Raw genomic sequence first — 115,343 nt, forward strand, 5'->3', positions numbered from 1 at the left:
CCCGGCCGTGCCGCTGCCGGGGCGTACGGTTCGGGTGCTCACCAGCACGGAGACGGAGGGCGGGAGCAGGGGCGGGTGCGTGCCGGGGCCGTAGGGGGCGGCATCGTTCCAGAAAAGGATCGGTGACGGCCCCACGTGCTCTCCCTCCCCCGCAGAGGGGGGAGGGAGACGCGGAGCCCTCCGTCCCCCCATTGCCACACCCCGCGCCCGCCATAGCTGCGCTGCGGGAACCGGATCGACCCCGGGGCCTTCTCCCACGACGGATGATCTGCTGCGCTTGCGCCCTTGGCGCGCGGCCAATGACGAGGAATGTGGCCCAATGCGGCGCGCCCACAGCATGGATTTCGGGGCCGAGATGGTCGGGGGCGGGGTCCGCTTCGCCCTCTGGGCGCCTACCGCGCAGCGCGTGGAACTCGTCGTCGACGGCATCGATCACCCGTTGCCCGAATCCGGCGGCGGCTGGCGGCGCACCGCCCTGCCCGGGGTGAAGCCCGGCGCCCGCTACGGCTTCCGCATCGACGGCGACCTCGTCGCCCCCGATCCCGCCTCCCGCTTCCAGCCGGAGGACGTGTCGGGTCTCAGCGAGGTGATCGACCCGCGCGGTTTCGCATGGTCCGACGCGGGCTGGGCCGGGCGGCCGTTCGAGGAGGCGGTGATCTACGAGTGCCATGTCGGCACCGCGACGCCGGAGGGTACCTATGCCGGCCTGCAGGCCCGGCTGCCGGACCTGAAGGCGCTCGGCGTCACCGCCATCGAGCTTCTGCCGCTCGCCGACTTCAAGGGCTCGCGCAACTGGGGCTACGACGGCGTGCTGCCCTACGCGCCGGACGGGGCCTACGGCCGCCCGGACGACCTCAAGCGCCTGATCGACGCCGCCCACGGGCTCGGCCTGATGGTCTATCTCGACGCGGTCTATAACCATTTCGGCCCGGCCGGAAACTACCTCCACGCCTACGCCAAGACCTTCTTCACCGAGCGCCACCACACGCCCTGGGGCGCCGGCATCAATTTCGACGGCAAGGAGAGCGGCCCGACGGTGCGGCAGTTCTTCATCCAGAACGCCCTGTACTGGCTGGAGGAGTACCGGTTCGACGGCCTGCGCTTCGACGCCGTCCACGCGATTCTCGACGATTCGCCTCGCCACTTCCTGGCCGAACTCGGCGAGACGATCCGGAAGACGTTTCCGGACCGGCAGATCCACCTGATGCTGGAGAACGAGGCCAACCAGGCCCGCTGGCTGGAGCGCGACGCCGCCGGCCGCCCGAAGATGCACGACGCCCAGTGGGCCGACGACCTGCACCATTGCTGGCACGTCCTGCTGACCGGCGAGGATGCCGGCTATTATAAGAGCTTTGCCAACAAACCGGTCGCGCACCTTGCCCGCTGCCTCGCGGAGGGCTTTGCCTATCAGGGCGAGCCCTTCTCCACGCTGGACAACCACCCGCGCGGCGAGCCCTCCGGGCACCTGCCGCCCTCGGCCTTCGTAACCTTCCTCCAGAACCACGATCAGGTCGGCAACCGCGCCTTGGGCGAGCGCCTCAACCATCTGGCGGACCCAAAAAAGCTTGATCTCGCCCGGGCCGGCTTCCTGCTGGCACCGCAGATCCCGATGCTCTGGATGGGCGAGGAATGGTCGGCCTCGGCGCCGTTCCTGTTCTTCGTCGACTTCGCGCCGGACGAAGAGCTGAACACGGCGGTGCGCGACGGCCGTCGCCGGGAATTCAAAAGCTTTGCCGCCTTCGCGGATGACACCGGGAAGATCCCCGATCCCACGGAGCGCGAGACCTTCGAGGCCTCGAAGCTCGACTGGTCCGAGCGGGAGCGTTCGCCGCACCGGGAGGTGCTGGCCGAGACGACCCGGCTCCTGGGTCTGCGCCGCGACGTGGTCGTGCCGCTGGCGAAGTCCGGCTACGCGGGCGCCGCCGCCACCCTGCCGCGGGCGGACGTGGTCGATTGCACGTGGCGCTTCGGCGCCGGCACCCTGCGCTTCGTCGCCAATCTCGGGACCGAGCCCTTCGCGCTCGATCCGGGCGGCGCCCGCGTGGTCTGGACCAACGCCCCGGACGGGGCGGGACGCGATCTGCCGTCCTGGACGGGCGTGTTCCTGACGGAGGCCCGGTCGTGAGCGCCCTCGAACAGCTGGCCGATCTCGTCGGCGTCGCCGGCGGCTACACCGACGCCTTCGGCAAGCCCGTCGAGACCTCGCTGGAGGTGCGCCGCGGCCTGCTCGCGGCCCTCGGCTTCGCGGTGGACGACGAGGCGGCGATCGCCGGGAGCCTCGCTGATGTCGAGCGCCTGCGCCGCGGCCTGATCCCGCCGCTCCTGCCCGTGGAGGCCCGCCGGTCGGCCCGCGTGCCGGTGCACCCGCAGAACGGCGTGCCGCACACGCTGGTTTGGCGCCTCATCGACGAGCGCGGCACCGCCCGCGAGGGACGGGCCAATCCTCAGGGGTCCGATCCCGGCTTCGAGCTGCCGCCGCTGACGCCGGGCTATCACCGCCTCATCGTGCAGGCCGGGCAGACCCGCACCGAGGCCTGGGTGATCGCCGCGCCGCAGCGCTGCTGGCGCCCGCGCCCCTACACGGAGGAGGGGGCCTCCGACTGGGGGCTGGCCGCTCAGCTCTACGGCCTGCGCTCGGCCACCAATATCGGCATCGGCACCTACGCGGATGCCGGCGAGGCCGCCCGCGAGGCCGCCCTGCGCGGGGCGGCCTTTTTGGGCCTCAGCCCGGTCCACGCCCTGTTCGGCTCCGACCGGACCAAGATCTCGCCCTACTCGCCGTCCTCGCGCCTGTTCCTCGAGACGCTGTTCATCGCCCCGCGCAGCCTGCCGGGGCTTGCCGGCTCCCGGGCCGAGGCGCTGCTCGCCGAGCGGCAGGACGCGATCACGGCTTTGCGCGAAGCCGCCCTCGTCGACCACCAGGGCGTGCACGACGTGCTCGATCCGGTGCTGCGCGCCCTCTGGGCGGACTCGCCCGCCCGGGCCGGCACCGATGCCGGCTTCGAGCACTTCCGCCGGGAGGGCGGCGCGGATCTCGAAGCCCACGCGATCTTCGAGGCCCTGTCGGAGCATTTCCGGGGGCAGGGCGCGCACTGGCTGGGCGACTGGCCCGAAGATTATCGCCGCGCCGGCACGGAGGCGGTGCGGGCCTTCGCGGCCGGGAACGCCGAGGCGGTCGGCTACCATGCCTGGCTGCAATACCTCGCCGACCGGCAGCTCGCCGAGGCGTCCGCGGCGGCGCTCGGCACCGGCATGCGGGTCGGGCTCTACCGCGACCTCGCGGTCGGCGCCGACCGGGGCGGCTCCGAGATCTGGTCGCATCCGGAGCGCTTCGCCGACAAGGTCTCGATCGGCGCGCCGCCGGACCTGCTGGCGCCGAAGGGCCAGAACTGGGGCCTGCCGGCTTTCGACCCGCTGGCGATGGAGCGCGACGGGCTCGCGGCCTTCCGCGCCCTGGTCCAGGCCAACATGCGCCACGCGGGCGCGATCCGGATCGACCACGCCTTCCAGCTCGCCCGGCTCTACCTGATCCCCCTCGGGCAGGGCGCCCAGGCCGGCGCCTATGTGGCCATGCCGTTCGAGCCGATGCTGGCGGTGCTGCGGCTGGAGAGCCACCGCAACAAGTGCCTCGTCATCGCCGAGGATCTCGGCACGGCACCGGAGGGGTTCTCCGACGCCCTGATGCGGGCCGGGGTGCTCAGCTACCGGATCCTCGCCTTCGAGCGGGAAGCGGACGGACGATTCAAGGCCCCCTCGGCCTATCCGCGGGACGCCCTCACCGCCATCACCACCCACGACCTGCCGACCTTCGTCGGCTGGTGGCGCGGGGTCGACAGCGACACCCGCCAGTCGCTCGGCCTCTACGATCAGGAGCGAGCCGAGGCCGAGCGGGCCGAGCGCGTCGTCGAGCGCCGCCGCCTCGCCGAGGCGCTGGCGGCCGAGCAGCTCATCCCCTCCGCCGAGCCCCCGGAGGCCGCGCCCTTCGAGGCCGCCGCCCGCTACCTCGCCCGTGCGCCCGCGATGCTCACGGCCGTCCAGTACGAGGACGTGGTCTCGGAACTCGCCCAGGCCAACGTGCCGGGCTCGACCGAGGGCTACCCGAACTGGCGGCGCAAGCTCGACCGGGATCTCGCCGACATCGCCGCCCCCGGCGGCCCACTGGCGAAGCTCGCCGCCGCCCTGTCGTCCGAGGCACGGGGCCCGCGCTCGGGCACGGCGCGGCTGGCGGCGCCGCCGCCGCGCTCGACCTACCGGCTGCAGTTCCACAAGGAATTCACCTTCGCGGATGCGGGCCGGATCGTCCCGTATCTGAAGACACTCGGGATCAGCCACATCTACGCCTCGCCGCTCCAGAAGGCGCGGCCGGGCTCGACCCACGGCTACGACATCGTCGATCACGGGGCGATCAACCCGGAGCTCGGCGGCGAGGAGGACTTCATCCGGTTCTCGGAGACGCTGCACGCCCACGGGCTGAAGCTGCTGCTCGACATCGTCCCGAACCACATGGGCGTCGGCGGGTCCGACAACCCGTGGTGGCTCTCGGTGCTCGAATGGGGCTCGCTCTCGCCCTACGCCGACGCCTTCGACATCGACTGGCAGCGCCTCGGGGCCGGGCGCAACCTCGTGATCCCGTTCCTCGGCGACCGCTACGGCGAGGCCCTGGAGAAGGGCACGCTGGAATTGAAGTTCGACGCCGAGACCGGCGCCTTCAGCGTCTGGCACTACGAGCACCAGCTCCCGATCCGGCCCTTGAGCTACCCGACCATCCTCAACCGGGTGATCGCCGCCATCGGCGCGGTCGACGACGACACCACCGCGGAGTTGCTCGCCATCTCCGAGCGGCTGCGGGCGATGGCGATCGACGCCGACGAGACTCGCCGCAAGGGGTTTCCCGAGGAGGCCGAGGGGCTGAAGCGCCGGCTCGCCGAGATCTACGGCGTGTCGCCGCTGATCCAGGAGGCCACCGCCAGCACGCTCGCGCTGCTCAACGGCTTCAAGGGCCGCCCGGACAGCTTCGGGCCGCTGCACCGTCTCCTGGAGGCGCAGGCCTACCGGCTCGCCCATTGGCGGGTGGCGTCGAGCGACATCAACTACCGCCGCTTCTTCGACGTGAATTCCCTGGCCGGCCTGCGGGTCGAGCTGTCCGACATCTTCCACCGCTCGCACGAGACCGTGTTCCGGCACGTCCGCGAGGGCCGGATCGACGGGCTGCGCATCGACCACATCGACGGCCTGGCCGACCCGCTGGGCTACGCGCGGGCGCTGCAGGCGGCGGTCGGGCCGGGCTTCTACGTGGTGGTGGAAAAAATCCTGGAGCCGGGGGAGCGGCTGCGGCCCTGGCCGGTGGCCGGGACCACGGGCTACGACGTGCTCAACCAGCTCGACGGGATCCTGGTCGACAAGACCCGGCGCGGGAAGGTCGAGCGGCTCTACACCTGGGCCACCGGCTTCGACGAGCCCTACGGCTTCCAGCTCCGCGCCGCCAAGGCGGAGATCCTCGAGATCAGCTTCGCGAGCGAACTGGAGGTGCTGACCTCCGATCTCAAGGAGGTCGCCGATGCCGACCGGCGCACCCGCGACTTCACCGTCAACGCCCTGCGCCGGGCGCTGATCGAGATCATCGCGCGCTTTCCCACCTACCGGAGCTACCTGCCGGCGGAGCTGGAGGAGGGCGAGGTCGAGCCGGAGGATGTCCGCCTGATCGAGGGCGCGGTCGCCAAGGCCAAGCGCTGGTCGAGCCTGCCCGATCGCTCGGTCCACGACTTCGCCGCCGAGGTCCTGCTCGGGCGGATCGAGACGGTCGGACCGGGCCGGCCGGATCCGCGGGTGGTGCTGCGCTTCCGCCGCCGGTTCCAGCAGCTCACCGGCCCGGTCATGGCCAAGAGCCTGGAGGATACGCTGTTCTACCGGTACAGCTGCCTGCTCGGCCTCAACGAGGTCGGCGGCGATCCGGGCGAGTACGGCATCGACGCGGAGCATTTCCACGACCTGCAGGTCGCCCGCGCCCGGGACTGGCCGAACGCCATGATCACCACGGCGACCCACGACACCAAGCGCGGCGAGGATGCCCGCACCCGGCTGCTCGCCCTCTCGGAGATCCCCGAGGAATGGGCCGGCGCCTGGGACCTGTGGCAGCGGACGGCCGGACCGCACCTCGCCCGGATCGACGGCGAGCCGGCCCCCGACGCCAACGACCAGTGGATGTTCTTCCAGGGAATCCTCGGCGCCTGGCCGCTCGAACTTCTGGAGCGGGACGAGCCCGGGGCGATCGAGGATTTCCGCGATCGGCTGATCGCCTACGGCGAGAAGGCCATGCGCGAGGGCAAGCGCCGGTCGAGCTGGGTCAATGTCGACGCGGTCTACGAGGGCGCGGTCAAGAAGCTCTTTTCCGCGCTGATCGCCCCGGGCTCGAATTTCTTAAGCGAGCTCCGGCCCTTCGCCCGGCGGCTCGCCCATCTCGGCATGCTGGCGAGCCTCGGCCGGACGGTCCTGAAATGCACCCTGCCGGGCCTGCCCGACACCTACCAGGGCACGGAGATCTGGGATTTCTCGTTCGTCGATCCCGACAACCGCCGGCCGGTGGATTACCCGGCGCTGGAACGGATGCTCGAACAGGGCGGCGAACCGGCGGCCCTGCTGGCCGACTGGCCGGACGGGCGGGTGAAGCAGGCGACGCTCACGCGGCTCCTCACCGAGCGGGCCGAGCGCCCGGACTTCTACGCCAGCGCCGCTCACGAGCCGGTCGACGCAACGGGTCCGCGAGCCGGCAGCGTCATCGCCTATAGGCGGACCGATCCTGGCCAGGAAAGCGGCGACCTGTTCGTGGCGGTGCCGCGGCTCTTCGCGGGCCTCGTCGGCGAGGCGGTCTGGTCGGGCGAGGCGTTTGCGGGCACCCGGGTCGATCTCGGGGCCGGGACACGCTGGCGGGATCTCGCGACGGGGCGGGTCGTGGTGAGCGAAGGGGAGGGGGCCGACCTCGGCGACCTCCTGCGCGCGCTGCCCTACGTGGTGCTGCGGCGGGAGGCGTGAGGGAGCCGCCGCATCCGCCTCTCCCTCCCCCCTTTGCGGGGGAGGGAGGGCGCGCGGTTGGCAGCACTCTCCGCAGCCCTGTCATGTAACTCTGGTGAGACACGTCCCGCCAGATCGCGCGGCACACCCGTGCGCTTCGGGCGTTACGACACAGGGAACGGGAGCCGACGGGCCGCATGAACGCACCGACCAAAGCCGCCGCGACGTCCGGAGCCGAGGCCGTCCTGCCGGCTTCGCTCGCGCCCCGGGCCGAAGGGCCGCGGATCTACAACCTGTTCCCGCTCCTGGTCGGACGCGTTTCGGACTGGATCGCCGAACTGCCACGGATCGCGAGCCTCGGTTTCGACTGGGTCTATCTCAACCCGTTCCACCAGACCGGCGGCTCGAAGAGCCTCTACGCGGTGGCCGATCCCGAACGTCTCGACGAGCGCTTCCGCGACCCCGACGGCACGCCCGACGACGAGCAGATCCGCCGCTTCTGCACCGCCGCGCAGGCTTTGGGCCTGTCGGTGATGACCGACCTCGTCATCAACCACACCGCCGACAACGCGCGCCTCGCCACCGAGCGGCCCGACCTGTTCATGAAGGAGCCCGACGGCTCGATCATGCACCCGGCCGCGGTCGATCCGGACGATCCGTCGATCCGCACCGTCTGGGGCGATCTCGCCGAGCTCGACTACCACACGCCGGCCGCCCGGGACGAGCTGACCCGGATCTGGGGCGCCTACGTGGCACATCTCCAGGAACTCGGCGTGGCGGGCTTCCGCTGTGACGCGGCCTACAAGGTGCCGCCGGAGACGTGGCGCATCCTGATCGGGCAGGCCAAGGAGCGCGACGCCGCCTGCCTGTTCGCCGCAGAGACCCTGGGCTGCACCTTCGAGGAGGCCAGGGCCACGGCCGGCGCCGGCTTCGACTACCTGTTCAACTCCTTCGCGTGGTGGGACCTGAAGAAGCCCTGGGCGCTCGAGCAGTACGAGCGCCTGCGGGTGCTGGCGCCCTCGATCGCCTTCCCCGAGAACCACGACATGAAGCGCCTCGCCGCCGAGATCGGCGGCGGCCCGGAGGCGGTGGCGGCCCATCTGCGCACCCGCTACACGCTCGCCGCCTTCTTCTCGGCCGGCGTGCTGATGCCGATCGGATACGAGTGGGGCTACCGCCGGGCGCTGCACGTGGTCGAGACCACCCCGCGCGACCGCGAGAACGAGACCGGCCTCGACATCTCGGCCTCGATCCGGGCGATCAACGCCCTGCGGGCGGAGCTGCCGGCCGCCAATGTCGAGGGCGCGCAGATCCGGATCTCGTCGCCCGACAGCGATCTGGTGGCGCTCGCCCGCTTCGACACCGGCCATCCGGCCTCGGCGCAGCACAGCCTGATCGTGCTCTACAACCCGACCGACAAGCCGGTGCCCGTGGAGGCCGGCGCGCTCATCGCCCGCACCGGCGGGATGCTCGGCACCTTCGTCGACCGGACCCCGGAGGCCGAGCCGATCGCCTTCCATCCCGGCAGCGCCATCGACCTGATGCCGGGCGAGCTGCGCATCCTCGCCGCCAGCGCCCAGGCGGTCGCCCGTCAGCCGACGCGGGGCACCCCGGACGGCGAGGGCCGCGTGGTGATCGAGGCCGTGAGCCCGGAGATCGACGGCGGCCGCTCGGCGGTGAAGCGGATCGTCGGCGAATCCCTGCGGGTCGAGGCCGACATTTTCTCCGACGGCCACGAGGTCATCGACGCCGCGATCCTGTCGCGGGTCGCCGGCAATGAGGTGTGGCGCGAGGACCCGATGGTCTTCGTCGACAACGACCGCTGGGCCGGGCAATTCCCCCTGGAGCAGAACGCCCGCTACGAGTTCACCCTGATCGCGTGGCGCGACGCCTTCTCGTCCTGGGTGCGTGACACCCTGAAGAAGCGCGCCGCCGGCGTCGATGTCCGCCTGGAGACGATCGAGGGCGTGACGCTCGTCGGGACCGCCGCCGCCCTGGCCCGCACCCGCGGCGGCCGCGACGCCGAGCGCCTCGCCGCGCTCGTGGCAGCGCTGGCCGCCGAGGAGACCGGCTCCGCCACCCAGCTCGACCGGATCCTCCAGCCCGACGCGTCGAGCCTCGTGCGGCGGAACGCCGAGCGGGTGAACCTCACCCGCTATCCCGTGACGCTGCCGGTGATCGCCGACCGCCTCGCGGCCCGGTTCTCCGCCTGGTACGAGATCTTTCCGCGCTCCCAGTCGATGGACGTGAACCGCCACGGCACCTTCGACGACGTGATCCGGCGCCTGCCCGAGATCCGCGAGCTCGGCTTCGACGTCCTCTACTTCACGCCGATCCACCCCGTGGGCCGGACCAATCGCAAGGGGAAGAACAACACCCTGAAGGCCGAGCCCGGCGATGTCGGCTCGGTCTACGCGGTGGGCTCGGAGGAGGGCGGCCACGAGGCCGTGCATCCCGACCTCGGCACGCTCCAGGATTTCGAACGGCTGGTGGCGGCGAGCCACGCCTACGGGATGGAGATCGCGCTGGATTTCGCGATCCAGTGCTCGCCGGACCATCCCTGGATCAAGAACCACCCGGAATGGTTCGAGTGGCGCCCCGACGGCACGCTGAAATTCGCCGAGAACCCCCCGAAGAAGTACGAGGACATCTCGAACGTCCATTTCTACGGGGGCGCCCTGCCCTCGCTCTGGATCGAGCTGCGCGACATCCTGCTCGGCTGGTGCGCGCGGGGCGTGCGCATCTTCCGGGTCGACAATCCGCACACCAAGCCGATCCCGTTCTGGGAATGGGTGATCGGCGAGGTCAACGGCCAGTATCCAGACGCGATCTTCCTCGCCGAGGCCTTCACCCGGCCGAAGATGATGAAGAAGCTCGCCAAGGCCGGCTATCAGCAGAGCTACACCTACTTCACGTGGCGCAACACGAAGCAGGAGCTCACCGACTACGCCCTGGAGCTGGCCGGCGAGATGGGCGAGTATTACCGCCCGAATTTCTTTGCGAATACGCCCGACATCAACCCGTACTTCCTCCAGACCAGTGGGCGAGCCGGATTCATCATCCGGGGTACGTTGGCCGCCACCCTGTCGTCGGTCTACGGCATCTATAACGGCTTCGAGCTGTGCGAGGCGGCGCCTTATCCCGGCAAGGAAGAGTACCTGAACTCGGAAAAATACGAGCTGAAGGCCTGGGACTACGACCGGCCCGGCAACATCCGCGAGCACATCGTCAAGCTGAACAAGATCCGGCGCGAAAACCCCGCCCTCTGGGATTTTCGCAATGTCACCTTCACGGGCGCCTTCAACGACAGCATCATCGCCTACGCCAAGGCGACGCCGGAGCGCGACAACTGCGTCTTCACCATGGTCAACCTCGACCCGAAGAACCGCCAGGAATGCACCTACGAGGTCCCGCTCTGGCTGTTCGGCCTGCCCGACGACGGCGCCGTCGAGGTCGAGGACCTGCTCCAGGGCTACACGTTCGAGCTGCGCGGCAGGACCCACCGGATCGCCCTCGATCCGGCCGAGCGATCCTGCATCATCTGGCGCCTTCGGGCGCCGCGGCGGGTTGCGGGTTGAGGCCGCCCGTGGCACTCGATCATGGCAGTTGAGGCCGGCGGCGGGCATCCCCGTCACCGGCCCTGGTCCCCGCGCGGCGGCCGCCCGCCCGCGCCCCGGTTGGTTCCCCCGCCGGTCCCGTCCGATTTGACCGATGAGGCAGCGACGCGATGATCGATCGCAGCGACCCGCAATGGTACCGTGACGCCATCATCTACCAGATCCACGTCAAGTCGTTCTTCGACTCGAACAATGACGGGATCGGCGACTTCGAGGGCCTGACCCAGCGCCTCGACTACGTGCGCGACCTCGGGGTCACGGCGATCTGGCTGATGCCGTTCTACCCCTCGCCCCTGCGCGATGACGGCTACGACATCGCCGATTACGAGGGCATCAACCCGTCCTACGGGACCATGGAGGATTTCCGGGCCTTCGTTGCGGCGGCGCACGAGCGGGGCCTGCGGGTGATCACCGAACTCGTGATCAACCATACCAGCGACCAGCACCCCTGGTTCCAGGCCGCCCGGGAGGCGCCCCCCGGCTCGCCCGAGCGCGACTTCTACGTCTGGTCGGACACCGACGAGCCGTACCGGGATACCCGGATCATCTTCCTCGACACCGAGGCCTCGAACTGGACCTGGGACCCGGTCGCCAAGCAGTATTTCTGGCACCGGTTCTACAGCCACCAGCCGGACCTCAACTTCGACAACCCGAAGGTGCTGGAAGCCGTCATCGCGACCATGCGCTACTGGCTCGACATGGGCGTCGATGGCCTGCGGCTCGATGCGATCCCCTACCTGATCGAGCGCGACGGCACGAACTGCGAGAATCTCCAGGAGACGCACGACGTCATCAAGAAGATTCGCGCCGCACTCGATGCCAGCTATCCCGACCGGATGCTGCTCGCCGAGGCCAACCAGTGGCCGGAGGAGACCGCCCAGTATTTCGGCGACGGCGACGAATGCCACATGGCGTTCCACTTCCCGCTGATGCCGCGGATGTACATGGCGATCGCCCGGGAGGACCGGCACCCGATCACCGACATCATGCGCCAGACCCCGGAGATCCCGGACGGCTGCCAGTGGGCGATCTTTTTGCGCAACCACGACGAGCTGACCTTGGAAATGGTCACCGCCGAGGAACGTGACTATCTCTGGTCGTTCTATGCCGCCGAGAGGCGCGCCCGGATCAACCTCGGCATCCGCCGCCGCCTCGCGCCGCTGCTCGAGAACGACCGGCGCAAGATCGAGCTGATGAAGTCCCTCGTCCTGTCGATGCCGGGCACGCCGGTGCTCTACTACGGCGACGAGATCGGCATGGGCGACAACATCTATCTCGGCGACCGCGACGGCGTGCGCACGCCGATGCAATGGACCCCGGACCGCAACGGCGGCTTCTCCCGGGCGAACCCTCAAAAACTGTTCCTGCCGGCGATCCAGGACCCGATCTACGGCTTCGACGCGATCAACGTCGAGGCACAGATCCAGGCGCAGACCAGCCTGCTGAACTGGACGCGGCGCATGATCGCGATCCGCAACAACAGCGTCGCCCTGGGGCGGGGCACGATCCAGTTCCTGTATCCCAGCAACCGGAAGGTGCTCGCCTGGATCCGCGAGCACGAGGACGAGCGGATCCTGTGCGTGGCGAACCTCTCGCGCGCCCCCCAGGCGGTGCAGCTCGACCTGTCGGAGCTGCGCACCGCGGTGCCGATCGAGTTGACCGGCGGCACCGAGTTCCCGCCGATCGGCGACCTGCCCTATCTGCTGACCCTGCCGTCCTACGGCTTCTACTGGTTCTCGTTGAGTGCCGCGCGCTCCGGGACGGTCGGGCCGCAGCAGGAGCCACCGGAGCTGTTCACCCTGGTGCTCACCGGCGAGATCGAGACCCTGATGAGCGGGCGCGAGCGCGTCGCCTTCGAGCGCACCGTCGTGCCCGCCTTCCTGATCAGCCGGCGCTGGTTCGGCGCCAAGGGCTCGCGGATCAAGGCCGTGAAGGTCGTCGACTGCGCCGCCCTGAAGGATGTCGACGGCAGCGCGCGCTTCCTGCTGCCGCGGCTGCAGGTGCAGCTCGCCAACGGCGAGAGCCACGAGTACTTCGTGCCGGTCGGCGTCGACGAGGGCCGCGAGGACGAGACGCTGCTGCCCTTCGCGGTGGCGCGGGTGCGCCGGGGTCCGCGCACCGGCCTGCTCTACGGGGCGTCCGGCTCCAACGACTTCGCCGCCTGCCTGATCGACGACATGCGCCAGGGCACCGAGATTCCCACGGAGAGCGGGCGGCTGGTCTTCGCCACCACCTCGGCCTTCGACCCGGAGATCACGGTGGACGTGGCCGATATCCGCCGGCTTTCGGCGGAGCAGAGCAACACCTCGATCGCCATCGGCTCGAAGATGATGCTCAAGCTGCTGCGCCGGCTGCAGCCGGGCACGCATCCGGAGATCGAGGTCGGGCGCTTCCTCACCGAGCAGGCGGGGTTTTCCAACACGCCGGCGCTGCTCGGCACCCTGGAGCACGTGGCCGAGGACGGCACCCGCACGGCGCTGGCGGTCCTGCAGAAGTTCGTCATGAACCAGGGCGACGCCTGGACCCTGATGCTCGAGGGCTTGCGCCGGGACTTCGAGACCGTGGTGCTGACGCCGGAGAGCGAGGCCGCCACCCCCGAGGAGGCGTTCCAGGCCCACCGGCCCTGGGCGGACCTGCTCGGACGGCGCACCGCCGAGCTGCACGCGGCGCTCGCCGTCGAGACCGACGACCCGGCCTTCGCGGCCGAGCCGTTCGAGGAGGGCGACCTCGCGGCGCTGGCGCGCGACGCCCGCCATCAGGCCGAGCGCGCCTTCCGGGCGCTCAAGGGGCAGGCCGAGCGCGGCCTCGATGCCGGGAGGCCCGCCTGCGCGGAGCTGGCTGGGCGCCGCCGGGAGGTCGAGGCGCTGATCGAGCGGCTCTCCGCCGAGCCGGCCCGGGGCGCCCACAAGACCCGCATCCACGGCGACTATCACCTGGGGCAGGTGCTGGTCGCCGAGAACGACCTGATCATCGTCGATTTCGAGGGCGAGCCCTCGCGGCCGGCCGACGAGCGCCGGGCCAAGTCGATGCCCCTGCGGGACGTCGCCGGGCTGATGCGCTCCTTCGCGTACGGTGCCGAGACGGTGATCCGGGAGATCACCGCCCGGTTCGCCGATTCCGAGGAGCGGGCGCGCAGCGCCGCGACCGCGTGGCGCGGCATGATCGAGGCGGCGTTCCTAGCCGGCTACGAGGCCGCGATCGAAGGTTCGCGGGCGGCCGTGACCGACCCGGACACCCGGGACCGGCTGCTGCGCCTCTGCCTGCTGACCAAGGCCCTGTACGAGGTCGATTACGAGGCCAACAACCGGCCGGACTGGATCGAAATTCCCGCCCGCGGGGTTCTCACCATTCTGGACGCGGACCGAAACGAGCCCGGAGCAACGGAATGACGGCGATCGACGAGACCTTCGCAGGACGGGCCGACCCGGAAGCGGGAGCGGCGCGGCATGCGGACGTCCCGGGCTCCGGCGGCGCCGCGGCGGCCCCGAGCGTCCACCCGGACGCGATCGCGTCCCTGATGGGGGCGAGCCACGGCGATCCCTTCGCGGTGCTCGGCCCTCACCGGGTCGGGCCGCAGGCCTGGGAGGTCCGCGCCGTTCTGCCGGAAGCGCGCTCCGCCACCCTGGTGATGGACGGCCGCACCGCGCCGTTCGAGAAGCGCCACCCGGACGGGTTCTTCGTCGCCCGGGTCGAGGGCGAGCACCGGCCCCTCTACGAGATCGAGGTCGAGTCCTGGGACGGGTCGAAGCGCCGTCGCTACGATCCCTATGGCTTCGGCTCCTCGATCGAGCAGTATGACGTGGCCGCGCTCCGCGAGGTCGGCACCAACCTCGTCCAGCGGATCCTCGGCGCCCAGTCGGGCCAGCTCGACGGGATCGACGGCTTCCGCTTCGCCGTCTGGGCGCCCAATGCCCGCAAGGTCAGCGTGGTCGGCGACTTCAACGACTGGGACGGGCGGCGCCACCCGATGCGCCTCTGGCAGGACGGCGGCATCTGGGAGCTGTTCGTCCCCGGGCTCACGGCCGGGGTGCGCTACAAGTTCGAGATCCGCGGCCCCGACGGGTCGCTGATCCCGCTCAAGGCCGACCCGGTCGCCTTCGCGGCCCAGCACCCGCCCGAGACCGCCTCGGTCACGCACGGGGCCGGCGAGTTCGACTGGCGCGATTCCGGCTGGATGAGCACTCGCGGCGCCAAGGACCCGCGCCACGCGGCGATCTCGGTCTACGAGGTCCATCTCGGCTCCTGGGCGCGGGTGCCCGAGGAGGGCAACCGCTACCTGACCTACCGGGAGCTGGCCTCCCGGCTGATCCCCTACGTCAAGGATATGGGCTTCACCCATATCGAGATGCTGCCGATCACCGAGTTCCCGTTCGACGGCTCCTGGGGCTACCAGCCGGTGTCGCTGTTCGCGCCGACGAGCCGCTTCGGCAGCCCCGAGGACTTCGCCGTCTTCGTGGACGCCGCCCACGAGGCCGGCATCGGCGTGCTGCTCGACTGGGTGCCGGGCCACTTCCCGCTGGACGCCCACGGCCTCGGCCTGTTCGACGGCACGCATCTCTACGAGCACGCCGACCCGCGCCAGGGCTTCCACCAGGATTGGGGCACCTACATCTACAATTTCGGACGGACCGAGGTGGCGACCTTCCTGGCCGCCAACGCCCGGTTCTGGCTGGAGCACTACCACCTCGACGGCCTGCGCGTGGATGCCGTCGCGTCGATGCTCTACCTCGACTACTCGCGCCGCCAGGGCGAGTGGATCCCGAACCGCTACGGCGGCAACGAGAACCTCGACGCCATCGACTTCCTGCGCAAGACCAACGAGGCGACCTACAGCCACGCCCCGGGCACGATCACGGTGGCGGAGGAATCGACCTCCTGGCCGGGCGTCTCGCACCCGACCTATACGGGCGGGCTGGGCTTCGGCTTCAAGTGGAACATGGGCTGGATGCACGACACCCTGCATTTCATGCAGGAGAATCCGATCCACCGCCGCTACCACCACCACAACCTGACCTTCGGACTGCTCTACGCCTTCTCAGAGAATTTCATCCTGCCGCTGTCCCACGACGAGGTGGTGCACGGGAAGGGCTCGCTGCTCGGCAAGATGCCGGGCGACCGCTGGCAGAAATTCGCGAATCTCCGGGCCTATTACGGCTTCATGTGGGGGCATCCCGGCAAGAAGCTGCTGTTCATGGGCGGTGAGTTCGGCCAGGAGCGGGAGTGGAACCACGACCACAGCCTGGACTGGCACCACTTGGAGGATCCCCTGCACAAGGGCGTCCAGAGCGTGGTGCGGGACCTGAACCATCTCTACGTCTCGACGCCGGCGCTCTACAGCCGCGACGTGGAGCATACCGGCTTCCAGTGGCTGGTGGCGGACGATCAGGACAACAGCGTGATCGCCTGGGCGCGCAAGGGGGCTAAACCCGGCGAGGTCGCGATCGTGGTGTCGAACTTCACGCCGGTGCCGCGGGAGAGCTACCGGATCGGCGTGCCGCAGAAGGGCTTCTACCGCGAGGCGTTCAACTCGGATGCCGGTGTGTACGGCGGCTCGAACCTGGGCAATGCGGGTGGGAGCCACACCGACGATCAGGCGAGCCACGGCCAGGGACAGAGCCTGTCGCTCACCCTGCCGCCGCTGGCGACGATGATCTTCCTGCTGGAGGGGTGAGGGCGGTTCAGCGCGCCGGTCTCCCTCCCCCCTCTGCGGGGGAGGGTGGCCCAATGGGCGCCCTCTGCGTCAGCAGGGGTCGGGAGAGAGGAACCCGGTTTCAGAAAGGGGCGCTAGCCTTCATGAAGGCCGGCGCCTCAAACCTTTGAAGGTGTTTGGCCGAGCTGACGGCGTGAGGTTGGCATACCCCAACGGCATGGCGCACCCCTTTCCCGGGCAGGTGGAGCGACAGCGGATCCCGATCCGGGATCCAGCACACAAAGCGCCGCGAAAGCGGCTCGGGTTGATTCCGGTAGACGCTGCGCGGAGTCCTGCGCTGGATCCCGGGTCGCATTCCGCTGTCGCTGCATGCGCCCAGGAAAAGGCCGTGGCGAAATCCCTACGCCGCCCGCCAGCGGAGCGCGATGCTGTTGCCGATCGCCCGGCCATACATCGCGGCGTAGTTGTCGGCGGCCTGGTCCCAGCCGAAGCGGGCCGCCATCGCCCGCCGCCGCATGGCGTTGAGGCGCTTCTTCTGGCCGAACGCCTCCAGCGCCCGCCGCACCGCCATCCCGAAGGAGGAGGCGGACGGCTCCGCGAAGGTAAAGCCCGTCACCCCGTCCTCGACCGTGTCGGCCAGCCCCCCGGTGCGGCGCACGATCGGCAGGGAGCCGAAGCGCTGGGCGTACATCTGGGCGAGGCCACAGGGCTCGAAGCGCGAGGGCATCAGCAGGAAGTCGCTGCCCGCGAACATCCGCCGGGCCTGCGCCTCCTCGAAGCCGACATGCACGCCGACCGCGTCCGGGTGGCGCCGGGCGAGGCCGTGGAGGGCCTGCTCGAACCGGCCCTCGCCCTGGCCGATCACCACCAACTGCCCGCCCCCGGCCACGATGGTCTCGGCGGCCTGGAGGCTGAGGTCGATGCCCTTCTGGTGTACGAGGCGCGAGACGATCGCGAAGAGCGGCCCGCGGGAGACCGCAAGGCCGAATTGCCGACGCACCGCCTCGGCATTGGCGCGCTTGCCTTTCCAGTCGTCGACCTCGAATCGCGTGGCGAGGTGCGGATCGGTGCTCGGGTCCCAGGTCTCGTCGATGCCGTTGAGAATGCCGGCGAGGCGACCCTGGGCGGCGCGGGTGCGCAGCAGCCCGTCCAGGCCGCAGCCCATCTCGGGGGTCTGGATCTCCTTCGCGTAGGTCTCGCTCACCGTGGTGACCTGCGAGGCGTAGTAGATCCCGGCCTTCAGGAAGGAGAGCTGCCCGTAGAACTCCGCACCGTCCACCTGGAAGGCGGAATCCGGCACGCCGAGCCGCGGCAGGGCGTCCCGGGGGAACAGGCCCTGATAGGCGAGGTTGTGGATCGTCAGCACGCTCGGCACCCGCCGGCCGCGCCAGGCGCAGTAAGCGGGGGCGAGCGCCGCCTGCCAGTCGTTGAGGTGCAGGAGGTCGGCCGCCCAGTCGGGATCGGCCCCGGCGGCGAGTTCGGCCGCCGCGAGGCTGAGGCGGGCGAAGCGCAGGTCGTTGTCGCCGAAATCCCCGTGCTGGTCGCCGTAGGGCGTGCCGTCGCGCTCGTAGAGATCGGGGCTGAGGAGAACGTAGATGCGCAGGCCGTCGGCGGCCTCGACGAGGCCGAGGTCGCAGGGCGGCACGCCCGCGAAACCGTCGAGGCGCGCCACCACCGTGATCTCCGGGAAGGCGGCGCGAACCTGCCGGTAGCCGGGGATCAGCACGCGGATGTCGTAATGCGCCACCAGAGCCCGGGGCAGGGCAGCCGAGACTTCGCCGAGGCCGCCGGTCTTCACGAAATCGGCCATCTCGGGGGTGGCGTAGAGGATGCGGCGCCGCAGCGAGGCCGGTCGGGCAGCCTGGGTGATGGGCGGGGCCGCGTCGTCCGCGCCGGACGACCAGTCCCCGAAGGACCCACCACGGCGCGCATCGAGCATCGGCAAAGATCCTGGCCGGGTGGGATGCCCCGGTCTGGCAGACGATCGGGCAGACACGGCTGTCGCGATCTCAACCACGGTTAATGCTCCTCCGCCGCGCCGGTTCCGTTGCGACGCACAAAATAGGCCATCCGCAGCGTTAAGCTTCGGTTACGCCATAGTGCAACGCCGCAAGAGTCGCACCCGAAACAAGAGTCGCACCCAAAACGAGTTTTTCGGCCGACCGGACGCTTCTATTCGCGCTGCGGCGGGCGTTCAGGCCTGCCGCAGGATCACGCCCTCGGCCGGGTCGAGGGCGAGTCTCGCGCGGATCGCGTCGCCCGCACGGCCCGCGCGCGTCGAGAGCAGCACCGTCCAGCCGCCCTCCGGCAGCGGCAGGCTCTGCGGCGCTGCACCGAAGTTCAGCACCACGCGCACGATCTCATCACCGGCGAAGCGCTCGTAGGCAAAGACCTCTGCGGCCCCGAGGGGCACGCCGCGATACTCGCCGACCGCGAGCGCCGCGTGGTCGCGGCGGAGAGCCAGCAGCCGCCGGTGCAGGGTGAGCATCGAGGCCGGGTCGGAGCGCTGGCCCTCGACGTTGCGGGTCGGCCAGTCCTCCGAGAGCGGCAGCCAGGGCTCGGTGGTGGAGAAGCCCGCGTTCGGGCTCTCGTCCCACTGCATCGGCGTGCGCTCCGGGTCGCGGCCGTGCCCGGGCTCGTTGCGCTCCCAGGGATCCTGCGCGCGGCCCGGCGGGATCGGTATGGGACCGAGCCCGATCTCGTCGCCGTAATAGAGAGTCGGCGTGCCCCGCAGGGTCAGGAGCAGCATCGCGGCGACGCGGGCCTGGGCCTCGCCCACCCGGGCGGCGATGCGCGGCTGGTCGTGGTTGCCCAGCACCCAGTTCGGCCAGCCGCCCGGGGGCAGGGCCGCCTCGTAGCGCGAAACGAGCTCGGACACCGCCTCGGCCCGCCACGGGGTCTGGATCAGCTGGAAGTTGAACGGCAGGTCGGCGCCCGAGAGGTCCGGCCCGTAATAGGCGACCAGCCGCTCCACCGGCAGGTAGATCTCGCCGATCAGCACCCGCTCGCCGTAGGCGCGCAGGACATCCCGCATGCCGGCGATCACGTCAAAGATCTCCGGCCGGTCGGCGGAGTAGACCTGCTGGAAGCGGGTGATCTCCGGCGCGCCCGGGGCGTAGTCGGGGTTGACCGGGTTGTCGCGGAATCCGGCATCCTTCATCAGGTGCCAGATCACGTCGACCCGGAACCCGTCGACCCCGCGCTCCAGCCAGAAGCGGAGCACGGCGTGCATGGCCTCCCGCACCGCGGGGTTGCGCCAGTTCAGGTCCGGCTGCTCGCGCAGGAAGGCGTGGTAGTAGTACTGGCCGGTGGCCGCATCGAGGGTCCAGGCCGGGCCGCCGAAATTCGACACCCAGTTGTTGGGCGGGCCGCCATCGGGTCCGGGATCGCGCCAGATGTACCAGTCCCGCTTCGGGCTCGCGCGCGACGACCGGCTCTCGGCGAACCAGGGGTGGGCGATCGACGAGTGGTTGGGCACGAAATCGAGGATCACCTTCAGCTTGCGGCGGTGGGCCTCGGCGATCAGCGCGTCGAACTGCGCGAGCGTGCCGAACAGCGGGTCGATGCCGCAATAATCGGCCACGTCGTAGCCGAAATCCGCCATGGGGGAGGGGTAGATCGGCGAGATCCACACCGCGTCGACCCCGAGCCAGGCGAGGTAATCGAGCCGCGCCGTGATGCCCGGCAGGTCGCCGACCCCATCGCCGTTCGTGTCCTGAAAGGAGCGCGGATAGACCTGATAGACGGTCCCGCGCTTCCACCAGACGGTGTCGTTCATGCTGCGCCCCTCGCGTTGCCGGCACGGATCTAGGGGGGCCCGTCCACGGGCGACCGGCGATGCGGACTACCTATCCGGCAGGTGTGACTGGAATGTCACGATGACCTGTCATATGCTGGGCGCCGTGCCCGTGCGCTCTATCGGGGCAGCGCTGCCACGACTTCGCCGGAAGCGTCCCGCACAGTCGGACGCTTCGGGGCCGGATTGCCCGCCCGTTCATGAGGCGGAAATCCACACAAGAGATAATCGGCCCACGATTTCCCCGGCAACGATCCGGGACGCAGACTTTGGGGGACCCGCACGTGTTGAATGACGTTCTGATCCGGCCCGCGCCACAGGATTCGGCCCGCCAGGAGCACGCACCTGAGGTCTCGGCGCCTGCGTCTTGGACTGTCCCGACACTCTCCGCAAGCGGAGATGCGGTGGTGGACCTGCGGGAATCGATCCGCGCCAAGCTCACCTTCGGGTTGGGGCGTTCGCCCGAGACGGCGCGCCCGCGCGACTGGTTCGCGGCCACCGCCCTGGCGCTGCGCGACCGGGTCGTGGCGGCCTGCATGGAGGCGCAGCGCGGCGTGCCGAACAAACGCGTCTACTACCTGTCGCTGGAATTCCTGATCGGCCGGCTGATGTCGGACGCGCTGAACAACCTCGGCCTGACCGAGGCGACCCGGGCGGCGCTCAAGGAACTCGGGGTCGATCTCGACGCCGTCCAGGATGCGGAGCCCGACGCGGCGCTCGGCAATGGCGGCCTGGGGCGGCTCGCCGCCTGCTTCATGGAGAGCATGGCCAGCATCGGCATCCCGGCGATGGGCTACGGCATCCGCTACGATCACGGGCTGTTCCGCCAGTCCTTCGAGGATGGCTGGCAGCGCGAGGCGCCGGAGACGTGGCTCGCCGAGGGCAACCCCTGGGAGTTCGTCCGGCCGGACGCCGCTTACGCGATCGGCTTCGGCGGCACCGTCACGATGTCGTCCTCGGAGCAGGGGGTGATCCGGCGGCACTGGCAGCCGGCCGAGATCGTGCGGGCGGTGGCCCACGACGTGCCGGTGCCCGGCTGGCGCGGGCGCCACGTCAATGCGCTCCGCCTGTGGAAGGCCGAGGCCGGCGAGCCGATCGACCTCGCCCGGTTCAACGGCGGCGACCATGTCGGCGCGGTCGCGGCGCGGATGCGCGCCGAGGCGATCTCCCGGGTGCTCTATCCGAGCGATTCCTCGGCCGAGGGCCAGGAGCTGCGCCTGCGCCAGGAATACTTCTTCACCGCGGCCTCGCTCCGGGACCTGATCGCCCGCCACGTGGCCGAGCGCGGCGACGTCCGGTCCCTGCCGGACCACGCGGCGATCCAGCTCAACGACACGCACCCGGCGATCGCGGTGCCGGAGCTGATGCGCCTCCTGATCGACGAGCACGGCCTCACCTGGGAGGATGCGTGGCACGTCACCACCAACACGTTGCACTACACCAACCATACCCTCCTGCCCGAGGCGCTGGAGACTTGGCCGGTGGAGCTGATGGAGCGGCTGCTGCCGCGCCACATGCAGATCATCTACCTGATCAACTGGATGCACCTTGAGGAGCAGTCCAAGCACGGCCGCCAGGGATCGTCGGACGAGGCCGCCTACCTCGCCTCGATCTCGCTGATCGACGAGTCGAACGGCCGCCGGGTGCGGATGGGCCACCTCGCCTTCCACGGCGCGCGCCGGGTCAACGGCGTCTCGGCGCTGCACACCGACCTGATGCGCTCGACGGTGTTCTCCGACCTGCACGCGCTCGATCCGGACAAGATCGTCAACAAGACCAACGGCATCACCTTCCGCCGCTGGTTCCACAACGCCAATCCGGGGCTGACCCGGCTCGCGGTCGAGACGGTGGGGGCGGGCGTCCTCGACGATCCGGAGCTGCTGCGCGGCCTCGAGGCCCATGCCGAGGATCCGGCCTTCGTGGCGCGCTACGCCGCCGTGCGCCGGGGGCGCAAGGAGGCCCTGTCCAGGATCGTCGCCGAGCGCACCGGCATCGCCGTCGATCCGGACGCGCTGTTCGACGTGCAGGTCAAGCGCATCCACGAGTACAAGCGCCAGCTCCTCAACGTGGTCGAGACGGTGGCGCTGTATCAGGCGATCAAGGCCGAGCCGCACCGGGACTGGACGCCCCGGGTGAAGATTTTCGCCGGCAAGGCGGCGCCGAGCTACGTGCAGGCCAAGCTCATCATCAAGCTCGCCTGCGACATCGCCAAGGCGGTGAACGACGACCCCGAGGTCGCCGACCGGCTGAAGGTCGTGTTCCTGCCGAACTACTCGGTGAGCCTTGCCGAATCGATCATCCCGGCGGCCGACCTGTCGGAGCAGATCTCCACCGCCGGCCTGGAAGCCTCGGGTACCGGCAACATGAAGTTCGCCCTCAACGGCGCGCTCACGGTGGGCACGCTCGACGGCGCTAACATCGAGATCCGCGACCATGTCGGAGCGGAGAACATCTTCATCTTCGGCCTGGAGGCCGACGGGGTGCGGGCCCGGCAGGCCGAGCCGGACTATGCGGCCAGGGCGATCCAGGCCTCGCCGCGGCTGGCGGCGGCGCTCGACATGATCGCCTCCGGGCGGTTCTCGCCGGAGGAGCCGGGCCGGTTCCGGCCGCTCACCGACGACCTGCGCCGACGCGACCAGTACCTGCTCACCGTCGACTTCGACGATTACTGGCGGGTGCAGCGGTCAATCGACGCCGCGTGGCGCGATCCCCGCGGCTGGTGGGCCAAGGCGATCCGCAACACCGCCCGCATGGCATGGTTCTCCTCCGACCGGGCGATGCGGGATTACGCCGAGGAGATCTGGCGGGTGCGGCTGGGCTGACCGGCGCAACCTCGGATCCGGCGGCGCCTGGACGGGCAGTTACCGGCCCGGCGGGCGCTATTGCCTAATAATGTGGCACACGACTTGCGAGCCCTCGGGCCGTCTCAACGAAGACGACGAAGGGCACCGCCGTGAAAGCATTTGGAACGTGGGCGTCAGCCGCCGCGCTGGCCACCGGGCTCGCGCTGAGCACGCTTGGGGCGGGCGCCGCCCGGGCGCAGGAGACCATCAAGGTCGGCATCCTGCACTCGCTGTCGGGCACGATGGCGATCTCGGAGACCACCCTCAAGGACGTGATGCTGATGCTGATCGCCGAGCAGAACGCCAAGGGCGGCGTGCTCGGCAAGAAGTTGGAGCCGGTGGTGGTCGATCCGGCCTCGAACTGGCCGCTCTTCGCCGAGAAGGCCCGCGAGCTGATCAGCAAGGACAAGGTCGCGGCCGTGTTCGGCTGCTGGACCAGCGTCTCGCGCAAGTCGGTGCTGCCGGTGTTCAAGGAACTCGACAACATCCTGTTCTACCCCGTCCAGTACGAGGGCGAGGAGAGCGAGCGGAACGTGTTCTACACCGGCGCCGCCCCGAACCAGCAGGCGATCCCGGCGGTCGACTACCTGATGTCGGAGGATGGCGGCGGGGCCAAGCGCTGGGTGCTGGAGGGGACCGACTACGTCTACCCGCGTACCACCAACAAGATCCTCGAAGCCTACCTGAAGTCCAAGGGGGTGAAGGATGAGGACATCCTGATCAACTACACGCCGTTCGGCTTCTCGGACTGGCAGACCGAGGTGTCGAAGATCAAGGCGTTCGGCTCGGCCGGCAAGAAGACCGCCGTGGTCTCGACCATCAACGGCGACGCCAACGTGCCGTTCTACAAGGAACTCGGCAACCAGGGCATCAAGGCCACCGACATCCCGGTGGTGGCCTTCTCGGTGGGCGAGGAGGAACTTGCCGGCATCGACGCCAAGCCGCTGGTCGGCCACCTCGCCGCCTGGAACTACTTCGAGTCGATCAAGACGCCGGAGAACGAAGAGTTCATCAAGAAGTGGCAGGCGTTCCGGAAGAACCCGAAGGCCGTCACCAACGACCCGATGGAGGCCAGCTATATCGGCTTCAACATGTGGGTGAAGGCGGTCGAGAAGGCCGGCACCACCGACCCCGACAAGGTGATCGCGGCGCTGCCGGGCATCGAGCAGAAGAACCTCACCGGCGGCACCGCCACCATGCTGCCGAACCACCACATCACCAAGCCGGTCTTCATCGGCGAGATCGAGGCGAACGACCAGTTCGACGTGGTCTGGAAGACCGACAAGCTGATCCCCGGCGAGGCGTGGTCGAAGCAGCTTGAGGGCTCGAAGGACCTCGAGGCCGACTGGGTCAAGCTCAAGTGCGGCAACTACAACACCAAGACCAAGACCTGCGGCGGCGCGTAAGCCCAGCACTCCCTCTCCCCGCACGCGGGGAGAGGGCTCCGGCGACCGCGTCGTCGCCGGAGCGAGGCGGCAGCCGAAGGTGAGGGGGCTTCGACGGACGAGACTTCTCCGGAGCTGCCCCCTCACCGCCGCTCCGGCTTCGCCTCCGCTTCCCGCTTGGACGACAGGGTCCAAGACGGCCTCTCCCCGCACGCGGGGAGAGGGGATACGCGCCTCACACGTGTCGGGCGCATCGCTTTCGGCTTGCAGAACGGCCCCGATGCTCCGTCTCCTCACCCTCTTGCTCCTGCTCCTCACCGCCCCCGCACAGGCGCAGGCGCCCGCCCCCTACGCGCAGCTCGCCGGCGACGGCTATGCCGAGATCGAGGCTGGCGTCGTCGGTCTCGCGGCCAGCGGCGACCCGCGTGCCGACGCGATCCTCTCAGCCCTGTCGGATGGCCGGCTGCTGGTGAGCCCGGACAAGACCCTGCTCATCCGGCAGGGCAACGCCGTCGTGGATGCGAGGACCGGCGCCCCGGCCGCCGACAGCGCCGACCTCAAGCCGGTGCGCGCCAACAACAGGGTCCGCCGGGCGATCGAGGCCGCCCGCGGGCAGCTCGACCTCGCGAGCCCCGATCCGGCCAAGCGCCGTGCCGCCGCCGACGTGGTGTTCAAGGCCCGGGACGCGGCCGCGCTGCCGGCCCTCGACACCGCCCTGGCGCACGAGACCAACGCAGGCGTCCGCCAGGCCCTGACCGAGGCCCGCGCCGCCGTGCTCCTCGCCAAGCCCGGCACGGCGGACACCGACCGGCTTGCCGCAATTCCCGCCATCCAGGCCCGGGGCGATGGCGACGCGATGGGCATCCTGCGCGGTCTCGCGGCGGATCCGAGCGAGGCGGTCCGCGCCGCCGCCGCCCGGGGCATCGCGGCGATCGAGACCCGGCTCGCGATCCTCGGCGCCCTCCAGAACATCTGGTACGGGATCTCGCTCGGCTCGGTCCTGCTGCTCGCCGCCATCGGGCTCGCCATCACCTTCGGGGTGATGGGCGTGATCAATATGGCCCACGGCGAGATGGTGATGCTCGGCGCCTACACGACCTACGGCGTGCAGGAGCTGATCCGCACCAAGGCGCCGTCCCTGTTCGGCTGGTCGCTGGCGATCAGCATCCCCTGTGCGTTCCTGGTCGCCGGGCTCGTCGGCGTGCTGATCGAGCGGTTCATCATCCGCTTCCTGTACGGGCGGCCCCTGGAGACGCTGCTCGCCACCTTCGGGGTCAGCCTCGCCCTGCAGCAGGGGGTGCGCTCGCTGTTCGGCCCGACCAACCGCGAGGTCGGCGCCCCCGCCTTCATGAGTGGCGCCTTCGACTTCTACGGTCTGTCGATCACCTGGGGCCGGATGTGGATCATCGTGTTCGCGATGGCCGTGTTCCTGGGCCTGCTGTTCGTGCTGCGGAAGACGTCCTTCGGCCTGAAGACCCGGGCGGTCACCCAGAACCGCCGCATGGCCGCCGCCATGGGCATCCGCACGCCCTACGTCGACGCCCTGACCTTCGGGCTCGGCTCCGGCATCGCGGGGATCGCCGGGGTGGCGCTGTCGCAGATCGACAACGTCTCGCCCAATCTCGGCCAGGGCTACATCATCGACTCGTTCCTCGTGGTGGTGTTCGGCGGCGTCGGCAACCTCTGGGGGACGCTGGTGGCGGCGCTGACGCTCGGCGTCGTGAACAAGCTCGCCGAGCCGTATATCGGCGCGGTGCTGGCCAAGATCGGCCTCCTGATCTTCATCATCCTGTTCATCCAGAAGCGCCCGCGCGGCCTGTTCGCGCTCAAGGGCCGGGCGGTGGAATCGTGAGCCCCATGCCCCCCCGCACCCCCCTCATCGACCGGAAGGGCTGGGTCTTCCTCGCCGTGCTGGCGCTGGTCTGCATCGCCGTTCCGGTGCTGAACCTCGCGGTGCCGGAGGGCTCCGGCCTGCATGTGCCGACCTACCTCGTCTCGCTGTTCGGCAAGTACCTCGCCTACGCGCTGCTCGCGGTCAGCCTCGACCTCGTCTGGGGCTATTGCGGCATCCTCTCGCTCGGCCACGGCGCGTTCTTCGCCCTCGGCGGCTACGCGATCGGCATGTACCTGATGCGCCAGATCGGATCCCGGGGCGTCTACGGCAATCCGGTCCTGCCCGACTTCATGGTGTTCCTGAACTACAAGGCCCTGCCCTGGTACTGGCAGGGCTTCGACCACTTCGCCTTCGCGGCCCTGATGGTGCTGCTGGTGCCGGGCCTCCTCGCCTTCGTGTTCGGCTGGCTCGCCTTCCGGTCGCGGGTGACGGGCGTCTACCTGTCGATCATCACCCAGGCGCTGACCTACGCGCTGATGCTCGCCTTCTTCCGCAACGACATGGGGCTCGGCGGCAACAACGGGCTGACCGATTTCAAGGATCTCCTGGGCTTCTCCGTTCAGGCGCAGGGTTTTCGCGTCGGCATCTTCGTGGCGACCGGGATGGCGCTGGCGCTCGGCTACCTGATCGCCCGGGTCATGACGGTCTCGGCCTATGGAAAAATCCTGATCGCCGTGCGCGATGCCGAGAGCCGGACCCGCTTCCTCGGCTACCGGCCGGAGCACTTCAAGACGCTGGCCTTCACGGTCTCGGCCATGATGGCCGGCGTCGCCGGCGCGCTCTACGTGCCGCAGGTCGGCATCATCAACCCGGGGGAGTTCGCCCCGACCAACTCCATCGAGACGGTGATCTGGGTGGCGGTGGGCGGGCGCGGCACGCTGGTCGGGGCGGCGCTCGGCGCCGTGCTGGTCAACTACGCCAAGACCGTGCTCACCGGCGCGATGCCCGACGCGTGGCTGTTCGCGCTCGGCGGCCTGTTCGTGGTCGTGACGCTGTTCCTGCCGCGCGGTCTCGTCGGCACCGCGATCGAGCGGTTCGGCAGCCGGCGCGCGGCCGCCAAGCTGCCGCCGGAGCCCGAGATCGCCCCGAAACTCGCGGAAGAAGGGCAGGGCCCGTGAGCACCGACCTCCTCGAACCTCCGGACGCCGCCACCCGCGGCCCCGCCAACCGAAGGCGCGAGACGGACGCGCTCCTCTACCTCGACGACCTGCGGGTGACCTTCGACGGCTACAAGGCCCTGCGCGGCCTGTCGCTGACGCTGGCCCGGGGCGAGTTGCGGGCGATCATCGGCCCGAACGGCGCCGGCAAGACCACGATGATGGACTGCGTCACCGGCAAGACCCGGCCGGACAGCGGCATCGCCCTGTTCGACGGCACCCACGACCTGCTTAAGAGCGACGAGCCGTCGATCGCCGACCTCGGCATCGGCCGCAAGTTCCAGAAGCCGACCGTGTTCGAGAGCCATACGGTGGCCGACAACATCCTGCTGGCCCTGAAGGGTCCGCGCGCGGCCTTCGCGTCCCTGTTCGGCTGGCGCAACCGGGTGGCGCGGGAGCGGATCGACGCCCTGCTGGAGACCGTCGGCCTGCTGGCCCACCGGGGCCGGCCGGCGGCGGATCTCAGTCACGGCCAGAAGCAGTGGCTGGAGATCGGGATGCTGCTCGCGCAGGATCCGAAGCTCCTGCTCGTCGACGAGCCGGTCGCCGGCATGACCGACGCCGAGACCGCCGAGACCGCCCTGCTGCTCCGGCGGATCGCCGGTGAGCACGCCGTCCTCGTGGTGGAGCACGACATGCACTTCGTCCGGGATCTCGGCTGCCGGGTCACCTGCCTGCACGAGGGCGCGGTGCTGGCCGAGGGTTCGATCGAGGCGGTCTCGGCCGACCCGCGGGTGGTCGAGGTGTATCTGGGGCGATGACCACAATCATGGTTTCAAAAGGTCGAGACCTTTTGCGGGTGCAGGGCGGAGCCCTGCTGTCGGGCCGCGCCCGAGGCGGTCAGGGCTTCGCCCTGACGACCCACCGAAGGGACTTGGTCCCTTTGGAATCCCGGTTTCCGCCCTCACAGTCCGATGGTGAACCTCCATGCTGAGCGTCGAGGGCATCGACCTCTATTACGGCGCCGCGCAGGCGCTCCGCGGCGTCTCGCTGACGGCCGAGGCCGGGCAGGTCACGACGGTTCTGGGCCGCAACGGCGTCGGCAAGACCTCGCTGATGCGGGCGATCGTCGGCCAGCAGCCTGTGCGCGGCGGCGCGATCCGGCTCGGCGGCCGCCCGATCCAGGGGCTTGCCCCCTACGACCGGGCGCGGGCCGGCATCGCCTTCGTGCCCCAGGGCCGGGAGATCTTCCCGCTGCTCACCGTCAGGGAGAACCTCGAGACCGGCTTCGCCCCGCTGAGGCGGCGGGACCGCCACATCCCGGGGGAGATCTACGACCTGTTCCCGGTGCTCAAGGACATGCTGCACCGGCGCGGCGGCGACCTCTCGGGGGGCCAGCAGCAGCAGCTCGCCATCGCCCGGGCGCTGGTGACGCGGCCGAAGCTCCTGGTGCTCGACGAGCCCACCGAGGGCATCCAGCCCTCGATCATCAAGGATATCGGCCGGGCGATCACCTATCTGCGCGGCAAGGGCGAGATGGCGATCGTCCTGGTGGAGCAGTATTTCGAGTGGGCCCGCGACCTCTGCGATACCTATGCCGTGATGGATCGCGGGCAGGTGGTGCTGGCCGGCCCCCGGGCCGGCATGGTCGAGGCCGATGTGCTCCGGTGGATGTCGGTGTAGGACCGGCCCCGCTTCCGTGCGGGCTTGCGGATTCACACCGCGCCGGCTGTGCCGCGACGAGGGCCGCTGAGCCCCCCTCGCCCCGCTTGCGGGGAGAGCGCGACGGTCATGCCCTGCCGCCCGCATCAAGCACCGTGCGAAAACGAATATTTAGGCGTCTATTCAGAAATCATGGGACGCATCCGCGGCACAAACTCCGCGAAAACTGTGAATATGGCCCCGGACGGCCAAGGTTAAACCACATTTCGGGCCTGCCATGGCGGCCTGCCGCAGGAGCGCCCCATGACGATCCTCGATCCCACCACCGGCGAGTTGGTCACCATCTCCGTGCCGAGGCCGCGTCCGCAGCCTGGTCCGCGCTGACGGAGCGAAGACGGCCCATGGAGAACGCGATCGATCCGGGCCCGGGTCGCCCGAAGGCGCGGGCCGAGCGGCTCCGCGTCCGGACGACGCCGCCGGGCTTGTGGCTGGTCAGGGGTTGCCCGACGTCGGAAGACGCGCCGCTGGCCGCCGCCGATCTGATCGCGCTGGCCCGGGCGGCACGCGCGACCGCCCCGGCGGGCACGGCCGGAGAGCCTGCGGAGCCGGCGCGAGGACGTGCGCGCAGCATCCCGGAGAGCTGATCGGACGCGGTCGCACGCGCGTTGTGGGCTGGTCCCGGCTTGGCGCACGTTGAACCGGGACGGGGAACGCCCCGGGGCCCCTCAGCAGCCCGTGCAGATCGGCTTGGCGGCGCGACGGCCTTCCTTTTCCAGGCGCGCCATCATCGCCTCGCGATCGTACGAGGACACCTCGAAGCTGGCGATGCGCTTGCCGGCGTCGATCGTCCCCGTCTCAGCCACGGAACGCGCGAGCGCGTCCCTGTTCCGCACGAAGGCCGGCCGCGTCAGCTCCGTCGGGCGCAGGATCTGCCAGCCCAGCCGCGCGCGCGCCGAGGCCGCGAGAACGTCCGTGGGGTTCACCCGCGCGCCCTGGCCCTCGCCGGGACTCTCGGCGCCGCGCGCCAGGGCCGTGCCCGGAATGCGGATCACCGGCAGGGCCGCCGCCGGGACGGCCGGTGCCACCGGGCCCGGGACCGCCTTCAGAGCGGCATCGTGCTCGGACCTGAGGCCCGGCAGGGAGCTGTACGCGGTGGGCACGTTCGGCAGCCGTGAACAGGCGCCGGCCGTGAGCAGGATGAACCCTAGAACCGCGATCCGCGACACCATATTGCCACCCGAGACCAATACTCGGCCATTCTGGCCAAGCTTGTTAACCGTACTATAGCAGCGCGTCCGCAGTGTCCAACGGCCGGGACCGTTGTCCCCTGCCGCGTGCGCCGCCGGCCCGGTCCGTGGTCACCGTGACCGCGGGATTCCGAAGGGCGCGAACCCTCTGGCGGGATGTCGGGGCGGACCCCGAGCTCGGGCTTCCCCCCGGCCCAGCAGGGCTCGGCCCCGCCATCCCGCAACAGGGCGCGCCCGCATGAAACCATGATCTTCGCCGGTCAGGCCCGCAGTTGCGCCACGAAGGCCCGGATGAACGGCGGCAGCCCGTCGAGGTCGCGCAGGCACAGGGTCAGGTCGCGCCGCGCCCAGGGGTCGGTCAGCGGCACCACCGCGAGGGCGAGGCCCTGGGCGGCCCGGGCGGCCGCGCTCTCGGGTAGGATCGCCAGCCCGACCCGGGCCTCCACCAGCCGACACACGGCGTCGAACCCGCGCAGTTGCACCCGCAGGCGCATCGGGCGGCCCTCCCGGGCCGCCTGGGCGACGAGGAACCGGCTGATGGCGCTGCGCCGGTCGAGTCCCACGAGGTCGTGGCCAAGCACCTCGGCGAAGGAGATCGCCCCGCGCCCCGCCAGGGGATGGTCCCGAGCCGCCACCAGCACGAACCGGTCCTCCCGGAACGGGAAGGTCCGGAGCGAGCCGGTATCCACCGTGCCCGACAGGATGCCGAGATCGGCCACCCCCTCGGCCACCAGCCCGACGATCTCCTCGGAGGTGCGCTCCTCCACCTCGACGCCGATCCCGGGATGATCGCCCAGGAAGGCCGAGAGCGCCTCCGGCAGGAATTCGGTGAGCGCGTTGGTGTTGGCCAGAACCCGGATCTGGCCGAAGGCGCCCCCGGAGAAGGCCGACATCTCCTCGCGCAGGCGCTCGACCGCGGCCAGCACCTCCCGGGCGTGGACGAGGAGCGCACGCCCGGCCGCGGTCGGGCTGACGCCCTGGCGCCCCCGGGTCAGCAGCGCGGACCCGAGCGACTCCTCCATCAGCCGGATCCGCGTGGAGGCCGCCGCCAGGGCGAGATTCGTCCGCGCAGCCCCATGGGTGATCGAGCCGGCCTCGACCACGTGCCGGAACAGGCCGAGATCGGTGAGATCGAACCGCATCATCGCCCCGCCCCCTCCCGACAGGCCTCCGGTGCCGGCCTGCCGGACACGATGCGGGCGGGCGGGCGACGGTAGCCCGGGCCCGGGCCCGTGTCAGCGCTCGCGGACGGGCAAGCCGCCGCCCGGGACTGATGGCCCCTGCGGCGATCAATCCTGTTCAAGGCCGCGCCTCCGTTTGAGCGCGATATTCACTATCTGAGCGCAGTCCGATTTCAAATGCACGCAACTAAACGCTCCGATACGCAGATTGTCTGCCGATATCTTCAGAACTTTGCCCGGATACCGAACTATTTCTACTTGACTCGACAGAATAATTATTTACCTTCTTTTAACACGATTCCATCCAAATCTGTCGGACAGTCCCTGGATCGTTGGCATCAATGATAAATCTCTCATGCGATCCTGTCCCGGGATCAAGTCCGACATGCCCGGACCAGCACGGGTCCGGACCGGGACGTTCGACGGCCCTCGGGATGGACCGCCCTCGGCAGCGTTCGGCGCGCAGCCCCGCGCTCGGCGCAACGAAGCCGCCCGGGAGCCCATGATGGACGCACTCCTGGTTGACGACAGCGCGACCATGCGCCAGCGCCTGCGACGGCTGCTGGAGGCCAAGCCGGACGTGAGCGTGACCGACTGCGCCGATCCGGGCGCCGCGCTCATCGAGGCGCAGATCCGGGCCTTCGACCTCATCCTGGTCGATTGCCGCCTGCGCGCCATGGACGGGATCGCCTTCATCCGGTGCATGCGGACCATCCCGCACTACGCCCAGGTGCCGATCGTGATGATGGCCGACGACATCTCGGACGCGGTGCGGCTCTCCGCTCTGGAGGCCGGGGCGACCGACTTCCTGGACCTGTCGATGCAGGGCATCGAGCTGACCGTGCGCCTGCGCAACGTGATCCGCCTCGCCAAGGCGGTGCGGCGGCTGGCCGAGCAGGCGGCCTGGCTCGACGGCGAGGTCGAGGCGGCCCTGCGCCACATGCGCGAGCGCGAGGAGGAAATCATCTTCCGCCTCGCGCTCGCGGTCGAGTACCGCGACAACGACACCGGGGACCATACCTGGCGGGTCGCCCGCTACAGCCAGATCATCGCCGAGGGACTCGGGCTCGGCCCGGATGTCTGCCGCAACCTCTACCTCGCGGCGCCGCTGCACGATGTCGGCAAGGTCGGCGTCCCGGACGGCATCCTGCTGAAGCCCGGGCGGCTCGATCCGGACGAGTTCGCCGTGATCCAGACGCATACCACCATCGGCAAGCGCATCCTGGGCGGAAGCGAATCCGAGCTGATCCGCCTCGCCGCCGAGATCGCCGAAGCCCATCACGAGCGCTGGGACGGCAGCGGATACCCGAACGGACTCGCCGGAACCGGGATCCCCCTCGCCGCCCGGATCGTCGCGGTGGCGGACGTGTTCGACGCCCTGACCACGCAGCGCCCCTACAAGGCCGCGATGCCCTTCGAGGCGGCCCTGGACAGCCTGCGCGCCGAGAGCGGCCGCCATTTCGACCCGGACTGCGTCGCGGCCTTCTGCGCCCGCTGGGCGGATATCCGCGTCGCCGGGGGGCAGGAGCGGACCGCGATCCGCGCGATCATCGAACCCTGGGCACGGGTCCCGACCCTGCTCCGCGAGATCGCGGCCGAGCCGCCGGGGCCGTCCGGCTGGCTCGTGCGCGATCCGCACAGCCTCATCGCCCCGGACGACGCGCCGGTGAACCCGCCGCCGATCCCGCCGTTGACCCGGCATCCGAATGGATCACGCAGGGAGCCTCGACATGAACGCGCGCTGGATGACGCTGCCGGAGATCGCCCAAGCCCGCCACATCTCCCTGGACGCGGCCCGGCGCCTGGTCGACGCGACGGACTGCCCCAAGGTGTTCCGCACCGACGGAACGGTCTACCTCATCTGATCGCCGCGCGGCCGGACGATCCAACGCTCGGGCGGTCCTGAGACGAAGCATTCCGGTTTCCGGGCGCGGGGATGTCCTGACGGTCTCGGTCCATGCTGACCCGTCGGACTACGTCCCGTTCTACGCCGGCTGCGCCGACGAGACCGGCATCGGGGAGGGGGCCGGCTTCAACCGCAACCTGCCGCTGCCCCCGGGCTCAGGCGACGCCCCCTGGCTGGAAGCCGTGGCGGTGGGCCTCGCGGGCGGTCGCCGCCACGGCCCCGGAGCTGGTGATGGCGCTGGGCCTCGACGCCGCGGCGGACGATCCGATCGGCGCCCTCACGGTGACCCGGGCGGGCTTCGCCGGCGCGGCGGAGCCCGCCCGGGCCGGGCTGCCCACCGCCCTCGTCCAGGAGGGCGGCTACCTCTGCGCGGCCCTGCCGGAGACCCTGACGGCGTTCCTGGCCGCCTTCGACGCGGCCCGGTAGGGCCGCGGGCGCCTCATCAGTCCTCGTCGTCCTCGTCCTGGTGCCGGCCCTTGAGCTTGGCGAACACGGAATCGGCGTCGAGCCGCTCCTCGCGGCCGCCATGCTCCTCCTCGTGCACGCCCTCGCCCGCGTCGCGGGCCGTGGAGACCTCCGTCGGGAGCAGGGAGGCGCCGGGCTCGGCCGCCACCGCGGCCGGGCGGTCGGCCGCCGCGCGCTGGACCTCGAAATCGAGGTTGATCTGGGTGGCCAGGCCCAGGGTCACCGGGTCCATGGGCTGGAGCGAGCCCGAGTTCCAGTGGGTGCGCTCGCGGATCTGCTGGATCGTCGACTTGGTGGTGCCGACGAGCCGGATGATCTGCGCATCCTTCAGCTCCGGATGGTTGCGCAACAGCCAGAGGATGGCGTTCGGCCGGTCCTGGCGGCGCGACAGCGGGGTGTAGCGCGGCCCCTTGGTGGTGCGCTTCACCTCCGGCAGCTTCACCTTAGAGACGGCGGGCTTGAGCCTGTAGTGCGGCGCCTTCTGGGCCTTCTCGATCTCGTCCCGGGTGAGCTGACCGGTGGAGACCGGATCGAGCCCCTTGATGCCGGCCGCGACCTCGCCGTCGGCGATGCCCTTCACCTCCAGCGGGTGCAGCTTGCAGAAATCGGCGATCTGCTCGAAGGCGAGCGAGGTGTTCTCGACCAGCCAGACGGCGGTCGCCTTGGGCATCAGCGGACCCTGGGACATGTCTTCTCGTGCTCCGGCCTGGCGGGACGGGGGCCGGGCATCGGGCCGCGGGCTCCGGATGGTCGATCCGGATGTCCCGTCTCACGCTGTTGAATGGGGATGACTTACTATAGGCCGGGGCTCGGGGGGGCGCAATCGCGCGTTCGGGCGCCGGGCCTGGATTCTCCCGCCCCCGGCGATACGGCTAAGCTTCACGCCGTGAGCGTGACCGACTCACCCGCGAAGGCCGCACGCGGCCGGTTGCGGCCGGGAGTGTGGAGAGATGGTCTTCTCTCTGGCAGTCTCAAGAAACGGAAATGGCGAGTGGAGAATCCAGCTCCGACTCGCCATTCACCCGGTGTTCTTGAGTTGGCTAAACCCTAACGGGTAATTGCCAGGGATCGGCGGTGGCACCCGCCGATCCCACTCCCGAATATACCGCAGCCTGGACCGCCCAACAACGGTCCGGTCGACGGTCAGCGCGGGCGCACTCCGTCGAGGAACAGCCGCACCGCCGCCCGCCGCCGCCGCTCCTGCGCCTCCGGGTCGGTGGCGATGCCGTAGAGGCTCGCCTGGGACGACCGGCCGAGGACGAGGCTGAGGAACAGGTCGGCCGCGATCTCGGGATCGGTCACCGTGATCCGGCCGCGCCGGGCGAGGGCATCAAGCATTTGCGCCACCGCGCGCACGCCGCGCAGCCAGCCCTCCTCGTGGGCGAGGCGGGCGAGTTCCGGGAAGTGCAGCGCCTGGGCCACGAGGTTGCGCTTGAGCATCGCCGCCCCCGGCGATTGCCCGTGGGCCAGCAGGGTGCGGCTCAGATCATCCAAGGTCGCCTCGACATCGTCGGTCCCGGCCTGCGCGGCCTGCGCCTCGGCGGCGGCGGCCAGCGGCGCCAGCCACGCGGCGATCCGCTCGCGCAGCACCGCCTCGAACAGAGCCCGCTTGTCGCGGTAGCGGGCATAGACCGTCGGCTTGCTCATCCCGGCGGCCTCGGCGACCGCGTCGATGGAGGTGGCGTCGAAGCCGCGCTCCAGGAACAGGGTCGTCGCCACGGCGATCAGGTGCGCCTCGCGCCGGGCCGCCTCGGCACGGGTCGGCCGGCCGCCGCGTCGCTGTCCCGCCTCCGCCGCATCGATCTCCGTGACCGCCACGCGCGATCCTCCTTGCCCGAAACCGCCGCTCGTATTATCAAAACGATACCGTACCGTTTTGATTCTGGCCAGACCCCATGGACGCACGTCGCAGCGACAGCTTCAAGAGCGCCGAGCCGATCGGGGCCGGCGCGGCCCTCGCCGCCGCACCGCCCGTTTCGGCACCGAAGCCGCGACGTCGGGCGCGGATCATCCTGCCGGTCGTCGGGCTGCTCGCGCTCGGCGGGGCCGGGACCTATGGCTGGCACTGGTGGACCATCGGGCGTTTCCTTGAGGTCACCGACGACGCCTATCTCCAGTCCGACAAGGTCACGGTGGCGCCGCGCATCGCCGGCATCGTCGCCGCGGTGATGGTCGGCGACAACCAGCCGGTGAAGGCCGGAGACGTGGTCGCCCGCCTCGACGACCGATCCTACCGGGTCCAGCTCAAGCAGGCCGAGGCCGAGGTCGACAAGGACAAGGCGCAGATCCTCGGCGTCGCCGCGGCGATCGTCCAGCAGCAGGCGCAGGTCGCCTCGTCCCGGGCCGACCTCGCCAATGCCGAGGCCGCGCTGACCTTTTCCGGGCAGGAATACACCCGCTACCAGAACCTGCTGCAGACCGGCTCCGGCACGGTCCAGCGCCAGCAGCAGGCGGATGCCGACCTGCGGCAGCGCCACGCCGCCCGCGACAAGGCCGCCGCCTCCCTCGACGCCGCGCAGAAGCAGATCGACAGCCTGAAGGCGCTCGAAGCCAGCACCCGGGCGAGCCTGGAGGGCGCCGAGGCCAAGGTCGAGGGCGTGAAGCTCGATCTCAGCTACACCATCATCCTGGCGCCGATCGACGGCGTGGCCGGCGACCGGGCGCTGCGGGTCGGCCAAGTGGTCTCTCCCGGCACCGGCCTCCTGACCCTCGTGCCGATGAGCCGCGACATCTACTGCGTGGCGAACTTCAAGGAGACCCAGACCGGCCGCATGGTGGAAGGTCAGCACGTCACCTTCACGGTGGATGCGCTCGGCGACCACGCGTTCCAGGGCCGGATCGAGAGCTTCTCTCCCGGTACGGGCTCGCAGTTCGCGCTGCTGCCGCCGGAGAACGCCACCGGCAACTTCACCAAGGTGGTGCAGCGCGTGCCCGTGCGCGTCGCCCTCGATCCCACGGACCCGCTGGTTGCGCGCCTGCGCCCCGGCCTGTCGGTGGAGGCCACGGTCCACACCGCCGACCCGGTGGAACCGGCGAGCCCCGCCCGGCCGAAGCCCGCCCCGACGGCCCTCGTCAGCGAGGCCCTGCCCCGATGAGTTCGGCTCCGCCCGTGCCCGACGCCAAGGCGAGCGCCCGGGACTGGCTCGCCGTGTTCGGCGCGATCCTCGGCGCCTTCACGGCGATCCTCGACATCCAGATCACCAACGCCTCGCTCGCCGACATCCAGGGGGCGCTCGGCGCCTCCACGGAGGAGGGGAGCTGGATCTCGACCGCCTACCTGATGGCCGAGATCATCGTGATCCCGCTCACCGGCTGGCTCGCCTCGGTGATCGGCCTGCGCCGCTACCTCGCGGTGAACACAATGCTGTTCACCGCCTTCTCGCTGGCCTGCGCGCTCTCGACCACCCTGAGCCAGATGATCCTGTTCCGGGCCGGCCAGGGCTTTACCGGCGGCGTGCTGATTCCCACGGCCATCGTGATCGTGCGCACGCGCCTGCCGAAGAGCCAGCAGGCGGTCGGCATCGCGCTGTTCGGGCTCACCGCGACCTTCGCCCCGGCGATCGGCCCGACGGTGGGCGGCTGGCTCACCGACAACCTGTCCTGGCACTACATCTTCTACCTGAACCTGATCTTCGGTCCGATCGCGGCCGCGATCCAGCTCGGCGCCTTCGAGAAGGCCCCGGCGCGCTGGGGGGAATTGCTCAAGGGCGACTGGATCGGCATCGGCCTGATGGCGACCGGGCTGCCGGCCCTGACTTTCGTGCTGGAGGAGGGGCAGCGCAAGGACTGGTTCGGATCCCCGGTGATCGTCGAGGCGAGCTGGCTCGCGGTGGCCGGCATTGCCGGGTTCATCATCCGCGAGCTGACGGCGGCGAGGCCGTTCATCAACCTGCGGGTGCTGGCCAACCGCTCGGTCGGGGGGGCCTGCGTGCTGATGACCGTGCTCGGCGCGGTCTCGTACGGGTCGATCTACATCATCCCGGTCTACTGCGCGCAGATCCAGGGCTACAACGCCGAGCAGATCGGCACCGTGGTGATGTGGTCGGGCCTGCCGCAATTGCTGCTGTTCCCGATGATGCCGTTCATCATGCGCGCCGTGGATGCGCGGCTCCTCGTCGTCACCGGCACGCTGTTCTTCATCGCGAGCTGCTGGATCAATGTCGGCCTGACCCACGATGTCGGCGCCGACCAGTTGATCCTGCCGCAGGTGATGCGCGCCATCGGCCAGCCGCTGTTCACGATTCCGCTCTCGCAGCTCTCGACCGTGGGCCTGAGCCCGCGCGACACCGCCGACGCCTCGGCTCTGTCCAACATGATGCGCAACCTCGGCGGCTCGATCGGCATCGCGCTCCTCTCGACCATGATCGACCGGCGCGAGCACTTCCACTTCTCGGTGCTGGCCGAGGCGATCACCGTCAACGCCACCCGCACGCAGGACCGGCTCGCGGCGCTCGCCGCCGGGATGCACAGCCACATCGCCGACCCGCTGACCGCCAAGGGGACGGCGCTCGGGATGCTGGCGGCCCAGGTGCGCCGGGAGGCGACCGTGATGGCCTATGCGGACGGGTTCTGGCTGGTGGGGGTGAGCCTCGTGGCGAGCCTCGCCGTGGTGGCGATCCTCAAGAAGCCGCAGCGCGCCGCCGCACCGGTCGAGGCGCACTGAGACCCGTTCCGGTCTGTCCAGCACGGACGGAGGCGATCGATCGCCCCGGCGCCGCGTTCCGGGCGGCACGACATTCGAAAGCCGAGCCACGGCCGTCGCTGCGCCAAACGGCGGGGTCCCCGTGAGGCGAACGGGTGGGCTTTGCCGTTGCACCGGCTCCGACCGACGGCGGCGAGGCAACTGCCGGTGTCGAGGGGCCTGTCGCGAGATCAGCGTCTGTTGCGCCGGGCTCTGGATCGGATCCGCCAAATGATCTTGGGCTCATCCGCGCGATCACCGTCGATTTTCCAAGACAAACATCGTTAAGCGTTGACTCGCAGGCGCGGACTATGCATTAGGATGCTCGGTCGCTGACGTTTTGTGTCAGGAATCAATCTTCTTACACCGCTTGATTTCCAATCTATTAGAATAGATACCGCATCATGGTGCAGGAAAAAATTTATTCGCGAGATATCTTCAAGCCATACGCCGCGTATGTCGAACAATCGGCGCATAAAATTCGAACCTACTTCAATGCGACCAAACCAGCGCGCCCGATCGGTCGAAAAATCCTTGTCGATGGCCCAGTGGCCGGGACATATAGTCTCGCGATTGTAAACAGACACTTTTCACTGGAACTGATGCGGCTTGGCTTCGATGTCTATTTGACTCAGAACGAAGGCCCCGATCCACAGACCGATATCTATTTTCAATCCTATCCAGAGCTCGCGGAGAAATACATCAGCCGCGAGCGGGTGCCGTCATTGTCGTTCGATATTCATACAAAGAACGACTGGCCGATTCAGGCAAGTCCACGCCTCGCACCCGTATTGACCGCCCATTGTTATGCCTGGGAAGAAAGCATATTTCCGGTATCGGTCGCCTCAGAGTTGGAAAAATTCGACGCTATATTTTGTACTTCTCAATATACGATCGATGCCTTGCGTTGCAGCGGCTATACCAAGCCGACATTCTACGTCGGGAACGGGGTCGAACATATCGAGCCCACGATCAACCGGGCGGCGCCGAAGAGCCCGCGCGACAGCCGCCGCGTTCATTTTGTCCATGTCTCCTCAGGCCTGCCACGGAAGGGAATGCGCGAGGGCCTGGCTGCCTTTCTTGAAGAATTCCGCGACGTCGACGACGTCCATTTGACGATCAAGACGCACCATAGCTTCGATAACGAGCTTTATGAACTTGTCGACAATTTGGATCCGACAGAGCGCAGCAAGGTCACATTCGACGACAGTTACATGTCGTCCGTCGCCATCCGGGATCTGATCGCAGCTGCGGATTGCTGCTTCCTTCCGAGCCACGGGGAGGGCTTTTGCCTGCCCGCCGCTGAAGCGATGCGGCTCAGAACCCTGGTGTGCACGACCGATTCGGGTGGAAACAGAGAGTTTTGCACACCCGAGACCTGCATTCTGATACCGACCCGTTTCGTGCCTTCGCGATCGGCGATCGGGCAGGGCAGATCCGCTTGGCTGCAAGCGAGCCGCAGCGATCTCCGGGCCGGTCTCCGGCGAGCCTACGCGCTGTCGAAGCGCTCTGATCACAGCCTGCAGCGCAGGGCCTATCACCGCATCAAAAAGTTCACGTGGCTGCAGGCGGCGAAGAAATTCGTCGCCGGCGTGAATGCTCTTTCGACAGGGGCTCAGCCCCTAAAAAATGGACTGTCGAAGCAACGCATCTGTCTCATAAGCACATTCAATCAAAGATGCGGCATAGCAACGTATTCGGCGGCCTTGCAGGACGCCATGGAAAAGGCTGGATCCGCTCCGTCCGTCATCATTACGGAAGATATTGCAAAATCTTTGTGCACAAAACCCGACGATTCGAAAATCATTCGGCTTTGGGACCGCACGAGCGAGAGTATCGATAAACTGATCCGCTACGCTCAGTCTCACGAAATTGGATCGACTTTCATCATCCAGCACCATCCCGCAATTTTCGGTTGGAACGATCTGACAAAACTATGCGATGGACTCAAGGAATTTTCAAATGACATCGCGATCGAGCTTCATTCCACGGACGGCAAAATTCACCAGTTGGAATCATTTGTTAAGAAAATCTCACCTTATGCAAAAATTGTCGTGCACAACAATATAGACTATCTAAAAGTGGTCGCTCAATCACCGAGCACCGATAGAATCTTTCTATTCCCCCACCCGACATCCGTTCATCAAGGACGCCCCTTACAGCCAAAGCATAAATTTTCTCTCTTTACGTTCGGTTTTTGTTGTCCGCACAAGCGGTTCGAGGATGCTTTCGCGATAGCCCATGAACTCAAGCTCAGACATCGCGATGTGAAGCTCAGAGTTTTTACCGCTATTGATGGCTCAGTACAGAAAAACATATAATATAGCAACTTTCTATATAATCTCAGGAATCAGCTCGGCCTGCGCAAGGAAATCGATTTAGAGTTCGGATTCAAGCCGATATCCGACGTCCTTGCTGCCTCGCGGGAGGCAACAGTCGCGCTCTTTTGCTATGCCGACCTCAGCGAAGGAGGAAGCGGTGCCGTGCGCGTTCCCTTGAGTTGCGGCATACCGACAATCACCTCGCGCTCATCGATCTTTTCGGATCTTACGGGCATATGCCACCAAATCGATACACACGAGACAGTCAGCGCGGCAGATCATATCGAAGATCTTGTATCAGACGCCGGCAAGAGGAAGAAATTAATTGACAAACAATCGGACTACATAAATTTTTCAACCTGGGGCAACCATTCATCGAGAATGATTGGGATTTTGGACGGCGGACATTCCAAGAATACAGCCGCATCAGCCCATATTTTGAATCAAAAAACCATCCCGCTCGAGCAGATTTCAATATGACCCGCAGCGAATTCAGGTCGATATCGTTGTCATATTTCGATAAAGAAGTCGATCATATTGCTTGGATTAGACAAAACGTTTTCCTTGACATGGGAGCAGATTGGATAGCCACCAGAAAGCGAAACTATAAACTGCGGACCGCTCGCATGGTGTTCAATCATTTGTCCCGTGTTTGGCCAGGAACAATCTTTCTTGGAAATCCGGCACGGATCGTGAGCCGGCATCATACAAGTCGCGATTATCTTAAAACAGTTCCTGAAGACATGTTCATCAATGCACTGTACGTCGTTTTGCTGGGACGAATGCCGGATGAAACCGGGCGCGCGCATTACGAGAAGGAACTTCGTCGGGGTGAATCCCGAGATGCCTTAATTGACAGCATAATGCGGTCACAGGAGTTTAAGCTTATCAACAAAAAGAGCCTCTTGTCGCCTGAGGAAGGCGACCTGATAAATTTTCGACGCTTCGTCCAAGACGACTTTATGATCTACAGAACGCAGAGTGCGTCAGTCGGTTTCTTCGATCGCCCGAACACTGCGATCGACGGCCTGTCGACGTCCGCTTGGAGTTCACTCCTTCATGTGGCCGGCGATGACACGAGGCCGTTTTTGTTTCCAGGGCTCATGCTGATCGGACGTTATGATGCCGATAGGAACTTTATCTGCGACAAAGATTGGATCGTCTACGGCCCCAAGATCAGCCTGCCAAATGGCGTTTATGATGTCCTGATCGATGTCGAGGCGCCACAGGATTTTTGCTACAAATTCGATGTCAGCATCAATGAAGGCGCGGAGGTCTTATTCTCCACCTTTCTCGTCGGCAATGTGCGAGCGAGTTTCCGCATCGTTGTTCCGGAAGACGCACAGAGCTTCGAGACGCGGATCCTTAATGTTCATCACAACGAGTCCATCATGAGGTTCAAGAATATTGGGCTGCGGCTCTGTCAGTGAGTTCGCCGGCCCGGGCGTAATCGGGCGTGTCGTTCTCTCCGGGACAGACGGCATGACCGATTTGTGGCGCCCGCGGTCGAGGGACAGGCTGACCGCGCCGATTCAATCGCCGCCAAGGGCGCGGTGCTCGGGGTGCTGGCCGCCCGGATCTGCCGGGAGGCCAGTGTCGTGGCCCGTGCGGACGGGTTCCGTCTGGTAGGGTAAGCCGCCGCCGGGGTGCTGATCCTCAGGACGCCCCCGGCGCGCCGCCGGACCTGTGGCGGCGCCAGGACGGGCGGAGGTTCGCCGGCCCCGTCATGGTTTGGAGCGATCCGGGATCGTCGCGGGTGCGGGACAATGCCCCGAAGTCGGGCGTCGCCGGAGGGATGAGGTTCTAATCGATGATCTCATCGGCCCGGGCGAGGAGCGCCGGCGCGATGGTCAGGTCCAGATTCTCCGCGACCGTCGCGTTCAGGATGAAGCTCAGCCGATTCGGCCCTTGGATCGGAAGATCGCTCGGCTTGGCGCCGTGCAGGATGCGATTCACGTAGTCGCCCGCCTGCTGGAACCAGACGGCCTCCTCGGACCCGTAGGAGGCCAGTCCTCCCGCCGTCACGAAGTAACGGAACGGGTAGAGGGCCGAGATCCGATAGCGGGCCGCCAGGGACGTGATCAGGCTGCGATTCGAGAGGGTGAAGGCGCCCGGCGCGACCAGAAGCCCGACCTGACCCAGGGCGCTCAGGCGCGCGAAGGTCGGCTCCAGATCCGCCCGCTCGCGCAGCGGTATGATCAGGGGCTCCAGCCCCAGGGACCGGCTGACCTGCTCGATCGCCTCCGCCAGCGCCAGGGAGACCGGGCTGCTCGCCCCGTGCTGCAGGAAGGCGATCCGTTTCACATCCGGAGCGATCTCCCGGAGCAATTCCACCCACTTGCCGCCCACGGACGGCTCCAGCACCGTGAAGCCGGTCATGTTGCCCCCCGGCTTCTGCATCGTCGAGACGATGCCCTGCGCGACCGGATCGCTGACCTGCAGGAAGACCACCGGCGTTTCCTGCGCGCGGCGGCGCAGGGCCAGGGCCACCGCGGTCGAGCGGCTGACGATGACGTCCGGCTCCGGTTGCAGGACCTCGGGCAGCACCGTTTCGATCCGGGCCGGATCGCTGCCCACGGAGGCGAAGGTCAGCGTGAGGTTCTGTCCCGCCTCCCAGCCGTATTTGCGAAGGGATTCTTTCAGGACCCGCTCGTTTTCGACGAAGTAGGGATCGCTCTTCGGCATGGGGAAGAGCACGGTCACGCGGCGAAACCGTTCAGGGGCAGCGCAGGTGGCCGACCGCCCCGAAACCAGGACAAGACCCGCGACAAGCCCGATGATGTTCCGCCGCCGCATGATTCGCCTCTGCTTGACGGCTGCTTGCCGCCAAGGACGCGCGATTTGAAATGGTTCGGGCGCGATGGCAACATGCGGTCGCGCGGGTCGGCCGGCAGCTTGGCACAACCGTCAGACCTGGACCGCGTTCGACCGCGCCGTGACGGAGGCCCCCGGCGAGCCGTATCGGCGCGTGCCTACCGGCCCGGCAACCCGTGGACGATCGGGAAGAACGTGTCCTTCCAGTCCTTGGGCTCGGTCTTGATGGTCTTCATCGCGTAGAAGTGCCGGGCCTGGAGCATGATGCCGTAGGGCGTGGTCGAGAAGTTGGTCCCGGGCTGCTTCATGATCGCCACCAGGGTCTCGGGCGGGGTCTTCTCGTTGGTGGCCGCCACGTAGTCCTTGGCGGCCTGGAGCGGATCCTTGGCGATCTCAGCATCGGCCTCGTCGATGGCGGCCACGATGGCGGCCGCGAGCTTCGGGTTGCGGGTGTACCAGCCGGTCCGGGCGTAGAAGATCGCGTTGCTCACCGGCTCGCCGACCAGCTCGTAGGAGTTCAGCACCGCGTGGATCGCCGGGTCCTGCAATTCGCGCTGCTGGAACGGCGGCAGGGAGAAGTGGCTGTTGACGTCGTTGTGGGGGCTGGCCAGGGCCGCCACCGCGTCGGGATGGCCGAGCTGGACGGTGAGCGGGTCGAGCTTGGTCGCGTTCTCGGGGCCGAACGCCTTCTTGGCGGCGATCTGCAGCAGCACCGCCTGGGACGAGACCTTCACGGAGGGCAGGGCGATCTTGTCCTTGCCGGAAAAATCCTTGAGCGTCTTCACGTCCGGGTCGCGGGTGAGCAGCAGCATCGGCGTGGTGCCGACGCCGCACAGGCCCTTCACGTCGCCCCGGGTGCGGTCGTTGAGCAGCAGCATGTTGGTCGAGCCGCTGTCGACGATGTCGATGTTGCCCGAGAGCAGGGCGTCGTTGCCGGCGGCGCCGCTCGTCAGGTTGACCCATTCCACCGCCACGTCCCCGAGGCCCGCGGCCTTGGCGTGCTTCTCGATGAGCTTGTGCTGCTCGGCGAGCACGGCGGGGAGGTAGACGAAGCCCGGCTGCCGGCTGATCCGGACCCTGGCATCGTCGGCCCGGGCAGGGACGACGAGGATCTGGGCGACGAGCGCCAGACCGGCCGGCAGGAGGGCGGCTCCTCGCCGGAGGAGGCGGCGGAACCGCGACGAACCCGGCCGCGACGAGCCCATACGCGACGCACGCACCATGACACTTCTCCCTGCGGCCCGGCGGCTTCGTCTCCGATCCGGGCTCGTCGTTGCGCGCGAGTGGACAGCCTCGCACAAGCTTGCGCAAGAGCCCGTCTGCACGCTCGGCTAACGCTGAAGTCGCATTATCACGCGATCGAGAGCGTCATGCCGGACGGTGGACTCCGCATCTCGGAGAACGATGCGGCGGCCTCGATGATCGCGGGGGCGCGGGTGAGAATCGGCATCGGGGCGAAGCTTCGCACCATCACGGCGGCCGCGCTGGTCGGCGTTATCGCAGTCTCGGGCGTCGGACTCGTCAGCCTGAACTCCCAGGTCGCGCAGGACCGGATGGCCAAGACCCGCAACCTCGCGGATGCGGCCTACGGCGGCGTCCTATCTCGAGGGCAAGGAGCGGGCCGGGCACCTGTCGAAGGCGGGCGGCCCAGGGCGCCGCGATCAGGGCCCTCAAGGGCCTGCGCTACGACGGCCAGGAATATTTCTGGATCAACGAGCGGCCTGAGCGCCCGTCCTGGATTCGAAAGGTCCGAGACCTTTGGCGGGTCCGGGGCAGAGCCCCGGTGACCCGCCAAAGGGCTTAAGCCCTTTGGGGACCCGGGATTTGGATCAAAGCCGCGCTCTGCTCAGAGGCGACCGTCCAGGAAGCCGGCCACGGCCTTGGAGAATTCCGGCGTGCGCAGGTAGCCGTAGGACTTGTGCCGATTCTCGGTGCCGTCCGGCCTCCGGTAGGCGTTGATCACCGGCACGTCCCGGACCCGCGCGCCGGCGGCGTTCGGCGCGTAGATCTCCGCGAAGTCATCGCCCACCGTGGCGATGTCCTGGCGGTCCATCAGGTTCGTCCAGGCATGGAGCGCCGCCGGCACGCGCAGGGTTCCGTGCTCGTCGGCGAGCTTCCGCTTCAGTTCGGCGAGCCCCAGCGGCGAGCCGAGGGTGACCAGGGCACAGCGGGGCAGGGGCGTCCCGTCCGCCTCGGCGGCGCGCAGCACGTCATAGGCGATCAGGCCCCCCATCGAGTGCGCGGCGATCAGCACGTCGTCGGACGCGGCCTCGGCGAGCGCCGCCCGCAGGCGCTCCCGGGCGGCGGCCCGGAACGTCGCGTCCTCGTAGTAGCCCCAGAGGTCGTCGAGTCGATATTCCAGGATCAGGTCGTCCACCGGCGTCAGCCCGGCGGACTCCTGCAGGTAGGAGAGGCCCCGGTAGATCCGGTCGGTGAGCGTCGGCACGGCGCTGGCGGGGTCCCCAACGGGCGAGGGGAACGGGCCCAGACCGTAATCGGGGCGGTAGGGCTCGCGGTTGCGGTCGCCGGACAGCGGCTGCGGGTAGCGGAGATCCGCCCAGTAGACGAAGGTGAAGGGCAGGCCGCCCTCCGGCAGCCCCATCCCGAGATTGCGATCGAGCCCCTCTCGGATCGCGGCCTGCCACCAGGCCGACTTCTCGTCGCGCGGCGGCTTGTTGGCGAGCCCGTGGATGCCGATGATGCGCGCCCGACCCAGTGTCCGCTCCCTGACCAACGCCCCGATCGGCTCAGCCAGATAGGGCCGTCGCGCGCGGGTTGTACTGCGGCCCAGTTTCCCGGTGTGCCGCTCAGTCGAACAGGCTGGAGACGCTGGATTCCGTCGCGGTCCGCCCGATCGCCTCGCCGAGCAGCGGCGCGATGGTCGCCACCCGGATGTTGCGGGCGAGCTTCACCGCCTGCGTCGGCTGGATCGAATCGGTGATCACCAGCTCCTTCATCCGCGAGGCGGCGATGCGCGAGACCGCGCCGCCCGACAGCACCCCGTGGGTGATGTAGGCCGAGACGTCCTTGGCGCCGGCGTTGAGCAGGGCCTCGGCGGCGTTGACCAGGGTGCCGCCGGAATCGACGATGTCGTCGACCAGGATGCAGGAACGGCCCTCGACCTCGCCGATGATGTTCATCACCTCGGACTCGCCCGGGCGCTCCCGGCGCTTGTCGACGATGGCGAGCGGGCAGTCGATCCGCTTGGCGATGGCCCGCGCCCGGACCACGCCACCGACGTCGGGGGAGACCACCATGCGGTCCCCGCTCGGCAGCCGCTCCTTGATGTCGCGCACCATCACGGGGGCGGAGAACAGATTGTCGGTGGGGATGTCGAAGAAGCCCTGGATCTGCCCCGCGTGGAGATCGAGGGTCAGGACGCGGTCCGCGCCCGCCTCGGTGATCAGGTTCGCCACCAGCTTGGCCGAGATCGGGGTGCGGCCCGAGGTGCGCCGGTCCTGCCGGGCGTAGCCGAAATACGGGATCACCGCCGTGATGCGCCGCGCCGAGGACCGGCGCGCGGCGTCGATCATGATCAGCAGCTCCATCAGGTGGTCGTTCGCCGGGAACGAGGTCGACTGGACGATGAACACGTCCTCGCCGCGCACGTTCTCCTGGAGTTCGACGAAGATCTCCATGTCGGCGAAGCGCCGGACCATGCACTTGGCGAGCGGCAGTTCGAGATAGGCCGCGATCGCCTCGGCCAGGGGCCGGCTGGCATTCCCGGCGACGATCTTGATCGAGGACTTCATGAGGAGGACTTCATGGGCGGCCGCTCAATCGCGGCCGGTCTGCCCGCCGCGCTCCGATGACCGGTCCCCTGCAGGGCCGGAACGATGCGATGACGGGTGAGGCTCTTAGCAGCGGGCCGGAAGTGTCACAATGCCTTCACGTAATCCGCACCGTGGCCGCGCACACGTCACGCCCTCGGCCGTTCCCGATCGCGTTACGATCGGCAGCGGCTTCGAACCGTCGCTCTGATGCGCGCGCGGTCAGACCGCCGGCGGCTCCAGCAGCCGGTGCAGGTGGACCACGAAGTAGCGGGTCTGGGCGCTGTCCACGGTGGCCTGCGCCTTGGCCCGCCACGCGGCCTGCGCCGAGGCGTAGTCCGGGAAGATGCCGACGATGTCGAGATTCGCGATGTCCCGGAACCGGACGCCGTCGAGATCCTGCAACTCGCCGCCGAAGACCAAGTGAAGCTTCTGGTCGCTGTCGATCGCCGTTGCCATGGCCACGCCTCCCTCGCCCTTCGATACCCAATGGGCCGCTCGCAAATGGCGGCGCTGCGGTCAAGCCTGAACGCCGCATTCGAGCCCTGCCGTCGCCGCAGGCCGCCGGAACCGTGCCCGATCGCGGTCCCACCACGCACGGCTCCGCGCCTGTGTTGAGACACGCTCTACTTGTGCCGAGCCGGTATCCCCGCCGGCGCAGCGCGCGCGTCGCACGCGGCAGGCGCGAACCACCCGCCCGGCGTGCTACGAGCGGGGCATGATACGCGTATTTCTCCGCCTCTCCGTGGTGGCGCTGGGCCTCGCGACGGCGCCCGCCCTGGGCCAGCAGGGAGGCCGGCCGCCGGGCCGGGGCGCTCCGGACAAGGCCGCGGCCGACCGGCGCGGCGGGCCGCCGGTGATCGGCTGCCCATCGCTGGCCAATTACCGGATGCTGATGCGGGGCGGCCCGCAGACCGCCGCCGGCCAGCTCGCCGATCCGAAGGCGGACCATCTCGGCTGCATCGTCCTGCCACGCGCGGACATCACCGGCATCGCCGACCGGGTCACGCTCGGCGGGCAGAGCTACGATTGTGCCAGCCTGCGGGCGACCACCGCCTGCCACTGGGTCGAGGCCGGGGCTGTCGACCGCCCCGGGCCTGCCGGGCGCTGAACGCCGTTTCAGCGCAGATGGCCGCTGGCGCGCAGGTCCCGCTCCACCGCCTCGTGGACGGCCTGGAGCGGATTGTCGTTCGTTGCGGCCGGCGGGGCGACGACCGGCATCGGTGCGGGTCTCGGGTCGAGGTCCGGCATGAGGGTCGGGCCGGCCTGCGCACGGCCGGCGGGCGGCCGCTTCGTCAGGGTGCGCAGCACCCCGCGGAGACCGGATGGGAAGAGCGCGACGAGCGTGTCCAGCATCGGCCGGCCTCAGCGTTCGCGGCCGGCGGCCGGTGGGGTCGGGAGGGCGAAGGGGGCGGACCAGGTCTTCACGGAGGCACCAGCGCGGATCGAGCCATCGCGGAGAAGCGGGGGCGCCGCCGTTCCAACAACTCAGAATTGCCGATTTTGTCGCGCGTGTCGCCCCGTAATCGATAAAGACTCGGTTACCGGTCTGGTCGATCGAGGACTTGGTGAAATCAGAAACTTGGCGGAAGCGGATGGGAATCGAACCCACCGTACGCTGTTGGCGTACCGCTGGTTTTGAAGACCAGGAGGGCCACCAGACCCCGTTCGCCTCCGGGATCGGGGTTACGGGCCGCCGCCATCGGGGTCAAGGCCCCGGCGGCAGGAGGCGTGCGCACCCCCCTGGGCGCGCGGAAAGGTCGCGCCCGGACCGCCCCTCAGTTCCCCCGCTCGTCAGGCGCAAGTGACGGCTCGACCGACGCCCCCGTCCGGGCCGACGTGAGGGCCGCCTCGAGACAGGCCATCACGCGGACGGCCTCCAGCGCGGCCGTGCCGTCGATCGCGCCCCGGGCGATCGTCTCCGCCACACCCTGGTAGAACCGACGCTGATCCCCGGCCACGGCCGGCTGATGCGTCACCCGCCCACTCCCGTCGTGGATCTCCAAGCCGTCTGGATCCGTGCCCCATCCCGGCGCGCCGGGGGCGAGGCCCGTCAGCAATTGCTGCTCCTGACGGTCCGCGCCGCGCTTGATCAGGCTGCCGGCCTCGCCGTGCACCAGGAAGCGGGGCGATCCGCCGGCGACCAGCATGCTGGCGTGCAGCACCACCCGCAGATCCGGATAATCCAGCACCACGTGGGCCCAGTCGTCCGATCGCGCCCCGGCGCGGAGCCGCGCGAGGTGGGCGGTCACGCGTTCGGGCAGGCCGAACAGCAGGAGCGCCTGATCGAGGAGGTGGGGCCCAAGATCGTACCAGATCCCGCTGCCGGGACCGGCGCCCTCGCGCCAGCGGTCGCGGACCTCGGGGCGGAACCGGTCGAAATGCGATTCGAAATGTCGAACCGGACCGATGACGCCGTCTGTGATCGCCGCGCGAACGGTCAGGACGTCGCTGTCCCAGCGCCGGTTGTGGAACACCGCGAGCAGCCGGCCCCGGCTCCCGGCCTCCGCGCGCAGGGCGCGCGCCTCCGCGAGGGTGAGGGTGAAGGGCTTGTCGACCACGACGTGCTTGCCGGCCGCGAGCGCGGCCCGCGCCAGGGGGGCATGGGTGTCGTTGGGAGCGGCGATCACCACGAGGTCGACCGCTTCCGCCGTGGCGACCGCATAGGGGTCGGCGATGACCGCCACATCGGGCCGGTCGGCCGCGACCCGGGTGGGATCGCTGGAGCCGATCAGCCGCAGATCGAGCCCCGGGACGGCGCGGATCAGGGGCGCGTGAAAAGTCCGGCCGGCGTAGCCGTAGCCGATCAGGCCGACCCGGATCGCAGGCGCGCGCGTCATCGCCGCAACCTCCCTGCGCCGCGCGGACAGCGTCGGGCGACACGTCCGGAACACCCGATCGCCATGCTCGACCTCGCTCGTCGCCTAGCGCCTGCGCTCAGGAGCGCCGTGCCGGTCCCGTCGACCCGTAGACCAGGGGACGAAGCCCGCGGCGGCCATGAGCATCAGGGGGGCGATGATGGCAGCAGGCAGGAAACCGCCCGTCATTCCGCGATCCTCCGCAAGACGCGCCGCCCAACCAGAGGTTGGGCCACGCTCAGGGACAACCAAGTCATCACCGGGACATTCAGACCCGTGAGCGCGATCGACGCCGTTGACGTGATGGATGTCACGATCGAAGCAAAGCATCCGACCGCGCGGGCGGCCACGGTCGCACCGTTCAAGCACGTCGCGGTAAGCGTGATGCGTTCGTTCCGCGCGGCTTTGTTCATGGCGACGTCTATGACGACCTTCCAGCGCAGCTTACCGTAAAGCTTGCCGCCGCGCCAAGGATGCGGGTGAAGTCTGGGCAGTTCGGTGCGTGAGCCGAGGCTGCAACGCTCCGCGCGGTGGCAGACCCGCAACGAATTCAACCTGTGCGCGTCATCGCGACAGGCTATTCGTATTAATTCCGCCACACTGTTGTGGCCCTGCACCAGTGATGCCGTTCCTGCAGCGCTCACCCACAGAGGAAGGCCCTGTGCCGGACCCGGAAGGGCCGGGCGAGGGCGCCGGTCCGGACGCGGCTTTGGCCGAGTCGCTGCGGCCGGGCCCCCGCGGCCCGGGCTGGATCGGCGCGGCCGTGGTGGTCACCGCCCTGGTCTCGGCGCTCGCGACCTTCCTGATCCTGGCCGGCGTGATCCGGGTGACGCCGACGCCCGCCTATGGGGTGACGCTGCTCGGCATCAACGCCGCCCTGGTGCTCGGCCTCGCCTTCATCATCGCCTGGGAGGCGCGGGTCTTCCTGCACGCCCGCAAGGCCAACGCCGCGGTGGCGCGCCTGCACACCCGCATCGTCGGCCTGTTCTCGCTGATCGCGATCCTGCCCACGATCCTGCTCGCGGTGGTGGCCTCCGTGACCATCGACCGGGGCCTGTCGCTCGGCTTCACCGATCGGGTCCGCGATGTGGTGCTGAAATCCGTGGAGGTGGCCGACGCCTACCAGGAGAACCAGTGCCAGAGCCTCGCCCGGGAGATCCGCATCCTGGCCGACGACCTCACCCGGGCCCGGCCGAACTTCGACGTGAACCGGGACTGGTTCCAGAACTTCCTGACGACGCGCGCCTCCAATCTCGGCCTGCCGGTCGCCCAGATCATGCGCGGGCCGACCGAGGTGGTGGCCCGGGCCAAGATCGACGTGCTGAAGACCAACCGCCTGCCCTCGGCGGCGGCGTTCGAGGACGCGGCGAGCTCGGCCGACCCGATCTGCCTGCTGCCCACCGAGGGCCGGGTCTTCGCCGCCCTGGTGCGGATGCCCGCCTACGACGATGCCGTGCTGATGGTGCAGCGGGAGGTGAGCCAGCTCGCCATCGACTTCCCCGGCGTGTCCCGGGCGGCGGCGGCCGAGTACCTCACCTACGATTCGCTGCGCCGCTCGATCCAGATCACCTTCGCGTCGGTGTTCCTGCTGATCGCCCTGATCGCGCTCCTGTCGGCCGTGTGGTTCGGCATGAACTTCGCCAACCGGTTCGTGGCGCCGATCCGGCGGCTGATCAATGCCGCCGATCAGGTCGCCTCGGGCAATTTCTACGCCCAGGTGCCGACCCGGAAGACCAGCGGCGACCTCGCCCATCTCGGCGAGGCGTTCAACAAGATGACGCAGGAGCTGCGCCGCCAGCACGCCGGCCTGATCGCGGCGAGCGACCTGATCGACACCCGCCGCCGCTTCACCGAGGCCGTGCTCTCGGGGGTTTCGCCCGGGGTGATCGGCCTCGACGCGGCGGGCTTCGTCACCATCGCCAACCCGGCGGCGGAGCGGATGCTCGACCTCGACAGCGACGCCCTCGTCGGCCAGCCCCTCGGCCGCGCGGTGCCGGAACTCGCCCCCGTGCTCGCCGAGAGCGAGGCTCGCCCGCGCAGCCTGCAGCAGCAGCAGATCCAGCTCGCCCGGTCGCGCGGCGAGCGGACCATCACGGTGCGGGTCACGAGCGAGCAGGCGCAAGGGTCGTCCCGCGGCTGGGTGGTGACCCTCGACGACATCACCGACCTCGTCCAGGCGCAGCGCAGCTCCGCCTGGGGCGACGTGGCGCGCCGCATCGCCCACGAGATCAAGAACCCGCTGACCCCGATCCAGCTCTCGGCCGAGCGGATCCGGCGCAAGTACGGGAAGGTCATCACCGCCGACAAGGAGGTGTTCGACCAGTGCACCGCCACGATCGTGCGGCAGGTCGACGAGATCAAGCGCATGGTCGACGAGTTCTCGGCCTTCGCGCGGATGCCCAAGCCCGCCATCGCCCAGAACGATCTCACCGAGATCGCCAAGCAGAACCTGTTCATGATGCGGGTCGCGCACCCGGACATCGACTTCGCCTTCTCGGCACAGACGGGCTCGGCGGAGGGCGGCGCGGCGAACTCGGAAAAAATCGTGGCGGCCTTCGACATCCGGCTGCTCAGCCAGGTGATCACCAACATCCTCAAGAACGCCGTCGAGGCGGTGGCCGAGGTGCCGGAGGCCGAGCTCGGCAAGGGCAAGATCTCGCTCAGCCTCGCCGTCGAGGACGGGTTCGCGGTGATCGCCGTCACCGACAACGGCAAGGGTTTCCCCGCCGAGGGACGCCAGCGGCTGCTCGAGCCCTACATGACCACCCGCGAGGGCGGGACCGGGCTGGGGCTTGCCATCGTGAGCAAGGTGCTTGAGGAGCACGGCGGCGGGATCGAGCTGAACGACAATCCCGCCGGCCGTGGCGGGCAGGTGCGGATGCGGGTTCCCCGCGAGCACGGGTCCGAGCCGTCGGTTTCCCCCGAGACCCGTCCCGTCACGACAGAGGAGAAGGGCGCCGCACCGACGGCCCCCCGGATCGCGGAGATGCACGCATGAGCGCCGATATCCTGATCGTCGATGACGAGGCCGACATCCGCGACCTCGTGGCCGGGATCCTGGACGACGAGGGCCACCGCTGCCGCACGGCCGGCGGCTCGGACGAGGCGCTGGCCGCCATCGAGGCGCGCCGGCCGCACCTCGTCTTCCTCGACATCTGGCTGCAGGGCTCGAGGCTCGACGGCCTGCAGGTGCTCGACCTGATCAAGGCGGCCAACCCCGACCTGCCGGTGGTGATGATCTCGGGCCACGGCAACATCGAGACCGCGGTCTCGGCCATCAAGGCGGGGGCCTACGACTTCATCGAGAAGCCGTTCAAGGCCGACCGGCTGATCCTGGTGGCCGAGCGGGCGCTGGAGGCCTCGCGGCTCCGGCGCGAGGTCCGCGACCTGACGGCGCGCTCCGGCAACGCCAACCGCATCGTCGGCGGCTCGCTCGCCATCAACCAGCTCCGCCAGACCCTTGACCGGGTGGCGCCCACCAACGCCCGGGTGATGATCACCGGGGCGCTCGGCGCCGGCAAGGAACTCGCCGCGCGCAGCCTGCACAAGGCCTCGGCGCGCTCGAACGGCCCGTTCGTGCTGCTCAACGCCGCCGCGATCCTGCCCGAGACCATGGAGGCGGAGCTGTTCGGCGTCGAGGGCGAGAGCGGCCGGCGGGTCGGCGCCCTGGAGGAGGCCCATGGCGGCACCCTCTACCTCGACGAGGTCGCCGACATGCCGCGGGAGACCCAGAGCCGGATCCTGCGCGTCCTGGTCGATCAGAACTTCCAGCGGGTCGGCGGCACGACGCGGGTGCACGTCGATGTCCGGATCATCTCCTCGTCCTCCCGGGATCTCCAAGACGAAATCGCCGCCGGCCGGTTCCGCGAGGACCTGTTCCACCGCCTCTCGGTGGTGCCGATCCGGGTGCCGGCCCTGTCGGAGCGCCGGGAGGACGTGCCCGAGCTGATCCAGTTTTTCATGGACAACATCTCGTCTCAGACCGGCCTGCCCAAGCGCCGGATCGCCGAGGACGCGATGGCGGTGCTGCAGTCGCACAACTGGCCGGGCAACGTCCGCCAGCTCAAGAACAACGTCGAGCGGCTGATGATCCTGACCCAGGCCGACCCGGAGCAGGAGGTGACCTCCGAGATGCTGCCCTCCGAGATCGGCGCCCTGGTGCCGACCACGCCGGGCGGCGCGGGCGGCGAGAAGCTGATGAGCCTCGCCCTCCGGGAGGCCCGCGAGATCTTCGAGCGCGAGTACCTCGTGGCGCAGATCGCCCGGTTCTCGGGCAACATCTCGCGCACCGCCGAGTTCATCGGCATGGAGCGCTCGGCCCTGCACCGCAAGTTGAAGTCGCTGGGCATCGGCCCCTGAACCCGCGGGGCAAAAGGACGCGTTGAGGCCTCCGCCGATCCGTCACGGATCGGCGGGGTACGGGGGTTGCTTGCGCCCACGCTTTGACGACGTCATGTTGTATACACGGCGGCGGACGGGATGATCGGACGATCCGGCCCGCGGCATACCCATCCCGGACGGAGCGAGCCGGGACAACAAGAAGGCCAAGAAGATGGCGGGCGAACGCGCACAGAACCTTCAGGACACCTTTCTCAATCATGTCCGCAAGAACAAGATCCCGCTGACGATCTTCCTGGTCAACGGCGTCAAGCTCCAGGGTGTCGTAACCTGGTTCGACAACTTCTGCGTGCTGCTGCGCCGGGACGGGCACTCGCAGCTCGTCTACAAGCACGCGATCTCGACGATCATGCCGGGCCACCCAGTGCAGTTGTTCGAGCCGGACGAGACCGCCGAGAAGGCGTGAGGTTTTGAGGGGGCGCAGCCGGGCTCTGCGGATATCTGCGGCCGCACCGTCCCGCCATCTTGGCTGAGGTCAACCGAATCCCCATTTTATTGGATCCGACCTCTCCAAAAAAGCCGCCGGCCGTCCGGCGGCGCTAAAGGCCGTATGACCGAAACGCTGACGTCCGGCGAAGCCCGCCTCCAGGCGCAGGCCGCCCCCGAGGGCGAGATCGCCGCGGCGACCCACACGCTGGTGATCGGCCCCTATCTGGCGCGCGGCGCCTACGGGGCCGGCCACAGCCCGGCCGCACCCACGCGCTCCGTGGAGGCGCGCCTCGACGAGGCCACCGGGCTTGCCGCCGCGATCGAGCTCGACGTGATCGAGAGCCTCGCGGTCAGCCTGCCGCGGATCCGCCCCGCGACCTATCTCGGCAAGGGCCGGGTGGACGAGATCGCCGGCCTGATCCGCGCCCGGGAGATCGGCCTCGTGGTGATGGACTGCGCGCTCTCGCCGGTGCAGCAGCGCAACCTCGAGAAGGAATGGGGTGCCAAGGTCATCGACCGCACCGGCCTGATCCTGGAAATATTCGGTCGCCGCGCCTCCACGCGGGAGGGCACCCTCCAGGTCGAGCACGCCCACCTCGCCTACCAGAAATCGCGCCTCGTCCGCTCTTGGACCCACCTGGAGCGCCAGCGCGGCGGCTTCGGCTTCCTGGGCGGCCCCGGCGAGACCCAGATCGAGGCCGACCGGCGGATGATCCAGGAGCGCATGACCCGGATCGAGCGCGACCTCGACGCAGTGGTGCGCACCCGCGGCCTGCACCGGCAGAGCCGGGCGCGGGTGCCGTACCCGATCGTGGCGCTCGTCGGCTACACGAATGCCGGCAAGTCGAGCCTGTTCAACACGCTGACCCGGGCCGAGGTCACCGCCAAGGACATGCTGTTCGCGACCCTCGACCCCACCGCACGGGCGACCAAGCTGCCCCACGGTGAGACCGTGATCCTGTCCGACACGGTGGGCTTCATCTCCGACCTGCCGACCCCGCTGATCGCGGCCTTCCGGGCGACGCTTGAGGACGCCATCGAGGCCGACGTGCTGCTCCACGTGCGCGACGTCAGCCACGTCGATTCCGAGGCGCAGGCCGAGGATGTCGGCGAGGTCCTGCGCGAACTCGGCATCGAGACCAGCGCCGACCGGATCATCGAGGTCTGGAACAAGGCCGACCTGCTGGACGACGACGAGCGTACGCGGTTGATGAACCTCAGCGGCCAGGACAAGGCCCGCAACGACCGCGACAGCGCCGCGCCGGTCCTGGTCTCGGCCGTGACCGGGGAGGGGCTCTCGGCCCTCACCAGCCGGATCGAGGCGCGGATCGGGCGCAACCGCGCGAGCTTCGCGGTGGCCCTGCCGCCGGAGGACGGGGCGGCCCTGAACTGGCTCTACGAGAACGCCGAGATTCTGGACCGCCGGTCAGAGGCCGACGGCACCCTGCATCTGGCGGTGCGGATCGCCCCCGAGAAGGAGCCGCGCTTCCTCAACCGCTTCGCGGCGGCCCGGCGCCTCGGCCGGGGCGGCTGATGGCCTCGGCCGGCGCCGGCAACCCGCCGCTCACAGGCCTGCGGGCCGCGCGGGCGGCGGTCGCGGTGCCGCCGGACCAGGACGAGGACGCGGTGCTGCGGACCATGCAGGCGGGCGGCGGCCTGCGCCTGCTCGGTCTGCGCATCGTCATCGTGCTGGTGCTGCTGATGGCGGCCCAGGCCTATGACGGCTCGCTGCATGCCCTGAGCCACTGGTTCATCCTCGCCCTCTACGGCCTCGGCACGGCCTGGTTCGGGCTCCGCGAGCGGGGCGGCGGGCCCCTGGCCAACGCCTATAGCTGGGCCGGCACCGGCCTGAACGCCGGGCTCGCCGTCTACGTGCTGATCGAGCACATGCTGGCCGGGGGCGGGGCGGGCCTCGGTGCCGACACGGTGAGCCGCCTGCCGGCCTTCCTGCTCCTGCTCCAGACCGGCCTGAGCATGCGGGTGGCCCAGACCGTGGTGTTCTGCGGCCTCGTCGCCGCCTGCTGGAGCGCGATGTTCCTGATCGGGCTGATGCATCCGGAGCTGGTCCCCAACGCGGAGACGTTTCCGACCGCGCAGCTCACGGGGCTGGCCACCTTCGCGGCGGCGGGCCTCCTGGTCGTGGACGGGGTGATCCGCCTGCGTGGGGCGGTGGCGCGGGCCCTGCGCATGGAGCACGAGCGGACCCTGCTCGCCCGCTTCGTCCCGGACGCGGTCGCCCTCGACCTCTCGGCCGAGGGCGGCGATTCGGCACTCGGAATCCACCGGCGCCACGCCTGCTTGATGATCCTCGACATCCGCGGCTTCTCCCGGCTCTCGGGCGAGCACCCGCCGGAGACCATGGTGGCGGCGCTGCTGGCCGTGCGCGCGGCCGCGCAGGCGGCGGTGGCCGAGGCGGGCGGCCTCGTGGACAAGTATATCGGCGACGCGGTGCTGGTGCAGTTCGTGGTCGGCCGCCCGGACGCGCAGGCGCGGGCGGCGCTCGCCTGCGCCCTGTCGCTCCGCCGCCGGATCGCCGCGCTCAACGCGGCGCGGGACGCGGAGGGGCTGTTCACGCTCCGGGTCGTGGTCGCCCTGCACGCGGGCGACCTGCTGGTCGGGGTGTTCGACGACGGGGTCCGGGCTGAATACACGGTGCTGGGCCCGGCCATGAACGCCCTGTCGCGGATCGAGGCCCAGGCCAAGGCGGCCGAACTCGATCTCGCCGCCTCGGGGGATTTCTTGGACCTGCTCGGGAGCGTGCTGCCGGACGGCATCCGGGCGGTCCCGGTACCGGGAGCGGTGCTGCCCGAACCGCTCACCCTGTTCGCCGTCGCGGCGGACCGGGATCCCGATCCGGCCGCTTCGGTCCCGGCGAGCGAGAGGATACCGGCCGCCCGCGCCGCCTCCTGAGGCGATGCGGCGCCGGGGGGGCCGGAACCCGAAGGATTCTAATCCGTTCGGTCGTCGCGGCGCAAAGTCGCGGAGAACGGATCAACCATGAACAAGCTCATCCTCGGCGCGGCGCTCACGCTCGGCCTCGTCGTCGGCGCCGCCAGCCCGACCCTGGCGGCCCCCGGCGACGGCCTCAGCCCGAACGCCGCCGCACAGGGCAACGGCAATTTCGGCGGCATGCACCGCAATGCCCGGATGCAGTCGCAGATGATGCGCCACCGCATGATGCACCGGCACCACCGCCGGCACCACATGATGCGCCGCCACATGCGCTGAGCGTCTATCCGCTGGGATCACGGGTTTCCAGAGGGCAAGCCCTTTGGCGGGTTCTCAGGGCGGAGCCTTGAGACCTCGACCGGGGCTCTGCCCTGGACCCGCGAAAGGTCTCGACCTTTCGAAACCACGACTTCAGATCCGGAACGCTTTGCGCTCCGGTCGAACAGCTCCGGTACGCCGATGCCGGCCGGTGCGGCTTCTGCTACGCCCCGTGTGTTCCAGCGCCCCTCGAAGCGGGCGCGGCACAGCGCGGATTCGATGCTGGGATCGGGTCGGTTCGCGCAGGGATGCGGCGCGGGGCTCGCCGGCATCGCCCCCGCGCAGGCCCAGACCAACCCGGCCCCACCCCTCCTCTTCACCGGCATCCCCGGTCAGGACGAGAGCCGCCGCGTCAAGCGCTTCGGCAAGGCCGCCACCACTCTCGAAGCCAAGCTCGGCGTGCCGGTGCACTCCCGCCCGGTGACGAGCCACCCGGCTTCGGTCACCCCCTTCGCGGACGGGCAGGTGCAGCACGCCTGGTGGCAGCTTCACCGGCGTCCAGGCCCGCCGGGCGGTGCCGGGCTCCCGGGCGATCGCGCAGGGCGCCGCGGACGCGACGGTCAGGTCCTATATCCGCGCCAACGCCGCCACATGGCCCGGAGCCACGAGACCCTGATCCTGGCGCTCCATGACGTCGCCGACCCATACCGATCGGATCGTGGTGCTGGAGGCGGGCCGGCTCAGCCCTGTCTACGAGGCTGCCGAGAGGAGGGCGTCAGGTCCCGGCGCCGCGCTCGCGCACCTGCTCGGCCTGCAGGGCATTGAGATAACCGGTCAGGCGCCCGCTGACCGCAGGATCGGCGCATTGCACCCAGAGCGGAGCCGGCAGGGCCCGGACGGGCAGGCGCAGCAGGAACGCCTCGGCCGACAGGGCCGCTTCCCGCTCGGAGGCGGCGGCCAGCAGGCGAGCCCCCGCCTGCGTACCGATCAGGATCGCGATCGTGGCCATGATGACGATCCACGGTAATGAAACATCCCGGGACGACAACGACGCGGACGCGTGAAGCGTTGCGCCGGCGTCATCAGCTGGTCGGGCGGATGCAGAGCGGCTCCCAGGCCAGGGCGAGGCCGAACGACCACAGGATCCGCCCGAGGGGATCGGTCAGCACCGCCCCGGTCAGGAGCATCCCGGCGGCGTTGCGGCAGAGGTCCCGGGCGCCGCGGATCGCGGCTTCCGCGTCGTCCGCCTCCAGGCTGTCGCTGGCGAAGGCGAGGCCGCTGCGGCCATCCGCGTGCTCCATCGTGCGGCGGCGATGATAGGCCGGCACCGCTCAGATCTCCCCGCAAACGCGTCGCCATCGGCCCCTGCGCCGGCACCGTCCCAGCATAGGCGCACCCCGTCCGGTCCGACTGATCGCGGTTAAGGGACGGCGCGTTTCCCGTCCGCCGTGAGGCCGCCGGGCCGCCCTTGACGTCGCAGACGGCCGCTCCGGGAGGTGCGCGCCAGGCCGTGCCGGGTCTTGTTCCAGCGCTCCGGGGCGCGGACCAGCTCGACCAGCGCCAGCCACGCAGCCACGCTGACGAGCAGGAAGTAGACCGGCATCCCCAGGGCCCAGGGGGTGAGGTCGCCCCAGCCGCGGCGGATGCCGCCGATCAGGGCCGGGAGGACGAGGGCCCCGAGCCCCGTCCCGAACAGGGTGAGCGCGAGCCCCGTGCCGAGATTGTCCAGGAAGGCGGGGGCGGCCGGGATCTCGAGGACCAGGAAGGACCAGATCGCGCCGATGAGGCAGGCCGGGTAGGCCAGGGCCGAGACCACCGTGCCGGGGACCAGGGCCACGGCGCAGAGCACCTCCAGCCCGCCGAGTCGGCGCGCGCTGGCCAGGGGGCTGCGCCCGTGGGTGAGACTCGTCTGCGCGAGCCCCTTGAGCCAGCGGATCCGCTGGCCGAGCCACGGCCTGAACCGGCTGGGCGCCTCCTCGGTGGTGGCGCTCGGCAGGTCGCCGACCGTGTAGCCCGCGAGCGCCAGCCGCATCCCGAGATCGGCGTCCTCGGTGACGTTGTAGGAATCCCAGCCGCCGAGCGCCCGGAGCACCCGGACGCGCAGGTGCATCGAAGTGCCGCCGAGCGGGATCGGCAGGCGGCACCGGGCGAGGGCCGGGTTCAGGACGTCGAACAGGCCGGCATATTCCAGGGCGTGGGCGCGGGTCAGCCAGGAATCGTCGGCGTTGTCGATCACGAGCCGGCCCTGGAGGCAGGCGGTCCGCTCGGGCAGGCGGGCGAACAGCGCGGCAGCCAGGCGCAGTTGCCCGGGATCGGGATCGTCCTCGGCGTCGTAGACCGTGAGCAGGTCCCCACGGGCCAGCGGCAGGCCGGCGTTGAGCGCCCGCGGCTTGGTGCGCGGGCTGCCCGGCGGCACCGTGATCACCTCGAACCGAGCGGGCAGGGCGATCGGCGCGAGCGCCGCCCGCGTCTCCCGATCGCCGGCCTCGACCAGCAGCTTGATGTCGAGCTTGGCCGGGGGGTAGTCGAGGGCCGCCAGGGCCCGCAGCAGGGCCGGAACCACCGCGGCCTCCCGGTAGAGCGGGACCAGGACGGTGTAGACGGGCAGGGCGGTATCCGCGAGCGGCGGCGCCTCGACCGTGACCGGGGCCTTGATCGCCACGGCGGCGAGGCGGAAGACCGTCATGGCGAGGAACAGGCTCTGCGCCGACAGCGCCACCATGCGGGCGAACGGCGCCGGGAGCGCGGCGCAGAGACAGAGCGCCGCGGTGAGGGTCAGCGCCAGGACCAGCAGCCACCAGACCGTCGGTTCGCGCGCGGTCGCCCGCTCGGGTGCGCGCCGCGCGAGATCGTGCGCCGCATGATCCGCCACCTGCACAGGGATCGCGGCGAAGACCGCCTCGCGCAGGTGGGTCGGGCTGGTGATGGCGATCGGCCCGATCCGGCGCGGGCTGCCGAGCAGGCTCGCGATGATCCGGCCGCGCGGCGCAAGCACCCAGGGCGCCACCGAGCCGGGCGCCAGCGGCGCGTGACCGGCAACCAGAGTGTCGGGAAAGCGCAGGCCCGGACCGAACGGGATCGGCCCGTCGAGGTAGGGGGCGCCGAGCGCCCGGGCGAGGGCCCGGTAATACGCCGCCTCCGCCATCAGGCCGGCATTCAGCAGCGCGGTCGCGGCATCCGTGCCGGCCTGGACCGCGTCGGCGGCGGCCTGGATCAGCAGCCGGTCCGCGATCCCCTCCGCGCGCAGGAAGGCGATCTCCGGCGGCAGGTCGGCCAGCCCCGCCGACGAGCCCTGGACCGGCACGCCGCGCTCCCCCGGTGGCCTCAGGACGTGGTAGGGACGGTGGGTGAGCCAGTCCCCGCCCCCGCGCTCCGGCAGGAGCACCGCCCCCGCCACAACGCCGTCTCTGAGCGCGCTGCCCTCAGAGACGGTTGTAAGCCCTTGTTTAGGCCCGCTCTCTTGCGCTGACCTTGCGTCCCGCCCGGACCGCGTTCGCGTGTCGGGAGGCGGCTCGCGGCGCGCTTCCGCCCGGCTCGCGGCGATGGTGATCGCCCTGTGCGCCGTATGGGGTGGACCGCCGCGGAGCACCGCCGCGGAAGCCCCGGCCGCGACGCCCGCCGTCACGGTGCCGGATTTCTGGAACCCGCGCAGCCGCGGCGAGCGGGTGGAGGCGCCCCAGACCGGCCGGGCGGTCCGCTTCCTCACGGACGACGAGTTCCCGCCGCTGCACTTCGCCGGCCCCGACGGCAACCCGACGGGCTTCGTCGTCGAGCTCGCCCGCGCGGTGTGCGAGAAGCTGGCGATCACCTGCACGGTGCAGGCGCGCCGCTTCGACACCCTGCTGGACGCGCTGGACAGCAAGCAGGGCGACGTGGTCGCCGCCGCGATCCCGCTGACGGCGAAGCTGCGGGAGAAATTTCTGGCGACCCGGCCGTATTTCCGCTGGCCGGCGCGGTTCGCGGCCCGGACCGACCGGGGCCTGCCGGTCCCCTCGGCGGCGGCGCTCGCCGGCCGCAGCGTCGGGGTGCTCGGCAACAGCGCGCATGCGGCCTACCTGAAGACGTTCTTCCCGAAGGCCGTGGCGAAAGACTTCACTGATCTCGCGGCGGCCGAGGGCGCGCTCAAGCGCGGCGAGATCGACTACCTGTTCGCCGACGGCCTGAACCTCGCCCTCTATGTCGGCGGCCAGGATGCGGAAAACTGCTGCGCGCTCATCGGCGGCGACTACCTGGAGAACCGCTATTTCGGGGAGGGGATCGGGCTGATCACGCGCCAGGAGGACGCGGCCCTCTCCCGGGCGCTGGACGACGCGCTCCAGCGGGTCTGGGACGACGGGAAATACACCGAGCTGTACCTGCGGTTCTTCCCCGTCAGCCCGTTCTGAGGGCTTTCATCGCCCGCGGGAATCGGGGATCCTGCCTGGAGTGCTTCGGCCGTCGGAGGGCACCATGACGGATCTGCTCGAAAAGGCCGTGGCGAAGGCGCGCGACCTGTCTCCGGACCTGCAGGACGCGATCGCGCGCCTCATGCTGGCCTTCGTGGGGGATGAGGACTCGGTCTACCGGTTCACGCCGGAGGAGGCGGCGGAGCAGGACGAAGCCGACGCCGAGGAGGCCCGCGGCGAGTATGCCACCGATGCGGAAGTCCGCGCCATCTGGGCGAAGTATGGCCTGTGAGGCTGCGGCTGACCCGCATCGCCGCGCGCCAGCTCGATCACGTGCTGGCCGATATCACGCGCCATCATCCGGCGGGTGCCGACGCCGTCCTGCAGCGGATCGGCGCGTGCTTCGAGCTCCTTCTCCGACATCCCTATGCTGGCCAGACGACTGACCGGCGTGGCATACGGCGCATCGTCGTGACACCTTACCCCTACATCATGACCTATCGCGTCGGTTCCGATGAAGTCATCGTACGCAGCATCCGGCACACGGCGCGGCGGCCGATAGCCTGAGCGGCACGCCCGCTACAGGGCGCCTACGGGTGAGCGGGTCTTCGCATTGCACACCCGGGCGTTCCGCTCCGGGGCGAACCGCTCTAGGGTGGCACGTCCACTTCGCGTTCATCCCAGAAGACATGCAAGCCGCTCCCCCAGCCCTGACCCTCGATCCCGACACCATCGAGGCCGCCGCCAACGCCGCCGCATGGCCCTTCGAGGAGGCGCGCAAGCTCGTGGCGCGGCTGGAGAAATCCGGCAAGACGGAGGTGCTGTTCGAGACCGGCTACGGCCCCTCGGGCCTGCCGCATATCGGGACCTTCGGCGAGGTCGCCCGCACCTCCATGGTGCGCCACGCCTTCCGGGTGCTCACCCGCGACGCGGTGCCGACCCGGCTGATCGCCTTCTCGGACGACATGGACGGGCTGCGCAAGGTTCCGGATAACGTGCCCAACCGCACGATGCTGACCGCCCATCTCAACCAGCCGCTGACCCGCGTGCCGGACCCGTTCGGCACCCATGACAGCTTCGGGGCGCACAACAACGCCGAATTGCGCCGCTTCCTGGACACCTTCGGGTTCAGTTACGAGTTCCGGTCAGCCACCGAATGCTACCGCTCCGGCGTGTTCGACGCGGCGCTCCTGCGCGTGCTCGAACGCTACGACGCCGTGATGGAGATCATGCTACCGTCCCTGCGCGCCGAGCGCTCGGCCAGCTACTCGCCGTTCCTGCCGCTCCACCCGGTCACCGGCCTCGTGATGCAGGTGCCGATCGACGAGGTGAAGGCGGAGAGCGGCACCATCGTGTGGCGCGATCCCGACACGGGCGAGCGCTACGAGACGCCGGTGACCGGCGGCCACGCCAAGCTGCAGTGGAAGCCCGATTGGGCGATGCGCTGGGTGGCGCTCGGCGTCGATTACGAGATGGCCGGCAAGGACCTGATCGACTCGGTCAAGCTCTCGGGCAAGATCGCCCGGGCGCTCGGCGGCGAGCCGCCGGAGGGCTTCAACTACGAACTGTTCCTGGATGAACAGGGACAAAAAATCTCGAAGTCGAAGGGCAACGGCCTGACCATCGACGCGTGGCTCACCTACGGCACGCCGGAATCGCTCGCTCTGTTCATGTACAACAAGCCGCGTGAGGCCAAGCGGCTGTTCTTCGACGTGATCCCCCGGCACGTGGACGAGTATATCGGCTTCCTCGACCGCTATGCCGGCCAGGACGCGAAGCTGCGCCTCGGCAACCCGGTCTGGCACCTCCACGCCGGCAACCCGCCGGAGCCCGAACGGGTCGAGGGCGCGAGCCTGACCTTCGCGATGCTGCTCAACCTCGCCGCGGTGGCCAACACCGAGGATCCGGCCGTGCTGTGGGGCTTCATCCGCCGCTACGCGCCGCGGACCGGTCCGGAGACCCATCCGGGCCTCGACCGGCTGGTGAAGCACGCCCTGACGTATTTTTCGGATTTCGTGCGGCCGGCCAAGACCTACCGGGCGCCGACCCAAGAGGAGCGGGCCGCCCTGGAGGACCTGTCGGAGACCCTCAAGGACCATGCCGGCTCGACCGATCCGGAGGCCCTGCAGGCGGCGGTCTACGAGGTCGGGCGGCGCCACTTCCCCGACACGTCCGGCAAGGCCAAGAGCCCGGACGGGCGGCCCGGCGTGTCGCAGGCATGGTTCACCAGCCTCTACAACGTGCTGTTCGGCGAGGCGCGCGGGCCCCGGTTCGGCTCCTTCGTGGCGCTCTACGGGGTGGAGGAGACGCGGGGGCTTATCGCGGCGGCCCTGTCGGGGGCGCTGGTGGCCGAGCACGAAGCCTTCGCGGCCGGCAAGACGGAGGCGTGAGCGCGATGATCGTCGACAGCCTCGCCGCCCTGGAGGCGATCTACCACGCGCCCCTGGCGGCGGCTTCCACGGTCAAGGTGGCGGGTTCGATCACGCCAGACTACGCGGCGCTGATCGCCGCCGCGCCCTTCGCGGTGCTGGCGACCTCCGGCCCGGAGGGCCTCGATTGCAGCCCCCGCGGGGACAGGCCGGGCTTCGTGCGGATCGCCGACCCACGCACGCTGATCCTGCCGGACCGGCGCGGCAACAACCGGATCGATTCCCTACGCAACATCGTGCGCGATCCCCGCGTGGCGCTGCTGTTCCTGATCCCGGGTTCGGGCACGACCCTACGGGTGAACGGGCGGGCCCTGATCTCGGCCGATCCGGATCTGCTGGCCTCCTTCAGCGTCGACGGCCACGCGCCGCGCACCGCGCTCGTGATCACGGTGGACGAGATCTACTTTCAGTGCGCAAGGGCGATCATCCGGGCGCGGCTGTGGGATCCGGACGCCCGGGTCGATCCGACAAGTCTGCCGAGCCCGGGGGCGATCCTGGCGGCGCTCACCGCCGGGGAGGTCGGTGGGCAGCGCTACGACGCGGACTGGCCGGAGCGGGCGGCGAAGACGATGTGGTGAGGGGCGGCTCGTCGAGGTCCGCGAGGGCGGCGTCGAGGAAGGCGTCCAACGCAGCATCGGCGGCATCGGCTTGCGCGACCAGCAGCGACTGGCGCCGGCATTCCGCGGCGAAGCCCGGCCGGCTCGTGTCGTGAGGCTCCCAAAGTCCCTGCACGATCGGCATGACCATTGGCGTCTCGCTCCCCGTCGCTGATTATAGTGAGAGGAGCGGACGACGAACGTCAAGGCGGGCGGGGACCCGGCCATCGCTGTTCCGCCTCACCCCACCAGCGCGAGATCCTGCGTCTCGGTATCCGGGATCACGTCCACCTCGACCTTCAGGCGCTGCTTGCCCGAGCCGCTGACGATGCCGTCGACCGGCGCCACGTCGCCGTAATCCCGGCCGCGGGCCACCACGATGTGGTCGTCCCGCGCGGCCACGCCGTTGGTCGGGTCGAGGCCGAGCCAGCCCGCGCCGCACCAGACCGCAACCCAGGCGTGGCTCGCATCGGCCCCGCGCAGGCGCGGGCGGCCGGGCGGCGGGACGGTGCGGAGATAACCGCTGACATAGGCCGCCGGCAGGCCCATGCCGCGTAAGGCGGCGATCATCACGTGGGCGAAATCCTGGCAGACCCCCGCCCGCAGGGCGAAGGATTCGGAGAGCGGTGTGTAGACATTGGTGGCCCGGGAATCGAAGCGGAAATCCCGGCCGATCCGCAGCATCAGGTCGTGGGCGGCGCCGTAGGCGCTGCGGCCGGCGGAGAAGCTCGGCCGCGCGTATTCGGTGACCTCCGGCAGCAGCGGCACCCGGCCGCTCGGGAACAGGAAATGCACCGGCGCCCGGCCGCCGAGATCGCGCCCCGCCACCACGGCGTCGCGGACCCGCTCCCAGGCCATCCCGGATTCCGGCGTCGGCGGCTCGGGACGCTCGACCCGCACGGTGGAGAGCGCCTCGACGCTGAAGGTGGTGTGGGGCGTCTCCAGGGTGATCGCCAGGGCGTCGATCCCGAAATAGTCGTGCCGCGTCACCGCGGTGGCGGGGCTCGGGTCGACCGTGACGGCGCTCGCCAGCACGCTCTGGCCCTCGCCGTCCTGCGGCTTGAGCCGGAGGGTGCAGCGGGCGAAGCGCACCGGCTTGCCGTAGCGGTAGGTCGTGCGGTGGCGCAGCGTGTAGATCATCCCGGCGGCCACGTTATGCGACGCCCGTCGCCCGTGGACGTCGGCAAGCGCGAAGGCGCGCCGCAGCGCGTGCTGCGGATCGTTCTTGAGGCGTCAGCGTCAAGAACGCACCTCATCAAGCCAAGCCTGTCAGTTTTTCCGGGCGCAGGGCGTTCGGCCCCGCCGGGAAATAGCGCGCCGCGATGCCGTCGGCGAGGCGTTCGAGGTCGGTCTCCAGGGCGGTGAGGCGCACGGCGTCGAAATCCGCGGCCTCGCCGCTGCGCAGTTCCGCCAGGATGCGGGTGGCGAGGCGGCCCTGCGGCTCCGGGATGCCGTCGGCGGCGAGCGCCGGCAGGTCGGCGAGGTGCCGGGTGATCGCCTCCGCCTGGAAGGCGATCGAGCGCGGGTTGTAGGGGTCGAGCAGCACCATGTCGCGCACGGGGTCGAGGGCGGCTCCCTGCAGGTAGCGGCGGCCGTAGCCGATCTGCGAATCGCACAGCGACAGCATCACCCCGAGGCAGCCCGGGGTCGCCTCGTCGTTGGCGAAGGCCAGCGCGAAGGTGCAGGTGTTGATCGCCCGCTCGATTCGCCGCCCGAGTTCGACGAAGTGCCAGCCCTCCGCCCGGCTCATGTTCTCGTGGGTGAGGCCGGAGAGCGCCGCGAGCTGGCTCAGCGCCCGCTCGGCCCGGCCGGTGAGCTGGGATTCGGTCAGCGCCCGCTCGGTGTCGAGGGAGAGGGACTCGCTCAGATCGGCCAGCACCCGCCAGACCTCGCCGGAGAGGCGGGCGCGCAAAGCCGCGGCGTTGCGGCGGGCCGACCCGATATGGGCCCAGGCCGAGCCCGGCCGCTCGCGCCCGGAGAACGCCTCCTGGGCGAGGCGAGCGGTGGGCAGGTCGGCGGCGCCGATGGCGGCCCAGTCGTGCAGGACGGCGCGCAGCGCGAGGGCCGCCGGCGTGTCGAGGGCGCCCGAGATGTCGGCCCCGACCGCGTCGCCGACGCTGCGCAGATGGGCCAGCACCAGCCGGATCACCGCCTCGGCACGCTCCAGGTAGCGGCCGAACCAGAACAGGCCGTCGGCCGCCCGGGCGGGGAGATGGCCGCCGACCCGCCGCACCCGCGGGGCCGCGTGCGAGCCGATCAGGGGCGCGGCGATCGGCTGCTCCGAGAGCACCCAGACATCGGCCGAGCGGATGCCGAGCCGCAGCTCGATCGGGTCGACGTCCTCGCGCTCCGAGACCCGGCAGAAGCCCCCCGGCATCACCTGCCAGCCGAGCGGCGTCCGCGTGGCGAAGACGCGGACCACGAAGGGGCGGGGCGCCAGGGAGAGGCCGCCCTCGCCGCGCTCCCAGCCCGGCATGGTCGAGAGCGGCGCGGCCTCCTGGGCGACGTAATCGAACGGCCGGTCGCGCAGGGCCGCCACGACCCGCTCCCGCTCCGCCGCCAGGACCGGCCCCGCCAGGATCGCGTCGCGCGCGGCCCCGCGCTGGGGCGTGGCGGCCGGGCGCAGGATCAGGCTGTCGAGGTTCGCCTGCGCGTGGCCTAAGCCCTCGAGATCGCCGCACCACCACGTGCGCGGATGGCCAAGCCGCAGGGGCTCGCCGAGAACCCGGCGGGCGATGCCGTCGAGGTAGGGGGCGAGCGCCGCCGATTCCACGAGCCCCGAGCCCGGCATGTTGGTCACCACCAGGGAGCCGTTGCGCAGGGCCTCGAGGATGCCGGGGACGCCGAGGCGCGAGGCCGGGTTCAGCTCCAGGGGATCGAGGAAGTCGGCGTCGATCCGCCGCCACAGGGCGTCGGCCCGCTTCAGGCCGGCGACGGTGCGCACGTGCAGGCGCCCGTCCTGCATGACGAGGTCGTCGCCCTCCACCAGCATCAGGCCGAGATAGCGGGCGAGCGCCGCCTGCTCGACATAGGTGCTGCTGTAGGGGCCAGAGGTCAGCAGGCAGATCCGCGGGTCGATCCGCTCCGCGCCCAGCGCCAGCCCGTCGCGAAACGCCTGGAAGAAGGCCGGCAGGCGCTCGACCTGGAGGTCCTGGAAGAAGTCCGGGAAGGTCCGGGCCAGGACCATCCGGTTCTCCAGCGCCCAGCCGAGGCCCGAGGGCGCCTGGGTCCGGTCGGCCAGCACCTGCCAGCGCCCGTCCGCCCCCCGCCCGAGATCGGCGGCGTAGAGCTTCAGGTAATGCCCGCCGGGGGGCACGACCCGGTGGAGCGGGTGCAGGAATTCCGGCGTGCCGGCCACGATCGCGGCGGGAAGAAGCCCCTCCTCGACCAGCCGTCCGTCCCCGTAGACGTCCGCGAGGATCGCCTCCATCAGCTCCGCGCGCTGGACGATGCCGGCGCTCAGCGCCGCCCATTCGGGGGCCTCGATCACCAGGGGCAGGCAGCCGAGGGGCCAGGGATGCTCGCGCTGGTCGCCCGCGATGCGGAACGAGATGCCGGCGTCCCGGATGTGCCGCTCCGCCGCGACGAACCGGGCCAGGATCTCCGGCTCGGTGAGGCCGCCGAGACGGTCGAGGAGGCGCGACCAAGCCCCGCGGGGCTGGCCGTCCGGCCCCAGGAACTCGTCGGGCCGGCCGGGGGCACGGCGGTAGCCGGCGGCCCAGCGGGCGACGCGCGCCCGCGGGTCCTCCGCCGGCTCGGCCCCGGCGAGGCTTGCCGCGAGCGCCGCCTCCATCACGGCCCCCCGGTCATTGCGGGGCCGGCGTGCGCAGGTCGAGGGTCAGCGGGAACTCCGCGCTCGATTCCGGCGGGGGCATCTCCACCCGGCCCGGCGTGTGGCCGTTCGGCTGGAACCGGGCGAGGCGCCGCCCCTCGGCCTCGTAGGCGTTGACCGGGTGGGTCTCGTAGTTGCGGCCGCCCGGATGGGCGACGTGGTAGCGGCAGCCGCCGAGGGAGCGCCCGCTCCAGGCGTCGAGGATGTCGAAGGTCAGCGGCGCGTGCGCCGGGATGGTCGGGTGCAGCGAGGAGGCCGGCTGCCACGCCTTGAAGCGCAGGCCCGCCACGGCCTCGCCGCCGCGGCCGGTGCCGGTCATGGGCAGGCGGCGGCCGTTGCAGGCGATGACGTGCCGCTCGGGCACGAAGCCCTCGACCTTGACCTGCAGCCGCTCGACCGAGCTGTCGACGAAGCGCACGGTGCCTCCGCTGGTCCCTTCCTCGCCCATCACATGCCAGGGCTCCAGCGCCTGACGCAGCTCCATCCGGACCCCGCCCTGCTCGATCGTGCCGAAGACCGGAAACCGGAACAGGGCCTGCGCCTCGAAGGCGACCGGATCGAAAGCGTAGCCCGCCGCCCGCAGATCCTCCAGCACCGCGAGGAAGTCGGACCAGAGGAAATGCGGGAGCATGAAGCGATCGTGGAGATTCGTGCCCCAGCGGACACAGCCCCCGGTCCGCGGCTCCCGCCACAGCCAGGCCACCAGGGCGCGGAGCAGCAATTGCTGGGCGAGGCTCATCCGGGCGTCCGGCGGCATCTCGAAGGCGCGGAATTCCAGGAGGCCGAGGCGCCCGGTCGGCCCGTCCGGCGAGTACAGCTTGTCGATGCAGATCTCGGACCGGTGGGTGTTGCCGGTGACGTCGACCAGGATGTTGCGGAACACGCGATCGACCAGCCAGCGCGGGATGTTGGGCGCGTCGGGCGCGGGGATCTGGGCCAGCGCGATCTCCAGCTCGTAGAGTCCGTCGTGGCGGGCCTCGTCCATGCGCGGGGCCTGGCTGGTCGGGCCGATATAGAGGCCGGAGAACAGGTACGAGAGCGCGGGGTGGCGCTGCCAGTAGAGCACGAGGCTCTTGAGCAGGTCGGGCCGGCGCAGGAACGGGGAATCGTCCGGCGTGACCCCGCCCATGACCACGTGGTTGCCGCCGCCGGTGCCGGTGTGGCGCCCGTCGACCATGAACTTCTCCGCGCCGAGCCGGGTCTGGCGGGCCTCGGCGTAGAGGTCGGTGGTGATGGCGACGGCCTCCCGCCAGGAGGCGGCCGGGTGGACGTTCACCTCGATCACGCCCGGATCGGGCGTCACCTTGATCACGCCGATCCGCGGATCGAAGGGCGGCTCGTAGCCCTCGATCTGGATCGGCAGGTTCAGCCCGGCGGCGGCCGCTTCGAGATGGCCGGCGAGTTCGAGATACTCGTCGGCGCGCTGCACCGGCGGCATGAACACCCGCACCACCCCGTCCCGGGGCTCGATCGACAGGGCCGTGCGCACCGCCACGCCGGTGATCCCGGAGCCGTTGACGGTCGTCTCCCCGGGATGCCCCTCGGGGAGGGTGGCGCGGGGCTCCAGGGGGTCCTGCGGCTGGTAGTAGGGATAGTGCTCCGGCGGCACGTAGGGCAGGGACGACAGGGGCAGGCGGAAGCCCACCGGCGAGTCCCCCGGCACCAGGAAGGCCGCGCCGCGCCGGAAGTCCCACGTCTCCGAGATCCAGACCCGGTCGGCATCGCCGTCCTCGCCGGTGGGCAGGCTCGCGAGCGGCAGCACGTAGCCCGCGGCCTCCCCCAGGCCCCGCGCGTAGACCCGCTTGATCCGCGCGTCGAACTCCACCGAGCCGGACCGGGCCGCTTCGGGCGTGACGTTGACCGGCAGCGCCGCGACCTTCTTCTCCCAGAGCTCGCCGTCCTCGAAGGCCGGAAAGACGTAGTCCGACAGGCCGAGGCGGCGGGCCAGCGCGTCGGCGAGCGCCTTGGCCTGCGCGATGGTGGCTTGCCCCTCCTCCCCGGCGACCACCTCGGGCGCGATCAGGTCCGGATTGCGCCAGATCGGCTTGCCGTCCTTGCGCCAGTAGAGCGCGAAGGCCCAGCGGGGCAGGCTCTCGCCGGGATACCACTTGCCCTGGCCGTGATGGAGCAGGCCCCCCGGGCCGAACCGGTCGCGCAGGCGCCGGATCAGTTGGTCGGCGCGGCTCCGCTTGGTCGGGCCGACCGCGGCGATGTTCCACTCCGGCGATTCGAAATCGTCCACCGACACGAAGGTCGGCTCGCCGCCCATGGTCAGCCGCACGTCCTGGGCGGCGAGGTCAGCGTCGACCCGCTCGCCCAGCGCGTCCATGGACGCCCACACATCGTCCGAGAACGGCTTGGTGATCCGCGGCGTCTCGGCGACCCGGGTGATGCTCATCCGGAAGTCGAACGTCGTCTCGGCCGGCTCCATCGCCCCCGAGATCGGCGCGGCCGAATGGTAGTGCGGGGTCGCGGCCAGCGGGATATGGCCCTCGCCGGTGAGAAGCCCCGAGGTCGCGTCCAGGCCGACCCAGCCGGCGCCCGGCAGGTAGACCTCGGCCCAGGCGTGCAGGTCGGTGAAGTCCGCCGACGCGCCGGTCGGGCCGTCGACCGCGGTGGTGTCGGGCACGAGCTGGATCAGGTAGCCGGAGACGAACCGGGCCGCGAGGCCGATCCGCCGCAGCACCTGCACGAGCAGCCACGCGGAATCCCGGCAGGATCCGCTCTTGAGCCGCAGGGTCTCGGCGGGGGTCTGGACGCCGGGCTCCATGCGGACGCCGTAGGCGGTCTCCCGGGCGATCTGGGCGTTCAGCGCCACCAGGAACTGGACGGTGCTGGGCTCCTCCGGGAGCCGGGCCAGCAGCGCCTCCATCTCGGGCCCTTCCGCGTCGACGGGGGCGCGGTAGGGGGCGAGTTCCTCGGCGAGATCCGGGTCGTACGCGAAGGGGTGGGTCTGGGCGTAATCCTCCACGAAGAAGTCGAACGGGTTGATCACGGCCATGTCGGCGGTGAGATCGACCTCGATCTTCAGCTCGTCGGCCTTCTCCGGGAAGACGAGGCGCGCGAGCCAGTTGCCGCTCGGATCCTGCTGCCAGTTCAGGAAATGGTTGGCGGGCGTCACCGTCAGCGCGTAGGCCGGGACCTTGGTGCGCGCGTGCGGGGCCGGGCGCAGGCGTATCACCTGGGGCCCCAGGCTGATCGGCCGGTCGTAGCGGTAATGGGTGACGTGGTGCAGAGCGGCTTTGATCGACACGATGACTCCGTCGAAAGGATCGAACGCGGTTCTCGATGCCGGTCCCGGGCGCCGGACCCCACCGCGCCGTTATGCGCTACAGACCCGCCGACAAGCAATTTCCGTGCGGCGGCCCGGGCGCCTGGCAGGAACTTTGCCGCGCGGCCCCGCTTGATCGGCAGGTGGGCCCGCTGCCGGCCCGGGACGGCGCGATGAAGATCTTCCAGTGCCAGGCCTGCGACCAGCCGGTCACTTTCGAGGCGACCGCCTGTGAGAGCTGCGCCCGGCGCCTGGGCTATGTCTGCGCGGTCCACGAGGTCTCGGCGCTCGAGCCGCAGGGGCTCTCGGCGCACCCGCTCATGGGCGGCGCCCAGGTGTTCCACGCCTACGCGGATCCCGGCCGACGCTACCGCCTGTGCAACAACGCCCTCGCGGAGGCCTGCAACTGGCTGGTGCCGGAGGACTGTCCCGACATCTATTGCACCGCCTGCCGCCACAACCGGGTGGTGCCGGACCTGTCGCACCCCTGGAACCTCGCCCGCTGGCGCCCGATCGAGGCGGCCAAGCACCGGCTGTTCTACTCGCTGCTGCGCCTGGAACTGCCGCTCGCCACCCGCGCGCAGTACACGGACGGGCTGGCCTTCGACTTCCTGGTCGACCCGAGCGAGCGTTTTGCCGGCGGGCCGCCGGTGCTGACGGGCCATATCAACGGCCTGATCACCATGAACATCGCCGAGGCCGACGACGTCGAGCGGGAGCGCCGCCGGATCCTGTTCGGCGAGCATTACCGCACCCTGCTCGGCCATTTCCGACACGAGATCGGGCATTACTTCTGGTATCTGCTGGTGCTGAACAGCCCCACCTGGGAGCCGTTCCGGGCGCTGTTCGGCGACGAGCGCCTGAACTACGTCCAGGCCCTGCAGGACCATTACGCGCGCGGCGCGCCTTCCGACTGGGACGAATCCTACGTCTCGGCCTACGCCACGGCCCATCCGTGGGAGGATTTCGCCGAGACCTTCGCGCATTACCTGCACATCGTCGACACGGTGGAGACCGCCTCGACCTTCGAGCTGCACGTGCGCCCGCGCCTGCGTCACGGGACCCAGGCGCCGACCGTGATCGATTTCGACCCCTACAACACCCTGGACCTCGACCGGCTGATCGCCGCGTGGCTGCCGCTGACCTACGCGATCAACTCGCTGTCCCACAGCATGGGCCAGCCGGCGCTCTACCCGTTCAAGCTGACGCCGACGGTGATCGCCAAGCTCGCCTTCGTGCACGAGCGGATCTACGCCTCCCGCACCGGCACCCTGCCGGATGCCGGCGCGGCCGGGGCCGAGATGCTGCGCGCGGTGATCATGGGGCTGCGCCAGAAGGTGGCGGCGGCGACGGGGTGAGGGGAGGGGACGCCTCCAGGTAAAATCACATCTTCAGCTTCGACTAACGCGGCGCCTGGGTCGGCACGTATCGAGAATCTCAGCCGCCGCCACTCTCTGCGGGTGGCGGCGGCACCTGACCATCCGACCGGCCATGAACCTCGGGCGTCGCCGCAAGTGCTTCTCTGGCCTCGCGTGTCAACCAAGGGAGATCCGTTGCCATGAAGGCAGCCGCCGCTTGCTCGCTGTCCGGCAAGCGGTGGTCCGCCTTCCTGAGAGGGTGGCCGCGCGTCACCGCCGGCTTCGTGATGCGCGCAGCTTTCGGCATTGGAGTCACCTTCGGACCATATGATGAGGGCCACCCAGGTCGGGCGCAAGCGCGAAGCCCTGCATCGTGTACAAGGGGATGAGATTCGGGTCGACGTGATGGAGCCGAAGCTCCGGTACGCCGATCAGTTGCCTATAGGCTTCCGCCATCGTGAGAGCGATCCCGATCACCTGCCCTTTGAGCGGATGCATCGGATCTGGATGGCCCTCAAGGAAATCCAAAGCTACGAACCTGTCTCGGTTCATGGCACCGATCGCCAACCCGCACAGCGTCGTGTCGTGCCAGATCGCAGCGTTGAAGCACTTCGGGTGGCCGTTCTGGAACTTTGCCGAGAGCGCGGCCCAGTCCCAATCCACCGACCGGTCCCGGTGCCCGAACCAAGTTTCCGTGAAGGCCATTCGCGCTGCACCCGCGATGATTTCACAGCGCACGTCGGAGCCGAGGCCCAACTTGGCGACCGCCAGCATACCGGCCTGCATCAAGCGTTTGGCGTGGGCGGATCTGATAACAGGGCCCTGCATCGACGGCCCTTGGCGTCCTCCGCCTGAGCGGGTGCCCGTCACGTCCCCCCATGCCGCGCCGCGAAGGCGCGGAACGCCTCGAGCGTCTCGGCGCTGACGTGGTGCTCAATCCCCTCGGCGTCCCGCCGGGCGGTCTCGGGACTCACCCCCAGGGCGCACAGGAAGCGTTCGACGATCCGGTGGCGCTCCCGGGCCTGGGCGGCCAGCCGGCGGCCGGCCTCGGTCAGGAACACGCCGCGATAGGGCCGCTGCTGGACCAGCCCGTCCTCGCACAGGCGCTTGAGCATCTTGGCGACGGTCGGCTGCGCCACGCCGAGGCGGGCCGCGATATCCACTTGCCGCGCCTCGCCGCCGTCGCCGATCAGGTCGTCGATCAGCTCGACGTAATCCTCGACCAGCTCCGAGCGCCGCGCCTCGCGGGCCTGGCGGAAACTCTCGACGTGGCGCTCGGGATCGACCAGCGCGGTCTCGGGCGAGCCCGGCTCGGACGGTTCCTGCATCGGCTCTTCCCCTCGGCACGCACGCGCCGCCCCGCGCCTGTCTAGCAAAAACCCGTAGCGGCAGGGGAGTCCCACACAAGCGATAGAAGCCCCTTGAATCCCGCGACCGCAGCCCTGAATATAGCCTACGCTATATCTTTGAGGAGAGGGTTGAAGCATGGTGGCGCCGAACGCCGCGACGGCCCCGGGCAGCGCCGCCCCCGGGGCGATGAGCCGGCGGACGGAGGGCGCGATCCGCGACGTCCTCGACGGGCGCCGGGGCGGCCGCGGCCGGTTCCTGCTGTTCGTGGGGCCGGCCGTGACGGCCTCGATCGCCTATATGGACCCCGGCAACTTCGCCACCAACATCCAGGCCGGCGCCCGCTACGGCTACGGGCTGCTCTGGGTGGTGCTGCTCGCCAACCTCACCGCGATGCTGTTCCAGGCGCTTTCGGCCAAGCTCGGGATCGTCACCGGAAAAAACCTCGCCGAGCATTGCCGGGACGCGACCACCCGCCCGGTGCGCCTCGTCCTGTGGGGCATCAGCGAGGTCGCCGCGATGGCGACCGACCTCGCGGAGTTCCTCGGGGGCGCCATCGGCCTGTCGCTGCTCACCGGCCTGCCGCTGTTGGCCGGCATGGCGGTCACCGCGGTGATCACCTACGCGATCCTGCTCCTGGAGAATGGGGGCTTCCGGCCCCTCGAGATCGCCATCGGCGTGATGGTCGGCACGATCGGCCTCTGCTACGCGGTCGAGTTGCTCGTGGCCCCCGTCGCCTGGGGCGAGGCCGCCCGGGGTCTCGTCACCCCAAGAATCCCGGACGCGGAGGCGCTGACCATCGCGGTCGGGATCATCGGCGCCACCGTGATGCCGCACGCCCTGTTCCTGCATTCCGGCCTGACCCAGGGACGGGGCAGCCCCCGCACCGACGCCGACCGGCGCCTGCTGGTGCGCTACTCCAACCGGGAGGTGGTGGTGGCCCTGCTGCTCGCGGGCCTCGTCAACATCGCGATGGTGATCATGGCGGCGGCGGCCTTCCATCTCGGGCACAGCGAAGTCGCCGAGATCGGCGAGGCCTACCGCACCCTGACGCCGCTGCTCGGCCCCGCGGCCGGAGCGGCCTTCCTGGTCTCGCTCCTGGCCTCCGGGATCTCCTCCTCGGTGGTGGGGACGCTCGCCGGCCAGATGGTGATGCAGGGCTTCACCGGCTGGCGGATCCCGCTGCTCGTGCGCCGGCTCGCCACCATGCTGCCGGCCTTCGTGGTGGTGGCGATCGGCGTCGATCCGACCCGGGCGCTGGTCCTGTCGCAGGTGGTGCTGTCGCTGGCGCTTCCGGTGCCGATGGTGGCTTTGGTGGTCTTCACCCGGCGCCGGAGCGTGATGGGGCCGTTCGCCAACGGGCCCCTGACGCAGGCGGCGGCCGTGGCGGGGGCGGCCATCGTGCTCGGCCTCAACGCGGTGCTGCTGGCGGCGGCGTTTGGGGTGCCGGTGCCGGGGCTGGGGTGAGAGCCGCCCCGCGCGATCAGCAACCTGCGGCGCCATCCCAGGGATTGAGCAGCGTCGCGCCGGTTGCCGCGAAATCGGTGGTGTTGCGGGTGACGATCGTCAGGTCATGCACGAGGCCCGTTGCGGCGATCCACGCGTCGCGCTCGCTTCGGGGATCGGGTACGTGCAAGTGCGCGCAGCGCAGCGCGATGGCCGTATCGATCGGCAGGATCCGGCTGGCAAAGGCCGGCAAGACGCGCTCGTGCAGCCACAGGCGTAAGCGGCCGGCTTGGTGGGGATCGCGGCGGTCCAGTTGGGCAATGCCGAGTTCGATCTCCATGACCGTGATGACGGACAGGTGCAGGCTGGCCGGATCGACCCGCGTCGCCCATTCCTCGACGTCCGGACTGATCCTGCCGCTGCGCCGTTTGCGGAGCTCGGACAGGATGTTGGTGTCCAGGAGGTACATCAGTCGAAGGGGGCGGGGCGCGGGAACGTCGCCGGGCGGCTGAAATCGACATCGATCTCGCCGACCCCGTCCATGTCGAGGGCATCGAGGATGGTGCCGGGTGCCGCTTTCAAGCGCTCGTACGCCCCGTAGGGAAGAACGGCCATGATCGGCCGGCCGCGCTCGGTGATGATCACGGGACCGTCGGCCGCAGCGCGCTTGATGCGGCCGGGTTCGCGGTTGAATTCACGGCTGGTGAAGGTCTGCGCGCCCATGCCGAGCCTCAGATGTCGTTACGTACAGACATGGGGTGGCACGGCCGGCGCTGTCAATCGGCCGACACTGCGCCCCCTTCACGTCGCCCGCACCACCACCTCCACCAGATTGGCGCCCCCCGACCGGATCCCCGCCTCGATCGCCGGGGCGATGTCGGCGGCCTCCGTCACCCGCCGCGCCGGGACCCCCATGGAGGCGGCCAAGGCCAAGAAGTCGATCCGCGGATCGGTGAGGTCCATGGCGATGAAGCGGTTGGCGCGCACCGAGGCGTAGTGCGCCTGGCCCTTCATGAAGGTCTTGAGGATGTTGTACTCGGCGTTGTTGATCACCACGAAGGTGACCGGCAGCTTTTCGTGTGCGGCGGTCCAGAGGGCCTGGGGCGAATACAGCGCGGCGCCATCGCCCACGACGCAGACGACCGGCGCCCGGTCGAGTCCCAACGAAAAACCCACCGCCGCCGGCATGCCCCAGCCGAGCACGCCGCCACGCATCGCCGCGTATTGATGGGCCGAGGGGCTGTCGAGGAAGGTGCGCAGGTGGGTCAGCGTCGCGGGGGCCTCGTCCACGATGGTGGTCTCGGCCCCGACCGCGCGGGCGACCTCCCGGGCGGCCACCAGCGGCGCGATCACCGGATCCGCGAAGGCGGCATCCGCGGCGGCGGCGAGCGTCGCCCGGCGCTCGGCCCGCGCCGTCACGGCTTCGGCGCGCAGGTCCGCGAAGATCTCCGCCCGGTCGGCGAGGCGGGGGCTCAGCAGCGGCAGCAGGGCGTCGAGCGAGGCGCGGATGTCGCCCACCGTCGACAGGCTGGTGGCGTAGGTCCGCCCGAGGTCGCGCACGTCCGCCGAGAGCTGAAACACCCGCACCCCCGGCGGCACCGCCGAGACCTCCGAGTACAGCACCGTGATCAGCGACTTGCCGCCGAGTGCGAACACCGCGTCGTAGCGCCCGAGGATCTCCGCGATGGCGTCGGCCCGGGTCGGCAGGTTGCCGGCCCAGAGGGGGTGCGCGGTCGGGAACGGGATGTGGGCCGGCCAGGACGAGCCGTAGACCGGCGCCGCCAGCAGGTCGGCCAGCGCCACCATCTGCGCCGAGGCGTCCGAGGCGTCGATCTCGTCGCCCGCGATCAGGGCGAGACGGCCCGGCGCGATCGCGGCGAGCTTATCCGCCAACCGATCGAGGGAGCCCGCTACCGCCCGCTGGTCGATGGTCGAGGTCTCGCCGGCCGGCACCACGCTCATCGCCTCCATCACGTCCATGGGCAGCGACAGGAAGACCGGGCCGGAGGGGGCGGCCCCCGCGTCGTGAAACGCCCGGCGCAGCAGGATCGGGATCTGGTCCGGGCTCGTCACCTCGCGCGCCCACTTCATCACCGGGTCGGCGATGGCGACGAGGTCGCCCATCAGCAGCGGGTCGGTCAGTGCGTGGCGGAGATCCTGCTGCCCGGCGGTGACCACGAGCGGCGTGCCCGAGACCTGCGAGTTCACCAGCCCGCCCATGGCGTGGCCGAGGCCGCCCGCCGTGTGCAGGTTGAGGAAGGCGGGCCGCCGCGCGCCCTGCGCGTAGCCGTCCGCCATGGCGACCGCGGTCGCCTCCTGCAGGGCGAGGATGTAGGCGATGTCCGGCGCCTCGGTCAGCGCGTCGATCAGCGGCAGCTCGGTCGTGCCGGGATTGCCGAAGATGTAGCGCACGCCCTCCGAGCGCAGCACCTCCACCAGGAGGTCGGCGCCCCGGCGACGACCCGCCGCGTCCACCGTCTCGATCGACATGCCCGGCCCCCAGCGGAATCGGCTCGGAGGCTAAGCGGATTTGCGTTGGCAGGCCACACGGTACACGAGAGTGACCTGTGGTCGGAATCACCGGGTGATCCCACCCACCCCCCTCATCCTGAGGGTCCCGTGTCGGCGAGCCTCGAAGGAGGGCTCCAGGGATCGCGGTGGCCGCTGGAGGGCTCCTTCGAGGCCTGCGCTCCGCTCCGGCGCCTCAGGATGAGGGGGTGGGACAGCCGCTCCGAGGCATCCCCGTCTTGTGTCGTATCCCGTCGGCTTTGCGAAACCTGTGCAAACCGTGGGCTCTCCGGGGCAAAACCGGACGTCGCCCCGGAACCGGATCGGCCTCCGGACGCATCCGCCGCCGGCCTGGTCCGGGAGCCTGGGACGTTCCCAGGCTCCCGGCGCAACTCTTAGTCGCATACAGCATTCGTCCATAAACCAGGGATCTCGGATATAAAGCCGAGGAGGCGACTCCGGTGGTGCGATCCGCCCGGCCCGGGTCGCCGCCCGAAGCGATCCGCTGGAAAGACATCATGGACCAGCGGACGCCGCCCGACTTGAGCCGCGATGCCGAAGCCGCCGCGCGTGCGGTCTGCCTGTCGGCGGCGCGCCGCGCCGGCGCCCAGGACCGCGACGGTGGGTTTCCCGGCGAGGACATCGCCGACCTCGCCCGCCTGGGCCTGCTCGCTGCGCCGGTCCCGGCCGCGCTCGGCGGGGCGGGCCTTGGCGAGGAGTCGGGCGCCGGCATGCTGGCCGCGGTGCTGCGCCTCATCGGCTCCGGCAGCCTCGCGCTCGGACGGCTCTACGAGGGCCACGTCAACGCCCTCCAGCTCATCGGCCAGTATGGCACGGCCGACCAGAGCGTGCGCCTGTTCGGCGATGCCCGCGCGGGCCACCTGTTCGGCGTCTGGAACACTGAGCCGGCCGGGGCGGGCCTCGCGCTCGAGGCGGCCGGGGACGGCCTGTCCTTGAGCGGCGCGAAATCCTTCGCCTCGGGGGCGGGCTTCGTGACCAGGGCCCTGGTCACGGCCGGGTGTCCGGGCGGCGGCGGCACCCTCATGCTGGTGGTCCCGCTGGAGGCGGGCAGCCGGGCCGACCTCTCGGCCTGGCGAGCGCAGGGCATGCGGGCCTCGGCCACCGGAACCCTCGATTTCAGCGGAATCAGCCTCGCGGACGGAGACATCCTCGGTGAGCCGGGCGACTATTTCCGCCAGCCGGCCTTCTCGGGGGGTGCCTGGCGGTTCCTGGCCGTGCAGCTCGGCGGCATCGAGGCCGTGTTCGACGCGTGGCGGGCCCATCTCGTGCGCCTCGGGCGCGGGACCGACCCCCATCAGCTCGCGCGGTTGGGCGAGGGCGCCATCGCGGTCGAGGGGGCGCGGCACTGGGTGGCGCGGGCGGCGGCCCTGGCCAGCGGCGGGACGAACGATGGCGCCCTTGCCGCCCCGCGCATCGTCGCCTTCGTCAACCTCGCCCGGCTCGCGGTGGAGAAGGCCGGGCTCGACGTGCTGCAGCTCGCCCAGCGCTCCGTCGGCCTGCCGGGCTTCCTGAACGGGCATCCCCTAGAGCGGCTCTCGCGCGACCTCGCCACCTATCTGCGTCAGCCGGGACCCGACCGGGCGCTCACGGGCGCGGCGGCGGAGATCCTGGCGGCCGGGGAGGGGGTGGCCGACCTGTGGGACGGGGGCGCCCCATGAGCCGGGTCCCCATGAGCCGCCTCCCCATGAGCCGGGTCCCGTGAGCGGACGCCCGGCTGCGGGCCCGGTCCCCGACCGCCTCGAACCGATGCAGGCCGTCTGGCGCGATTCGCCGCGGCGCTACGGCCGCGTCAGCCGCGGCTTCCACTGGCTGATGGCGGCTCTGTTCGCGTGGCAGTTCGCGGGGGCGCTGCTCTATGTCGGCCTCGGCGACCGGGCGGTGACGCGCCTCGTCGGCGGAAGCCACTTCACCCTGGGGGCGACGCTGTTCGCGCTCGTGCTGCTGCGCGGTGCCTGGGGGCTCGCCAACCTCCTGCGCCGCCCGCCGCATCGGGGGCGCCTCGGCCGCGCCGCGGTGGCCGGCCATGCCGTGATCTACGCCCTGATGATCGTCGTGCCGGGCCTCGCGCTGATGCGCCAGTACGGATCGGGCAAGCCGTTCACGCCCTACGGCCTCCCGCTCATGCCGGGCCGGGACAGCAAGATCGACTGGATGGTGGCCCCGGGCGACCTGCTCCACCACTGGCTGGCCTTCCTCCTGCTGGCGATCCTCACCGGCCACGTCGCCATGGCGGTGCTGCACCGGACGCTCTGGAAGGACGACGTGCTGGCGCGGATGACCGGGCGTTCCTGAGGGAGCTGCTTGCCGGTCGGCCCGCGCAGGTCGCCGACGAGGCCGGAAAGCCGTGTCTGGAAGGGATCGCGTGCCCTTGGCCCACGCTCTTGCCCGTGTCCTTGGCCCGTGTCCTTGGCCCGTGTCCCTGGCGAAGGCGCGCAGGCGCCCGGCGTCGAAGTCCGGCCGCGATGGCGTCGGAGCCGCCGTTCCAGCCGCCTCGGGTCCGTACCCGAAGACGGAATCACCACGCAGCCGCCCGGAGCGCGCCCCGCCGAAGCGGACACCGGTTCGGCGCAAGAGCGCGCGTCACAACACAGGCTTGGCGCCGCCCCATGAGTTACGTTTGACGAGGCACGGTATTACTGCCTCGTTCCGTTTCGACTAGTCTGTGACCTATGAACACGCTTCCTAGCAAACCCCCTACCAGGTTTGGTCGCCTGCCGAAGCAGGTGGGTCACACACCAGACGGCCGCTTCGAATCCGGCCTTGCGAACGATGATTTCGTCTTGGCGATCGGCCGGATCGTCACGTTTTTCCCGTTGCTGGAGCGAAGCATGAGTGAGGTCATGTCCGAGCTTATCGGCGGCTACGACGCGCCCGTGCGGCAGATATTTTATAGCATCACGAATCAACAGGCGCGCATCGACGTCATGCGATCACTTCTGGAGGAGGCGCAAGTCAATCAAAGCAGGGGCGCAACCTGGGATTTCATCATTGATGATTTTGCATCCGTAAGCAAAAGCCGCAGCGATTATGCAGATGGAATCTGGTGGACCCATGAAACGGGGCGAATCTTTCTTGAACCGCCCAATCCATCATCCAGCAAAATATCCAATAAACGTGAGATAAATCTGACTGAATTGAACGACGTAATCGATAGAATGAACGACCTTGCGGGTCGATTGCACAATGTCATCATAGAACGCCTCGAGAAACTTGCGGCCCGGCATCGTGCAGAGGGCCCTCGTGATTAGCAAACGGCCTGCCTGCTCTGCCCCCGGGTCATCTGGATCGCGCCCGAGATAGGCCGTAACGGCCAGGCCTGGTTATCGGTTAGCCCTGTTTCCGGGCCTCACGAGGGCATATCCGGCCGGGTGCGGGAGGGGCCTCCAGCCGAGAGGGGCCGTCGACGGCGCGGTGGCGGGATTCCCAGCCGATGCCGCGGCCGGAACCCTGGCCGGTGCGGTCGCCGGTGATGCGATGGCCGGGGGGATCGCCGAAGCGGTCACGCCGCGGCGCGGCTGGCCACGTAGCGGCGCCAGCCGCCGAACCGCGTGATGTCGGCGGCCCCCGCAATGCCGGCCGCCTCCACCAGGAAGCCCTTCGGCGCGGTCCCGTCGGCGAGCCGCAGGGTGCCGATCCCGAGCGGGTCCGGGATCGCGGCCACGAAGGCCCCGAAGGAAGCGGGCGGCAGGGCCCAGACCTCCGTCTCGATCGCACCACCGTCGCCATCGGCCACCCGGAGGAGGCCGGGACGATGCGGCGGCCCGCCGGGCAGGGCGTAGAGGCGGTACTCCGGTCGGGTCGCCACCGTCCGCAGATACCGGGCGCCGTGCGCGGCGAGTTCGCGGTTCAGCGGCAGGCCCGACAGGTGCGCCCCGACGACCGCCAGCTCGATCTCGCCCGGCCGCGCCCGCACCGGACCCGGTTCCACGGCCGGCACGGGCGACGCCCCCGCACCGATCCGGCCACCCGCAACCGCGTGCAGGCGCGCGCCCAGGGCGGCGAGGAGCCCGTCGGACCCGCGCGGCGCAAGGAGGGTGACCCCGGAGGGAAAGCCGTCGGCGCGGGGGCGCCCCGGGACCGCGAGGGCGCACCAGTCGAGCAGGTTGACGAAGTTGGTGTAGGTGCCGAGTTCGCTGTTCGGGCCGATCGGGTCGGCCGCCACCGCCGCGCAGGTCTGCGGGCGCGGATAGGTCGGCACGGCGAGCACGTCGACGCGGTCCCAGACCGCGTCCGCGTGCCGGCGCAGCTCCGCCAGGCTGTAGAGGCCCGCGAAGGCGTCGGCGGCGTTGTGGCGCCCGGCGGCGGCGATCACCGCCCGCGTCGTCGGATGCAGGATCCCGGGGCGCGTCTCCATGATCGGCCGGATCGCCGCGTAGCGCTCGGCGACCCAGGGGCCGTCGTAGAGCAGCGCTGCGACGGCGAACATCGGCGCGCAATCGACCGGCTGCGCCATCCCGGCGAGGGTTTCGAGATCGGCGATCGCCGCCGCGAAGGCCGCCTCCGAGAGGCCGTCGCCGCCGAAGCGGAGGCTCGCCGCATCCGGCAGTCCGAGGCGCAGGCCCGGCGGCAGGCCGGTCGGCGCGGGCGGCACCGGCAAGGCCCGCGACCAGGGATCGGCGGCGTCGAAGCCCAGCATGACCCGGAAGGCCGCGTCGGCATCGGCGACGGTGCCGGCGAAGACCGAGAGCGTGTCGAGGGTCCGGCAGGCGGGCAGCATCCCGCGGCTGGAGACCGCCCCGAGGGACGGCTTCAGCCCGACGACGTTGTTGAGGGCCGCCGGCACCCGGCCCGAGCCCGCCGTGTCGGTCCCGAGGGCGAAGGAAACGATCCCGTGGGCGACCGCGACGGCCGAGCCGCTGCTGGACCCGCCGGGCACGTAGGCCGGGTCGATCGCGTTGCGCGGGGCCGGGTAGGGGGTGCGCAGGCCGACGAGACCGGTGGCGAACTGGTCGAGGTTGGTCTTGCCGATCAGGATCGCGCCGGCCGCCTGCAGTCGGGCCACCGCGGGCGCCGTCTCGGTCGGCGTGGAGGCGAAATCTGGGCAGGCCGCCGTGGTCGGCAGGCCGGCCACGTCGATGTTGTCCTTGACGGCGAAGGGCACGCCCCAGAGCGGCATCGCCGCGGGGTCGAAGGGCGGGAGCGCCGCCGCGGCAGCCTGCGCCTCGGCCTCCGGCACCAGGGCGAGGAAGATGCCGGGATCGTCCACCGCGGCGAGTCGGCAGTAGGCCTCGGCCACGACGGCGCGCGGGTCCCGGCCCGCTTCATAGGCCGCGTGCAGCACGGGGATCGTCGGGAAGGGGGGCACGGTCATTCCTCGCAGCCCAGCTCAGGATTCGTCGCCGGTGGCACGGTACCAGTCGAGGATCTCGGTCCCCTGCATGAACACCGTGTCGCTGCGCGCCAGGATGGCGTCGAGCAGCCGCTCCAGCAGGCCGATCCGGTGCGGGACGCCGGTGATGTAGGGGTGGATCGCGAAGCCCATCACCTTGGCACCCCCGAGGGGGCCGGGCCCCGCGGCCTCGGCGGCGAGGCGGTCGAGGTTGGCGAGCGCCCGCTCCACGAACTCGTCGGCCCGGTGGTGCTGGATGGCCAGCAGCGGGATGTCGTTCAGCTCGACGGAGTAGGGGAGGGCGACGAGGTCGCCGGTGCGCGTCGCCACGCGGCAGGGGCGGTCGTCGACCACGAAGTCGCCGATGTATGCGAGGCCGGCCGCGTGCAGGTGGTCGGGCGTGTCGAGGGTTTCGGTGAGGCCCGGCCCCAGCCAGCCGCGCGGCGGGCGCCCGGTAACCGCTTGGATCGCCGCGACCGTGCGGGCGATCATCTCCGGCTGGTCCGCGACCCGGTGGGTCGGGACCTGGTGGAAACCGTGGGCCATGAACTCCCAGCCGGCCGCGTGGGCGGCCTCGGCGATGCGGGGATAGGCCGTGCAGACCGAGCCGTTGATCGACAGGGTCGGGCGGAGGCCGCGGCTCTCGAACGCCTCGAGGAAGCGCCAGAAGCCGACCCGCATGCCGTATTCGTGCCACGCCCAGTTCGGGATATCGGGCAGCAGGCTCGCGGCGGTCGGCGGCACCAGGATCTGGCGCGGCATCGGATGGTCGATCAGCCAGTGCTCGACATTGACCACGGGCCAGATTGCGACGTGCTGGCCCCCGGGCAGGGTCAGGCGCGGCCGATCCACGGCGGCGCGGTAGGCGAGGCGGTTCTCGGGCCGGCGGGGATCGTCGGGGGCCGTGTCCATCAGGCGGCGGCCCGCGGGGCGTGGTGGCTGTGGAGCTGGGCGGCCAGCATCCGGCGCAGGTCGTTGAAGGCCGGGCTCGACACGTCGCGGCGCCTTGGCAGGTCGACCGTGTGCAAGGCCTCGATCCGGCCGGGGCCGGGCGACATCATCACGATGCGGTCGGCCAAAAAGATCGCCTCCTCGATGGCGTGGGTGACGAACAGGATGGTCAGGCCCGTGCGCGACCAGAGGTCGATGAGCTCGTCCTGCAGCCGCTCGCGGGTCATGGCGTCGAGGGCCCCGAAGGGCTCGTCCATCAGCACCACCTCGGCCTCGTTGGCGAGCACCCGGGCAATGGCGACCCGCTGCTTCATCCCGCCCGAGAGCTGGTGCGGATAGGCGTCGGCGAAGCTTTGCAGGCCGACGAGGGCGACGTAGCGCTCGGCGATGTCGCGCACCTCGGCGGCGGGCCGCCCGCGGGCCTTCGGGCCGAAGCCGATATTGTCCCGCACGGTGAGCCACGGGAACAGGCCGTAATCCTGGAAGACCATGCCGCGGCTCGGCCCCGGCCCGGCGATCGGCTTGCCCCACATCAGCGCCTGCCCGGAACTCGGCGCCTCGAAGCCGGCGGCGACCCGCAGCAGCGTCGACTTCCCGCAGCCCGAGGCGCCGAGCAGGCAGACGAATTCGCCCCGGGCGATCGTGAGGTTCGCCTCGCGCAGGGCCTCGGTCCGCCGGCCGCCCGCCGTGTAGGTCTTGGAGACCGCTCGCATGTCGAGGATCGGGATCGTCGGGTCAGCCATGGTTCGGACTCCAGGCGAGCAGCCGGCGGCCGAGCTGCATGACCAGCCAGTCGGAGACGAAGCCCGCGACCCCGATCACCGCCATGCCGCAGATCACGATCTCGGTGCGCGAGAGCTGGCGCGCCTCCATGATGATCGCGCCGAGGCCGGTCTGGACGCCGGTCATCTCGCCGACCACGATCACCACCCAGGCGAAGCCGAGGCCGAGCCGCAGGCCGGTGAAGATCGACGGCAGCGCCGCCGGCAGCACGACCCGGAGGAACTGCGCCGGTCCGGTGCAGCCGAGCATGGCGGCCGCCTCGAACAGGCGCGGCTCCACCGAGCGGACCCCGAACACGGTGTTGACCAGGATCGGGTAGAACGCCCCGAGGAACACGAGGAAGAAGGCCGAGCGGGGTCCCAGGCCGAACAGGATCATGGCGAGCGGCAGCCACGCGGTGACCGGCACCGGGCGCAGCACCTGAAGCACCGGATCGAGGAGCGCCCGGATCAGCGGGACGCGGCCGATCAGCAGGCCGAGCGGCAGGGCGGCGGCGGCGGCCAGCGCGAAGCCGCCATAGACCCGGCTCAGCGAGGCCGCGAGATGGGTCCAGAGCGTGCCGCTGAACGCGTCGTCGTTGATGCCGCCGACGGCGAGGTCCTGCAGCTCGGCCCAGACCTCCGCGGGCGGCGGGATCAGGCTGTAGGGCCGGCCCGCCGTGGTGAGCTGCCAGATCGCGACGAGCGCCGCCGGCACCACGCAGGCCAGCGCCAGCCGGCGCAGGCCGTCGAGCCGGAGGCCGGCCCGTCGGGGGACGGGCGCCGGCGCCGGCAGGGCGCCGGCCTCGACCCCGGTGCTCACGCCCGCCCCATCGCGTCGACGAAGCGGGTGTCGATGAAGCCCGGCTCCGGCAGGCGCTTGATCTGCTTGAGCGCGAGCATGTGCTGCGCGTAGGCCCCGGCCTGCCGGACCTCGTTCGGCCCGAGGCGCCAGGTCAGCTCGACGTTCGGGGCCGAGAGTTCCAGCGCCTCGCGCTTCTGGCCGAGCTTGGCCACCGCCATGGCGATCATCGCGGGGCGGTCGCCGGCGGCGAAGTCGGTGGCCTTGCGGTGGATCTCCAGCATGGTCCGGACGAGATCGGGCCGCTCGGCCAGCGTGTCGCGGTGGGCGCCGAACACCATGTTCAGCGCCCCCATCTCGGTGCCGTAGGGGTACTCGACGAGCTGACCCGCCCCCGAGGCGAGGCTGACGCCGGGCCCCGGCTCGGCGCCCACATAGGCGTCGACGTCGCCGCGGGCGAGGGCGATGTGCATCTCCGAGAAGGAGACCCGGACCGGCGTGATGTCCTTCACGGACAGCCCCTCCATGCGCATCCGCTCCAGGACGAAGACCTCCTGGGTGCTGCCGGGCCAGATCGCCACCCGCTGGCCGCGCAGGTCCTTGATGGCGTGGATGTCGGAGCCCTTCCTGGCGATCACCGCCATCCCGCGGTTGCAGGTGGAGGCGATGACCACGATCGGCTCGCCGGCTGCGGCGCCCAGCGTCGCGGCGGCGATGCCGAAGGTGCCGAAATCCACCGACTTGGTGACCACCGCGTTCTTGCACTCGGTGGGGCTCTCGAACGGCACGACCTCCACGGTCACGCCGGCGGGGGTGAAGCGCTCGTAGAAGCTCGGCGCGATCGAGTGGATCAGCTTGAGCGAGCCCATCCGGATCGTGACGGGGGCGCCCTGGGCGCCGGCCCGACCCGCGGGGCCGAGGGCGAGGCCGGCCCCGAGACCGGCCAGGAACGTGCGGCGGCGGATCATCGAACGGCTCCCAAGATGTCCCGATGTCCCGACGCTAGGTCCGCCTCCTGTTGCAAGGAAGTGCTATTTTCTGAGCGTCACGTTGCATTCCGGGCAACGCAACGGCAGGGTGCGGGCGTGAGGCATCTGCGCACCGTCACCTACGTCGTCGAGGTCGCCCGCGCCGGTTCGATCCGGCGCGCCGCGGAGCGGCTGAACCTGACGCCGTCGGCCCTGACGCGGCAGATCCAGGATCTCGAATACGAGCTCGGCACGCCGATCTTCGAGCGCCTGCCGCAGGGGATGCGGCTCAACGCGGCCGGCGAGCTCTTCGCCCGGCACATCCGCGACCAAGCGGCGGACCTCGAGCGCGTACGCTCGCAGATCGCCGATCTGTCGGGCGTGCGCCGGGGGCACGTGGCCCTCGCCTGCAGCCAGGCCTTCGTCACGCAGGTGGTGCCGGAGGAGGTCGAGGCGTACCGAGCCCGCTTTCCCCAGGTCGGTTTCATGATCCAGGTCCGCGACCATGCGCAGGCCGTGACGGCCCTGGCGGCGTTCGAGGCCGATCTTGCGCTGATCCTGCAACCGCCGCCCTCAGCGGATCTGCATCCCCTGTTCTCGGGCCACCAGACCCTCTGCGCGCTGATGCGCAAGGGCCACCCGCTGGCGTCGCAGACCGGGCCGGTGCGCCTGCGCGAATGCTTGGTCCATTCCCTGGCCCTGCCCGACCACTCGCTCGCCATCCGCCATCACATCGAGCACGCGCTGGCCCGCCGGGGCGTCGAACTCCGGCCGGTGGTCGAGTCGGGATCGCTGGAGTTTCTGCGCAATCTCACCCTGCGCGAGGACGTGATCAGCCTGCAGATCCCGAGCGGCATTCCCCAGGATCCCCGCCTGCACAGCCGTCCGATCGACACCCGCGACCTGACGCCGATGACGCTGGTTCTCGCACAGTTGCGCGGGCGATCGCTGTCCGTGGCCGCGGCGAAGTTCGCCGACCAGCTCGTCGTTCGGCTCAACCAGGAGCCGGTCTGACGAGGCGATCGGATGCCGGCACGGTCGCCGCCGCATGCGGTGCGCGCCCGCACGGATCGGCCGTCCCGCGGTCGCGAGCCGGCCGCGCCCGGGGGCCGAGCGTGTGTCCGATGGCAGCATCGGCCGATCAGGGGGCGGGCGCTTCCGACGGGGCGAGGAACGCCCGCACGGTCTCGCGGAGGAAGGCGGCATCGCCCGGGTTGGTCGACGGATTGCCGGCGCGGTGGCCCCAGAGGCTCGGGATCGGCCGCAGGACGGCGTCGCGCAGGTGCGGCAGTTCGGCCGCGTTGTCGGCGACGCGGAAGTAGAGATCCGTCTCGCCCGGCATCAGCAGCAGCCGGGCCGTGATCGCGTTGAGCGCCCGGGTGAGGTCGCCGCCGTAGCGCGGGTCGCGGCTGATGTCGCCCGCCTCCCAGGTGCGGAGCTGCGCGTAGAGATCGGCCGCGGGGCGGCGGGCGAAGCGCTCCTCCCAGTCGGTGCGCAGGAACGTGTCGAGATCCGGCGCGCCGAGCGCGGTGCGGTGGAGGTCGGCCCGGTAGAAGTCCTGGCTCAGCGCCCAGCCCGCATAGATGCGTCCGAAGGCTCGCAGCGCCGTGGCCGGCTCGGCCGAGAAGCGGCCCGCGCCGCGGTATTCGGGTGCCGCCTCAAGCACCGCCATGAGGCCCTTCAGGAACACGCGGTTGTGGGTGGCCGTGCGCGCGCTGCCGCAATTGATCACCGCGCGGGCGACGTGGTCGGGGAACAGGGCGGCCCAGTGATAGGCCTGCTGCGCGCCCATGGACCAGCCGTAGACGGCGTGCAGGCCCTCGATCCCCCAGGCCTCGGCGAGCAGGCGGCGCTGGGCGTGGACGTTGTCCCAGGCCGTGACGAGGGCGGGCCAGTCCAGCGTGTTCGACGGGCTCGACGACAGGCCGTTGCCGAACATGTCCGGGATGACGATGAACCAGCGGCCCGGATCGAGCACCCCGTCGGGCCCGATCAGCCATTCGAGGTCCGGATGCTGCGCCCCGTAGCTCGTCGGGTAGAGCACGACGTTGTCGCGCCCGGGCGACAGGGTCCCGTGCGTCGTCCAGCGCAGCTGCGCGCCCGGCAACACCGCGCCCGACTGGAGCGGCAGGTCGCCGAGTTCGAAGGTTCCGGTGGCCGTCGCCCAGCCGCTCACGGGCGCAGCGTCCGCACGAAGCCGACATGCCAGCGGGCGTAGCCCCGCTGCAGCACGCCCAGACGCGCGCGCATCGCCGCGTGGGCATCCGGCAGGCGGTGGAACGGGATCGACGGGTAGAGGTGGTGCTCGGTGTGGAAGGGCATGTTCCACATGAGGAGCCGCGTGAGGCCGTTGGTCAAGGTCGTGCGCGTGTTGGTCAGGCCGTTGTCGTCCATGGTGCAGAGCGTGTGCTCGGCGAGCAGGTAGAGCCGCAGGAACGGCTGCCCGAGGAGCTGCGGCCCGATCCAGAAGATCAGGGGCGCCCACCAGCCGACCAGCACCACGGCGAGGGCCGCGCCGGCGAGCAGGACCGCGCACATCACCCGGATCGAGCCGATGATGCGGGGCGCGGCGCGATCGGTGATGAACGGGTAGGCCGAGAGGTCGCCGCGCAGGCCCGCCCAGGCCACCTGCAGGCGGGTGCGCCAGTAGGGCAGGGCCAGGATGCGCCAGACATAGGCGTCCAGGGTCGAGGGCGGCATCAGCGCCAGTTCGGGATCGTGCTCGGGATCCTGGGTGTGGCGATGATGGGCGAGGTGGAAGGCCGTGTAGAAGTGCCAGTTCAGCAGCGACGGGCAGGCCGCCAGCCAACCGACGACCGCGTTGGCCCTGCGCGACCGGAAGGCGGTCAGGTGAACGGTCTCGTGGATCGGCGCGAACAGGGCCGATTGCGCGATGCCCATGAGCAGCATGGCGGGCAGCAGCGTCCAGGGCCCCGCGCGCCAGACCAGCCAGCCGGCCCCGGCCAGCATCAGGAGATGCGTGAGGAGGCGGACGGCCCCGCGCCGGTCCGAGCGCTGCGACAGCGCCTTCACCTCCGCGCCCGTGAGAATTCGTCCGCTTGCGGAGGCCATGCGCTTTCCTGGGCCGTGTGACCGCCTCGAAGGCGCACGGGCTCTGCATCATCCATGCCGATGCCTCCGATCGTACCCCGGGCGCTCCCGCCATCCCCGCTCGACCGGGCTCGCGCGCCGACGCGCACCATCGGCTTGGTATCCGGCTTGCCTATGCGGCCCAGGCGAAGGGTGAGTGCGCAATGAGACGATCCTGGTTGTCCGGCCTGTTCGCGGCCGCGGCGCTGCTCGCGCCGGGCTCCGCCGGCGCGGAAACGACGGTGAAGGCGGTGCTGGAAGCCGAGATCGTCACCCTCGATCCCTACTTCACCACGGCCTACATCACGCGGACCTTCGGCTACATGGTCTACGACACGCTGTTCGCGCCGGACGCGACGGGCGTGTTCCGGCCGCAGATGGTCGACACGTGGTCGGTGTCGGACGACCGGCTGACCTGGCGCTTCACCCTGCGCGACGGGCTGCGCTTCCACGACGGCGCACCGGTCCGGGCCGCCGATTGCGTCGCCTCGCTGCGGCGCTGGGCAGCCCGCAGCGCGCTGGGCGGCCGGCTCATGGACGTGACCGCCGCCCTGGAGGCCGCGGACGACCGGACTGTCGTGCTGACGCTGCGGGAGCCCTACGGCCTCGTCCTCGACACGCTCGGCACGACGTCGAGCCCCGCGCCCTTCATCATGCCGGCCCGGCTCGCCGCGACGCCGCCCACGACGCAGCTCTCTGAGGTCGTGGGATCCGGTCCGTTCGTCTACGACCGCGCCGCGCACATCCCCGGCGACCACATGCTGCTGAGCCGGAACCCCGATTATCGGCCGCGTCCCGAGCCGGCCGACTTCCTGGCGGGCGGCAAGGTCGTGAAGATCGACGCCCTCGACATCCGCGTCATCCCCGACGGGGCCACGGCGACGGGCGCCCTCGGCGCGGGGGAGATCGACTACATGCAATATGCGCCCTTCGATCTGATCGGTCAGATCGAGGCCAACAAAAACTTGGCGGTGATGAACTTCACCGGCCCGCACAGGTTCACGGGTCACTATCGCATCAACACGGCGTCCAAGCCCTTCGACGACCCGGCGATCCGGCGCGTCCTGCTGCGGCTCGTCGATCAGCGCGAGGTTCTCGACGGGTTCGGCCTCGATCCGCGCTTCTCGCAGACCTGCGACGCCTTCTTCATCTGCGGCTCGCCCTACGAGACCCATGTCGGGACGGGCCTCCTGCACGACCCCTCGGTGGCGGCGGCCCGGGCCGCCCTGAAGGCGACCGCCTACAAGGGCGAGCCGGTGACCGTGATGGTGGCCAACGATCTCGAGGCGGCGCGCGTATCCTCGACCATCCTGGCCGATCGGCTGAAGCAGGCCGGCTTCACCGTGGATCTGCAGGTCATGGATTGGGCGGCCCTGCTCGCCCGGCGCACCAAGAAGGCCGGCTGGAGCCTGTTCGGCATCCATGCGCTCGGGCTCGACCTCAGCTCGCCGCTGACGAATTCCGCGATCAACTTCAACTGCAAGGACGCGGCGAGTTCGGGGTTCATGTGCGACCCGCGCATGGTCGGCCTGTTCGACCGCTTCGCCCGCGAGCCCGATCTGGACAAGCGGCGCGCCCTCGCGGGCGAGATCCAGACGATCGTCTACGGCGAGGGGCTGGTCGTGCCGTTCGGCCAGTTCGCGCAGCCCGCGGCCTACCGGACGTCGCTCACCGGTCTGATCCCCTCCGCCATCCCGCTGTTCTGGAACGTCGAGAAACGATGAGCGCTGCCCCATACGATGTCATCGTGGTCGGTGCCGGCTCCGCCGGGGCGGCTCTGGCGGCTCGCCTTTCGGAGGATCCGCGCCGCCGGGTGCTCCTGCTGGAAGCCGGCCGCGACTGGCGCGCCACCGACGCGCCGCCGGCGCTGCGCTCGGCCAACATCATCCCGTTCATGTATGACCCGGCCCATCAGGCGGACTGGCAATGGCCGGGGCTGATGAGCCGGCGGACCCGCGTACAGGAGCCTCGCTTCTACTGGCGCGGTCGGGCGCTCGGCGGCAGTTCGACGGTCAACGCGCAGATCGCGATCCGCGGCGTGCCCGCGGCCTTCGACGCCTGGGCGGAGCAGGGCTGCACCGGCTGGTCGGCCGCGGATGTGCTGCCCCTGTTCGACCGGATCGAGGACGATGCCGATTTCGGCCTGGAGGACGGCTGCCGTCGCGGCGGTCCGCTCCCGGTCTACCGCGCCAAGCCGGAGGCCTGGGGCGCGGTGGATCTTGGTCTTCGCGCGGCCGCCCTCGCGGCCGGCCATCCCTGGAAGGCGGACCTCAACGCGCCCACGGGCGAGGGCGTCTCGTGCAACCCGATCAACAGCCGCGGCGGTCACCGGGTCACCACCAATGACGGCTACCTGGAGCCGGCGCGCGACCGGCCGAATCTCGAGATCCGCTGCCAGGCCCTGGTCGACCGCGTCCTGTTCGAGGGACGCCGGGCGGTCGGCCTGCGCGTGCGCTTCGGTGCGGAACCCTGGACCGAGATCCGGGGCCGCGAGGTCGTTCTGTGCGCCGGCGCCGTCCACAGCCCGGCGATCCTGATGCGCTCCGGGATCGGCCCGGCCGAGCCGCTGCGCGCCCTCGGCATCCCCGTCCGGCAGGCGCACGAGGCAGTCGGCCGCAACTTCATGGATCATCCGATCCTGCGGGCGACCCTCGATCTGACGCCGGAACACCGGGCCCTCGGTCCGGATGCGCGCCACACCAATTGCTGCGTCACCTATTCGAGCGGCCTCGCGGGCGGCGGGGAGCGCGACATGATCTTCATCGCCTACAACCACCGGACCCTGACCGGGCCGGAGCCGACGCCGCAGGGCGCGATCGGCGTCGGCCTCTACGACGTGTTCTCGCGCGGGACGCTGCACCTCACCGCCGCTGATCCGGAAGCCAACCCGGTCATCGAGGAGAACATGCTCGATGACCCGCGGGACCGCCTGCGGATGCGCGACGCGGTGCGCCGCCTCGCGGGCCTGGCGGCGCATCCGGCCCTGGCCGGTCTCGCGATGGCGATCCGGTTCGGCGAGAGCCCGCTCCCGATCGGCGACGCCGCGCGCCTTCCGGACGGGGACCTCGATGCCCTGATGCTCGCCGAGGCCGGCGACATTCAGCACGCGGCCGGCACGTGCCGCATGACCGGCCGGCAGGACGCGTCCGGGGTCGTCGATCCCGACCTCAAGGTCCGGGGACTCGAGGGGCTGCGGGTGTGCGACGCCTCGATCATGCCGAGCGATTGCCGGGCCAACCTGCACTTCACCTGCGTGATGATCGGCGAAAACCTTGCGCGGCGGATGCGTGAGGCGAGGGCTGGATCGTCTTGAACGCGTGGCGATGGCGTTTTCCCGGCTCTCAGGCCTGCCTCCGTCTCACAGCCCGATGCATGCCCGATCGTCGTGAAGCTATCGTGATGGCGGTGTGCCGCCCAGCCACCGGCCGGTCGAACCGGCCATTATAATGCCCGTACCGGGCGAAGTCGGCCTGATGATGTGCTTGATCTTTCAGGGCAACCGACTGGTTGCCCGAAACAATACCCTCAATCTTGCGGCGTAATGGATCCGTCGTCGTCGTATCTGTATGGCACGCGTGTTGCGAACCGGCCGGACGCTTCAGGAGTCCTCCGGCTTGTCCCGCACGTTCGACGCGATCGATCTCTCCCGCCGCACGGTTCTGGCGCTTCCCCTCGGCCTCGCGGCGGTCGCGAGCGGCGCGTGCGCCGCCGAGCCGAAACGCGGGGGCACGATGGTGATGATCGTCCATCCCGAGCCCTCGACCCTGGCGCATTACGCGGTGTCGGCGGGCAACATCCCGCCGATCGCCACGCAGGTCTACGAGGGGCTGTGCACCTACGACTGGGACCAGAACCCGCAGCCGAACCTCGCGAAGTCGTGGGAGGTCGCCCCCGACGGCAAGACCATCACGTTCAAGCTCCAGGAGGGCGTGAGCTTCCACAACGGCAAGCCGTTCACCAGCGCCGACGTCCAGTACTCCTTCATGGAGATCCTGAAGAAGTACAATCCGATCGCGCCGGTCATGCTGGCGGAGCTGGTGGCCGTCGACACGCCCGATCCGATGACCGCGATCCTACGGCTCGCCAATCCGGCGCCCTACATCATGAAGGCGCTCTCCGGGCGGGACCTGCCGATCCTGTGCCGCTCGGTGTTCGAGGGCACGGACGTCCTGCAGAACCCCAGCGCCAACAAGCCGATCGGAACCGGCCCGTTCAAGTTCACGAGCTGGGAGCGGGGCCAGTCCGTGCGCCTCGATCGCAACGAGAAATACTGGAAGCCGGGCCTGCCGTATCTCAACCGGATCGTCGCCCGGTTCATCCCGGACGCGGCCACGCGCTCGGCCGCCATGGAGGCGGGGGAGGCGCATTTCGCCGGGTACAGCGCGGTGAACTACGCCGATCTCGCGCGGATGAAGACCAACCCGATCCTCGATCTGACGACCAAGGGCTACGAGATGACGCCGGCCCAGAGCGTCCTCGAGCTGAACGGCCGCCACCCGCAGCTCCAGAAGAAGGCGGTGCGCCAGGCGATCGCCTACGCCATTGACCGCAGGGTCATCCTCAAGGACGTGATGTTCGGCTACGGCCTGCCAGCCACCGGCCCGCTCAGCCGCAAGTTCAAGACCGCCGGCCTCTACACCGACGCCGTCCGCCAGTACGACGTGCCCGACCGGCTGGACATCGCCAACAAGCTGCTCGACGAGGCCGGCGCCCCACGCGGCGCGGACGGGACCCGCTTCGCCCTGCACCTGGAGGTGAATTCCTTCGGCGAGCAGTGGCTGCGGCAGGCCGAGTACCTGAAGCAGGCACTGGCCATCGTGGGCATCGCCGTGACGCTGCGCTCGGAGGACACCGCGACCTGGCTGCGGCGCGTCTACACCAACTACGATTACGACCTGAACGAGCCGTTCCTGAGCCAGGGCGTCGACCCGGTCTACGGGCTGAACAAGCAGTTCCTCACCAGCCAGATCCGCAAGGGCGTGACCTTCGTCAACGACACCTTCTACTCCAATCCCGAGGTCGACCGCATGCTCGGCGAGGGCGCGCGCGAGCCGGACCCGGAAAAGCGCGCCGCGCTCTACAAGAAGGTCCAGCAGATCCTGGCGGAGGACAGCCCGATGATCTGGCTCATCGACGTGCAATACGTCAGCGTCGTCAACCGGCGCCTGAAGGACCACACGACCGGCCCCCTCGGAACCCAGCAAGCCTTCGAGCGGGCCTGGATGGACGCGTAGTCCCGTGCGGCTCGCCCGTTTCCTCGGCTACCGGCTGCTGCTGGCGATCCCGGTGGTGCTCGGCATCGTCGTGCTCAACTTCTTCCTGATCCACCTCGCCCCCGGCGATGCGGCCTCCGTGCTGGCGGGCGAGAGCGGCGCGGCGAGCCCCGAATACATGGAGCAGCTGCGCCACAAGTTCGGCCTCGACCAGCCGCTCGCCACGCAGTTCGGCGTCTATCTGCTGAACATGCTCCACCTCGATCTCGGCTACTCGTTCCGCAACGACAGCCCGGTGGGGAGCCTGATCGTCGACCGGCTCTGGCCCACCGGGCTGCTGATGCTGACGGCCTTCGCGGCCGCGCTGCTGGTCGGCACGCTGCTGGGCCTCGTAGCGGCGACCGGGCGCAATTCCTGGCGCGACGCGGTCATCTCCCTGGTCAGCCTCGTGGCCTACGCGACGCCGGGCTTCTGGCTCGGGCTGATGATGATCGTGGTCTTCGCGATCCGTCTCGGCTGGCTGCCCACCAGCGGCTACGACACGGTCGGCGCCGACAACGAGGGCTGGGACGAGGTCTGGGATGTCGGCCGTCACCTCGTCATGCCGGCGGTCGCGCTCGCGCTGTTCTACCTCGCGGTCTACGCCCGGGTGATGCGCGCCGCCGTGCTGGAGCAGGTCGGCATGGACTACGTCACCACCGCCCGCGCCAAGGGCCAGACCGAGGCCCGGGTGATGACCGGGCACGTCCTGCGCAACGCGCTGCTGCCGGTGGTCACCATGGCGGGCGTGCAGGCCGGCAACCTGATCGGCGGCTCGATCGTGGTCGAGACGGTGTTCGGCTGGCCGGGTGTCGGCACCCTGGCGTTCAACGCGCTCCAGTCGCGCGACCTCAACCTGCTCCTCGGCATCTTCTTCATCTCGGCGTGCCTCGTGGTGGTGATCAATCTCGCGGTCGACCTCGTCTACGTCTGCCTCGATCCGCGGATGGAGCTGTAGCGATGCGTACGGCTCTCGCGCGGTTCGCGCGCAACCGCCTCGCCCTCGCGGGGGCCATGGTGCTCCTCGGGCTGGTCGTCCTCGTGGCGCTCACGCCGCTCCTCTATCCGGGCGATCCGTTCCGTCTCGTCGGCCCCGCCCTCCAGCCGCCGGGCGGCCCGTTTCTGCTCGGCACCGACACGCTGGGCCGGGACGTGGCCGCCGAGATCGCGTACGGCGCCCGCACCTCCCTGATCATCGGCCTCAGCGCGACCGGGGCGGCGATCCTGCTCGGGACCCTGATCGGCGGGCTCGCCGGCTACTACCGGGGCGGCGTCGAGGTCGCGCTGATGCGGCTGACGGAGTTCTTCCAGACGATCCCCGCCTTCGTGCTGGCGATCCTGATCGTGGCGATCCTGTCGCCCTCGCTCGTCAGCGAGGTCGTGGCGATCGTCGCCGTCTCCTGGCCGGGCATCGCCCGGCTGGTACGCGGGGAGTTCGTGGCGCTCGGCGGCCGCGAGTTCGTGCTGGCCTGCGACGGCCTGGGGGCGGGCGATGCCCGCATCGTCTTCCGCCACATGCTGCCGAACTGCACCGCGGCGATCATCGCGGTCGGCACGCTCCTGATCGGCACGGCGATCCTGATCGAGGCGGGGCTCGCCTTCCTCGGCCTCGGCGATCCCAACGTGATGAGCTGGGGCCTGATCATCAGCTCGGGCCGCGCGGTCCTCCGGTCGGCGTGGTGGATCTGCACCTTCCCCGGGCTGGCGATCCTGCTGACCGTCCTCGCCATCAACCTCGTCGGGGACGGCCTGAACGAGGTCCTGAACCCGAGGCTCCGAGAGCGATGAGCGACGCCGTCCTCGCGATCGAGAACCTGACGATCACGCTTCCGCCCGGCGCGGACCGTCCGAATGCCGTCACCGATCTGGATCTCGTCCTGCGGCCCGGCGCGGTCACCTGCCTGATCGGCGAGAGCGGATCGGGCAAGTCGATGGTGGCCCGCGCGATCCTCGGGCTGCTCCCGGGGCCGCGCGTGCGCGTCGCGGGCGGGCGCATCCTGTTCGAGGGCGCGGATCTCGCCGCGATCACCCCGCGTCAGATGCGCAAAGTCCGGGGCGCGCGCATCGCGATGATCTTCCAGGAGCCCATGACGGCGCTCAACCCGCTCCACACGATCGGGCGGCAGATCGACGAGGTCCTGCGCATCCACACCCCGCTCGGTCGCGCAGACCGCCGGGCGCGCATCCTCGCGCTGCTGGCGAGCGTCCACCTGCCCGACCCGGACCGGCTCCTGCGCGCCTACCCGCACCAGCTCTCGGGCGGTCAGCGCCAGCGGGCGATGATCGCCATGGCGCTGGCGCTGAACCCGCGCCTGCTCATCGCCGACGAGCCGACCACGGCGCTCGACGTCACCACGCAGGCGCAGATCCTCTCCCTGATCCGCGACCTGCAGCGCGAGCACGGCACGAGCGTCCTGTTCATCACGCACGATTTCGGCGTCGTGGCCGACATCGCCGACACGGTCGCGGTCCTGCAGAAGGGCATCCTCGTCGAGCAGGGGTCCGCGGCCTCGGTCCTCGGAGCGCCGAAGCATCCCTACACGCGCGCGCTCATCGCCGCCGTGCCGAAGCTCCTGCCGCCGCCGCGGCGGGCCGCCAGCACCGCCCCCCTGGTGGTGGAGGCCAAGCGGATCGAGAAGACCTACGGCGCCCGCGGCCTGTTCGGGGGCCGCGTCATCCGGGCCCTCGACGGCGTTGACATCACCCTGCGGCGGGGCGAGACCCTGGGCCTCGTCGGCGAGAGCGGCTCGGGCAAAAGCACGCTGGCCCGGGCGATCACCCGGCTGATGCCGGTCGATGGCGGGGAGATCCTGCTGGCCGGGCACAGCGTCGCCGACCTGAGCCGCCGCCAGATGCGCCCGCACCGCCGGCGCGTGCAGATGGTGTTCCAGGACCCCTACGGCTCGCTCGACCCGCGCCAGCGCGTGGTCGACATCGTCGCCGAAGGGCCGATCATCCACGGCACGGAGCCCGGGATCGCGCGGGTCCAGGCCTGCGAGATGCTGGCGCTGGTCGGCCTCGACCCCGCGGCGGCGCAGCGCTTCCCGCACGCGTTCAGCGGCGGCCAGCGCCAGCGGATCGGCATCGCCCGGGCGCTCGCCATGAAGCCCGAGATCCTGGTGGCCGACGAGCCGGTCTCGGCCCTGGACGTCTCGGTGCAGGCGCAGGTCCTGGCGCTCCTCGCCGACCTCAAGGCGCGGCTGCACCTCAGCATGCTGTTCGTGACCCACGATCTCCGGGTCGCGCTGCAGGTCTGCGACCGGATCGCGGTGATGCGCTCCGGGCAGGTGGTCGAGGTCGCGCCGACGTCGGAGATCTTCTTCGCGCCGAAGCACCCCTACACCCGGGCGCTGTTCGCCGCCGTGCCCGGCGCCCAGTGGCAGGAGCCGATCCCCGCATGAATCTTGAGCAGCCCCTCTCGACGGATCCGTTCCTGCCCGGGCCGCGCGTGCGCGTCGCCGGATCCGCGACGGGGCCGCTCGCCGGCCTCGCCTTCGCCGTCAAGGACCTGATCGACGTCGCCGACACCCCCACGGGGGGCGGCAACCCGGACTGGCCGCGCATCTACCCGACGCCGACCCGTCATGCCGGGGTGGTGCAGACGCTGCTCGATGCGGGCGCCTCGGTCGTCGGCAAGACCGTGACCGACGAGGTCTCCCTGGGCATCCTCGGCGAGAACGCCCATGACGGGACGCCGCTCAATCCCGCGATGCCCGATCGGGTGCCCGGCGGCTCGTCCAGCGGCTCGGCCTCCGCGGTGGCCTCGGGTGCCTGCGACTTCGCCCTGGGCACGGATACCGGTGGCTCCGTGCGCGTGCCGGCGAGCTTCTGCGGCCTCTACGGCATCCGGCCGACGCACGGCCGGATCGACTTCTCCGGGATCTGCGCCCAGGCACCGCGTTCGGACACCTGCGGCTGGTTCGCCCGGGACGCGGCGACCTTCGCGCGGGTCGGCGCGGTGCTGTTCGGCCAAGCCGTGCCAGACCACCTGCCCCATACGCTCCTCGTAGCCGCCGACGCGCTCGGCTTCGCCGACGCGGCGGTCCAGGAGGCGCTGGCCCCGCAGATCGACCGCCTGGCCACCCTGATCGGCAATCGCCGCGACGTGACGCTGGCGCCGCAGGGCCTGTCCGTCTGGCAACGGGCGCAGCGTGTCCTCCAGAGCAGCGAGGCGTGGCAGACCTTCGAGCCCTGGCTCGATGCCTGCAATCCACGCCTGGCTTTCTCGGTTGCCCGGTCCCTGATCCAGGGCTCGCTGATGACCGACGCCGAGCGCAGCGCCGCGAGCCTGATGCGGATCGAGGCGCGGGCTCGCCTCGCGCGGCTTCTGCCCCCCGGCACGATCCTGTGCCTTCCGACCACCCCGTTCCCGGCGCCCCAGCGCGGGCTTCCGCTCGGCGCGCTGCATCCCCTGCGCGAGCGCATCGCCTGTCTGACGAGCCACGGCGGCCTGACCGGCGTCCCGCAGGTGACTATCCCGGGCGCGCGCGTCGACGGCGCCCCGGTCGGCCTGTCGATCATCGGTGCGCGCGGAACCGACCTCGACCTGATCCGCCTAGCGGTCGCCCTGGAGGGTTGAATGGACGTGACCGTGAACCGCCCGGAGATCGTGGCCGAGATCGCAGCGCTGTTCGAGCGCTACGAGCGGGCGCTCGTCGAGAAGGATGTCGCCGTGCTCGACGCGACCTTCTGGGACAGTCCGCACACGATCCGCTACGCGCTGGCCGAGAACTGCTACGGCTTCGCCGAGATCCACGCCGCCCGCGTTGCGGCCGATCCGCCGCCGGGCGGCACCAAGGAGGCGCGGATCCGGCTTGAGATCCTGACGATCGGGAGCGACTTCGCCACCGTCAATCTGGCGTTCAAGCCGCGCGGCAAGGCCGGCATCGGGCGTCAGAGCCAGACCTGGATGCGCTTGCCCGGTCTCGGCTGGAAGGTGGTGTCCGCCCACGTGTCCATCCTGCCGATCGGGGCGTGACGCAGGATCGCCGGGGGCGCAGGACCGGACACGTGCAGGTTCGGTCCACCCGCCTTCGGCCGCACGCCGTCAGGCCGGCTCGCCAGCGCCCGCCGAACCGTGCGTTCAGCCTGTCGCCCCAGCCGGAGGTTCACACGTCGTCGCAGGGTTCGTCAGGAGATCCTGTCGGCATCTCACGAGCCGGCGATGCCGCTCACCCTGTCGGCGACGGCGTGGAGCGCCTTGGCGGGCCGCCGCGCTGATCTCACGACGGGTCTGAGCTTCCCGGCGCACGACATGTGTCGGCCTCTGACAATCGTTCCGCGCGCCGTTACCCGCCGCGCGCGGCCGGGCCAGCGTGAGGTTGGCACATCTCCTGCTTGCGGTGAGCATCCCACAGCGTGCTGTGGGAGCCTCAATGCCTGAGCCGCGAGGTGCGATGACGACGCGCGATGACAGGTCCCGGCCCGCTCGCCCGACCGCGACGGTCCTCGCTGTCCCCGACGCCACGCGTAAGGGCAATCAGGCCTACGACCTGATGCGGCGCGAGATCGTCGCCTGTCGCCTCCTGCCCGGTATGCGCTTCACCGAGGCCGAGGTGATGGAGCGGTTGGAGATCGGCAAGGCGAGCTGCCGCATCGCCCTCCAGCGTCTGGCCCAGGAGGGCTTCGTCAGTTCGATGCCCCGGCACGGCTACCGGGTAAGCCCCGTGACCGTGAAGGATGTCGACGAAGTCTTCGCCCTTCGGATGGAACTCGAGCCGATGGCGGCCCGGGGCGCCGCCGGTCGCGTGAACCGGGCGCACCTGGAGCGCCTGGAGCAGGCCTGCCGCCGCAAGATCACGGTGGAGATGGGCAACCAGATCGACTTCTTCCTGGAGGCCAACCGGGGCTTCCACCTCGCGATCGCGACGGCCGCGGGGAACGGGCGCCTGTACCGGACCCTGTCGGGCCTCCTCGACGAGATGACCCGCCTCGTCGCCCTCGGCTTCGGCGTGCAGGGCGTGCGGCCGAACATCGAGAACGACCACACCGCGATGATCGAGCATCTGGTGGCCGGCGACGCCGAGAGCGCCGCCCTGGTGGCCCGCCGCCACGTCGAGACGTTCCGCGCCATGACCCTGGAGAAGGTCATCGCCAGCCTGCGCGACACCGCGGTGCCGCCCCTGCGCCGGCCCCGGGCCGACGGAGGCGAGCCGTGAACGCCGTCGAACTCGACCACGTCAGCAAGTGGTTCGACCGGCGCGAGGGCGGGCCGCTCCACGTCCTCGACAGCGTCGACATCGCGATTCCACAGCATGCGATCGTCGCGATCCTGGGCGCGTCGGGCTGCGGCAAGAGCACCCTCCTCAACATGATCGCCGGGCTGGTCGAGCCCGATCAGGGCGCCGTCCTCCTCGACGGCATCCCGTCGCATGCCTTCCGCGACTGGCGGGCCATGACCTACATGTTTCAGGAGGACCGGCTGCTCCCCTGGCGCACGGCCGCCCAGAACGTCGCCTTCGGGCTCGAGGCCGGGCGCATGGGCCGGGCGGAGCGGGCTCGGCGGGTCGACGAGACGCTGCGTCTCGTCGGGCTCGAGGCCTTCCGCGACGCCTACCCGCACGAATTGTCGGGGGGCATGCGCAGCCGCGTGGCGCTCGCGCGCAGCCTCGTCACCGAGCCCCGGATCCTGCTCCTCGACGAGCCGTTCTCGAAGCTCGACCCCGAGATCCGCGCGCAGATGCACGCGGAGCTGCTGCGCATCGCCGGCCTGCGGGCGATGACCCTGGTCTTCGTCACCCACGACGTCGAGGAGGCGGTGGTGCTGGCGAGCCAGGTGGTCGTCCTGCACCCCCGTCCGGGCCGGATCGGCACCGTCAGGGCGATCGATCTGCCCTATCCCCGCGACCCCCTCTCCGCGGAGGTCGCCGAGGCGGTCCGGCGCCTGCGCATCAGCCTCTCCGCGGCGAGCGCGCGATGCTCGTGAAGACCCCGCCGCGCCTGATCCGGCGGACGCGGACGTCCGCGGCCGGACGCCGGGCGGGCGTGCTCCTGCAGCGGCTGGCGCTGCTCGCCCTGGCGCTGGCCGCGTGGCAGCTCGGATCGCTGCACGCGCCGAGCTTCGTCCTGCCGAGCCCCGCGCGGGTCTGGCACGCGTGGCTCGGCCTCGTCGCCACGCCGAGCTTCGCCGCCGATCTCGGCATCACGTTGGGCCGGATCGGCGCCGGCCTCGCCTTCGCGGCCCTCGTGGGCCTGCCGCTCGGCCTGCTGCTCGGCGCCAGCCCCCGCCTCGGCCGGTTCTTCGAGCCGGTGCTGACAGTGACCAACACCGTCTCGTCCGCGATCTGGGCGATCTTCGCGCTGATCTGGTTCGGTCTCTCGAACTGGACCACGATCTTCGTGGTGTTCATGACCGCGATGCCGCTGATCCTGACCAACGTCTGGCAGGGCACGCGCACAGTCAGCGCCGAGCACCTCGAACTCGCCCGCACCTTCCGCATGCCGCGCCACAAGGTGCTGACCAAGATCTACCTGCCGACGATCCTGCCCGCCTTCTTCGCGGGGGCGCGCCTCGCCATCGGGTTCGGAGCCCGGGTCGTGCTCGTGGCGGAGTCGCTCGGGGCGAGCAGCGGCATCGGCTACCGCCTGCGACAGGCGGCGGACCTCGTCCAGACCGATCAGGTCTTCGCCTGGACCCTCACCCTCGTCGCCCTGATGATCGGGCTCGAGACGCTCGTCCTGAAGCCGGTCGAGCAGCGCCTGTTCGTCTGGAAGAAGGCGGCGCAGCCGTGACGGCCGGCGCCGCGCGGGGACACGCCCGCCCAACGCCCTCCCATCCGCCGTCCTGGAGAACGCCTTGAACCGGATCCGCGTCCTCGCCGCCGCCGCGCTCTACGCGATCGGCCTGCCCGGCCTCGCGCGCGCCGAGACGGTGCGCATCGGCTACTGGAGCTCCGGCATCAGCCTCGGCTTCGGCGCCGTGCTGGAGGCCGGCAAGTTCATGGAGGCGGAGGGCCTGACGGCCGAGTACGTCAAGTTCCCGGACGTGAACGCGCCGACCAAGGCCATGGCGGCTGGGGCGATCGATTTCGCGATCGCGGCGAGCGCGGGGACGGCGCTGAGCGTCACCGCCGACGGGCTGCCGATGAGCATCGTCCTGGCGACCCAGGTGGCCGAGCTCGACTTCGTCGTCCCGGCGGACTCTCCGATCCAGACGATGGCCGACCTCAGGGGCAAGAAGATCGGCACCTCGCCGGCCGGCAGCGGCACCGCCGCCATCGCGGCGGCGATCCTGGAGACCAATTACGGCCTCAAGCCCGCGGATTACCAGGCGGTGCCCGGCAACGATTCCCGGCTGGCGCAATTCCTCGTCCAGAAGGACATCGACGCGGCGGCGCTGCGCACGGTGACCCTGGCGCTCCTGCCGGACGTCAAGCTGCGCCGGCTCGGCACCGTCCGCGCCGAGTGGAAGCGCCTCACCGAGCAGGACGCGCCGCCGGTCCTCGGCGTCGGCCTGATGCGCAACGCCTGGATGGCAGAGAACCCCGATGCGCCCGCCAGGGTCGTGGCCGCGATGCGCAAGGCCTACGCCTTCGGTCAGGCCGACAAGCCCGGCGTGGCCAAGATCCTGAAGGCGGCCGCGAACCTGAGCGACGCCGACGCCGCGGCCTACGCCAGCCTCTGGGACGGCATCTACACGGTCAGCCTGGAGCCCGCCGACATCGCCTCGCTGAAGCGGGAGTTCGACGTGTTCAAGGCGGTCGGCGTCGTTCAGGGCAGCCTGCCGGACGCGGCCCTGGTTCCCGGGCCCTACGAGCGGTCGAAGACGATCCCGTAGGCTTTCCAACCTGTCGAAGAGGGTTTCCACGATGGCTCAGACGATGAAGGCACTCGTGCTGGAGGCACACGGCGACATCGACACGCTGAAGGTGGTCGACGACTATCCGAAGCCGTCCCCCGGCCCGGGCGAAGTCCTGATCCGCGTCGGCGCGTCCGCGTTCAACTACCACGACGTGTTCACCGTGAAGGGCATGCCGGGCATCAAGGTGCCGATGCCGGTGGTGATCGGCCTCGACATGGCCGGCCAGATCGTCGAGCTCGGCGCGGGCGTCACGGAGTGGCACGTGGGCGACCGGGTGCTGGTCAACCCGCTCAACAGGGCCAAGGGCCTGATGGGCGAGATGCTCGACGGCGGCATGGCCGAGTACTGCCGGGTCTCGACGGGCCAGCTCATCGCGATGCCGCCGGACGTCGGCTACGCGGACGCCGCCTCCCTGCCGGTTGCCTACGGCACCGCCCACCGCATGCTGATCACCCACGCCACCGTGAAGGCCGGCGACACGGTCCTGATCCTCGGCGCCAGCGGCGGCGTCGGCACCGGCTGCGTGATGCTGGCCAAGCAGCTCGGCGCCGAGGTCATCGCCTGCGCGGGCAGCGCGGAGAAGATGGCGGCCCTGACGGCGCTCGGGGCCGACCACGTCGTGAATTACCGCGAGACCGACTTCTCCAAGTGGGCGATCCAGCACTACGGCAAGCCGCAGCGCCGGACCTACGAGGGCGGTGTCGACGTGGTGATCAACTTCACCGGCGGCGACACCTGGGTGCCCTCGCTCAAGTGCCTGAAGCGCGGCGGCACGCTGCTCGTCTGCGGCGCGACCGCGGGGCACGATCCCAAGGAGGATCTGCGCTACATCTGGAGCTTCGAGCTCAAGGTGATCGGCTCGAACAGCTTCTACGACGACGACCTGTCGGCCCTGATGGACATGATCCAGGCCGGCACGCTGAAGCCGACCATCGACAAGGTCCTGCCCCTCGAGGCGGCGGCCGAGGGCCTGCGGATGATCCGCGACCGCGAGGTCATGGGCAAGATCGTCGTCACCCCCTGAGACCGCCCGAGGCCGGCCCGCCGCGCGTCGCCGCCCCCAGTCCCGTCCGAGGAGATCCCGAAGCCATGTCCGACACCCCCCTCAGCAAGGAGCAGGTCGAGGCGCTGCTGCTGCGCGGCCCGTTCCACCAGTGGCTCGGCCTCTCCGTCGTCGCCGTCGGCGCGGGGACGATCGAGCTGAAGGCGACGTGGCGGCCGGAATGGGTCGTCAACGCCGAGCGCGGCTACGTGCACGGCGGCATCCTGGCGACGCTCGTCGACCTCACCGCCGACTGGGCGCTGGTCTCCAGGACCGGCCGGGGCGTCCCCACCGTGGACCTGCGGGTCGACTACCACCGCGCCGCGATGCAGGGTGATCTCACCTGCCGCGGCACGGTGGTGAAGTTCGGCAACCAGCTCTCGGTGGCCGAGGCGCAGATCCTCGACGAGGCGGGCCGCCTGCTCGCGAGCGGTCGCGGCGTCTACATGACGGCGCCGGCGAAATGACGGCGCCCCACCCCGTCGCCCCGGCGGACGGGACCCTCGACCACGTGGTGATCAACGTGCGGCGGCGGATGGACGAGGCGGCGGACCTGTTCGCCGCCCTCGGCTTCCGGCTCACGCCCCGCGGCCACCACTCGCTGGGCTCCATCAACCACCTGATGATGACGCCGGGCCCCTACTTGGAACTCGTGGGCGTGCCCGAGACCGGCCCGCAGCGGCCGGATGTCCTGGAGAGCCCGTCCGGCCTGAACGGGCTCGTCGTCGCGAGCCGGGACGCCGACGCGACCCATGCGCGGCTGGCGGCGGCGGGGCTCGCGGCCGGGCCGCCCGTCGCCTTCTCGCGCCCGGTCACCGTCGCGGGCCGCGAGGACGCGGCCCGGTTCCGCACGGTGCGGGTGCCGGCCGACCGGTTCCCGGCCGGCCGCCTCTACCATTGCGAACACCTGACCCCGGATCTCGTCTGGCGCCCCGAATGGCTCGACCATCCGAACGGTTTCTCGGGGATCGACGCGCTCACGATCGAGAGCCCGGCGCCGGAGGCCGACGCGGCCCTCTACGCGGCCGCGAGTTTCGCCCCGGCCGAGGCCGCGGGCGGCGTCTGGACCCTCCGGCTCGGGGAGATGCGGGTCGCGATCGTGCCGGGGCCGGCCGCCCGCTTCGCCGCCCTGGCCCTGCGCTTCCGCGGCCTCGACGCCCTCGAGGCCCGCGCGGCCGCCCTCCCGGAGGCGGCCTGGGTCCGGCACGGGCCGGACGCGGCCGAGCTGACGCTGCCGGCCTTCGGCCTGCGTCTCGCCTGCCGGGCGGCCCCATGACGCGCCCGGCCACAGGTCCGACCAATCTCGGCGATCTCGTCGACCGGTCCGGGCCGCCGGACCGGCCGCTCATCATCGGGGTCACCCCCGATGCCGAGCCCGAGGTGATGACCCGCGCCCGCCTCGACGCGATGGCCGACGCCTTCGCCCGCGGCCTCGTGCGCGGCGGGATCGCGCGCGGCGCGCGGGTCGCGATCCTCTCGGCCAACCGGCCCGACACCGTCGCCGCACTGCTCGGCGCGATGCGGGCCGGCGTGGTCCCGGTCCCGGTCAATCACAAGTTCCCGCCGGCCACGATCGCCGCCGTGCTCGCCGATTGCGGCGCGCGCCTCGTGCTCTGCGACGGTCCGCGCCGGGCGATGCTGGCGCGCTTCGGCGCGCAGGTCCCGGTCGCCGGGTTCGACGATGACGGGCCGGAGGGTTTGGCGGCCTGGCTCGATCCCGGGCCGTTCGCGCCGGTCGTGCCCGAGCCCGACGAGGCGGCGCTGGTCCTCTACACGTCCGGCTCCACGGGCCGGCCGAAGGGCGTGCGCCTCAGCCATGCCAGCCACCTCTGGGTGGCCCGGACCCGCGCCGCGGAGACGGACCTGCGCGACGACCGGTTGCTGGTCGCGGCGCCGCTCTATCACATGAACGCCCTCGCCCTGGCGCTCCTCGTCTGCGCGGCCGGCGCCACGATGGTGCTGCTGCCGCAATTCGAGGCGCGGGCCTACATCGCGGCGATCGACCGCCAGAGCTGCACGTGGCTCACCGCCGTGCCGCCGATGATCGCCATGATGCTGCGGGAGCAGGATCTCCTGGCGGCGGCCGACCTCACCGGCGTGCGCACGGTGCGGATGGGCTCGGCGCCGGTCAACGACGCGCTCGCCCGGCAGATCCGGGCGCTGCTGCCGAACGCCCGCATCCTCAACGCCTACGGGACCACCGAGGGCGGCCCGGTCGTGTTCGGCGACCATCCCGACGGCCTGCCGACGCCGGTCGCCTCGGTCGGCGCGCCGCATCCCCAGGTCGCGTTGCGCCTCGTCGGGCCGGACGCGCCGGAGACGGGCGTCCTGCAGATGCGCAGCCCCGCGATCATGCTGGGCTACCATGACCGGCCGGACGTGCCCGTGCCGATCACGGCGGACGGGTTCTACGACACCGGCGACGTGTTCCGCCGCGACGCGGACGGGTTCTTCTATTTCCTCGGCCGAACCGACGACATGTTCGTCTCGGGCGGCGAGAACATCTTCCCCGGCGAGGTCGAGCTGGTGCTGGAGCGCCACCCCGCGGTGCTCCAGGCCTGCGTGGTGCCCGTGGCGGATTCCATCAAAGGCACCAAGCCGGTCGCCTTCGTGGTCCGCAGGCCGGGCAGCGGGGTCGACGAGGCCGCCCTCAAGGCGCACGTGCTCGCCAACGCGCCGGCCTACCAGCACCCGCGCCGGGTCTGGTTCGTCGAGGCGCTGCCGCTCGCCTCGACCAGCAAGATCGACCGCGCGGCCCTGCGCCTGCGCGCCGAAGAGGCCGTCGGCGCCCGGTGACCGGCGGCGGGAACAGACCTTGCAGGTTGTGTTCGCGTGGAATGCGCCCTCGCGGAAGGCGGCCTCGCGCAGAAAGCCGCCCGGCGCGCCCATCCCCGCCCGCCTGACCCGGAAAGCCAGGAGTGCCCCCATGCTGCGACGAACCTTCCTCGGCGGTGCCGCCGCCACGGCCGCCGCGCCCTTCCTGCCGGCCCGCCCGGCCCTGGCCCAGGGCGGCCGGGCGAGCGTCCTGCGCTTCGTGCCGCAATCCGACCTGACCATCGTCGATCCGGTGACGACCACGGCCTACGTCACGCGCAACCACGCGCTGATGGTGTTCGACCAGCTCTACGGCCTCGACGCGCAGCTCACGCCGCAGCCGCAGATGGTCGAGGGGCACACGGTCGAGGATGACGGGCGGCGCTGGACCTTCCGGCTGCGCGAGGGGCTGAAGTTCCACGACGGCGAGCCGGTGCGGGGCCGCGACTGCGTCGCGTCGATCCGGCGCTGGGCGCAGCGCGACAGCCTGGGGCAGGCCCTGATGGCGCGCACCGACGCCCTGGAGGCGCCGGACGACCGGACCTTCGTCATCCGCCTGAAGCGGCCCTACGGGCTGATGCTCGAGACCCTGGCGAAGCTCGGTCCGCCGGTCCTCGTCATCATGCCGGAGCGCCTCGCCGCCACCGACCCGGCCCAGCAGATCCCCGAGCTGATCGGCTCCGGGCCGTTCCGGTTCAACACCAAGGAGCGGCTCGTGGGTGCCCGCGTGGTCTACGACCGCAATCCGGACTACCGGCCCCGCGAGAGCGGCCCCGTATCCTGGGTGGCGGGGCCGAAGCGGGTCCATTTCGAGCGGGTCGAGTGGCAGGTCATGCCGGATCCCGGCACCGCGGCCGCCGCCCTCCAGAACGGCGAGGTCGACTGGTGGGAGAACCCGATCAGCGATCTCGTGCCGACGCTGCAGGCCAGCCCGCAGATCGCCACGCAGCTCGCCTCGACGCTCGGAAACCTCGGCACCGGCGTCATGAACCACCTCTATCCGCCCTTCGACAAGCCCGCGGTCCGGCGCGTGGTCCTCGAGGCCCTGTCCCAGGCGGACTTCATGGCGGCGGCGGCCGGCGACGATCCCAAGCTGTGGCGCAAGGATGTCGGCCTGTTCACGCCGGGGACCGCCATGGCCACCGATGCCGGGCTCGACGTGCTCACCCGGCCCCGCGATCTCGCCAAGGCCAAGCGCGACCTCGTGGCGGCCGGCTACGGGGGCGAGCGCGTCGTGCTGATGTCGACGAGCGAGAATCCCGTGCTCGGCGCCCTCGGCGAGATCATGCACGACCTGCTCCAGCGCCTCGGGATGAACGTGCAGTACGTCGTGTCCGACTGGGGCACCCTCGTCACGCGCCGCGCCAGCAAGGCGCCCCCCGATCAGGGCGGCTGGAACATCTTCAACACCACCTGGACCGGCCTCGACATGGCCAATCCGGTCGTGGAGCAGGTCCTGCGCTGCGGCGGTCCGAAGGGCTTCTTCGGCTGGCCGGACCTGCCCGAACTGGAGAGCCTGCGCGAGGCCTGGATCGAGGCGCCGGACCCGGCGGCGCGCAAGGCGATCGCGGCCAAGATGCAGACCCTGGCGATGCGCGACGTGCCGTACCTGCCGACCGGCCAGTACTTCTACCGGACGGCCTTCCGGCGCGACCTTCAGGACGTGGTCGACGGCCAGTTCGTCTTCTGGAACGCCCGCCGCGCCTGACGGGCAGCGTATCCGGGCCGTCCGTCGTGCTCCGGCGACGCGCCGTTGCCAAGGGCCCAGGCGCGCGAGCCTCGAATGCGCGAAGGCACAGGCCGAATTCTAAGACCACCTGCTGCCAATCGGATTGCCCCTCGGGCCGCGGAGATCGAGCAGGCGAGTTACCACGCGCCCGATCTACATCGGGCTCCGCTCCGCCTCGAGGATGCATTCCGCCGTTCCAGTCAGGGCGTCGCGTCGGCCCGACATCGGGACTGTCGCCGCCGGTGAAGCCGATGCCGGCGGCCTTGCGCACCACACTGCGGACGCCATCGGAGCCGACGCGCCAGCGGCCCCGGAACGATCGGCCGCCGGCCTGGACGACCACCGACCCATCGATCTGCGTGAAGCCTTCGTCACCCGCGCCTCGCAGGACCGCATCGCCCGTCGCCTCCACTCGCGTGGCCGGAACAGTCTCGATGCTCGCCAACTCCGCGGCGAGGCTGCTTACCGGGCCGGGCCGGCGGTCGGGCCAGCGCGCGGTATCGATCCGGTCGTGGAAGAAGTGGATGCCGGCGAAGTGACCGCCCGGAGGGCGGGCTTGCGTTCGGAAATGCGCCGTTCCGGGCGTGGCGAGGCTGGCCGCGCAGGCCGCGATCGCGTCCAACAGACCGCGGCGGTCGAGGCTTTCGATCGTCGGGACGGACAGGCCGCGCAGCCCGAACGGCGCGCGCTTCAGCGGCGCCGACGGATCACCCGCTCGTTCGAGGACCAGCACCGGGCAGCCGGGCAGAGATAGCGCGCAGGCGAGGAACAGGCCCATGGGACCGGCGCCGGCGATGATCGTGTCGTCGAGCGTGGTGGATGCGGACATGGTCGGGCTCCAGGGTCGTTGTTCGACCGGAGCGTTTCCCGACACCGGGACCCGCGCGGACGAACGGGTGGACGCGCAAGGGCGTCCTTCGTTCGTCGCGGGGATCTGCGGCACGGGGCCAAAGACCAGAGCGTCCGTCACCGGAAGGACTTGGGCTTACCAGAACCAGTCTGCCTGTTCCGACATGGCCCGCTTGGCGCGAGAGCGACCGGGCGGCAACGCCCAAGCTATAGCGGCATGCGGCATCCTGGCACACAGACCGGCCAGAACTTATACACCAGTGTACGGTTATCGATCGGTCACAGCAGCAAAACCCGCGACGCCAGTTTCCCCATCACGCATCGCCAGCCCGGCGAGCGGATGATGCGTCGCGCGCTCAGACACCGGAGCCTTGCGATGAAAAATTGCCACGATCTGCAAGCCGACGGCCGCGTCGCCATCGTCGGCGCAGGACCCGCCGGCCTGACCCTCGCACATCTGTTGCTCAGGCGCGGCTTCCACGTCAACGTGTACGAGCGCGACGCCTCGCGGGAGGCGCGGTCTCAGGGCGGCAGCCTCGATCTGCGGGCCGATGGCGGTCAGCGTGCGATGGCGGCGGCGGGACTGCTCGATGCGTTCCAGGCCGGGTCCCGCGAGGACGCCAAGGCGTTCCGGATGCTCGACCGAACCGGAGCAGAGATGCCCGACGCGGGCGGTGACACGCACCAGGATGCCGGCCCCGAGATCGATCGCGGCGACCTTCGCAGCCTGCTCCTCGACGCGCTCCCGGCCGATGTCCTCCACTGGGACCACCGGCTGGCGGCCGTGCACGAAGCGGGCGACGGGCGTTGGCGCTTGGCGTTCTGTGATCGCGAGCCCGTGGTCGCCGACCTGGTTATCGGCGCCGACGGTGTAGGATCGCAAGTGCGCGCGCGTCTGACCCCGGTCCAGCCGGCCTATACCGGCATCACCATGGTGACCGCCAACATCCGCCGCGACCAGTGGCGTGGCTCGCGCCTGTCCGAGATCCTGGGCGAGGGTTCGGTGATGTTCGCCGGCAGCGGCAAGACCGTCTTCGTGCAGCGCTGCGCCCGCGACGCGATCATGCTGTATTACTCCCTCGAGGTGCCGCAGGACTGGCCCGCCGGCGAGACCTTTGATCTCGCCGATACCCAGGCCGTCATCGCAGCGGTCAGAGCCGCCTACGCGGACTGGTCACCCGAGGTGATGGAGATGGTCACACAGGTCGAGGGCGACCTGCAGCGCTGGCCGATCTCGGTCCTGCGACCGGACCACCGTTGGGACACGCAGTCCGGTCTGACCATTCTCGGGGATGCCGCCCATGCCATGCCGCCCTTCACCGGCAAGGGCGTGAACCTCGCGCTGCTCGACGCCCTCGAACTCGCCGACGCCCTGACGGCGGATCCCGCAGCCGGGATCGTGGAGGCGGTGGCGGGCTTCGAGCGTGGCATGCAGGCGCGCACCCGCATCGAGACCGGCGCCTGCCTGGAGGTCGGCAAGCAGATCTACGGCCTGGAGATGGAGTTCGACGATGCCCGGCCGGCCTGACGCGAGCCCGGCGGCGGCTGCCTCCGTCCTGCCTGCCGGCGCGGACGACCCTGTCGCCATCTCCGACGCGCCGCTGCGTTTCGCAGCCGGCGTGGATGCGGGCGAGGCCGACCTCATCGGTTCGGCCTTCGCTGAGGAGGCGACCGTCGATTCCGCTCCGTGTGGCCGCATGCTCGGACTCGACTTTCCGCCCCTCGAAGGGCGGGAGGCCATCGTCGGCTTCCTCTCCGCGACCGCGCGGACACGGATCACGACGCCTGGGGTCACCAACCTGCGCGCCCACCGCGTCGGAGAGATGGCGACCCTGACCGCGCTCGTCACGGCGACGCACATGCTGCGCGACGCTCCCAACCGTCGCTTCTGCATGATGAGCCGCTACGCGGCGGACCTCGTCCGGGACAGCGAGCGCTGGCGCATGCGCCGGATGGTCATCGCCGGGGCATGGTCCGACGGCGAGGCCGGCGTGCTGCTGGCGCGGTGAAACCGGGAGGCCGGCGATGGATGATCACACCCTCATCCTGACCCATGCTTTCACCTGTCGCGTCACCTGCGGCGAGGTTTTTGAGATCGGCGCCGGGCCGCTCGGCGAGCGCCGTTGCTACACCATGACCGGCGGGCGCATCGACGGGGACCGCCTCTCCGGCGACCTCGTTGGGCCGGGAAGCGACTGGATGGTCACGGAGCCCGACGGCCTGATGCGGATGGACGTGCGCCTGCTCCTGCGCACGGATGACGGTGCGCTGGTCGCGATCCGCTACTTCGGGCCGGCCGAATCCAGCGACGCCATGCGGCGGGCGTTGGCCGCCAACCAGCCCACCGGCTTCGCCGACCAGGCGATCCGCACCCACTGGCTGCTGGAGACGGGTGACCCGCGCCATGCCTGGGTCAACCGGACGGTGTTTGTGGGCAAAGGCCGCGTCTGCCCGGCGGGACCGGAGACGATGGGCTTCGAGCACCGGGTCTACCGAGTCGAATAGGCGAACGAGGATGGCTTGGGGCCGCCGTCAAGCCAGGCTGTTGCGCTCGAGCGTGGAAACCGCGATTGCCGTGAGCAACCGGCCACGCGCCCCTCGGTTTGCGTGATGCGGCGGCTCGGGCGGCGACGGAGCGGATGCGCAAGGACGCGGAGCGGAACAGGCGGAGGCTGATCGAGGCCGCCGGCGCGACCATGCGCGAGAGCGGCGACGACGTCCCGATGGAGGCGATCGCCGAGCGGGCGGGCCTGACGCGCGGCACGCTCTACCGCAATTTCCCCCACCGCCAAGCCCTCTACGAAGCCGTGCTGGAGAACGATCTGGCCGAACTGATGGCCCGCATCGCCGAGGACGGCGAGGCCGACCCGTTGGCCTTCATCCGCCGGATGACCGAGCTGATGTCGGTCTACGACAAGTTCCTCGTCGCCCTGAGCGACATGGAGGACTACGACTTCGCCGCCAACCAAGACCGCATGGTGAAGGCCCTGCAAGGCCCCCTGGATGCCGCCAAGGCCCGCGGGGCGCTGCACCCGCAGCTCACCGGCGAGGATATCCTCCTCGCCTGCCGGATGCTGGCGTCCCCGCTCCATCTCGACGGCGAGCCGGACCGGGCGAAGGCGCTCGATCGCCGCCTCGCGCTCATGCTCCGGGGGCTCGGCGGCCCATCTCCGGGTCCCGGGGGCCAAGCCTGACACCCGCTGTCCGCACAGGGCTCCCCGTGACCTCTGAAGCGGAGACACTGTGCATCTACGCAGCTTCCCCGTGGCGGCCGTGCGGTCGCAGGAGCTGCGGGTACCCGACGCGGGGGAGGAACGCGCTGCGCACGCGATCCATGACCGCGAACGCCACTGCTGCGCCGTCATCCGCCGGATCGACGAACACCCGCAACGGACGGCGGCCGAACGGGCGGCCGACGATCTCCCCCACCGCCCGGCCGACCGCGCCGGGATCGGCCTCGGCGGGGACGGTGCCGGCCAGCGCCGCGACGGAGCTCTCGTCCTGCACGTCGAGGGTGATCGTGCGCAGGTCGAT

The 115,343-nt window shown here is 70.3% G+C and carries 92 protein-coding genes, 1 tRNA gene and 4 pseudogenes (1 of these 97 running past the window's edge); 60 read left to right on the forward strand and 37 right to left on the reverse strand.

Annotation, left to right across the window (positions count from 1 at the left end; all coding sequences use genetic code 11):
- The first annotated feature begins 319 nt into the window (after positions 1 to 319).
- The 5 genes from treZ to glgB all read left to right on the forward strand — a co-directional run bounded on the left by treZ (position 320) and on the right by glgB (position 16,296).
- A complete protein-coding gene (gene treZ / locus MKK75_RS34830) occupies positions 320 to 2,125 on the forward strand; it encodes a malto-oligosyltrehalose trehalohydrolase (protein ID WP_244047036.1) in 1,806 nt (601 codons plus the stop codon).
- Entirely contained in the window at positions 2,122 to 7,029 is a 4,908-nt protein-coding gene (locus MKK75_RS34835; protein ID WP_244047037.1) for a malto-oligosyltrehalose synthase, read from the forward strand. Before treZ ends, MKK75_RS34835 begins: the two co-directional genes overlap by 4 nt.
- A gap of 176 nt (positions 7,030 to 7,205) precedes the next feature.
- On the forward strand, positions 7,206 to 10,586 hold the full coding sequence (locus MKK75_RS34840) for a maltotransferase domain-containing protein (protein WP_244047038.1): 3,381 nt from the start codon (positions 7,206 to 7,208) through the stop codon (positions 10,584 to 10,586).
- 149 nt (positions 10,587 to 10,735) lie between these two features.
- Positions 10,736 to 14,014, forward strand: coding sequence for a maltose alpha-D-glucosyltransferase (gene treS, locus MKK75_RS34845; protein ID WP_244047039.1), 3,279 nt, complete (start codon positions 10,736 to 10,738; stop codon positions 14,012 to 14,014).
- A complete protein-coding gene (gene glgB, locus MKK75_RS34850) occupies positions 14,011 to 16,296 on the forward strand; it encodes a 1,4-alpha-glucan branching protein GlgB (protein ID WP_244047040.1) in 2,286 nt (761 codons plus the stop codon). Before treS ends, glgB begins: the two co-directional genes overlap by 4 nt.
- 379 nt (positions 16,297 to 16,675) lie before the next feature.
- On the opposite strand, the gene glgA is transcribed toward glgB, so the two are convergent.
- Together glgA and MKK75_RS34860 are read right to left on the reverse strand one after the other, a co-directional pair.
- Entirely contained in the window at positions 16,676 to 18,214 is a 1,539-nt protein-coding gene (gene glgA / locus MKK75_RS34855) for a glycogen synthase GlgA (protein ID WP_244047041.1), read from the reverse strand.
- A gap of 255 nt (positions 18,215 to 18,469) precedes the next feature.
- Positions 18,470 to 20,053: an alpha-amylase family glycosyl hydrolase gene (locus MKK75_RS34860; RefSeq protein WP_244047042.1), complete on the reverse strand. Its 1,584-nt coding sequence runs from the start codon at positions 20,051 to 20,053 to the stop codon at positions 18,470 to 18,472.
- 302 nt (positions 20,054 to 20,355) lie between these two features.
- On the opposite strand from MKK75_RS34860, the gene MKK75_RS34865 reads away from it, so the two are divergent.
- From MKK75_RS34865 to MKK75_RS34895, 7 genes are all read left to right on the forward strand, one after another.
- Complete coding sequence (locus MKK75_RS34865) at positions 20,356 to 22,893, forward strand: glycogen/starch/alpha-glucan phosphorylase (protein ID WP_409567652.1); 2,538 nt, start codon at positions 20,356 to 20,358, stop codon at positions 22,891 to 22,893.
- Positions 22,894 to 23,024: 131 nt separating this feature from the next.
- On the forward strand, positions 23,025 to 24,320 hold the full coding sequence (urtA, locus tag MKK75_RS34870; RefSeq protein WP_244047044.1) for an urea ABC transporter substrate-binding protein: 1,296 nt from the start codon (positions 23,025 to 23,027) through the stop codon (positions 24,318 to 24,320).
- Positions 24,321 to 24,579: 259 nt separating this feature from the next.
- On the forward strand, positions 24,580 to 26,151 hold the full coding sequence (gene urtB, locus MKK75_RS34875) for an urea ABC transporter permease subunit UrtB (RefSeq protein WP_244047045.1): 1,572 nt from the start codon (positions 24,580 to 24,582) through the stop codon (positions 26,149 to 26,151).
- A gap of 5 nt (positions 26,152 to 26,156) precedes the next feature.
- Positions 26,157 to 27,311 carry an urea ABC transporter permease subunit UrtC gene (urtC, locus tag MKK75_RS34880; RefSeq protein WP_244047046.1) on the forward strand — a complete coding sequence of 385 codons (1,155 nt, stop codon included), beginning with the start codon at positions 26,157 to 26,159 and terminating at the stop codon, positions 27,309 to 27,311.
- On the forward strand, positions 27,308 to 28,111 hold the full coding sequence (gene urtD / locus MKK75_RS34885; protein ID WP_244047047.1) for an urea ABC transporter ATP-binding protein UrtD: 804 nt from the start codon (positions 27,308 to 27,310) through the stop codon (positions 28,109 to 28,111). The genes urtC and urtD overlap by 4 nt, the downstream gene beginning before the upstream one ends.
- A gap of 166 nt (positions 28,112 to 28,277) precedes the next feature.
- Positions 28,278 to 28,973 carry an urea ABC transporter ATP-binding subunit UrtE gene (urtE, locus tag MKK75_RS34890; RefSeq protein WP_244047048.1) on the forward strand — a complete coding sequence of 232 codons (696 nt, stop codon included), beginning with the start codon at positions 28,278 to 28,280 and terminating at the stop codon, positions 28,971 to 28,973.
- 380 nt (positions 28,974 to 29,353) lie between these two features.
- Complete coding sequence (locus MKK75_RS34895; protein ID WP_244047049.1) at positions 29,354 to 29,596, forward strand: hypothetical protein; 243 nt, start codon at positions 29,354 to 29,356, stop codon at positions 29,594 to 29,596.
- A gap of 81 nt (positions 29,597 to 29,677) precedes the next feature.
- Here MKK75_RS34895 and MKK75_RS34900 read toward each other — a convergent pair whose 3' ends face one another.
- Positions 29,678 to 30,181: a hypothetical protein gene (locus MKK75_RS34900; RefSeq protein ID WP_244047050.1), complete on the reverse strand. Its 504-nt coding sequence runs from the start codon at positions 30,179 to 30,181 to the stop codon at positions 29,678 to 29,680.
- Between the two features lie 278 nt (positions 30,182 to 30,459).
- Positions 30,460 to 31,344: a LysR substrate-binding domain-containing protein gene (locus MKK75_RS34905; RefSeq protein WP_244047051.1), complete on the reverse strand. Its 885-nt coding sequence runs from the start codon at positions 31,342 to 31,344 to the stop codon at positions 30,460 to 30,462.
- A 541-nt stretch (positions 31,345 to 31,885) separates the two neighbouring features.
- On the opposite strand from MKK75_RS34905, the pseudogene MKK75_RS34910 reads away from it, so the two are divergent.
- From MKK75_RS34910 to MKK75_RS34915, 3 genes and pseudogenes are all read left to right on the forward strand, one after another.
- Positions 31,886 to 32,974, forward strand: a pseudogene (locus MKK75_RS34910) (HD domain-containing phosphohydrolase); the annotation flags it as partial.
- A gap of 347 nt (positions 32,975 to 33,321) precedes the next feature.
- Positions 33,322 to 33,411: pseudogene (locus MKK75_RS36535) on the forward strand (hypothetical protein); the annotation flags it as partial.
- A gap of 106 nt (positions 33,412 to 33,517) precedes the next feature.
- Positions 33,518 to 33,712 carry a hypothetical protein gene (locus tag MKK75_RS34915; protein WP_244047053.1) on the forward strand — a complete coding sequence of 65 codons (195 nt, stop codon included), beginning with the start codon at positions 33,518 to 33,520 and terminating at the stop codon, positions 33,710 to 33,712.
- A gap of 16 nt (positions 33,713 to 33,728) precedes the next feature.
- Here the strand turns inward: MKK75_RS34915 and MKK75_RS34920 are convergent, their stop codons facing one another.
- On the reverse strand, positions 33,729 to 34,439 hold the full coding sequence (locus MKK75_RS34920) for a DUF1013 domain-containing protein (RefSeq protein ID WP_244047054.1): 711 nt from the start codon (positions 34,437 to 34,439) through the stop codon (positions 33,729 to 33,731).
- A 455-nt stretch (positions 34,440 to 34,894) separates the two neighbouring features.
- Positions 34,895 to 35,569: a TetR/AcrR family transcriptional regulator gene (locus MKK75_RS34925; RefSeq protein ID WP_244047055.1), complete on the reverse strand. Its 675-nt coding sequence runs from the start codon at positions 35,567 to 35,569 to the stop codon at positions 34,895 to 34,897.
- Between the two features lie 77 nt (positions 35,570 to 35,646).
- Here MKK75_RS34925 and MKK75_RS34930 point away from each other — a divergent pair, with 77 nt between their 5' ends.
- The 5 genes from MKK75_RS34930 to MKK75_RS34950 all read left to right on the forward strand — a co-directional run bounded on the left by MKK75_RS34930 (position 35,647) and on the right by MKK75_RS34950 (position 42,183).
- Complete coding sequence (locus tag MKK75_RS34930; protein ID WP_244047056.1) at positions 35,647 to 36,846, forward strand: HlyD family secretion protein; 1,200 nt, start codon at positions 35,647 to 35,649, stop codon at positions 36,844 to 36,846.
- Positions 36,843 to 38,414 (forward strand): DHA2 family efflux MFS transporter permease subunit, encoded by a 1,572-nt coding sequence (locus MKK75_RS34935; protein WP_244047057.1) that lies wholly within the window; start codon positions 36,843 to 36,845, stop codon positions 38,412 to 38,414. The genes MKK75_RS34930 and MKK75_RS34935 overlap by 4 nt, the downstream gene beginning before the upstream one ends.
- A gap of 422 nt (positions 38,415 to 38,836) precedes the next feature.
- Positions 38,837 to 40,753: a glycosyltransferase family 4 protein gene (locus MKK75_RS34940; protein WP_244047058.1), complete on the forward strand. Its 1,917-nt coding sequence runs from the start codon at positions 38,837 to 38,839 to the stop codon at positions 40,751 to 40,753.
- A gap of 162 nt (positions 40,754 to 40,915) precedes the next feature.
- The gene (locus MKK75_RS34945; protein WP_244047059.1) at positions 40,916 to 41,233 is read left to right on the forward strand and encodes a glycosyltransferase; all 318 of its coding nucleotides are present in this window, start codon (positions 40,916 to 40,918) and stop codon (positions 41,231 to 41,233) included.
- A 146-nt stretch (positions 41,234 to 41,379) separates the two neighbouring features.
- Positions 41,380 to 42,183: a DUF4214 domain-containing protein gene (locus MKK75_RS34950; RefSeq protein ID WP_244047060.1), complete on the forward strand. Its 804-nt coding sequence runs from the start codon at positions 41,380 to 41,382 to the stop codon at positions 42,181 to 42,183.
- Between the two features lie 373 nt (positions 42,184 to 42,556).
- Here MKK75_RS34950 and MKK75_RS34955 read toward each other — a convergent pair whose 3' ends face one another.
- The 6 genes from MKK75_RS34955 to MKK75_RS34980 form a co-directional block, all read right to left on the reverse strand.
- Entirely contained in the window at positions 42,557 to 43,456 is a 900-nt protein-coding gene (locus MKK75_RS34955) for an ABC transporter substrate-binding protein (RefSeq protein ID WP_244047061.1), read from the reverse strand.
- Between the two features lie 269 nt (positions 43,457 to 43,725).
- Positions 43,726 to 44,790 (reverse strand): ABC transporter substrate-binding protein, encoded by a 1,065-nt coding sequence (locus tag MKK75_RS34960; protein ID WP_244047062.1) that lies wholly within the window; start codon positions 44,788 to 44,790, stop codon positions 43,726 to 43,728.
- Between the two features lie 128 nt (positions 44,791 to 44,918).
- Entirely contained in the window at positions 44,919 to 45,128 is a 210-nt protein-coding gene (locus tag MKK75_RS34965) for a hypothetical protein (protein WP_244047063.1), read from the reverse strand.
- A 285-nt stretch (positions 45,129 to 45,413) separates the two neighbouring features.
- Positions 45,414 to 46,301, reverse strand: coding sequence for a hypothetical protein (locus MKK75_RS34970; RefSeq protein WP_244047064.1), 888 nt, complete (start codon positions 46,299 to 46,301; stop codon positions 45,414 to 45,416).
- 73 nt (positions 46,302 to 46,374) lie between these two features.
- Positions 46,375 to 47,319 (reverse strand): ribose-phosphate pyrophosphokinase, encoded by a 945-nt coding sequence (locus MKK75_RS34975; protein WP_244047065.1) that lies wholly within the window; start codon positions 47,317 to 47,319, stop codon positions 46,375 to 46,377.
- Between the two features lie 240 nt (positions 47,320 to 47,559).
- Positions 47,560 to 47,796: a DUF4170 domain-containing protein gene (locus MKK75_RS34980; protein WP_244047066.1), complete on the reverse strand. Its 237-nt coding sequence runs from the start codon at positions 47,794 to 47,796 to the stop codon at positions 47,560 to 47,562.
- A 259-nt stretch (positions 47,797 to 48,055) separates the two neighbouring features.
- On the opposite strand from MKK75_RS34980, the gene MKK75_RS34985 reads away from it, so the two are divergent.
- Positions 48,056 to 48,448: a hypothetical protein gene (locus MKK75_RS34985; RefSeq protein ID WP_244047067.1), complete on the forward strand. Its 393-nt coding sequence runs from the start codon at positions 48,056 to 48,058 to the stop codon at positions 48,446 to 48,448.
- An 8-nt stretch (positions 48,449 to 48,456) separates the two neighbouring features.
- Here MKK75_RS34985 and MKK75_RS34990 read toward each other — a convergent pair whose 3' ends face one another.
- The 3 genes from MKK75_RS34990 to MKK75_RS35000 form a co-directional block, all read right to left on the reverse strand.
- The gene (locus MKK75_RS34990) at positions 48,457 to 48,693 is read right to left on the reverse strand and encodes a hypothetical protein (protein ID WP_244047068.1); all 237 of its coding nucleotides are present in this window, start codon (positions 48,691 to 48,693) and stop codon (positions 48,457 to 48,459) included.
- A 227-nt stretch (positions 48,694 to 48,920) separates the two neighbouring features.
- A tRNA-Sec gene (locus MKK75_RS34995) sits at positions 48,921 to 49,013 on the reverse strand.
- A 102-nt stretch (positions 49,014 to 49,115) separates the two neighbouring features.
- Positions 49,116 to 50,177 (reverse strand): oxidoreductase, encoded by a 1,062-nt coding sequence (locus MKK75_RS35000; RefSeq protein WP_244047069.1) that lies wholly within the window; start codon positions 50,175 to 50,177, stop codon positions 49,116 to 49,118.
- Positions 50,178 to 50,471: 294 nt separating this feature from the next.
- On the opposite strand from MKK75_RS35000, the gene MKK75_RS35005 reads away from it, so the two are divergent.
- The 7 genes from MKK75_RS35005 to MKK75_RS35035 all read left to right on the forward strand — a co-directional run bounded on the left by MKK75_RS35005 (position 50,472) and on the right by MKK75_RS35035 (position 58,250).
- Positions 50,472 to 50,648 carry a hypothetical protein gene (locus MKK75_RS35005; protein WP_244047070.1) on the forward strand — a complete coding sequence of 59 codons (177 nt, stop codon included), beginning with the start codon at positions 50,472 to 50,474 and terminating at the stop codon, positions 50,646 to 50,648.
- Positions 50,649 to 50,817: 169 nt separating this feature from the next.
- Positions 50,818 to 53,193, forward strand: coding sequence for a sensor histidine kinase NtrY-like (locus MKK75_RS35010; protein WP_244047071.1), 2,376 nt, complete (start codon positions 50,818 to 50,820; stop codon positions 53,191 to 53,193).
- A complete protein-coding gene (locus MKK75_RS35015; RefSeq protein ID WP_244047072.1) occupies positions 53,190 to 54,554 on the forward strand; it encodes a sigma-54-dependent transcriptional regulator in 1,365 nt (454 codons plus the stop codon). Before MKK75_RS35010 ends, MKK75_RS35015 begins: the two co-directional genes overlap by 4 nt.
- Positions 54,555 to 54,747: 193 nt before the next feature.
- Positions 54,748 to 54,999 carry an RNA chaperone Hfq gene (gene hfq, locus MKK75_RS35020; RefSeq protein ID WP_007563033.1) on the forward strand — a complete coding sequence of 84 codons (252 nt, stop codon included), beginning with the start codon at positions 54,748 to 54,750 and terminating at the stop codon, positions 54,997 to 54,999.
- Between the two features lie 144 nt (positions 55,000 to 55,143).
- Positions 55,144 to 56,556, forward strand: coding sequence for a GTPase HflX (hflX, locus tag MKK75_RS35025; RefSeq protein WP_244047073.1), 1,413 nt, complete (start codon positions 55,144 to 55,146; stop codon positions 56,554 to 56,556).
- Positions 56,556 to 57,932, forward strand: coding sequence for an adenylate/guanylate cyclase domain-containing protein (locus tag MKK75_RS35030; protein WP_244047074.1), 1,377 nt, complete (start codon positions 56,556 to 56,558; stop codon positions 57,930 to 57,932). Before hflX ends, MKK75_RS35030 begins: the two co-directional genes overlap by 1 nt.
- 87 nt (positions 57,933 to 58,019) lie before the next feature.
- Complete coding sequence (locus MKK75_RS35035) at positions 58,020 to 58,250, forward strand: hypothetical protein (RefSeq protein ID WP_244047075.1); 231 nt, start codon at positions 58,020 to 58,022, stop codon at positions 58,248 to 58,250.
- A 754-nt stretch (positions 58,251 to 59,004) separates the two neighbouring features.
- Here MKK75_RS35035 and MKK75_RS35040 read toward each other — a convergent pair.
- The 3 genes from MKK75_RS35040 to MKK75_RS35050 all read right to left on the reverse strand — a co-directional run bounded on the left by MKK75_RS35040 (position 59,005) and on the right by MKK75_RS35050 (position 61,533).
- The gene (locus tag MKK75_RS35040; protein ID WP_244047076.1) at positions 59,005 to 59,238 is read right to left on the reverse strand and encodes a hypothetical protein; all 234 of its coding nucleotides are present in this window, start codon (positions 59,236 to 59,238) and stop codon (positions 59,005 to 59,007) included.
- A gap of 73 nt (positions 59,239 to 59,311) precedes the next feature.
- The gene (locus MKK75_RS35045) at positions 59,312 to 59,557 is read right to left on the reverse strand and encodes a hypothetical protein (RefSeq protein ID WP_244047077.1); all 246 of its coding nucleotides are present in this window, start codon (positions 59,555 to 59,557) and stop codon (positions 59,312 to 59,314) included.
- Positions 59,558 to 59,649: 92 nt separating this feature from the next.
- Entirely contained in the window at positions 59,650 to 61,533 is a 1,884-nt protein-coding gene (locus MKK75_RS35050) for a glycosyltransferase family 2 protein (protein WP_409567653.1), read from the reverse strand.
- A 238-nt stretch (positions 61,534 to 61,771) separates the two neighbouring features.
- Here MKK75_RS35050 and MKK75_RS35055 point away from each other — a divergent pair, with 238 nt between their 5' ends.
- The 5 genes from MKK75_RS35055 (at position 61,772) to MKK75_RS35075 (ending at position 65,621) form a co-directional block, all read left to right on the forward strand.
- Positions 61,772 to 62,614, forward strand: a complete 843-nt coding sequence (locus MKK75_RS35055) for a transporter substrate-binding domain-containing protein (protein WP_279594340.1) — start codon at positions 61,772 to 61,774, stop codon at positions 62,612 to 62,614.
- Between the two features lie 64 nt (positions 62,615 to 62,678).
- Positions 62,679 to 62,906 carry a hypothetical protein gene (locus MKK75_RS35060; RefSeq protein WP_244047079.1) on the forward strand — a complete coding sequence of 76 codons (228 nt, stop codon included), beginning with the start codon at positions 62,679 to 62,681 and terminating at the stop codon, positions 62,904 to 62,906.
- On the forward strand, positions 62,903 to 63,181 hold the full coding sequence (locus MKK75_RS35065) for a type II toxin-antitoxin system RelE/ParE family toxin (protein ID WP_244047080.1): 279 nt from the start codon (positions 62,903 to 62,905) through the stop codon (positions 63,179 to 63,181). The genes MKK75_RS35060 and MKK75_RS35065 overlap by 4 nt, the downstream gene beginning before the upstream one ends.
- Before the next feature lie 122 nt (positions 63,182 to 63,303).
- A complete protein-coding gene (locus tag MKK75_RS35070) occupies positions 63,304 to 65,004 on the forward strand; it encodes a lysine--tRNA ligase (RefSeq protein ID WP_244047081.1) in 1,701 nt (566 codons plus the stop codon).
- A 5-nt stretch (positions 65,005 to 65,009) separates the two neighbouring features.
- A complete protein-coding gene (locus MKK75_RS35075) occupies positions 65,010 to 65,621 on the forward strand; it encodes a pyridoxamine 5'-phosphate oxidase family protein (RefSeq protein WP_244047172.1) in 612 nt (203 codons plus the stop codon).
- Here MKK75_RS35075 and MKK75_RS36255 read toward each other — a convergent pair.
- The 4 genes from MKK75_RS36255 to MKK75_RS35095 form a co-directional block, all read right to left on the reverse strand.
- The gene (locus tag MKK75_RS36255) at positions 65,548 to 65,790 is read right to left on the reverse strand and encodes an antitoxin MazE-like protein (protein WP_313901919.1); all 243 of its coding nucleotides are present in this window, start codon (positions 65,788 to 65,790) and stop codon (positions 65,548 to 65,550) included. The genes MKK75_RS35075 and MKK75_RS36255 overlap by 74 nt on opposite strands.
- 89 nt (positions 65,791 to 65,879) lie before the next feature.
- A complete protein-coding gene (locus MKK75_RS35085) occupies positions 65,880 to 66,779 on the reverse strand; it encodes a transglutaminase family protein (protein ID WP_244047082.1) in 900 nt (299 codons plus the stop codon).
- Positions 66,780 to 66,894: 115 nt separating this feature from the next.
- Positions 66,895 to 69,432 (reverse strand): circularly permuted type 2 ATP-grasp protein, encoded by a 2,538-nt coding sequence (locus tag MKK75_RS35090; RefSeq protein WP_244047173.1) that lies wholly within the window; start codon positions 69,430 to 69,432, stop codon positions 66,895 to 66,897.
- 13 nt (positions 69,433 to 69,445) lie between these two features.
- The gene (locus tag MKK75_RS35095; RefSeq protein ID WP_244047083.1) at positions 69,446 to 72,724 is read right to left on the reverse strand and encodes a DUF2126 domain-containing protein; all 3,279 of its coding nucleotides are present in this window, start codon (positions 72,722 to 72,724) and stop codon (positions 69,446 to 69,448) included.
- A gap of 191 nt (positions 72,725 to 72,915) precedes the next feature.
- Here MKK75_RS35095 and MKK75_RS35100 point away from each other — a divergent pair, with 191 nt between their 5' ends.
- Positions 72,916 to 74,100, forward strand: a complete 1,185-nt coding sequence (locus tag MKK75_RS35100; RefSeq protein WP_244047084.1) for a putative zinc-binding metallopeptidase — start codon at positions 72,916 to 72,918, stop codon at positions 74,098 to 74,100.
- Between the two features lie 312 nt (positions 74,101 to 74,412).
- Here the strand turns inward: MKK75_RS35100 and MKK75_RS35105 are convergent, their stop codons facing one another.
- Together MKK75_RS35105 and mntR are read right to left on the reverse strand one after the other, a co-directional pair.
- On the reverse strand, positions 74,413 to 74,874 hold the full coding sequence (locus tag MKK75_RS35105; RefSeq protein ID WP_244047085.1) for a hypothetical protein: 462 nt from the start codon (positions 74,872 to 74,874) through the stop codon (positions 74,413 to 74,415).
- A 92-nt stretch (positions 74,875 to 74,966) separates the two neighbouring features.
- Positions 74,967 to 75,428, reverse strand: a complete 462-nt coding sequence (gene mntR, locus MKK75_RS35110) for a manganese-binding transcriptional regulator MntR (protein ID WP_244047086.1) — start codon at positions 75,426 to 75,428, stop codon at positions 74,967 to 74,969.
- A 157-nt stretch (positions 75,429 to 75,585) separates the two neighbouring features.
- Here mntR and MKK75_RS35115 point away from each other — a divergent pair, with 157 nt between their 5' ends.
- Positions 75,586 to 76,914 (forward strand): Nramp family divalent metal transporter, encoded by a 1,329-nt coding sequence (locus tag MKK75_RS35115; protein WP_244047087.1) that lies wholly within the window; start codon positions 75,586 to 75,588, stop codon positions 76,912 to 76,914.
- Between the two features lie 16 nt (positions 76,915 to 76,930).
- Here the strand turns inward: MKK75_RS35115 and MKK75_RS35120 are convergent, their stop codons facing one another.
- The 3 genes from MKK75_RS35120 to MKK75_RS35130 form a co-directional block, all read right to left on the reverse strand.
- Entirely contained in the window at positions 76,931 to 77,365 is a 435-nt protein-coding gene (locus tag MKK75_RS35120) for a type II toxin-antitoxin system VapC family toxin (RefSeq protein WP_244047174.1), read from the reverse strand.
- Complete coding sequence (locus MKK75_RS35125; RefSeq protein WP_244047088.1) at positions 77,362 to 77,616, reverse strand: type II toxin-antitoxin system Phd/YefM family antitoxin; 255 nt, start codon at positions 77,614 to 77,616, stop codon at positions 77,362 to 77,364. Before MKK75_RS35125 ends, MKK75_RS35120 begins: the two co-directional genes overlap by 4 nt.
- Positions 77,617 to 77,694: 78 nt before the next feature.
- Positions 77,695 to 79,383, reverse strand: a complete 1,689-nt coding sequence (locus MKK75_RS35130) for a thiamine pyrophosphate-binding protein (RefSeq protein WP_244047089.1) — start codon at positions 79,381 to 79,383, stop codon at positions 77,695 to 77,697.
- 536 nt (positions 79,384 to 79,919) lie between these two features.
- On the opposite strand from MKK75_RS35130, the gene MKK75_RS35135 reads away from it, so the two are divergent.
- The 3 genes from MKK75_RS35135 to MKK75_RS35145 all read left to right on the forward strand — a co-directional run bounded on the left by MKK75_RS35135 (position 79,920) and on the right by MKK75_RS35145 (position 82,670).
- Positions 79,920 to 81,080, forward strand: a complete 1,161-nt coding sequence (locus MKK75_RS35135) for an acyl-CoA dehydrogenase family protein (protein ID WP_244047090.1) — start codon at positions 79,920 to 79,922, stop codon at positions 81,078 to 81,080.
- A gap of 40 nt (positions 81,081 to 81,120) precedes the next feature.
- Complete coding sequence (locus MKK75_RS35140) at positions 81,121 to 81,714, forward strand: cytochrome b (RefSeq protein ID WP_244047091.1); 594 nt, start codon at positions 81,121 to 81,123, stop codon at positions 81,712 to 81,714.
- Between the two features lie 431 nt (positions 81,715 to 82,145).
- Complete coding sequence (locus MKK75_RS35145; protein WP_244047092.1) at positions 82,146 to 82,670, forward strand: hypothetical protein; 525 nt, start codon at positions 82,146 to 82,148, stop codon at positions 82,668 to 82,670.
- A 136-nt stretch (positions 82,671 to 82,806) separates the two neighbouring features.
- Here the strand turns inward: MKK75_RS35145 and MKK75_RS35150 are convergent.
- From MKK75_RS35150 to MKK75_RS35175, 6 genes and pseudogenes are all read right to left on the reverse strand, one after another.
- Positions 82,807 to 82,902: pseudogene (locus tag MKK75_RS35150) on the reverse strand (IS481 family transposase); the annotation flags it as partial.
- Between the two features lie 19 nt (positions 82,903 to 82,921).
- Positions 82,922 to 84,733 carry an allophanate hydrolase gene (atzF, locus tag MKK75_RS35155; protein WP_244047093.1) on the reverse strand — a complete coding sequence of 604 codons (1,812 nt, stop codon included), beginning with the start codon at positions 84,731 to 84,733 and terminating at the stop codon, positions 82,922 to 82,924.
- A gap of 15 nt (positions 84,734 to 84,748) precedes the next feature.
- Complete coding sequence (locus MKK75_RS35160; protein WP_244047094.1) at positions 84,749 to 85,663, reverse strand: polysaccharide deacetylase family protein; 915 nt, start codon at positions 85,661 to 85,663, stop codon at positions 84,749 to 84,751.
- Positions 85,663 to 86,445 (reverse strand): ABC transporter ATP-binding protein, encoded by a 783-nt coding sequence (locus MKK75_RS35165; RefSeq protein WP_244047095.1) that lies wholly within the window; start codon positions 86,443 to 86,445, stop codon positions 85,663 to 85,665. Before MKK75_RS35165 ends, MKK75_RS35160 begins: the two co-directional genes overlap by 1 nt.
- Positions 86,438 to 87,286 carry an ABC transporter permease gene (locus MKK75_RS35170; RefSeq protein ID WP_244047096.1) on the reverse strand — a complete coding sequence of 283 codons (849 nt, stop codon included), beginning with the start codon at positions 87,284 to 87,286 and terminating at the stop codon, positions 86,438 to 86,440. Before MKK75_RS35170 ends, MKK75_RS35165 begins: the two co-directional genes overlap by 8 nt.
- Complete coding sequence (locus MKK75_RS35175) at positions 87,283 to 88,233, reverse strand: ABC transporter substrate-binding protein (RefSeq protein ID WP_244047097.1); 951 nt, start codon at positions 88,231 to 88,233, stop codon at positions 87,283 to 87,285. Before MKK75_RS35175 ends, MKK75_RS35170 begins: the two co-directional genes overlap by 4 nt.
- A 117-nt stretch (positions 88,234 to 88,350) precedes the next feature.
- Here MKK75_RS35175 and MKK75_RS35180 point away from each other — a divergent pair, with 117 nt between their 5' ends.
- On the forward strand, positions 88,351 to 89,247 hold the full coding sequence (locus MKK75_RS35180) for a LysR family transcriptional regulator (protein WP_244047098.1): 897 nt from the start codon (positions 88,351 to 88,353) through the stop codon (positions 89,245 to 89,247).
- Between the two features lie 127 nt (positions 89,248 to 89,374).
- Here the strand turns inward: MKK75_RS35180 and MKK75_RS35185 are convergent, their stop codons facing one another.
- Positions 89,375 to 90,409 (reverse strand): alpha/beta fold hydrolase, encoded by a 1,035-nt coding sequence (locus MKK75_RS35185; protein ID WP_244047099.1) that lies wholly within the window; start codon positions 90,407 to 90,409, stop codon positions 89,375 to 89,377.
- Positions 90,406 to 91,305: a fatty acid desaturase gene (locus tag MKK75_RS35190; RefSeq protein WP_244047100.1), complete on the reverse strand. Its 900-nt coding sequence runs from the start codon at positions 91,303 to 91,305 to the stop codon at positions 90,406 to 90,408. Before MKK75_RS35190 ends, MKK75_RS35185 begins: the two co-directional genes overlap by 4 nt.
- Positions 91,306 to 91,487: 182 nt before the next feature.
- Here MKK75_RS35190 and MKK75_RS35195 point away from each other — a divergent pair, with 182 nt between their 5' ends.
- The 17 genes from MKK75_RS35195 to MKK75_RS35275 all read left to right on the forward strand — a co-directional run bounded on the left by MKK75_RS35195 (position 91,488) and on the right by MKK75_RS35275 (position 110,939).
- A complete protein-coding gene (locus tag MKK75_RS35195; RefSeq protein ID WP_244047101.1) occupies positions 91,488 to 93,047 on the forward strand; it encodes an ABC transporter substrate-binding protein in 1,560 nt (519 codons plus the stop codon).
- Positions 93,044 to 94,636 (forward strand): GMC family oxidoreductase, encoded by a 1,593-nt coding sequence (locus MKK75_RS35200; RefSeq protein WP_244047102.1) that lies wholly within the window; start codon positions 93,044 to 93,046, stop codon positions 94,634 to 94,636. Before MKK75_RS35195 ends, MKK75_RS35200 begins: the two co-directional genes overlap by 4 nt.
- 301 nt (positions 94,637 to 94,937) lie before the next feature.
- Positions 94,938 to 96,557 (forward strand): ABC transporter substrate-binding protein, encoded by a 1,620-nt coding sequence (locus MKK75_RS35205; RefSeq protein ID WP_244047103.1) that lies wholly within the window; start codon positions 94,938 to 94,940, stop codon positions 96,555 to 96,557.
- A 4-nt stretch (positions 96,558 to 96,561) separates the two neighbouring features.
- Positions 96,562 to 97,533: an ABC transporter permease gene (locus MKK75_RS35210; protein ID WP_244047104.1), complete on the forward strand. Its 972-nt coding sequence runs from the start codon at positions 96,562 to 96,564 to the stop codon at positions 97,531 to 97,533.
- A gap of 2 nt (positions 97,534 to 97,535) precedes the next feature.
- Positions 97,536 to 98,363 carry an ABC transporter permease gene (locus MKK75_RS35215; protein WP_244047105.1) on the forward strand — a complete coding sequence of 276 codons (828 nt, stop codon included), beginning with the start codon at positions 97,536 to 97,538 and terminating at the stop codon, positions 98,361 to 98,363.
- Positions 98,360 to 99,976 carry an ABC transporter ATP-binding protein gene (locus MKK75_RS35220; RefSeq protein WP_244047106.1) on the forward strand — a complete coding sequence of 539 codons (1,617 nt, stop codon included), beginning with the start codon at positions 98,360 to 98,362 and terminating at the stop codon, positions 99,974 to 99,976. The genes MKK75_RS35215 and MKK75_RS35220 overlap by 4 nt, the downstream gene beginning before the upstream one ends.
- Entirely contained in the window at positions 99,973 to 101,154 is a 1,182-nt protein-coding gene (locus MKK75_RS35225) for an amidase (protein WP_244047107.1), read from the forward strand. Before MKK75_RS35220 ends, MKK75_RS35225 begins: the two co-directional genes overlap by 4 nt.
- Complete coding sequence (hpxZ, locus tag MKK75_RS35230; protein ID WP_244047108.1) at positions 101,155 to 101,553, forward strand: oxalurate catabolism protein HpxZ; 399 nt, start codon at positions 101,155 to 101,157, stop codon at positions 101,551 to 101,553. It abuts the gene before it with no gap.
- Between the two features lie 418 nt (positions 101,554 to 101,971).
- Complete coding sequence (locus MKK75_RS35235; protein ID WP_244047109.1) at positions 101,972 to 102,733, forward strand: GntR family transcriptional regulator; 762 nt, start codon at positions 101,972 to 101,974, stop codon at positions 102,731 to 102,733.
- A complete protein-coding gene (locus MKK75_RS35240) occupies positions 102,730 to 103,500 on the forward strand; it encodes an ABC transporter ATP-binding protein (RefSeq protein WP_244047110.1) in 771 nt (256 codons plus the stop codon). The genes MKK75_RS35235 and MKK75_RS35240 overlap by 4 nt, the downstream gene beginning before the upstream one ends.
- A complete protein-coding gene (locus MKK75_RS35245; RefSeq protein ID WP_244047111.1) occupies positions 103,491 to 104,306 on the forward strand; it encodes an ABC transporter permease in 816 nt (271 codons plus the stop codon). The genes MKK75_RS35240 and MKK75_RS35245 overlap by 10 nt, the downstream gene beginning before the upstream one ends.
- Before the next feature lie 64 nt (positions 104,307 to 104,370).
- Positions 104,371 to 105,351: an ABC transporter substrate-binding protein gene (locus tag MKK75_RS35250; RefSeq protein WP_244047112.1), complete on the forward strand. Its 981-nt coding sequence runs from the start codon at positions 104,371 to 104,373 to the stop codon at positions 105,349 to 105,351.
- A gap of 31 nt (positions 105,352 to 105,382) precedes the next feature.
- On the forward strand, positions 105,383 to 106,399 hold the full coding sequence (locus MKK75_RS35255; RefSeq protein WP_244047113.1) for a zinc-binding dehydrogenase: 1,017 nt from the start codon (positions 105,383 to 105,385) through the stop codon (positions 106,397 to 106,399).
- Positions 106,400 to 106,464: 65 nt separating this feature from the next.
- Positions 106,465 to 106,884 (forward strand): PaaI family thioesterase, encoded by a 420-nt coding sequence (locus MKK75_RS35260; RefSeq protein ID WP_244047114.1) that lies wholly within the window; start codon positions 106,465 to 106,467, stop codon positions 106,882 to 106,884.
- Positions 106,881 to 107,693 carry a VOC family protein gene (locus MKK75_RS35265; protein WP_244047115.1) on the forward strand — a complete coding sequence of 271 codons (813 nt, stop codon included), beginning with the start codon at positions 106,881 to 106,883 and terminating at the stop codon, positions 107,691 to 107,693. The genes MKK75_RS35260 and MKK75_RS35265 overlap by 4 nt, the downstream gene beginning before the upstream one ends.
- A complete protein-coding gene (locus MKK75_RS35270; protein ID WP_244047116.1) occupies positions 107,690 to 109,213 on the forward strand; it encodes a class I adenylate-forming enzyme family protein in 1,524 nt (507 codons plus the stop codon). Before MKK75_RS35265 ends, MKK75_RS35270 begins: the two co-directional genes overlap by 4 nt.
- 130 nt (positions 109,214 to 109,343) lie before the next feature.
- Positions 109,344 to 110,939: an ABC transporter substrate-binding protein gene (locus tag MKK75_RS35275; RefSeq protein ID WP_244047117.1), complete on the forward strand. Its 1,596-nt coding sequence runs from the start codon at positions 109,344 to 109,346 to the stop codon at positions 110,937 to 110,939.
- Positions 110,940 to 111,252: 313 nt separating this feature from the next.
- On the opposite strand, the pseudogene MKK75_RS35280 reads toward MKK75_RS35275, so the two are convergent.
- A pseudogene (locus MKK75_RS35280) lies at positions 111,253 to 111,789 on the reverse strand (FAD-dependent monooxygenase); the annotation flags it as partial.
- A 396-nt stretch (positions 111,790 to 112,185) separates the two neighbouring features.
- Here MKK75_RS35280 and MKK75_RS35285 point away from each other — a divergent pair.
- From MKK75_RS35285 to MKK75_RS35300, 4 genes are all read left to right on the forward strand, one after another.
- Positions 112,186 to 113,337, forward strand: a complete 1,152-nt coding sequence (locus MKK75_RS35285; protein WP_244047118.1) for an FAD-dependent oxidoreductase — start codon at positions 112,186 to 112,188, stop codon at positions 113,335 to 113,337.
- Complete coding sequence (locus MKK75_RS35290; protein WP_244047119.1) at positions 113,321 to 113,818, forward strand: nuclear transport factor 2 family protein; 498 nt, start codon at positions 113,321 to 113,323, stop codon at positions 113,816 to 113,818. The genes MKK75_RS35285 and MKK75_RS35290 overlap by 17 nt, the downstream gene beginning before the upstream one ends.
- 16 nt (positions 113,819 to 113,834) lie before the next feature.
- Positions 113,835 to 114,314 (forward strand): DUF3237 domain-containing protein, encoded by a 480-nt coding sequence (locus tag MKK75_RS35295; RefSeq protein ID WP_244047120.1) that lies wholly within the window; start codon positions 113,835 to 113,837, stop codon positions 114,312 to 114,314.
- Positions 114,315 to 114,448: 134 nt separating this feature from the next.
- A complete protein-coding gene (locus MKK75_RS35300; RefSeq protein ID WP_244047121.1) occupies positions 114,449 to 115,003 on the forward strand; it encodes a TetR/AcrR family transcriptional regulator in 555 nt (184 codons plus the stop codon).
- Positions 115,004 to 115,058: 55 nt separating this feature from the next.
- On the opposite strand, the gene MKK75_RS35305 is transcribed toward MKK75_RS35300, so the two are convergent.
- A protein-coding gene (locus MKK75_RS35305; protein ID WP_279594329.1) for an SDR family NAD(P)-dependent oxidoreductase crosses the window boundary here: on the reverse strand, positions 115,059 to 115,343 show its 3' portion. It continues 165 nt past the right edge of the window; 285 of the gene's 450 nt are visible here — the last part of the coding sequence; its start codon lies off the right edge, out of view — the gene reads right to left on this strand; it ends in the stop codon at positions 115,059 to 115,061.

It is taken from the genome of Methylobacterium sp. J-030 (genome assembly GCF_022829545.1).
GTDB lineage: Bacteria > Pseudomonadota > Alphaproteobacteria > Rhizobiales > Beijerinckiaceae > Methylobacterium.

What these genes read in the sequence shown, in the direction of transcription:
- MKK75_RS35035 (WP_244047075.1), top strand. Translation starts at nt 58,020, where the DNA reads ATGAACAAGCTCATCCTCGGCGCGGCGCTCACGCTCGGCCTCGTCGTC.
- MKK75_RS35225 (WP_244047107.1), top strand. Translation starts at nt 99,973, where the DNA reads ATGAATCTTGAGCAGCCCCTCTCGACGGATCCGTTCCTGCCCGGGCCG.
- MKK75_RS35165 (WP_244047095.1), bottom strand. Translation starts at nt 86,445, where the DNA reads ATGGCTGACCCGACGATCCCGATCCTCGACATGCGAGCGGTCTCCAAG.
- MKK75_RS35255 (WP_244047113.1), top strand. Translation starts at nt 105,383, where the DNA reads ATGGCTCAGACGATGAAGGCACTCGTGCTGGAGGCACACGGCGACATC.
- MKK75_RS35135 (WP_244047090.1), top strand. Translation starts at nt 79,920, where the DNA reads ATGGACCAGCGGACGCCGCCCGACTTGAGCCGCGATGCCGAAGCCGCC.
- MKK75_RS35010 (WP_244047071.1), top strand. Translation starts at nt 50,818, where the DNA reads ATGCCGTTCCTGCAGCGCTCACCCACAGAGGAAGGCCCTGTGCCGGAC.
- MKK75_RS34860 (WP_244047042.1), bottom strand. Translation starts at nt 20,053, where the DNA reads ATGAACGACACCGTCTGGTGGAAGCGCGGGACCGTCTATCAGGTCTAT.
- atzF (WP_244047093.1), bottom strand. Translation starts at nt 84,733, where the DNA reads ATGACCGTGCCCCCCTTCCCGACGATCCCCGTGCTGCACGCGGCCTAT.
- hfq (WP_007563033.1), top strand. Translation starts at nt 54,748, where the DNA reads ATGGCGGGCGAACGCGCACAGAACCTTCAGGACACCTTTCTCAATCAT.
- MKK75_RS35270 (WP_244047116.1), top strand. Translation starts at nt 107,690, where the DNA reads ATGACGCGCCCGGCCACAGGTCCGACCAATCTCGGCGATCTCGTCGAC.
- MKK75_RS35130 (WP_244047089.1), bottom strand. Translation starts at nt 79,383, where the DNA reads ATGTCGATCGAGACGGTGGACGCGGCGGGTCGTCGCCGGGGCGCCGAC.
- MKK75_RS34915 (WP_244047053.1), top strand. Translation starts at nt 33,518, where the DNA reads ATGGCGCTGGGCCTCGACGCCGCGGCGGACGATCCGATCGGCGCCCTC.
- MKK75_RS34905 (WP_244047051.1), bottom strand. Translation starts at nt 31,344, where the DNA reads ATGATGCGGTTCGATCTCACCGATCTCGGCCTGTTCCGGCACGTGGTC.
- MKK75_RS35300 (WP_244047121.1), top strand. Translation starts at nt 114,449, where the DNA reads ATGCGCAAGGACGCGGAGCGGAACAGGCGGAGGCTGATCGAGGCCGCC.
- MKK75_RS35295 (WP_244047120.1), top strand. Translation starts at nt 113,835, where the DNA reads ATGGATGATCACACCCTCATCCTGACCCATGCTTTCACCTGTCGCGTC.
- MKK75_RS35290 (WP_244047119.1), top strand. Translation starts at nt 113,321, where the DNA reads ATGCCCGGCCGGCCTGACGCGAGCCCGGCGGCGGCTGCCTCCGTCCTG.
- MKK75_RS35260 (WP_244047114.1), top strand. Translation starts at nt 106,465, where the DNA reads ATGTCCGACACCCCCCTCAGCAAGGAGCAGGTCGAGGCGCTGCTGCTG.
- MKK75_RS35215 (WP_244047105.1), top strand. Translation starts at nt 97,536, where the DNA reads ATGCGTACGGCTCTCGCGCGGTTCGCGCGCAACCGCCTCGCCCTCGCG.
- MKK75_RS34940 (WP_244047058.1), top strand. Translation starts at nt 38,837, where the DNA reads ATGGTGCAGGAAAAAATTTATTCGCGAGATATCTTCAAGCCATACGCC.
- MKK75_RS35160 (WP_244047094.1), bottom strand. Translation starts at nt 85,663, where the DNA reads ATGGACACGGCCCCCGACGATCCCCGCCGGCCCGAGAACCGCCTCGCC.
- MKK75_RS35125 (WP_244047088.1), bottom strand. Translation starts at nt 77,616, where the DNA reads ATGGGCGCGCAGACCTTCACCAGCCGTGAATTCAACCGCGAACCCGGC.
- MKK75_RS34980 (WP_244047066.1), bottom strand. Translation starts at nt 47,796, where the DNA reads ATGGCAACGGCGATCGACAGCGACCAGAAGCTTCACTTGGTCTTCGGC.
- urtC (WP_244047046.1), top strand. Translation starts at nt 26,157, where the DNA reads ATGCCCCCCCGCACCCCCCTCATCGACCGGAAGGGCTGGGTCTTCCTC.
- MKK75_RS34950 (WP_244047060.1), top strand. Translation starts at nt 41,380, where the DNA reads ATGGTGTTCAATCATTTGTCCCGTGTTTGGCCAGGAACAATCTTTCTT.
- MKK75_RS35235 (WP_244047109.1), top strand. Translation starts at nt 101,972, where the DNA reads ATGACGACGCGCGATGACAGGTCCCGGCCCGCTCGCCCGACCGCGACG.
- MKK75_RS35220 (WP_244047106.1), top strand. Translation starts at nt 98,360, where the DNA reads ATGAGCGACGCCGTCCTCGCGATCGAGAACCTGACGATCACGCTTCCG.
- MKK75_RS35090 (WP_244047173.1), bottom strand. Translation starts at nt 69,432, where the DNA reads ATGGAGGCGGCGCTCGCGGCAAGCCTCGCCGGGGCCGAGCCGGCGGAG.
- MKK75_RS35115 (WP_244047087.1), top strand. Translation starts at nt 75,586, where the DNA reads ATGGTGGCGCCGAACGCCGCGACGGCCCCGGGCAGCGCCGCCCCCGGG.
- MKK75_RS34900 (WP_244047050.1), bottom strand. Translation starts at nt 30,181, where the DNA reads ATGGTGTCGCGGATCGCGGTTCTAGGGTTCATCCTGCTCACGGCCGGC.
- MKK75_RS35000 (WP_244047069.1), bottom strand. Translation starts at nt 50,177, where the DNA reads ATGACGCGCGCGCCTGCGATCCGGGTCGGCCTGATCGGCTACGGCTAC.
- MKK75_RS34935 (WP_244047057.1), top strand. Translation starts at nt 36,843, where the DNA reads ATGAGTTCGGCTCCGCCCGTGCCCGACGCCAAGGCGAGCGCCCGGGAC.
- hpxZ (WP_244047108.1), top strand. Translation starts at nt 101,155, where the DNA reads ATGGACGTGACCGTGAACCGCCCGGAGATCGTGGCCGAGATCGCAGCG.
- MKK75_RS35275 (WP_244047117.1), top strand. Translation starts at nt 109,344, where the DNA reads ATGCTGCGACGAACCTTCCTCGGCGGTGCCGCCGCCACGGCCGCCGCG.
- MKK75_RS35285 (WP_244047118.1), top strand. Translation starts at nt 112,186, where the DNA reads ATGAAAAATTGCCACGATCTGCAAGCCGACGGCCGCGTCGCCATCGTC.
- urtE (WP_244047048.1), top strand. Translation starts at nt 28,278, where the DNA reads ATGCTGAGCGTCGAGGGCATCGACCTCTATTACGGCGCCGCGCAGGCG.
- MKK75_RS34990 (WP_244047068.1), bottom strand. Translation starts at nt 48,693, where the DNA reads ATGCTGGACACGCTCGTCGCGCTCTTCCCATCCGGTCTCCGCGGGGTG.
- glgA (WP_244047041.1), bottom strand. Translation starts at nt 18,214, where the DNA reads ATGCTCGATGCGCGCCGTGGTGGGTCCTTCGGGGACTGGTCGTCCGGC.
- MKK75_RS35015 (WP_244047072.1), top strand. Translation starts at nt 53,190, where the DNA reads ATGAGCGCCGATATCCTGATCGTCGATGACGAGGCCGACATCCGCGAC.
- mntR (WP_244047086.1), bottom strand. Translation starts at nt 75,428, where the DNA reads ATGCAGGAACCGTCCGAGCCGGGCTCGCCCGAGACCGCGCTGGTCGAT.
- MKK75_RS34895 (WP_244047049.1), top strand. Translation starts at nt 29,354, where the DNA reads ATGGAGAACGCGATCGATCCGGGCCCGGGTCGCCCGAAGGCGCGGGCC.
- MKK75_RS35030 (WP_244047074.1), top strand. Translation starts at nt 56,556, where the DNA reads ATGGCCTCGGCCGGCGCCGGCAACCCGCCGCTCACAGGCCTGCGGGCC.
- hflX (WP_244047073.1), top strand. Translation starts at nt 55,144, where the DNA reads ATGACCGAAACGCTGACGTCCGGCGAAGCCCGCCTCCAGGCGCAGGCC.
- MKK75_RS35175 (WP_244047097.1), bottom strand. Translation starts at nt 88,233, where the DNA reads ATGATCCGCCGCCGCACGTTCCTGGCCGGTCTCGGGGCCGGCCTCGCC.
- MKK75_RS34960 (WP_244047062.1), bottom strand. Translation starts at nt 44,790, where the DNA reads ATGGTGCGTGCGTCGCGTATGGGCTCGTCGCGGCCGGGTTCGTCGCGG.
- MKK75_RS35105 (WP_244047085.1), bottom strand. Translation starts at nt 74,874, where the DNA reads ATGCTGGCGGTCGCCAAGTTGGGCCTCGGCTCCGACGTGCGCTGTGAA.
- MKK75_RS34930 (WP_244047056.1), top strand. Translation starts at nt 35,647, where the DNA reads ATGGACGCACGTCGCAGCGACAGCTTCAAGAGCGCCGAGCCGATCGGG.
- MKK75_RS35055 (WP_279594340.1), top strand. Translation starts at nt 61,772, where the DNA reads ATGGTGATCGCCCTGTGCGCCGTATGGGGTGGACCGCCGCGGAGCACC.
- MKK75_RS35100 (WP_244047084.1), top strand. Translation starts at nt 72,916, where the DNA reads ATGAAGATCTTCCAGTGCCAGGCCTGCGACCAGCCGGTCACTTTCGAG.
- urtB (WP_244047045.1), top strand. Translation starts at nt 24,580, where the DNA reads ATGCTCCGTCTCCTCACCCTCTTGCTCCTGCTCCTCACCGCCCCCGCA.
- MKK75_RS35190 (WP_244047100.1), bottom strand. Translation starts at nt 91,305, where the DNA reads ATGGCCTCCGCAAGCGGACGAATTCTCACGGGCGCGGAGGTGAAGGCG.
- MKK75_RS35060 (WP_244047079.1), top strand. Translation starts at nt 62,679, where the DNA reads ATGACGGATCTGCTCGAAAAGGCCGTGGCGAAGGCGCGCGACCTGTCT.
- MKK75_RS35070 (WP_244047081.1), top strand. Translation starts at nt 63,304, where the DNA reads ATGCAAGCCGCTCCCCCAGCCCTGACCCTCGATCCCGACACCATCGAG.
- MKK75_RS34985 (WP_244047067.1), top strand. Translation starts at nt 48,056, where the DNA reads ATGATACGCGTATTTCTCCGCCTCTCCGTGGTGGCGCTGGGCCTCGCG.
- MKK75_RS35200 (WP_244047102.1), top strand. Translation starts at nt 93,044, where the DNA reads ATGAGCGCTGCCCCATACGATGTCATCGTGGTCGGTGCCGGCTCCGCC.
- MKK75_RS35245 (WP_244047111.1), top strand. Translation starts at nt 103,491, where the DNA reads ATGCTCGTGAAGACCCCGCCGCGCCTGATCCGGCGGACGCGGACGTCC.
- MKK75_RS34920 (WP_244047054.1), bottom strand. Translation starts at nt 34,439, where the DNA reads ATGTCCCAGGGTCCGCTGATGCCCAAGGCGACCGCCGTCTGGCTGGTC.
- treS (WP_244047039.1), top strand. Translation starts at nt 10,736, where the DNA reads ATGATCGATCGCAGCGACCCGCAATGGTACCGTGACGCCATCATCTAC.
- MKK75_RS34840 (WP_244047038.1), top strand. Translation starts at nt 7,206, where the DNA reads ATGAACGCACCGACCAAAGCCGCCGCGACGTCCGGAGCCGAGGCCGTC.
- MKK75_RS36255 (WP_313901919.1), bottom strand. Translation starts at nt 65,790, where the DNA reads ATGGTCATGCCGATCGTGCAGGGACTTTGGGAGCCTCACGACACGAGC.
- MKK75_RS35085 (WP_244047082.1), bottom strand. Translation starts at nt 66,779, where the DNA reads ATGATCTACACGCTGCGCCACCGCACGACCTACCGCTACGGCAAGCCG.
- MKK75_RS34975 (WP_244047065.1), bottom strand. Translation starts at nt 47,319, where the DNA reads ATGAAGTCCTCGATCAAGATCGTCGCCGGGAATGCCAGCCGGCCCCTG.
- treZ (WP_244047036.1), top strand. Translation starts at nt 320, where the DNA reads ATGCGGCGCGCCCACAGCATGGATTTCGGGGCCGAGATGGTCGGGGGC.
- MKK75_RS35195 (WP_244047101.1), top strand. Translation starts at nt 91,488, where the DNA reads ATGAGACGATCCTGGTTGTCCGGCCTGTTCGCGGCCGCGGCGCTGCTC.
- glgB (WP_244047040.1), top strand. Translation starts at nt 14,011, where the DNA reads ATGACGGCGATCGACGAGACCTTCGCAGGACGGGCCGACCCGGAAGCG.
- MKK75_RS35075 (WP_244047172.1), top strand. Translation starts at nt 65,010, where the DNA reads ATGATCGTCGACAGCCTCGCCGCCCTGGAGGCGATCTACCACGCGCCC.
- MKK75_RS35265 (WP_244047115.1), top strand. Translation starts at nt 106,881, where the DNA reads ATGACGGCGCCCCACCCCGTCGCCCCGGCGGACGGGACCCTCGACCAC.
- MKK75_RS35040 (WP_244047076.1), bottom strand. Translation starts at nt 59,238, where the DNA reads ATGGCCACGATCGCGATCCTGATCGGTACGCAGGCGGGGGCTCGCCTG.